Source organism: Myxococcus sp. AB036A, assembly GCF_006547355.1.
GTDB classification, from domain to species: Bacteria; Myxococcota; Myxococcia; order Myxococcales; family Myxococcaceae; genus Myxococcus; species Myxococcus virescens.
In genome coordinates this window covers 1-113281 of record NZ_VHLC01000016.1, presented here as the reverse complement: position 1 = coordinate 113281, position 113281 = coordinate 1, and the positions used below count along the sequence as shown (strand labels likewise).

Sequence of the window (113281 nt, the reverse complement as noted above, 5' to 3'; positions counted from 1 at the left end):
CAGCGCACGGAAGCCTCCACGAGCCTGCTGCTGCCAGGGGCCCCGAATGGCCCACGCGCGGAGGACCGCACCGTCACCACCATCACGGATGACGCGGGCCAGTTGCAGGAGCAGCGCCACGCCCATGCCGAAAACGGCAACCTCACGCTCCAGGTGACGCTCCGGCGCGAGCGGCCACCCAAGCCCCCTCCGCGCGAGACGCCCAGCAAGGTGTACCGCTATGAGGGGCGGCAGGGCACCCGGCCGCTGAAGGGGACATTCACCTCGAAGCGAGGACTCGCCACCGAGGCGATGGTCCGCAGGGGCGTGCGCGAAGGGCTGCTCACGGGCGACGCGTCCGAAGTGCTGTTCGACGTCTACCGTCCGGCGGAGACGCCCGCCGCGCCCACGGAGGTGGTGCTGCGCCGGACGCCCGCCGCCGGGCCACGAGCCCTCACCGTCACCACGGGTACCGACACCGAGGAGGCACGGGCAACCACGAGCGGCGCGCTGGAGTGGACGGAACGCCTCCTTCCTGAAGGCCGCCTGACGTCCGAGCGCGTCTACAGCGTCCCGTTGCCCTGAGAGGCGCGACTCCTCACGGGGGGGTCGCGCACCTCACCAGAGCATGTCCTGATCCTCGGTGACGCCGGGGACGTTGGACAACTCCAGTGTGCGGCTTCCCACGCGCACCGTGCCGTTGAAGAAGCCCACCGGCTGCGCGAAGTGGCTCACGACGAGGCGCAGGTTCCGGTCCTCGCGGTGCACATGAAGGGGCTGGAAGCGCAGGTCCACCGCGCCATCCACCGTCGCCAGCCGCCACGGCGCCATCAGGTCCTTCGCGTCGTATTCGAAGCGGGCGCGCGCCAGCGGGTACAGCTTGTCCCCCAGCCACAGCGCGTTCTCGTTGGCGTCCGCGTTGCCTTCGTTGAAGCCCTCCACGAGGTTGATGCCCACCGGCGTGCCGTCCGCCAGCCGCCCCGACGCGAAGGCCCATCGCCACGCGGTGTGCCGCGCCAGGTAGCCCTGCGTGTAATCCATGCCGCCCACACCTCCATCCAACCGGAAGCGCTTCCCGCCCGCCTCCAGGCTGCCGAAGGTGAGCAGGCCATTGCTCTTCATGGTGACGTTGACCAGCCCGTCACCCTCCACTGGCGCCACCACGGTGAGCGCGGGCGGGCCGCCGGCCACCATCATGTCGCCCTCCCACTGGAAGGACTGGAGGCTTCCGGTGCGCAGCCGGCTGACGTCCACCGCCACCCGGTAGCGCTCGTCGTTCTCGCCGCGCTGCACCGACAGCCGTCCGCCCAGCGTGCGGAAGGAGGCCTTGAGGCCCTGACCGGGCTTGTCGCCCAGCACCACCATGGGGCCGGGCGTGCCCAGGAAGCTCACGTCACACAGCGGCTTGCGCTCGCGCAAGTCCAGGGCCACCGCGAAGGCGCTCGACGTGTAGCCCAGGTCCACCACCGCGAAGAGCGCGGCGACCTCGGGCGTGGCCGCGAAGGTGTAGTGCCAACGCTTGCGCTTCAGCAGACGCGTGGTGCGGCCCGGGGCCCACTGCCCTTGCAGGCGCGGCAGGTCCACTTCAGGCAGCTCACCCTGGTAGGTACCGAATCGGGGCTGCCCCCCGGAGGTGGCCACGGATACTGGCGCGGGAGGGAACAAGGCGTCTTGCTCTGGCTTCATCTGGCCCCATTGGAAGGCAAAGGCGCGTGGCTGTCATGTCAGGCCGCCGCCCAAGCGCCACCCGCCGACAGTGGCACCTGAGAGGTTGTGCGGAGCGTAACGCAACAGCGGCGCGATGGGGACCCTCGTCAGCCCCGGCCGAAGACGATGCGCTCCTGGGACAACAAACGCGCGGTGACCGCCAGCGACAACACCGTGAGCAGGATGCTGGACACGCCCGCGATGAGGAACGGCAGCGCGCCCAGCGGCTCACCGCGCATCACCTCGCCCGCGAGCACCTCCTGGCCCAGCACCGGCACCGCGAACATCCACATCTTCGGCTGGAGCGGAGACAGGGCCAGCACCATGCCCGGCAGCATGGGCACCACCATCAGGAGGGACAGATACGTCTGCGCTTCCTTGAAGGAGCGTGCATAGGTGGACACCCACACCTGCACGGCGGAGGCGGCCAGGGCCAGCGGCAGCACGGCGGCGGCCATGCCCAGGGCGGCGGGCGCGTCGAAGCGGGCCTTCACCCCCAGGTCCTCCAAGGGCACGCGCCGCACCACCAGCATGTAGGCCACCAACGTAATCAGCACCGCCGCGATGGCCATGACCACGGTGGCCAGCCACTTGCCCGTCACCACCGCGCTCCGGGGCGCCGGGTTGAGCAGCAGGGGTTCCAGCGAGCCACGCTCGCGCTCACCCGCCATGGCGTCGCTGGCCACCTGCATGCCGCCCGCGAAGGCGGCGATGACCAGGAAGAGCGGCACCATGTTGAGCAGCCCCGCCGCGGTGCGCTCCGGCGTGGACAGGTCCGCCTCCTGCACCCGCACGGGAATGGCCAGGTCCGGCGAGACGCCTCGCGCGTAGAGGCGCTGGTTGCCCAGCATGTGGGCGTACGCTTCCAGCAGCCGCCGCGCGCGCAGCACCGACTGGCGCGCGGACTGGCGCGAGCTGTCCACCACGAGCTGCACCTCGGCGGTGCGCCCGGCGGAGTACGATTCGGCGTAGTCGTCCGGCACCACCAGCACCGCGTCCAGCGAGCCCGCCCGGATGCGCGACTCGTAGTCCTCCGGCGCCTCTTCCAGCTGCGCTCCGTAGCGCTCCAGGAAGGCCATCAGGCTGGGGGCATGCTCCCGCCCCACCACCGGCAGCGCCAGCGGCCGGTCCTGCCGGTACCAGGAGGCCAGCAGGTTGAACATCACCATGAACACGACGGGACCAATCAGCGGCCACATCAACGAGGTGAGCACCGAGCGCCGGTCGCGCAGGTGGTCCTTCAACTCCTTGCGGAAGACGGAGAAGGACAGCCCGCTCATTGCATCAACCCCTGGTCCGTGCCGATGGTGGCCACGAAGGCCTCCTCCAGGCTGTCCTTGCCCGTGCTCGCGCGCAGCGCGTCCGGCGTCCCGTCCGCCACCACCCGCCCGTGTGCCACCACCACGATGCGGTCACACAGCGCGGCCACTTCCTGCATCACGTGGCTGGAGAACACCACGCACCGGCCTTCATCCTTCAGCCGCCGCAGCAGCGTGCGCACCGAGCGCGTGCTCATGACGTCCAGCCCGTTGGTGGGCTCGTCCAAGAGCACGTTGCGAGGCCCGTGCACCAGCGCCCGCGCCATGGCCACCTTCACGCGCTGGCCCTGGCTGAAGCCTTCCGTGCGGCGGTCCGCGATGTCCCGCATGTCCAACAGGTCCAGCAGTTCATCCACGCGCTTGTCCAGCGTGGCGCCGGACAGGCCGTGCAGCTCGCCGTAGTAGCGCGCGTGCTCGCGGGCGGTGAGGCGCGGATAGAGGCCACGCGCGTCCGGCAGCACGCCCAGCGCCCGCCGGGCCTCCTGCGGTCGCTGCACCACGTCCACGCCGTCCACCAGCGCGGTGCCGCGGTCCGGCCGCACCAGCGTGTAGAGCATGCGCATCGTCGTCGTCTTGCCAGCGCCGTTGGGGCCCAGCAGGCCGGTGATGACGCCGTCCTCCGCGGTGAAGGACACGTCCTCCACCGCCGTCACCTTCTTGCCAAAGCGCTTGTGCAGGTTCCTGGCTTCAATCATGGCGCGCGCGTCCTCAAGGCACCGGGCCGGCGAAGGAGGTGAAGAAGGGAGGACGGGAGAGGTTGGTGCCGCACGCGGACGACAGCCCCTCCACGCTCCCTTGGGTCAGCAGGTCCAGCATCAGCGTGCGCGCGCAGTCCGCGCCAATCGTGTTGTGGCCCACGCCGGGCACCACCACGTGCAGGCTGTTGGAGAGCGTGCGCTTCGCCTCCTCGGCCCACGCGGGCGGCGTCACCGGGTCCAGCTCGCCCGACAAGAGCAGCGTGGGCACCGACGACACCACCGGCTCGCGGTAGCCCTGGGGCAGGCTCCCACGCGGCCAGTCCGCGCAGACGGAGAGGACTTCGCGGCCCATGGTCGGACCGAACCAGGTGCCCTGCGACTCGCGCACCAACGCCGCCTCGTCGTAGAAGGGCGCGTCCTCCGCGCACACGACGGCGAAGTAGAGGCCATGGCTCACGGTGCGTCCCAGGTTCTCCGTCAGGCCCACGCTGAGCGCGACGAAGGGGGACCAGTCTCCCTGCGTGGCCCGGTCCAGCATCAACGGCACCAGGGAGGACATCTCCGGGCTGTAGAGCTGCGCGAAGAGCTGCGCCAGGAAGGCGCGGCGCGACAGGACGACCTCCTCCAACACGCCGGTGCGCGGGTGCGCCACCTGGGTGCGCGCGGGCGTGGTCTCCAGCGTCGTCAGCAACGCCTCCGTCCTGGACCGCAGGTTCGGATACGCCTGGGTACACGCCGCGTCCGCCTCGCAGTTCGCCAGCAGCCGATCCAGCGCCTGCTGTGCGTCGCGGGGCGCGAACAGCGGCAGGTACAACCCCATGGGCGCCACGCCATCCAGGATGGCGGTCCGCACGCGCTCCGGGTGCTGCCGCATGTACACGAGCGCCGCGCGCGTGCCGTAGGACACGCCCCAGAGGTTGAGCTTCTCGTAGCCCAGCGCCTGGCGGACCTCGTCCAGGTCATCCATGGCGACGGGCGTGGTGTAGTGCCGCACGTCGGCGTCCCAGCCCTCGCGGCACTTGCGCACCTCCTCCGCCGCCTTGCCCTCCTCGAGCCGCGCGGACAGCCCCTCTTCCGGCGAGTCCGTCTTGCAGTTCAGCGGATTCGAGTCCCCCGTGCCTCGCTGGTCCACCAGCACGATGTCGCGCTTGCGGCGGATGCGCTCCACCGCCATCAATACCTGCGTCGAACGCGACGCCGCCTGGCCCGGGCCTCCCGCCAGCAGCACCAACGGATCCGGCTGCGGCTGCGCGGCCAGCGCCGGCACCACCACCACGCGCAGGGGAATCTTGCGGCCCGTGCGAGCCGCCCGGTCCTCGAAGACCTCGAAGGTCCCACACTGGGCCTGCGTGGCCAGCCCCTCCAGGCGGCAGGGCTTCAACGACAGCGTTCGCCGCTCCGCGGGGTCCTGGCTGCTCTTGGAGCAGGACACCGATGCCGCAGCCAGCAGCCCCAGGGCCAGCAAGGCGCGCCAGGGCGGACGATGGGAGGAGATGTGTGCACGGACCCCGGACAAGGGTGCCTCCATCTGGGTACGGGAGGCTCCCCACATACCACCTCCCACGGCATTGGATTGAATCCCGCGCGGAGAAGGGGCGTCCGGTGATACGCCCATGCCCACCATGAAACGTGCCCTTCTCGTCCTGGCCGTCCTTGGACTCACCACGCTCAGCGGCTGCGCCGCCTTGCAGAAGATGCTGAAGGGGGCTTTCAAGAAGCCCACCCTCTCCTTCAAGACGGCCCGGCTCGCGGATGCGTCCTTGTCCGACGCCACCATCAACCTGGTCTACGAGCTGAACAACCCCAACGGCTTCGGGTTGAACCTGGCCGAGGTGGACTACGCCTTCTTCGTGGAGGGCAAGCAGGTCGTGGCCGGCAAGCCGCGCTCGGGACTGGCGCTCAAGGCCAACGGCAAGAGCGAGCTCGTCTTCCCGGCCAACGTGAAGTTCGCGGACGTGGTCCCCGTGCTGGAGACCTTCCTCAAGCAGGACAAGGCCGCCTTCAAGGCGCAGGGCACGCTGGGCGTGAAGACGCCCCTGGGCGTGCTGAGCTTCCCGCTGGCGAAGGAGGGCACCTTCGAGGTCCCCAAGATTCCGCAGGTGTCCTTCCAGGCGCCGCGCATCAAGGACATCACCCTGACCGGCGCCACCGTGGAATTCCCGTTGTCGATTACCAACCGCAACAGCTTCCCGCTGCCGGTGGCCGGCATCACGGGCGCGCTGAAGGTGGCGGGCGCGGATGTGGGCACGCTGTCCACCGGGAACCTGGGCAAGCTGGACGGCAGCGGGACGAAGCAGGTCACCCTGCCCCTCACCATCAGCTTCGCTCGCGCGGCGAACGCGGCCCTGGCCCTGCGCTCGGGCGGAAATGCGCAGGTCCGCCTGGACGGCAAGCTCACCTCGGAATCCCAGAGCGTTCCCCTGAGTCTCAATCAGCTCGTCAATTTCGTTAAGTGACGCCTGCCTGCACTGCGGGCAGGGGAACTGAACACAGGGTTGTCCCAGGGCGCCTCAGACGTTACGGTGGGGCGTCCTTGCCGCTTTTCCAAGGTCGAGACACACATGCGCCGCATCCTCTTCAAGTCGAAAATCCACCGCGCGACCGTGACCCAGGCTGACCTGGATTACGAAGGGTCGGTCACCATCGACCGCGACCTGCTTCGCGCCGCCGACATCGTGGAGAACGAAAAGGTCGCGGTCTGGAACGTCACCCAGGGCACGCGCCTGGAGACCTACGCGCTGGAAGGTGAGGCCGGCAGCGGCGTCATCTGCATCAACGGCGCGGCGGCGCACCTGAACAAGCCGGGCGACCTGGTCATCCTGGCCACCTTCGCGGAAGTCGAGGAAGCCGAGGTGGCGAACTGGAAGCCCACCGTGGTGTTCGTGGACAAGGACAACCGCGTGGTGCCCGGGCAGACGAAGGAGATTCCGGGCCCGCAGCGCCGCTCGGCCTGACGCCCGGCGCCGCAGCGGTCCGCTGGCTGCTTTGCCCCATCGAACGCCTTTTGCCATGCTCCCCCCTTCCTTAAAGGGTGGGGTCGTGGGCCCCGGAGGAGTCGATACGATGAGGCGGTCGTGGGTGAGCGCTGGCGCGCTCTCGCTGGTGCTGACAGGTTGTACGGGTACGGGAGCCTTCCGTCCGGATCCGAACAACGACGACCCGCTCTACGGGGTCATCCCTGTCGTGAAGGCGCCGCCGCAGAACCGATGCGCTGCGCTCGGCACGTCCTCCGCGCGGGGCTCATGTGACGACGCCCTCTACCTGGCCACCGAGTACACCCGCCGGCTTTCGGTGGGTGATGAGATCTGCCTCGAGGGTGGCTACGGCGAAGACCCGGGCGCGGCGTGCAAGGCGCGCGCGGCCATCATCGACACCTCTCCCAATCAGGTGAAGCTGGAGGTGCGCGGTCCGAAGCCGGACTCGCGCTGGTTCAACGTGGAGATGCGGCACGCCTGGTACGAAGAAGGCGCGCTGGTGGACCTCTACCTGTCCGAGCGGGGTTATTGAGGGATGGGTCTCTACGACAGCGTGGCCGAGCGGCTGGCCTTCATGAAGAAGATGACTCCGGCGGAGCTGAAGAAGCTCGGCTCGGCGCGGCTGTCGGACATCGTCCTCCAGGAGGTGGCGCGCTCGCGTGTGCGCATCACGACCCTGGAGAAGCGCTACCCGCAGGCGTCGCCGCGGGAGCTGGCCCAGCGCATCGTGGACGAAAAGAAGAACCTCGCCAGCATGGTGGGCGGGGTGAGCGGGGTGTTCGGGCTGGTGGCGTTGCCGGCGGACCTGCTCTTCATGGCGTACCTGCAAATCATCCTGCTCACGGACGTGGCCACCCTCTACAAGGTGAACCTCAAGACGGAGCGGGCGCGCGGGGAGATGCTGGACTTGTTCGGCTACGCCAACGGCCTGGGCCCGCTGCCCCGCGCGGGTCCCAAGGTGCTGGGGAAGCTGGCCGCCATGCTGCTGGAGAAGGGCGGCATGCAGACGCTGGGGCGGGCCATGCCGCTGGTGGCCGCGCCCGTCACCGCCTACTTCAACAACCAGCACATCCAGATGGTGGGCGAGCAGGCCGTGCGCTTCTACGAGGGCTTCGACAAGGCCCACGCCAAGGCGAAGGCCCAGCGCAAGAAGGCCAGCGGCGCCTGACGGACCGGGCCCCGCACATTTCTTTCGGTGGGTCCGATATGCCTTCTGCGCCGGACCGTTGATCGCCCAGGCGGGGCCTTTGCCCCCTTGGAAGACGGGCGGTCATCGGGACTCCTCGGTCGGAGGGACGACGACGCCCGAGAGACGGAGGCGACCAGGATGTCCGAGCTCTCGGCGGAAGTGCGGGTGCAGGTGGCGCGGTTGAGGAATCTGCTCATCGACGTAGCGCGCTGCGGTGCGTTGGGCAGCCCCCTGGGTGCCCTACCCCATACCGAGCTGGACCCGATGGAGGTCCAGGCCGTCTGGTGGCTGAAGGCGGAGAGCCTCCTTCCCGTCAACGTCCTCGCGGAGCGGCTGGGCGGCATTGCCCCACCCCGGCTGAGCCGACTGCTGGACCGGCTGGAGGCCGCGCAACTCGTCCAGCGCGAGCGCTCCGTGCGGCATGACCGGCGGCGCGTTCGGGTGAGGCTCACGGAACAGGGCCGCGCCCTGGCGGAGCAGGCGGACTCGGTGGTCCAGGAGCGCATGGCCCGGCTGCTGATGCCGTTGGAAGGCGAGCAGCGCAGCGCGCTGATGGACCTGCTGGAGGGGTGGGTGGAGGCCCTGGGCGGCAAGAACCGCGCGCCGGAGCTGGCCACCGAAGGGGGCGAGACGGATGCCCCGGTGGCCGATGAGCTGGAGCCCGCCGCGGCGCCCAGGCGTACTCACACGGAGCTGATGGCCATCACCGCCAACGCGGCCTGAGCAGCGTTCCTACCGTGTGTGGGCGCAGCCTGAGCTGCGCCCACGCACGGCACGGAGCAAGCACGGCAGGCTCCGCTTCACCATCCCGTGCGCTGTTGCCTGCAGTGCCCGTACACTGACGAGCCGCGCCCACCGACTGCTTTCCCTTCTTCGGAAAGCACGTCACGTCCACTGCCAGGATGGCGCCTTCCTCCAAGGTTTGGCGAGCATCGTCCAGGACGTCGTCGCGCCCCGCGTCCGAACTCCACTCTGCTCGAAGCAGTAGAAGCTGGAAGCGACAGAGCGCTCGATGCCCGACGCGCAGTCGAAGGCTGCCCGGAGTGAGGGGGTAAATGAGTTGCACCGCCGGGATGATGCGCTCGAGCAAAACCCCGGGCCCGGTGAGGCGGCATGCCCCCCTGGGAGGAAGGGAGCACAAAGAGTCGGTTGTGCCTTCGATCTCAGCTCAGCAGGGAGGCCTCGAGGAAGATGCTGAGCTCGTCGTCGCGCATGTCTCCTCGCAGCATCAGCCCCACACAAGCTCGTGCCAGGCGAGCCATGAGGTTCGGATTGGAGCCGACAGGGCTGTGGGCCGCCGCGCGCACCGCCAGGACGCCGCCTGCCAGCCGAGCTCGTGATGCAGCATCAAGCCCGTCGAGGACAGCGTCAGCGAACTCCTGCGGCAGCCCGACTCGGGGCGAAGGGGTCGCCCCCACAAGAGCGGCACGCCATGGAGCGCCTTCGGCCTCCGTCCATGGAACTTCAAGCCGAAGCTCATGTTGGTCCTTCTGATGCCTCCCCGATAGCCCAAGTAGCCCGTACTCCGAGAAGGGCCCCCGTGGAATCAGAGCTTCAATGCCGATGGTCGTGAGCATCGGCAACTCTGGTCCCGAAGCCACCCTCCTGCCCTGCACGCCGGATGAGCCGTACGCGGCGTCCGGACACACACCAAGCCAAACACGAGCACTTCCGAGACGACCGACTCGTATCGTTCTCACTGAATCCTCCAGAACGAACGCCATGCGGAGTTGAAGAATCCTGGATTCGCCGCGAGCGGGGTCTCCCCTAAAGCTGGACGCGAACCTCGCCCCCTCGTCGGCAGGCCTCGGCGACTTCCCCTGTCCAGGGCGCGTATCCCTCCGCCTCCACCTCCAGGTGAAGGCCGAACGGCCTCACGCGCCCCAACCGCCAACGTCCCTGCGCATCCGTGAGTCCCCACGCGGGAGGCAGTGAGCTCACGTCACTTGATGCGGTGACCCGCGCGCCGAACACCGGCTTACGCCCATCCGTGACGAGCACCTCGCAATCGCTCCCCTCCACATCCACCTGGAAGGTGACGGTGCCGTCCACCATGTCCTCGCCCACGTCCGCAGCGGTACTGGTGTAGACCTCGTGAACAGAGAAAGACACCAGCACTCGATAGCGCCCCGGCTCCAGAATGGACACGGCCATCCCATCCTCTTCCTGGATGTATGCGCCGGCGGAAGCCAGCTCCCACTGGTTCTCGTGGCGCCACCGCTGGAGAACGAACACGGGATAGGGCTTCTGGGTCCGTGCCTCTATCTGTGCCCGCATGGCGGCATCCATGCGCAGCACGAGCCACCGGTAGGCTTTCACGCGCCACGTCACCTCGGCGTCCCGCACACCCGGCGCGGGCCTGAAATCGAAAGCCTGTTCCGCCGCGGCCACCGGACGTCTGGAAACGGGTGATGCCACCTCGACACGGAAGCGGGACGGCTCCCAGGACGGCAGCCCCGACACGACAAAGCGCCCATCCTGCGCGAGTGGGATTTCCACGTCCCCCGGCCCCAGGAGCCTCGCGCCTTCCGGTGGACGGAACGTTCCTTCCAGTTCCACCTTCCCCCGCAGCGTCACCGCCTCCCCCACGCCTTCGGGAAAGAGCGAACCCACGTCCAGCACCACCGGCTCCACACGCCCCTCGCGCAGAGGCACCTCCACCCACGCGCTTTCCCTTCCCGCCGCGCTCCGGAGTACCAACCCCACCGCGGGGTCCGTGGGCAATGGCCGCAACTCCAGCGACTTCCCCACAGGGAGCGGGAGCGCCGTACCGTCCGCGAGCGCGGAGGCGATGTCCGGCGCGACATGCCGAATCACGGGCAACAGTTCGCTCGCGCGCTCCGCGTCGCGAACATCCCGGGATACGCCACGCACCACACGAAGTGAGAACGGGCCATGCTCGGGTCGCACTCCCGTGAGCCGCACCCGCACACCGGTAGGCGCCCGGGCAGACAGCACGGCCTCCACGACGCCTGTGGTGCCCCCCTCCTCGAGCACCACGTCGCCCAGCCAGAACGTTCCATCCGCTGCCCAGGCCACCACCCGGTAGAGCGGTACCACTGGAACGAGCACCGGTCCCAACGTCCCCCCCGTCGCGGACGGCGTCACCTCCGCGGGCCGCCACTCCAACACGTTGGCCAGGTCCTCCAGCCGCTCAGGCCCGGCGCCCTCGCGCCCCTCGCGCTTCGACACTTCCCACAGGTGCCGGTCCGCGTCGGAGATGGAGGCCTCGCCCACGCGGGCCTCTCCCTGGAAGGGAACATCCCCTTGCAGCACCACGCGCAGAACCAGTCCCTCTGAGTGCGCGGGCTCCAGATCCACGGGCGGCGGCGGACTCACGGGGGTTGGGGCTTTCGTGCGTACAACGGGCGCGCGCGCGGGCGTCACCGGCGCGGCGACGTCCGCGGGCCACAGCCACCACAGCACGAGCGCGACCAACACCAGCGCGGCGCCCCCCACACCCCATGCGCGACGTTTCAAGGTCTCAATCCGTATCGCTGGCGGAATACAGCGTCAGGTAGATGGGCGCGTGGTCCGACAGGCGGGTGACGAAGTCCCGCGTGTTCCCGATGTAGTCGCGCCCCGCCGAGGAGAACTCCGTCACGTATTCGGGCTGCATCCAGAAGTGGTCATAGGCATTCACGTAGCCACCACTGAGGTTGATGGTGGTGGCGACGTTCAGCTTGCAAGCCACCGTGGGAGACAGCGCCACCAGGTTCGCCCAGGACGCCGTCGTGCACGCCATGTTGTGGTCCCCCACCAGGATGACGTCCTGGTCGGTGCGGCTGGCGTCCTGCACCGCCTTGAACACCGCGCCGAATTGCTTCACCTCGGCGTCACGGTCGGAGGGATTGCCCCAGACGGTGTGCCAGTTGATGAACGTGTAGTCCGCGCCCGTGGGCGTGTGCCGCACGCGGACGATTTGCGGCTCGCGCTCGAACGTGTCGCCGGTGTCCTCGTACACACTGGATGACAGCAGTGACACCGTGTCCTCCCGGTACAGCACCGCGTAGATTTCCTTGTACGACGAGCGCCCGATGAGCGGCGTCTGCGCATAGCGCCACTTCACGCCGGAGACCGCGTTGAGCTCCGCCACGATGGCCGGAACCACGCTGGTATTCATCACCTCCTGCAGGAACACCAGGTCACAGCCGTTGTTGGAATTGCTGTTCGCGCCGTACTGCCGCCAGATCTGCTCCGCGTCCTCGCGATACGTCTGCTCCGCGGTCCACCCCTCGTGACGCAGGTTCCAGCTGACGACGCGCAGATACGAGCCCGCCTGGGCCCACGTGGGAACAGCCAGGACGACCAGCACCACCACGCGCAACAAGAAGGACGGAAATCCCATGGAGTGACCTCGGCGTGAGAGGGGCGGCCATGCGGCGCGGCCGCACGCGCGGACCAGGCACGTGCAACGGTCCTAGTGGATGAGGTTCGTGACCGGCAACCAACCTTCCTGAAAAACAAGAAACACAGGGTCCCCAGAGACCCACCCCACGGCGCGATTCCTCCTCCGCGCACGTCCCCACGCCACCGCTGCGCCCCATAAACGCAACTTGATTGCAACTGACTCAGGATGGCACATTGTCGCGAGCGTTCCTGGAATGGGGACCTGGCGGGGACGGCAGAGCTCTGTCCTGCCACGAAGGAGGGCGTGTCATCGTGAGCCGACTCATCTGGAGCATGGGATTCACGGGACTGGCGTTGGCCTGCGCCGTCGCGGCATGGCTTCACCGGCCAGTGGAGCTTCCGTCCCAGGCCGCGGAGCCCGAAGCATCCACCCCGCTCGCCCAGGCCCCCACACCGCGGCCGCGCTCCGTCGCGCCCCGGCCTTCCACGCCTGTCGCCCCCGCGCAGCCGGACGCTCGCCTCATCAAATCCAGGCCCACCTCGGCGTCCGATGCAGAGCGCTCCGCACGCTCCCGGCGCACGCCCCCTGCCCTGCGCCTGCGGCTGGTGACGGCCCTGCGCGGCACATACCCCTCGCCTGAAGCCCGCCGCGACGCGGTGCTGGCGGAGCTGACGACCTCCGGCGAAAGCCACGAGCCCTGGACGGCGCAGGCCCGGGCGGCGCTGGCGAAGTGGCATGCCCAGGTGGAGGCCGACGTGCTGCCCGTCCAGGCCGAGCCACCTCGATGCTTCGCGGCTGGCTGCGTCGCGCGCGTCACCTTCCCGGACAGCGACTCATTCCAGGAGTCCTTCCGCCGCACCGCCGACCTGCGGCTCGGCGAGGACGCCACGCACATGCAGCTGCCCCCCGAGCGCCGGGCCTCGGGCGAGGTCGTGGCCGCGTGGCTCGTCCTGCGTCCCGCCACGCCCTGAACACACACCCCTGTCACCCCGCAGTACCCCTCCAAGGAGCAACCACCATGAAGCTGGAGTTCCCCTTCAAGCAGTCCCTGCTCGCCACCAGCGTGGCCGTCCTGATCGCCGGCTGCGGCACCCCCGTCGAGGAGGAGTCCCCCGTGGCGCCCGAGGCCGCCGCGCTGGAGAGCAGCGAGGACGCCCTGTTCAGCATCCTCCCCGCCTGCGAGGAGCCCGCGGAGCTGGAGCACGTCGTGGAGCACGCGTGCTACCACGCCGAATACGGCCCCTTCGAGCCCATCACCGCCGCCGCCCTGGGCGCGCCCGTCCTGGTGGATGTCAGCCAGGCCCACACCGCCTACCAGGTCACCCTGCCGCAGCGCTCGCCGTTCAACTACGCCGGCCGCGTCTCGTTCCTCCCGGACGCGTCGGGTGAGTTCGCCTTCATCCTGTCGCGCCAGCGAGGCCTGCGCATCTTCGAGGCCGCCACCGGCACCGAGGTGGCGCGCGAGTGCCGCTACACCGTCCCCGCCGAGGTCTGCTCCAGCCTGAAGACGGCCTACATCGCGGACCTCGAGGCCGACACCGAGTACTACCTGGAGTTCCGCTCCATCCTCCCCTCCAACGCCGCCTTCACCCTCATCATCGAGGAGGCGGGTCACCACCACTGACCTGACCCGCGGAGCGTCTTGAAGGCCCACGGCGGGAGCTTCCTCCTCCCGCCGTGGGTCTTCGCCTGTGCGCACATCGACACAAATGCACTTCAGTTGCATTTGAACCAGGGAAACACATATGAAGCACCTCATGCGCCCGACCCTCCGAGTCCTCTTCCTGACCGCGTGTGCCGCGGCGGCCGTCGCCTGTGGTGGTGACGAAGACCCCGCCCCCATCGAGCCCGGCGACCCCTGCGAGCCCAACGGCCACATCCACCGGGAGCCCACGGGCGACTGGTGCCACTGCAACAAGGGTTACGCGGCCGCCGATGATGGCCTGGCCTGCGTGCCGGACCCGAACCACGTCCCTGGCGACGGCTTCGACTTCGGTGACGACGGCGAGCACGCTTGTTGGCACGTGACGAACGGTCCCTTCGTCACCGTCAACGCCACCACCGCCCGTCATCCCCGCGTGGACGACTTCCACACCTACTACACGGTGAAGCTCCTCCCGGAGAACAGCCAGTACGTGGGGACGTTCAGCTACAAGGCCTTCGCCACCGGCAACTTCGTCGTCTACCTGAGCAGCCCGGACGTGCCCGTCACCCTCACCGAGACGGCCATCAGCACCACCGTGCCCCAGGCCGGCGCCCAGGCCACCGGCGGCTTCTGCGACGGGCTGAAGCACATGGTCGGCTACGAACTGACGGACCGCGTCCAGTACACGCTCCAGCTCGGCCCCACGTCGCTGCCCGAACTCCACATGGTCATCGAGCACGTGCAGTAACGCATCCGGGACGAACCGACCTCCCGCGTTATTGCAATTAAGTTGCGTTTACATCATGAGTGGGGACTGCCGGTGCCCGCGACTCGCGGGGCCCGGCTCACGAAAGGAAGCCTCATCATGAAGCTGACCCAGCGGCCCCTTTGCAGTGCATTCCTCGGCCTGGTGCTGGCCGCCTGCGGCCCCATGGACGACACAGGGCAGGACTTCACGTCGGAGCAGGAGCAGCCCCTGGAGGCCACCTGCGCCAGCGTGGACAACACGGCCATGACGACGCACGCGTGCGCCCATGCGTCCAACCCTGGCGACAACGTAAATGTGAATGGCGTCACGGGGGCGCCCGACATCAGCACCCAGCACAAGCACTACACCGTGACGCTGTCCGGCAGCGGCACCGGCAAGGTGACGTACGTCCCCGTGGCCAGGGCCTCGGCGGGCTCCACCGTGGAGTCCGTCGCGTTCTACGCCACGCAAAACGTCACCATCACCGCCGTGGACAAGAGCGTCACGCCCAACGTCACGCTGACCGCGCTGGTCAGCACCAACGGCATCACCGAGGGCACCTGCACGCTGCACCACGCACGGGTGTTCGACCTCACGGTTGGCCACACCTACGAGCTGAACATCACCGCGCCCACCACCTCGGTCGGCATCGTGCCCGAGTACCTGTTTGACAACCGCGGCCGCTACTACCGGGACGCGGACGGAGATGGCTACGGCGCCAACAGCCCGCTCTACCGATTCGCGTGTGAGGCGCCCGCGGGCTACGTCACCCAACGCTTCGACTGCGACGACACCAACCCCGCCATCTTCAACTGCTAGCCCGTCACCCTCAGGGTGACCTGGGCATCACCGCAGCCCCTCCACCGGGGCGCCCCGCTCACCTCGGGGGGCGCTCCGGACCTTCTCCCCGCACCACCTCTCACCAAGGCCCTCCGATGCGAACCGTCGCCACCACCACCTTGCTCGCCACGTGCGCCCTGCTGGCTCTGGCCGGCTGTGACAATGACGACCCCGTCCCTCCGACGCCGGACGCGGGCACCCGTCCAGATGCGGGGGCCGAACCTGATGCGGGCAGGGAGCCCGATGCCGGAACACAGCCCGACGCGGGTTCGGTCCAGGGCCCCACGGTCATCGGCTCCACGCCCTCGGAGGGAGAGACGAACGTCCTGCCCGTGGAGCTGTTCAAGGCGGATGCGACGACCACCGGAGTGCGCAAGCTCGTCACGCTCACCTTCGACACGCCCATGGACACCACGGCGGCGGAAGTCACGCTCGTCGACCGGACGACGCCGGCCAATGCCCCTCGCACGCTGACGGGCACCTGGTCCGCGGATGGCCTGACGCTCTCGGTCGCCATCCCCCGGCCCGAATCCGACCTGCCACCGCTGGAGGAGGAGACGGCGTACACCCTGGAGCTCGGCGCGCTGCGCGGCGCGGAGGGCCACTCGGTGGACACGTCGCATGCGGGACTCGGTGATGGGCGGCTGGACTTCACCACCGGCCGGCGCGACGGCACCACCGAACACGCCTGCGCCCACGCACTGCTGGAGAGCCCGGTACCCGTCACCGCGAGCGCCTCCCCCACCATCTACCCCGCGACGGATACCTCGCACGAGTTCTACGGCCTGACGCTCCCCGCCAGCGGCACGTCCTTCCTGGGCTACACGGAAGTCGTGTCGGGAGAGAGCCGGGACGAGCCCGTCATCCTGTACCTCAACCACCCCATCCCGGTGGCGGTGCACGACACGACGGAAGGCGAGGACGCTATCGCCACCGCGCTGGAGCCCGTCCGGCCCGTCTGCCTGCCCGCCATCACCCACACGCTGAAGTTCACCGCGCCCGGCGGCGACCGCTTCCTCCGGCTCACCTTCGGCCCGACGGAGCGGGAGACGTTCACCTTCGTCTTCGAACGCTACTGAGTCAGCGCTCGGTGGCGGGGTGCAGCGCCGAGCCCCGCCCCGCGCGCAGCAGGTGCAGCGCAATCCCCACGCCCATGACACTCACCGCCGCCACGTAGTGCGCGGGCGCCAGGGGCGACGCCTTCATCATCAAGGTGACGACCAACGGGGTGAGCCCGCCGAAGATGGCGTAGGCCATGTTGTATGAGAAGGAGAGCCCCGAGAAGCGCACCGCCGCGGGGAAGGCGCGCACGATGCCGGTGGGGACCACGCCCACCACGCCGACGCAGAAGCCCGCCAGCGCGGACAGCGGCACCAGCGCCTCCGGCGACGACGCCACGCCCAGGTACAGCGCATACGTCGCCGAGAGCATCAACGCGCAGCCCAGCCCCAGCGACTGCCCCACGCCCACGCGGTCCGCGAGCAGGCCATACGCCACGCAGCCGAACGTGAGGCTCAGCGTGGCCACGCTGCTGGCGACCAGCGCTTGCGTGGCGGTGATTGCGTGCAGGGTCTGCATCAACGTGGGCGTCATCAGGATGACCACCACGATGCCGGCGGTGAGCACCCAGGTGAGCAACATGGACATCACCACGGTGCCACCGTGGCCTCGCAGCACGGCCTTGAGCGGCAGCTCCCGAACCAGCGCCTTGCGCCGCCGCAGCTCCTCGAAGACGGGCGTCTCCGCCAGCCATCGGCGAAGGAACACCGCCAGGAAGCCGAACACGCCGCCGATGACGAAGGGGGCTCGCCAGCCGTAGGCATTCACCTGCTCGGGGCCCAGCAGCGAATTCACCGCCGTGGCCACCAGCGAGCCCAGCAGGATTCCGAACGTGAGGCCCGCGGTGAGCGTTCCGCACGCCAGCCCCACCCTGCGCGTGGGCACGTGCTCCGACACGAAGACCCAGGCCCCCGGGACTTCACCGCCCACCGCCGCGCCCTGCACCCCGCGAAGCAGGAGCAGCGCCAGGGGCGCCGCGTAGCCTGCCGTCTCATAGGTGGGCAGCAGGCCAATCAGCAGCGTGGGCACCGACATCATGAACACGCTCAACGTGAACATGCGCTTGCGGCCCGCCCGATCTCCGAAGTGCGCCATGACGATGCCGCCCAGCGGGCGCGCCAGGTAGCCCGCGGCGAACAGTCCGAAGGCCTGAAGCTGTCGCAGCCACTCCGGCGTATCGGGCGGGAAGAAGAGCACGCCGATGACCTTGGTGAAGAAGACGAAGATGATGAAGTCGTAGAACTCCAGCGCGCCCCCCAGCGCCGCCAGCGTGAGCGTCCGGGCGTCTTCACGGGTCAACGGCCGCTGCGGAAGGTCCTGCGAGGCTGGGAGGGAGGACATGGCGGTCGGCCTTCGATGAAACCATGGACCGCGCCGCCGCGCTCACTCCGCCCGCTTGCGGCGGCGTGACACGATGCGGCTCAAGGCCACCTCGGTGATGCCCAGGTAGGCCGCGACGTCCCGCTGAGGGACACGCCCGTGCAGGTGGGGATGTTCCTGCCAGAAGCGCTCCAGGCGCTCCTCCGCGGACAGGTCGAGGAACTCCTGCTCGCGGCGCTCCTTCAGGATGTAGTGACGCTCCGCCACCCGCCGGGCGAGCTGGGCCCAGCAGGGATGGCCGGCCTCCAGCGATTGAAGGTCACGCGCCTGGAATGCCAGCACGCGGCCCGGCTCCAGCGCCTCGATGGCCGTCATGGAGGGTTGGCCCTGCAACATCTCCGCGTAGGCGCCAATGAACTCACCTTCGGCGCGGAAGGCCTTGATGGACTCCTCGCCCCGAGCGGAGACGCGCACCGCGCGGAAGACACCCTGGAGCACCAGCCCGAAGCGGTCCGCGGAGTCGCCCGGCCGCAGGAAGAGCGCCCGCTTGTCCAGCGCCTGCTCCCGCGCCAACGCTTCCGCCTTCAGCCATTCGCTGGCGGGAAGCGGCGCGAGCGCGGTGATGTGCTCGAAGAGCTTCGGGTATCTCAAGCGGAAGGCACCTGGGCTTAACCCAGGTTAAGGCGGCCTTCCTCCGGGCGCCATACACCGACGGCATGAGCATCAACGTCTACGCCGTGGCCACGCCCTTCGTCATCGTCCTGGCGCTGGGGGAATTCGCCTACTGCGTCATTCGACGCAACGGGTACTACGCCTTCCAGGACTCCATCGCGAGCATGGGCACCGCGGTGCTCAACCAGTGCGTCAACGTGGCGGTGGCGCTGCTGGTGCTCCCGCTCTTCATCCAACTGGGGCAGTTCGCGCCATGGCAGTTGGGTGTGTCCTCGCCGCTGGAGCTGGTGGCGCTCTTCCTGGGCGTGGACTTCCTCTTCTACTGGTTCCATCGCTTCGGGCATCGCACCAACATCGGCTGGGCCGCCCATTCGCCGCACCACTCCACCGAGGAGCTCAACTACGCGGTGGCCCTGCGCGCGAGCGTGACGCAGCGCCTCTTCTCGTTCCTCTTCTACTGGCCGCTGGTGCTGGTGGGCTTCCCGCCCGAGGCCGTGCTGGCCATGGTGGCCTTCCACCTGGTGCTCCAGTTCATCCCCCACACGCGCGTCATCCCGAAGATGCCCCGGTGGATTGAGTCCTGGCTCAACACGCCGTCGCACCACCGCGTCCACCACGCGCGCAATGACGTCTACATCGACAAGAACTACGCGGGCTTCCTCATCATCTGGGACAAGCTGTTCGGCACCTTCGAGGAGGAGAAGGAGGCGTGCTCCTACGGCCTCACCTCCCCGCCCAACACCTGGGACCCCACCGTCATCAACTTCCAGGCATGGGGGAAGCTGGTCAGCGACGCGGTGGCCACCAAGAGCCACTGGGACCGGCTGCGCATCTGGGTGATGCCCACCGGCTGGCGCCCCGCGGACCTGCCGCCGCGCCCCTCCGTGGGCTGGCAAAAGGACGGCGTGGAGCTGAAGTTCCAGTCCACCGAGCTGCCCGGCGTCCGGGGCTACCTCGTGTTCCAGTTGCTGGCGGCGATGCCCTTCATGCTGCTGGTGAGCCACCACGCCTCGCCGCTGTCCGGCTGGCAGAAGCTGGTGCTCAGCCTGCTCTTCTGGGCCATGGCCACCGCGTGGAGCGGGATGCTGGAGTCACGGCGCTGGAGCCTTCCGCTGGAGCTGGGGCGGGTGCTTGCCATGGGGGCGGCGGTGACGTGGTGGCTGATGCACGCCTCCGCGCCGCAGAGCTGGACCGCGCTGTGCGCGGCGTGGATGGGCGTGTCGCTCGTCTGGCTGGTCGTGGTGCGCGGCACCAGCCAGGGCGCCACGCCCGTGCCGCAGGGCTCGCGCTGAACGCGCGTCAGGCGGGTTCCCACGTCCCGGCGAAGGCCGTGTAGCGGCGCACGTTGAGCGTCAGCGCCCGGTACACCTGCGTGTCGGGCGTCAGCTCCACCACCTCGCCGCCCTCGGGCACCGTCACGCGGTCGAAGTGCGCGCCCTCAAACCAGCGGTGCGGTTGCACCTCCACGACGAAACGGCCGCCCTCGTCGAGCTCCGCCGCGATGGGCACGAAGTCCACGCGTTGCAGCTCGACGGGCGGCGGGAAGTCCAGGGCCACCCGGAACGGAACGTGCGTCTCCTGCCGGGAGGCGGTTCCTTCCAGAATCATCGACCGGCCTCCCAGCGCCGCCCCTTCCGCGCCCAGGGCCCGGGACGGCGGCTGGAGCAGCAGCGAGAAGGAGCGCGCCAGCCCGGCGATACCCGGCGAGCGCCCCAGCTCCCGCACCTCGCCCCCCTCCTCCAGCAGGTCGAACACCACCTCGCGGTCCCACTCGCCCAGCACCGTGCCGCCGGAGAAGAAGTGCCCGTCGTGGGCGTGCGCGGTGGGCAGCAACCATTGTCCCAGCCGTCGCAGGACGCGCGGCGCCGAGGCCGTGGGCTCCAGCGGCGAGGCATTCTCGAAGATGTAGATGGGCCCCAGCACCATCACCCCGGACGAAAGGCGGATGCGCCAACCCGTGTCGGTGGTGAACTCGCCGAGCGATTCCTCCCCGGGTGCCTTCGCGGTGCGCAGGCCCATGCGGAAGGTGACGCCGCGGCCTCCCGTTCCGGAAAGGCCACACGCGGACGCGCCTCCCACGAGCGCGGTGCCCAACATCCACGTGAAGGCGCGGCGGGTGGTGTGCAGCGGGGACGTCATGGCGAGTCCTCCTGGAGGTCCAGGTGCAGGGTGAGCGTGCCCATGAAGGTGCGGGGCGCGCCCGCTGTGAAGTGACGGGTGGCCATCAGCGAGGGAGGCGCATCCGGACCGCGGAAGTTGGACACGTAGTTGAACTCCGACTCGCGCCACCGCGTGTCGAGCAGGTTCTCCACCGACAGGCCCACCTCCACTGCCTTCCACCGGGCCCGTGTGCCCACGTCGAACAGGAAGATGGGCGCGCTGTAGCGGTCCAGCGGCAGGGGCCGGGGACCGATGGCGCTGTGCCCCAGGGCCACGTTCCAGTCCACCTGCTGACCCGCTACGCGGGTGGTGCCTCGCAGCGAGGCGTCCACGCGGCCCAGCAGCTCCGGGATGTAGGGCATCACCGTCCCATCCCACAGCTTCCACGCCGATGCCCCGGGCACCGGCAGCGTGGCGCGCGCCCAGGCCAGCGAGGCCTGGATGTCCACCCGGTCCTGCAGCGTCCCACGCGCGCTGACGAAGGCACCCAACCGCTGCGATGCGCCCACGGGCTGGTTGCGGCCCACCGTCTCGTCGAACACGAAGTCCTGCGACACGCGCGTGGCGAAGAAGGCGCCGCGTGCCTCCAGCGCCAGCGGCCCGTCCAGCCGCCAGCCCAGCCCCGTCTCGCCCGAGGCCACGCGGGCGTAGGGCGCCAGCTCCGCGTCGGACAGCGCGGCGGCATCGCTGGAGCGCGCGCCCAGGCCCGCGCTGGTGAGCCAGGTGAGCCGGGGCGTCAGGCGAAGCTCGGCGGAGGCGCGCGGGCTGGCGAAGAAGCCGTAGGCCTCCAGAGACTCGTCGGAGAGGCGGGGCCCATCGCGGTCCGCGGTGGGCCGGTTGTGGTCATCCACGCCGAAGAGGAAGGTGTCCAGGCGCACGCCGCCGCGCAGGGTGAGCCACGACACAGGGGCGACTCGCAACGAGGCGTAGGCCCCGAGATTCGTGGTGCGGACCTGGTTGTCGAAGACGGTGGCGTAGGGCACACCGCCGCTGTCCCGTAGCCGGCGCGAGCGCGTGCGCACGTCGTCGTAGCGGGCCACGTAGCCGAGCTCCAGCGGCTGCGGCTGTCCCAACAACGTGAGCCCCGGCGTGTAGCGGCCTCGCAGGCCCAGGGTGGAGCCGCGGTAGTACCCTTCCGTGTTGTCACCACGCTGGCGCGCTCCGTCCGGCGGGGTGGTGTCCAACAGGAAGCCCGTGAAGTTGTCGCGGATGCGCGTCTGCCGCAGGATGACGTAGCCCTGCTGGACGAAGCGCCCGCCGCGCTTCAGCCGTGACTGGAGTTCAGCGGAGAGGATGTGGCGCTGCCCCGCGCCGCCCTGGTTGGGGCCGTAGGAGCAGAAGAACTGCGAGTCCGAATCTGGAGCGCACGGCATCCGGGAGTCCACCACGTCCGTCTCCCGCACCACGCCCGGCGATGCGAAGCGCGAGCCATAGCTGGTGCCGAACAGGCGCAGCCGTGACTCGTCGCCGACGCGCAGCTCTACCTGCGCCATGATGCCCGCGTTGGCGTAGGAGCGGTTGGGGCCGAAGCCGTGGCCCTGACGCAGCAGCAGTCCCACGAAGGTGGCGTCACTGGCCTCCGGCGGCCCCCAGAGCAGGGACAGCCGCCGCGCGGCGTAGCTGCCCGTGGAGAGGGACGCGGTGAGTCCGCGCCGCGCCAGCCCGAGCTGATACTCCACCGTGCCCGCCACGCCGAAGTCGCCTTGGGATGGGTCATAGGGCCCCTCGGTGACGCGCAGGGACTCCACCAGCTCCGGGATGATGAAGTACGTGTCCGCGTAGCCGTGGCCGTGCGCGTGGGACACCTCGTTGAGGGGAACGCCGTTGAGGCGCAGCTCCACGTCCTTGCCCTCTCCCGCGTCGAAGCCTCGGATGTAGATGCTCTCCGCGTGGCCCTCGCCGCCGTGGTTGGCCAGCATGACGCCGGGCGCCAGCAACATCAGGTCGGACGCGGAGCGGCGCGGCACGTCCGCGAGCTGTCCCACCGGAATGTGGAAGTCGCCCACGGCGACCGGCGGCGGTGCCTGGGAGGCGCCACGGACCGTGGTGGAGAAGGATGGTGGCTGCGGCGCCACGGGCCCGAGAGGCTCCGAGTGCTCCGTCTCAGAGGCGCCCCGGCTCGTCCCCGCCGACGCGGCTGGCGGGCTTTCCGTCCCCGACACGGCGCCACCTGGGTCATGCGCATCTCCCGGAGCGTGCGCTACCGCCTCGTCCGGAGGCGCATCCGCCCCGTCATGTCCGGAAGCCACGGGCTCGATGTGGTGGCCATGGACCGGCGGCACGAAGGTGACGGGCACATCCACCCGCACGTCGATGGCTTCTTCACCGCGCCGTGCCGGCTGGAACCGCCAGCGCAGCGCGGCACTCATCGCGGCGCGATCAAACGCCACGCCAGCGGACTGCCGCACCTCCACCTGGGACACCTCGCCCATGCGGTCGATGGTGAGCCGCAGCAGGACGGTGGCGGGCACCTCGGGCGGAGGCACCTCCGCGGGCAGCACGGGCCCAGGCGCATCCAGCGGAACGGGTGGAGTCACAGGCAACTCGCCCGTGGCGCTCAGCACGCAGAGCACCAGAGTCGGAATCCACACGGGTGATGACCTCACTAGGTTCCGGAGCGGCCCGCCCTGGGGCGGAATTCATGCATCCGGGTTGCATCCACACCCCAGATACACCACGACCCAATTGACTCGCAACCATGTTGCAATTAACCATCTATTGCATGAACACGGAGCGGCGGATGTTCCGGAAGTGGTGGTGTGCGACCCTGGTGGTCTGGGGCCTGGCGGGAACGGCCTGTGACAACGTGGCCACGGGCGACGTCCAGGTCACGATGAGTGGGGGTGATGGCACGCAGCGAGGACTCCCGGACACGCTCTTCCAGGATGGCTGGTCCATCCAGTTCACCCGCTACCTGGTGTCGCTGGGCGACGTCACCCTCACCTCCGCGTCTGGCGAAACCCACAGCAGCAGCCGCCACGTGCTGGTGGACGTGCAGAAGGGCGACATTCCCCTGGTGGAATTGACGGGCGTTCCGGCGGGCCGCTGGGACGTGGGCTTCCGGGTGAGCCCACCCGAAGCGCGCACCGAGCTGGCGGACGGGCAGGTCTCCGCGGAGGACCTCGCGATGATGCGCGAGCGCGGCTTCAGCTACTTCGTGGAAGGCCACGCGACGAAGCAGAACGAGCCCGTGCTGCGCTTCCGCATGGGCTTCCCCGTCAACGCGCTGATGAACAACTGCATCAACGGCGCGGACGGAACGCAGGGCATCATCGTCCCCGAGGGCTCCGTGGCCCGCCCCGAGGTCACCATCCACGCCGAGCACATGTTCTACGACCGGCTGGGCACGCACCGGGGCGTGCAGCTGCGCTTCGAGGCCATCGCCGCCACCGCGGGCGAGGACCACGTCATCACCCCCGAGGGGCTCGCCACACAGGAGCTCACCGACCTCCGGGGCCGCGACGGCAACGAGCTACGCGATGCCCAGGGCCAGCCCGTCATCTACCAGCCTGGCGCGTTCGACGTGCGCACGCTCCAGGAGTTCATCACCCAGAGCGTGGTGGATCAGGCCCACCTCAACGGCGGCGGCGTCTGCACCGTGGTGAAGTGACAGCGCGTCACGCCGTCATGGGCGCGGGGGAGGTCCCCGCGTCGCTCGCACCGCTGGCGGGCAACCGCGCGTCCGCCCGCCGAGGCAGGCAGAGCCGGAAGGTCGTGCCGTCGGCTTCCGAGGAACGGACCGTCAGCCGCCCCCGGTGCGCCTCCACGACGGCCCGGGCGATGTAGAGCCCCAGGCCCAGGCTGGTGCGGGCCAGCTCCCGCGAGTCCTCGCCCCGCTGGAAGGGCTCGAACAGGTGCGGCAGCAGCGAGCGAGGAATGGGCTCGCCTTCGTTGTGGACCTCCAGGAAGACGGCGTCCGGCTTCTCCCAGGTGGAGAGGCGGACGGCGGACGGCTCCGGGCTGTACTTCAAGGCGTTGTCCAGCAGGTTGGCCACCACCTGCCCCATGCGCTCCAGGTCCCAGACGCCGTGCAGGCTGTCGCGTGAGAAGTCGCACCGGATGACGCGGCCCGGCCGGGCCACCTGCAGCTCGTCCACCACCTCGCGGCACAGCTCGTTGAGGTCGCCCGCCCGAGGTATGACGGGGATGCCGCCCCCCAGCCGCGAGCGGGTGAAGTCCGTGAGCAGGTCCACGATGTGCTGGATGCGCTCGCCGCTGCGCGCCACCCGCTCGAACGCCTTCTGCTGCGCCGGCTCCAACGCGCCACTGGCGAGCTGACTCTTCGCTGTCGTCAGCACGACGGAGAGGGGCGTGCGGATGTCATGGCCGACGATGCCCATGAGCTGCTGCTCCAGTTCGGAGGCCCGCTGCGCCGCTTCCTCGGACCGGCGCCGCTCCGCGAGCTCCACCGCCTGCCGCTTCACCTCCTCGCCGCGCAGGTACAGCGCCACGAAGACCTGCACCTTGGCGCGCAGGATGTCCGGGTCCACGGGCTTGAGCAGGTAGTCCACCGCCCCCTGGGCATAGCCCCGGGTGACGAAGGCCGCTTCGCGGCTCAACGCGGTAATGAAGAGGATGGGCAGGTAGCGCGTGCGCTCGCGCGCCCGGATGAGATGCGCCGTCTCCAACCCATTCAGCCCTGGCATCTGCACGTCCATGAGGATGCAGGCGAACTCTCCTCGCAGCAGCTCGCGCAGCGCCTCCTCGCCGGAGCGGGCCAGCACCAGCTCCTGGCCAAGCGGCTCCAGGATGGCTTCCAGGGACAGCAGGTTGGCGGGCGTGTCGTCCACCAGGAGGATGCGCGCGTGCGGCGCGTCCTCACCCGGGGCGTCTCGAATAACGGAAGGCGGCATCGAATCCAGGTGTGAGGTGGGAATACGCGGCCCCGCAGGCCGACCCATCCGGGCATGACCGACGCGAGCCACGCTCCGACAACACACCCCGGGGCCCTCACGTTCCAGCCCCCCAGATGCACGGGCCTGAAACGCAGCGGGCGGCCGGCGGCGAACATGCCACCGGCCCCCCACCCGGCACCTGGTAGCAGCCGTCAGGCCTGCGGCGGCTCACCGCGCTTGGCGGCGACTTCCTTGCGGACCTGCTCCATGTCCAGGGCCTTCACCTGCTTGAGCAGGTCCTCCAGCGCGGCGGCCGGCAGCGCTCCGGGCTGCTCGAACAGGAGAATCCCGTCACGAAACACCATGAGCGTGGGAATGGAGCGAATCTCGAACGCCCCGGACAGCTCCTGCTGGGCATCCGTATCAATCTTCCCGAAGACGATGTCCGGATGATTGTTCGAGGTCTGCTCGAAGATGGGTGCGAAGGCACGGCAGGGGCCGCACCACGACGCCCACCAGTCCAGGATGACGATGCCCTCTTTCGACACCGTCTCCTTGAAGTTGTCCTTGGTGATTTCGACCGCCGCCATCAGGTCCTCGCTTTCAACGAACGTCCAGGAGCTCCACCTCGAACAGCAGGGTGGAGTTGGGGGGAATAACGGGCGGGAACCCTCGCGCGCCATATCCCATCTCCGGCGGGATGGTGAGCTTGCGCACGCCGCCCACCTTCATGCCGGCCACGCCCTTGTCCCAACCCTCGATGACCTGCCCGGCGCCCAGGCGGAACGTGAAGCCCTGGCCCCGGTCCCGGCTGCTATCGAACTTGGAGCCGCTGGTCAGCGTCCCCACGTAGTGCACGGTAACGGACTTGCCGGCCGTTGCCTCCGTGCCGGTGCCCACCTTCACGTCTTCCACATTCAAACCCATCCAACGCTCCTCTGACCGCGTGAAAGGACGGCACCTTAGCGCGACCTCGGCGCCCATGCCCCCTTGGAAAACACAGCGGCGCGGGCCCGTTCGCTACCGGGCACCGCGCCACCGATTCCTGCTCAAACCACCTGGGGCTTCATCTCCGCGTCAGAAGGTACCGCCGACGCTGACCGTGCCCTGGTAGCTGCCGCCTCCCTGGAAGTCATCGCCGCCGCGATCGATGCCCGGGGCGAAGTCCTTGTCGAAGAGGAAGTTGTAGTTGGCGCGCGCGTCCACGACGAAGTGGCCGACGTGGCCTCGCAAACCCAAGCCCGCGGGCACGTTGCCCACGGTGTCGTCGTGGTACCCCAGGGACTCACCGCCCCGGAAGTTGTAGTCGTTGATGCCGATGCCGCCCAGCAGGTACGGCTGCCACGCCGTGGGGGTGATGCCCAGCGTCAGGACGGCCTGACCACCGTTACGCACGAGGTCCGGCCCGCTCGCGCCCGTCTCCCCGCGGCGGATGTTGTTCAGCGCGCCCGTGTAGCCCAGCTCGAGGCCCAGCACCTTGGACGGCTTGATGGACGCGCGAACGCCCGCGGTGGCACCGGGGCTGAGCTGCGGCGCCAGCGCGCCGGTGTAACCCTCCACACCACCGCCCAGCATCACGGAGAGGCCTTTGATTTTGTTCTTGTCCTCGCGCTTCTCCGCCTTCATCGGCTCGGCGCGCTCGGCCGACGGCTGGAAGTTGGAGGGAGGCGGCGTCGTGGCGATGCCACTACCGCCCGTGGCGCCCTCCGGGGGCGGGTACGCGGACTCCGGCTCCGGGTAGACAGGCTTCGAGGAAGGCTGCCCGCTGCCGCCCGTGCCCAACGGCGACGCCGGCGGCACCACGAGCTGCTCGCTGTCATGCGTGCCCTGGGGCGCGGCGGGAGGCGGCGTCATGGACTCCTGGCCGCTGCCGCCCGTGCCCTGCTGGCCCACCGGCTCGCAGCGGACGGGCACGTTCATGTAGACCTCGCCCTGCGCGTTCGAGGGCTGCTGGCCGCTGCCGCCGATGCCCATGCCGTCCTGCGACTGCTGACCGGAGACGCCGGGAACGGGCTCCGTCTCCAGGATGAGGGTGTCGTCCTCCTGCAGCAGGTCATCACCGCCCAGGCCTTCCTGCTGTGCCTGGGCCACCATCGCGTCCTGCTGGCCCTGGCTGGTGCTGGCCTGCGGTGGCGGGCAGTCGCCGTCATTGGCAACAGCAACGCCTCCGTACATGAGCGCCGCAACGGCGCCCGCCAGAATCTTCGCTTTCATCCATGCCTCCATCGTCGAGTGGCAGACATGAAGGTTGTTTCCCGCGCGACGTCCGGCAAGGCGCGGAGACGGCACTCACCCCCGGGGGTAATTGCCAGGGGGGCAGGCCACCGGGCGTGGAGGACTGCCCACACCTGCGCGATGCGGGCAGCGGATGGCAGCGTGCTACCCCTGCCGCATCCACTCCGTGCCGGTGACGACGGGCAGTTGCAACGCGCGCTCCCGGTCCAGGTCCAGGTTGCCGATGTGGAGCGACAGCGGTGACTGCACCCACTTGTAGATGGACTGCTGGAAGAGGCGGACGAACTTCTCCACGTAGCCGCTCAGCCGGGATGCCGCCACCTCCGGGAACATGGCGGTGAGCGCCTGGAGGATTTCAGCGGGCGTCAGCTTCTCACTGCCGTACAGGTAGAAGCAGGCGTCGAGGATGGGGAAGGGCATCAACTCCTCTTCGCCCACCTGGTCATGCGCCAGCTCCGGCCCCGCGGGCTTGGCGAGCACCTTGCGGATGCCCTCGTAGCCCGTGGTGTCCTGGAGGTAGTCGAGCAGGTACATCACCACCGTCTTCGGGACGTTGGCGATGACGGCCAGCGCGCCCATGAGGTCACCCCCGATGGTGGTGTAGCCCACGGACTTCTCGCTCATGTTGCCCGTCTGCAGGAAGAGTCCGCCGCAGGAGTTGCTCCAGTTCCACATGCGCTGGGCGCGCAGGCGGGCCTGGATGTTCTGCTCGGTAATCGGCGTGACGTCCTTGCCGCCCAGCATCGTCTTCGCGACTTCGCGCTCGCGCTCGAAGGCCTCGTCGATGGACACCACCTGGAAGGCCACGCCCAGCTCGCGCGCAATCGTCTCCGCCGCGTCGCGCGTGGCGTCGCTGGAGTAACGGCTGGGCATGTAGAACGCCTGGATGAGCGAACCGGGGTTCTCCGGCCGCGCGCGCTTCGCGTAGCGGTGCGCGATGAGCAGCGTCAGCAGCGAGTCCCGTCCACCCGACAGCGCGATGCCCAGCACCTTGAAGGCGCGCGTCTTCTCGAAGTAGTCGCCCACACCCAGGGAGAGCGCGTCCAGGATGTCCTCGCACAGCGCATCCCGCGCGGTGCGGCGCGTGTCCGGAGATGGCAGGAAGAAGCTGCGGTGGGGAGGCACCGGGAACGTCAGCGCGTCGCGCTTCGTGTGCACCACCTGGGTGCAGTCCAGTACCGGCACCGCCTGGCCGCCTTGCGCCAGCCATGACTCGCGGTCCACGCGCCAGGTGGTGGCCTCGGCGCGCAGGCGCAGGGTGCGGTCCAGGTCCACCACCGCCGCCGCGTAGCCTTCCTGGAAGCGCGGCGTCTCCATGACGTGGCGGCCGTTCTGGTTGAGGAAGCCGCCGCCGTCGAAGATGAGGCCGTCGTTGCTGCCCACCGCGTTGCAGTAGGCAATGGTGCACTGGTGGTCCGCCGCGCGGGTGGCGATGAGCTCGCGCCGCGTCTCCACGAAGCCCAGCCGGAAGGGCGACGCGGACAGGTTCACCACCAGCTCCGCGCCGGAGTACGTGCGCCGCCGCATGGGGCCGTCCGCGCTCCAGATGTCCTCGCACACCTCCGGGGCCACCACGCCGAAGTCGAAGTGGAACAGGTAGTCCCCCAGCGGCACTCCCCGGTGGACCTCCGCCATGCCCGGCTGACCGCGGCCGAAGGTGCGCGCCTCGTAGAAGACGCTGTAGGTGGGCAGCTTCTCCTTGGGGACCAGGCCCAGGATGCGGCCACCGGCCACCACCGCCGCGCAGTTGAGGCGCAGGCCCTGGTGGGCCACGCCCACGCCCACCACGAAGACGGTGGGCAGGGACGCCGTCTCACGCGCGAAGCGCTCCAGCTCCGGCCACTGGCGGTCCATGAAGCCCTGCCACTGCACCATGTCCTCGGCCGGGTAGCCGGCGATGAGCTGCTCCTGGAAGAGGCCCAGCGTGACGCCCTCCGCCGCCATCTTCCCCGCCAACGCCAGCGCCTTGTCCGTGTTCCGGGTGAAGGACCCCACGGTGGTGTTCACACTGGCAAGCCCGAGCTTCACGAGCCGCATGGTTGCTCCCGTCCCTTTCGATGACGCGTCCGGCGCGCAGCAATGCGCGGCCCGCCGGACAAGGCAAGCGCAACCCGCTCAGTTCAAGGGGCCGGTGGGCCGCAGGGGCTGGAGCCTGCCGATGAGCGCCCCCACGTCCTCCAGCACGCCTTCCAGGCGCTTGCGCACGTCCAGCTCCGCCAGCAGTTCCTGCCGCCGCTCCGGCTCCGGGATGACGGCGGAGGCCACCACGTCCGCGAGCATGCCGCCCTGGGCCCGCGCGGCCACCGGCAGCAGGTTCTCCGCGAAGGACGGCGGGACGCGGCCGGCCAGCTCGAAGACGGCCTGCCGCAGCTGCTCCTCCTCGGGGCCCTCGTAGGGCACGTCCGGCAGCACCTCCGCGAGCACCTCCCGGTAGGCCTTTTCCGTCGTCAGCTCGGACGTCATGCGGATGCGGCTCACGCCCTGGAGGAGGATGTTGTAGCGCCCCTCCTCCACCTGTTCGTCCCAGACGATGACGCCCGCGCACATCATGGGCAGCATGGGCGGACGGCCCCCATAGTTGCCTTCCCAACCGGGCTCGAGCTGGGACAGCGCCAGGACGCGGTCTCCCGCGAGCGCGTCCTGGACGAGGGCCCGGTAGCGCGGCTCGAAGATGTGCAGCGGAATGACGGTGTGCGGGAACAGCACCGCCGACGGGAGGGGGAAGACCTTCAGCGCGCTGGCGGCACGCTCGATGCGTTCTTGAGCGGTCATGGGGGGCACCTTGCAGTGATAAGCCCGGTTCCCCCCGGCCGCATTCCTAACGGGCCCGGGAATGATACGCCCGGTCCCACCGCAAATGGGGCACGTGCGCTTCCAACCATTGGAGCGCCACGTGCGAGGCCTCGTTCTCCACGGCCCCCTGCCGGATGGATGCGGCGGACAAGGCGAGGACATGCCGCGCCCCCGCGATGTCCTCCGCGTGACAGCCCTGCGCGCGCAGCCGCCAGGCCAGACTCCATAGCGGCGGCGTGGTGCCGTGGCGCCAGAAGTGCAACTCCAGGTCGCACTGCAGCGCTTCCGCCTCACTCCGGGCACGCGCGGCGGAAGAAGCGAGGGACACCTCCAGGCCGTCCTCTTCGAACTGGAGCGCGTGCTGGAGCGCGTGCGTGCACGCGACCACCTGACGCCACAAGTCCCACCCGGCCCGGGGCACGCCCACCTCGAAAGGCAGGTGGAGACAATGCCCCGGGGCCACGCCCGCGCGCGGGAAGAACCGCGCGGAGCTCGCGTGGCCGCACACCGCGTCCGTGGGGAAGCACCGCTGCATGTGCCGCCAGAACACCTGGACTTCCTCGGGCTGGATGTCCCCCTGACGGAACCAGCCCCCCACCCGGGGCAACGACTGGAACAACCCCTTGAATGAATCCATTGATTTAATCATTTGATTAAACAGGTCGCGGCGTCAAGGGCGGGGGCATAGGATGGCGCGGGTGCTGCGAACCCATCCGGTGGACGTCCTCTTCGCGGGCCTGTCCCGCCGCGCCCGGCTCTTCTCCCAGGGCTGGGGTGATGAGCAGTTCCTCGAAGAGGTCGCGGCGGCCGCGCCGTTCCAGCAGCGGCCTCCGCCCATCACACCCGAGTGGAGCGCGCCCCGGCTCCAGCGCGGTCTCCAGGTCCGGGATGGCACCTTTCCGTCTCCGCTGGCCCGGCTCGACGCGGCAGCGCGCACGGCGCATGTCCGGTGGCTGAGCGCGGGGCAAGGGCCCTCACGCGGCGCCTGCGTCGTGCTCGCTGCGTCCCGTGAGGAGGGCTTCTCTCTGCGAGAGCGCATGTACGCGCCGCTCGCGCGGGAAGGCATCGACCTGTTCCTGCTGGAGAACCCCTATTACGGCCTGCGCCGTCCCGTGGGACAGAAGGGCGGCGCGCTGCGCACCGTCAGCGACCACGTCTTGATGAACCTGGGCATGGTCGACGAGGCCCGCGCGCTGCTCGCGTGGCTGCGGAGTGAGGGCCATGCGCGCCTGGGCGTGGCGGGCTACAGCATGGGAGGCTACATGGCGGCGCTGACGGCGGCCGTCGTCCCGGAGCCGCTCGCCGTGGCGGCGCTCGCGGCTGGCGCGTCTCCCGTCCCCGTCTTCACGCAGGGGCTGCTGTCCTGGTCCATTGCCTTTGCATTGCTGGATGGCCCCCGGCGCGACGCGGAGCAGGCCCGGCGTCGGCTGGGACGGATTTTCGACCTGGCGAACCTCACGCGCTTCCCGCCTCCGCGGCAGCCCGAAGCCGCCGTCCTGGTGGCCTGCCGACGTGACGGGTTCGTGCCCGGTGAGGAAACGCTCGCGCTGCACGCGCACTGGCCCCGAAGCGAGCTGCGCTGGGTGGACGCCGGACACGTCACCGCCCTCTTCACCGAGCGGGCCGCGCTGTGCGCCGCCATCCGGGACGCGCTATCGCGGGTGGATGCCACGCCGTGAGCACGACGCGGCCCGGAGCGCGCGCATGCCTCAGTGCCGCACGCCGCTCACGGCCGCCACGGGCGACGCCTCATCCACGCGCGGCTCCGGCCCCATTTCGTCCGCTGCCGTCAGGGCCGTGGCCACCGTGGCCATGAGCAGGTCCGGCCGAACGGGCTTCTCCAAGACGCGGGTGGGCACGGTGTCGATGAACGCGCGGGACTCCGGCGTATAGGCACCGCCGGAGATGAACACGACCCGCGCGGCCTGGTCCGGCGCGTGGGCGCACAGGTGCTGGTAGACGGCGGCGCCGTCCGTCTCCGGCATCTGCAAGTCACACAGGATGACGTCGAAGCGGTGGCCCGCGTCCACCAGCGCCAGCGCCTCGCTGCCCCGCGTGGTGGTGACGACGTCATGGAACGGCTCCAGCAGCAGCCGCATGGACTGCGCGAGGCGCGGCTCATCATCCACCACCAGCACCCGGCCCCGCCGGGCCGCGGAGGGCTGAGGCAGACTGACGCGGGGCAACGGCCGCGGCGGCGTGGGTGCCTGCACGCGCGCGGGCGGCAACAGCACACTGAAGACGGAGCCCCGGCCCGGCTCGCTGCGGACCTCCAGCTCGCCCCCGTGCGCGCGGACAATCTGCTGGCAGATGGCGAGCCCCAGCCCCGTGCCCTCGCCGCTGGACTTGGTGGTGTAGAAGGCCTCGAAGATGCGCGGCAGCACGTGCGCGGGAATCCCCGCGCCGCTGTCCACCACGTCCACGCGGGCCCGGCCAGAGGCATCCGTGCTGGTGCGCACGCGCACCTCGTTCATGGACGGGTTGCCCTCCGGGATGGCCTGCATCGCGTTCACCAACAAGTTGAGCAGCACCTGCCCCAAGCGCGCCTCGCTCCCCGACACGCGCGGCACCGGACCGAACTCCTCCACCAACCGGGCGCGGTGGCGCAGCGCGTGGCTGATGATGCGCACCGCGGGCGGCACCAGCGCGTTGAGGTCCACCAGCCCCGGGTCCTGGTTCCCCTGGCGGCTGAACACCTGGAGGTCCCGGACGATGAGGCGGATGCGTTCGGCGCCTTCCAACGCGCCCCGCACGTTGGTCATCGCGTCGCGCATGCCCGACATGCCGCCCTGGCTCAATCCGCGCTCGGCGGCCTCCAGGTTCAGCACCAGGTAGGCCAAGGGGTTGTTGATTTCGTGCCCCACCCCGGCCGCGAGCGTCCCCACCGCGGCCACGCGTTCGGCCGCCACCAGGCGGGCCTGGAGCTCCTTGGTCGCGGAGATGTCGCGGTGGGTGGCCACGAAGTGGGTGATGTCCTCGCCCGTGGCGCGCACCGGGGACAGCAGCACCTCGCTCCACACGAGGTCGCCCTGCTTGTGCGCCAGCTTCACCTCCGCGAACACCGGCTCGCCCGCGAGCAGTGACTGCCGCGTGCGCTGACGGAACTCCGGCTCCTCCGCGCCGTAGAGCGAGCACGGGTCCTGGCCCACCAGCTCCTCCAACCGGTATCCCAGGAGCGAGCACAGCGCCTGGTTGGCGAACACGGTGCGCAGCGTGCCTCCCGCGCGGACCTCCGCGATGAGGACGCCTTCGTGCACGCTCCGCACGGAGGTGCCCAGCAGTTGGAGCTGGCCGATGGCGCGCTGACGCTCGGTGCTCGCCGCCGCCAGCAGCAGCCCGGTGACGGCGTTGGCGGCGATGAAGAGCTGCAACACCAACAAGTCTTGCGTCAGGTCATCCGTGGCGAAGGGCCCCTGCCCCCGCGCGGTGCCCACGATGGAAGCGGCGGCGATGCACAGCGTGGCCGCCGCCGCGCCCCGAGGACCGAAGCGAAGCGCGGCCCAGGCGGACATGGGGAAGAGGAGGAAGGCGGCCGCGTGCGCCGCGCTGTGCGGCAGGTCCGGCACGAAGAAGATGGCGCCGCCCAGCACCGTGGTGAGCCCCGCGAGCACCACCGCCTCGCCGCCTCGCCGCGGCCAGGACCACCGCTTGAACAGCATCAACGGCGGCGCCACCACGAGCACGCCCATCAAGTCCCCCACCCACCACACCCGCAGGCCCGCGGCCAGGGACGTCGAGGGAAGCCGCCCGCCGAGCACGAGGCTCGCCACGCCCACCCATGCGCTCACGCCCAGGCACAGCGCGCCCGCTCCCGCGCACAGCGCGACGACATCGCGGATCCGCTCCAGCCTCTTGTCGAAACCCACCCACCGCAGAAGGCCCACGCCGAGCACGGCCGCCAGCGTGCTGCCCACGCCCACGCCGAGCGAGGCCACGACAGGCGCATCCCCCAGGACCGAAATGACCGACGCGCCCACGAAGACGCCGGGCCAGCGTGACACCCCCAGCACGAGCAGCGCCGCCAGGGCCACCCCCGCCGGAGCCCAGGCCGGGCTGATGTTGCCCACGATGGCCACCTGCAGCCCCAGGGCCCCCGCGAGGAGGTACACGACGACCAGGCCCAGCATCTCCAGCAGATGCCGGCTTTGGACTCCACGTACACTGGCTTGGAGCAGCCCGAAGATGACCCTTCCCCCCGACACCCGCCCGCCGACCCGGCGGGTATCCATGAAGGCCATGCTAGCCGGGGCACCGCCGGCATTGCACCTGCCCCCCGGTTGACTGGAAGGCAACCGTCCAGGAGCCGATAGGCGCAGTGCAATGGCTTCGGAACTCGCCCGTAGGGGAAGACAAGGAGGCCACCCGAACCATGTCGCGTCCCGCAATCGCAGCCCTGCTGTCTTTTCTCATCCCTGGCGTGGGGCAGATCTACAACGGGGACCTGCTCCGGGGCCTGTTCTGGCTCATCATCACCCCAGGCTTCTGGATTGGCACGGGTGGGTGCCTGGGCTGGGTGTGCCACATCGTCGCCGCTGTCACCGCCCACAACCGGGCGGAGGACAAGGACAAGTACAGAGTCACAGTCGTCTGACGCGGCCATGCGGCCCTACCGCTGACACGCGGGCGGAGCACACGGCACGCCCGCGTGTCAGGTAACCGACACGCCCAGGCCCAGGGCGCGCTCCGCCAACCAGACGCACGCCAGCAGCGCGATGGCCACCGAGCCACCCACGACGACCGCGCGGCGGTAGAGCGGCGCCTCGCGCAAGACGAAAGCCAGGGGCAGCAACGCGGCCACGAAGGCCACCTGTCCCAGCTCCACGCCCAGGTTGAAGCCCAGCAGCGCCAGCGCGAGGCTTCCCGCGGACAGCCCCATTCCCGCCAGCACCGATGCGAAGCCGAAGCCGTGCAGCAGTCCCAGCACGAAGGCCACCGTCCAGCGAGTCCCCCACCCCAACGGGCGGACGTTATCGAGCGCCGCCACCAGGATGCCCAGCGCGATGGCGACCGACACGAAGCGCGGCGGCAGGGATGCCCAGCCCAGCGTGGCGGCGACCAACGTCAGCGCGTGCGCCACGGTGAAGGCGGACACCACCTTCACCACGTCCCACAGCGCCGTGCCGAAATCCGAGACGGCCACCCACCGCCCGTCCGCGTCACGGCGAAGGACCGAGGGCAGCAGCAGCGCGAAGAGGAAGAGCAGGTGGTCGGCCCGAGTCACGACGTGCAGCGCCCCCTCCACCGTCATGCGCTCCGCGGTGCGCCAGGGAGACTCGTCCCGCAGGCGCACCCGTGCGAAGTGCTGGGACGCGGAGAAGATGAGCGGCTCGCGCGCGCCCACGCGCACGATGCCCCGGTGAAGCGGGTCGCGGTCGAACAGCAGCGTGTAGTCCACGTCCAGCCGCGTGGCGGAGCCGGTACAGCGCGCGTCGAAGTCCAGCACCGCATAGGCCCCATCCGAGTGCTGCCTGATGTGCAGCCCGCGCTGGGAAACGAGCGCACAGGGCGCACCTTCCGCCCCGAGCACCAGCCGGCCGAGCACATAGTTCCGGATGTCGGCCTCCCGCGCCAGCACCTCGCCCCAGGTGATGGCGCCGTCTCCGCCCGCGTCCAACCCGAGGACGTCATCCAGGTCCTGGAGCGACACGTCCCACCGGCCGGAGATGCCTTGGCCGTCCGCCTCGATGATTTGCAGGTAGCTGTCGCTCGGCTTTTGCGCCAGGGCGGACAGGGAGGCCAGCAGGAGCGACAGCAGGGCAACGCGGCTCATGGCAGCAGACTCCGCACGCGCTCGGCCAGGAAGACGAGCCCCGGGTCCTCGCAGCCCGAAGCTTGAAGGAAGTCCAGCGCGGGCCGGGCCGCCTCCGGTCTGCCCGCGGCCAGCGCGGCTTCGATCAACAGCCGCACGTCCCATGGCTCACGCTGTGATGCCCACACGGCCTGCGCCAGCCGGAGCGCCTTCTCCGGCGCCTTCTCCACCTGGAGCGCGAAGCGGGCCTCCTCGCGCGCGAGGAGACTGTCCCCCCGCAGGCGGCTCTCCTCGAACCGGCGGGACAAGGCTTGGGTGACTTCAGACGCGCGAGACGACCCGAGCGCGTTCTCCGCCAAGGCGTGGCGCAGGAGCAGCCGGTCGTCCTGCGTGTGGTCCATCACCACGACGGCTGCCTCCCGCGCGCGGCCCGCGTCCAGCAGCAGGTCCGCGTAGGCCGCGCGTGCGGCGTAGTCCTTCGAATCCAGCGAGAGCGCCCGGAGGAAGTAACGCTCCGCCAGACCGACATCTCCCGCCAGCGCGGCGGCCTCCGCCAACGTGGCCAGTGCGCGCGTGCGTGACTCCTGACTGCGCTCGCTGCGCCGCAGCGCCTCCGACAGGAGCGCGTGCGCCTTGCGCGAATGCCCCGCGAGGCTTCGTACCCGGGCCTCGCACACCGCGACCGTCAACGAAGAGGTCAACGCGGTGAGCCTGGCGCAGCTTCGGGCCGCCTCGGCATGCTCGCCCCGAACCCCCAGCACCTCCGCGCGCAGCAACCACGCGTCGACATTGCCGGGGTCCTCCTTCACCACCGCGTCCAGGTCCTCCAAGGCCGCCGGAAAGTCGCGCCGCGCGTGGTGGAAGGTAGCGCGTACCAGCCGCACGCCCGGCGGCGGCGTGGCCAGGTCCCACCACGGACGCAGCGCCGCCTGTGCGCGCCCCAGGTAGCGAGGCTCTCCCAACACGCGGCTCGCCTCGATTTCCAACCGCGCCAGGCGCAGCGCCATGTCCAACTGTCCGGCGTGCCCGGCCAGGGCCTTGCGAAGCGCGGCACGCTCACGGGCGCGCGCATCCACACCGACGGCCGGCACGCGCGCCAGGACCTCCGCGGTGTCCCGGGGAATGAAGGGCTCGCGCTCCCCGAAGGAAGGCGAGCGCCCACAACCGAGTACCCACGCCGTGGCCAGGACCACGGCGCGTCTCACGGCGGAAGGGCGGCGGCACATCGGAGCTCGCATGGGCTCCGCACTGTACGCAGCCGTTTTTCGAATGGCGGCCGCCCGGGGACATGGGTCGCCGGAGCAACACACCGCTCAGGGTCGCCGCCCTCTACTCAACAGCGAAGCGGGACTGGGGTGCGCCCGCGCGGGCCTTCCTCCTGTTCAAGGCCTGGCATCCCGCAGCGCCGCCAGCAACTCCGCCGCGGTGGCGGCCACCGCGCGCGCGCCGTGGGCCTTCAGCTCGTCCACCTCGCGGAAGCCCCAGGCCACGCCCACGCCGTACATCCCCGCCGCGCGCGCCGTGTCCATGTCGATGGACGTGTCCCCCACGAAGGCGCAGGCCGCGGGCGACACGTCCAGCTCCGAGGCCAACGCCAGCGCCGCCGTCGGGTCCGGCTTGCGCGGCAGCTCCGGCCGCTCACCGTACACGGCGGCGAAGGAGGCTTGCGGCAGCAGGCGCGCGACCAGGCGCTTCACGAAGTCGTCTGACTTGTTGCTGAGCACCGCCAGCTTCGTGCCCTGCGCGGCCAGCGCGGTCAGCATCTCCGGGATGCCCGGGTAGTGCGCGGTGCGGTCGAAGAGGTGGCCGTCGTAGTAGGCCTTGTAGGTGGCCAGCACCGGCTCGATGAGCGCGTCCTGCCCGGAAGGCACCGCTCGGCGAATCAACTCCCGGACACCGCTGCCCACGAAGCGCAGGTACGCGGACTCCGGATGGGTGGGCAGACCGTGGTGGGCCAGCGCGTGGTTCGTCGCATCGGCGATGTCCCCCAGCGAGTCCACCAGGGTTCCATCGAGGTCGAAGATGACGGCACGAAGCAGCATGAAGACGCGTCCTTCTTCAAAAACGAAAACGCCCTGGCCACGAGGACCAGGGCGTCGCGGGGCCCCAAGGCCCAATCACCTGGAAGCTACGGAGTGGCCTTGGTGCTGGCGGCCTTCACCGCCTCGGCATCGCCCGCCGTAATCACCGCGAAGTTGATGTTGTTGTAGCCCGCCGTGGCGCAGCTGAACATCACCCGCTTGATGATGGAGTACTCCACGTCCTTGTGGGCCTGGATGTTGATGTCGCCCTTGAAGGTGTTGGCCGTGTCCTGCGCCATGGAGTGGAGGTCCTCGTACTGCTTCTTCATGTCGCGGAGCTTCTCCTCCAGCGACGGGATGTTGAGGTACTCGTCCTTGGTGAAGTCCTCCACGCGGCCAATGATGGTGCCGGAGACGCTGATCTGGTCACCGGAGACCATCACCACCGGGTGCATCTCCACTTCCTTGACGTTGACCGCCTCGGGAAGCTCGATGTCCTTGGTCATCATCAGCACCTCACCCGTCGCGGAGAAGTTCGCGATGAGGAAGAGCACGATGATGATGAACATGTCGACCAGCGGGGTGATGAGAAGGTCGGAGTAACCGCTCTTCTTCGCGGTCCCGCCGTGCCCGAACACCTTGGAGTGCTGGAGCCGCTTGCCGTATCGCTTGCCTGGAACCTGAATGGCCATGACGTGTCGTGAGCTCCTTGGTCGGCTAGCCCATCGCCGCGGACACCGACACCTGGGGCAGCCCAGCGCCGATGCACTCGTCAATGATGCGGACCAGGTCCTCGTAGCGGACCTTGTCTTCAGGTTGCAGGGTGATGGCGGACTGGTCCGGCAACTGCGCCTTCAGTTCCTTGAAGCGCGCCACCAGCTTGGACAGGTCCGTCTTGCCCTTCGCATCCTTGGTGAGGGGAATCGGATCGAAGGCGCTCTGGTCCGCGGTCAGCCGCAGCTCCGTGGGCGTGATGAGCAGATTGAGCTGGACCGTCTTGGTCTGCTCTTCCTGCTGCTGCTCCTCCTCCGTGGAGGGGCCACCCGCCTGCGAAACCTGGAGCCGGCCAATCTGGGTCCAGACCGCCGTCAGGATGAGGAAGCTGATGGTCACCGCCATCAGGTCGATGAATGCCGTGAGGTTGATAGAGGTGTCGAGCGACTTCTTGCCGCCTTTGCCTCCACCTGTGTCCATTCCGCCGGCCATGGCGTTCTTCTCCTTCGGCCGCGCTCAGTGAGCGTCGGTGAGACTGATGGGAGCGCGCCGCGCGTCCCCACATCCGTGGGGACAGGACAGCGCGCCCGGACTCCGGGTTCCCGAAGGACTGCCTACTCCTCGTCGCGAGCCGCCGTGGGGACGTTCAGGTTCTTGAACTTGTCCTTGTTGGCCACGATGAGGTTGAGGACGGAGACGCTGGTCTCGTTGATGTCGTTGATGAGGCTCTGCGTGCGGCCCGTCAGCACGGAGAAGGAGATCAGCGCCGGGATGGCCGTGAGCAGACCGAAGCCGGTGCAGTTCATGGCTTCAGAAATACCGATGGCGAGAATCGCCGCCTTGTCGGCCGGGTTCACGTTGGCCACGGCCTCGAAGCAGGCGATGAGACCGGACACCGTTCCGAGCAGACCGGCGAGCATCGCCGCGTTGCCGAGCATGGCGAGGTAACCGGTGCGGGCCTCGATCTTCGGCGTCTCGCGGAGGCTGGCCTCGTCGAGCGCGGCCTGGACCTCGTCGTTGCCCTTCGGAACGTTCATCAGACCGGCCTTGATGACGTTCGTCAGCGGCGTGGACTTCTGGCCGGCCACGTAGTTGATGGCCTTGTCCAGGTCACCCGCGTAGATGTGCTTCTTCAGGCCACGCAGGAAGGCCTCCTTGTTGATGGAGGCCTTGCCGAAAAGAATGATGCTTCGCTCGACCATGATGGCGAGTGCCACGATGAGGCAGGCGGCGATGGGGTACATACCCCACTGGCCGGCCTCCCAGCGCATGGCGATTTCTTCGAAGAAGCCCCGCTGAGGGCCGCCGACATTCGCCAGCACGGTCAGGTTCGTCACAGACGCCAGGTCCATCGAGTGTTGCCTCCACAGGCAGCTTGGCCCGCTCTAGCGGACCTTCCAGACCTGACGTCCCCCCGAGCGGACGGTCCACCCGGTTGGGCGGCAGGAATGGATGTTGAAAACGGTGTGCCGACTTTAGGAATGGGCGTGTGGGGTGTCAAGGTAGGGGCAGCGCCGTTAAGTGCTGAAATCTCACAGGAATTTTGCGCTGAGCCCCCTCTTGCCAGGCCGTCCTCCAGGCAGCAGCGCGGGCATTTTCGGGGGTATTCCCAAGTGCCTCCAGATGTGACACCGCGCTTGCTTCCTGGGTTTCGTCGCGCGTGTTAAGGCCGGATTCATGGCGAGGAAGCGCATTGGCGAGCTCCTGTTGGAGCAGCGGGCGATCAGCGTCGCCCAGCTCGAGGCGGGGCTCGCGGCTCACCGGAAATCAGGACAGCGGCTGGGGGCCACCCTCATCGCGCAAGGTGCCATCACGGAGGCCACGCTCGCGGACGCGCTGAGCCAGGCCCTGGGGCTGCCGCGCGTGGACCTCGCGGCCACCACGCCGGAGTGGGCGGCGGTGCACATGCTGCGCGCGCGCTTCTGCGAACAGCACGACTTGTTCCCCGTCGCACTGGAGAGCACGGGCGGGCGCAAACAGCTCGTGGTGGCGATGAGTGATCCGCTCAACGTGACGGCGGTGGAGGAGATTGAGTTCACCACCGGCCTCAAGGTCAGCCCGCGCGTGGCGCCGCTGTCCACCGTGCGCGGCGCCATCCTCCGCTACTACCACAAGGTGCCGGTGGCCTCGCCCTCCGCCAGCCGCCCCGCGCCCGCGAGGCCCACCGCGAAGCCGGTGCAGGCCGCGCCGCCGGTGACACGCCCCACGGCGCCGCCGTCCGAAGAGGATGACGACGAGGAGGTCATCATCGGCGAGGAGCTGCCGCCCGGCGAGGCGACGCAGCGCACGTCCCTGGCGGAGCTGATTCGCGCCCGCGAGGAGCAGAGCAAGCAGAAGCGCGGACAGGGCGGCGCCGCGAAGCCCAAGGCCGCCGTGGCGAACGCGGGCGGCGTGCTGGACGATCTGGACTACCTCTTCGGACAAGCACGAGAAGACCCGGATCGCGTCGAGGAGCTGGAGCGGAAGTTCTGGGCGCTGATGCGCATCATGGCGCGCAAGGGACTGCTCACGAACGAGGAGTTCACCCGCGAGCTGGACGACGAGGACAAGGCCAGCGGCGAGTCGTGACGATGCGCCGGAGCCGGGAGGACTCGGCTCGTGGCGGCTCGTATGGCACGGGGCATCTGCGCGGGGCGCCCGCCTGCATGCCGGCGGGCCGAGGCCCGGTGTCACCGCCTCGGAAACCACCTGAGGGCCTCGCGCGTACACACAGAAGCACCCGCACTCGCGGGAGCTTCCGGAGACCGCGTCCATGTCCACCGCCTCCACTTCCTCGTCCCTGGCCCGGCGGCTCATGCCCCTGGCCCTTGCCGCGCTCGCCGTGCTGTCCGCATGCACCGAGGCCCGCGGGGCCGCGCCCACCGCGCCAAGCCCCACCATCCAGGACACCCGCCGCTACGAGAAGCCCTCGGACGCCGACTTGCGGCGCACCTTGTCCCCGCTGGCCTACGAGGTGACGCAGAAGGGAGCCACGGAGCCCGCCTTCCGCAATCCCCTGTGGAACCACCACGAAGAGGGCCTCTACGTCGACGTGGTGAGCGGCGAGCCCCTCTTCTCCTCGCGCGACAAGTTCGACTCCGGCACCGGCTGGCCCAGCTTCACTCGCCCGGTGGACAGCGCTCGCGTCGTCGAGAAGCGGGACAGCACGCAGGGCATGGAGCGCGTGGAGGTGCGCTCGAAGGCCGCGGGCTCACACCTGGGCCACCTCTTCGGGGACGGCCCCGCGCCCGCGAAGACGCGCTACTGCATCAACTCCGCGGCCCTGCGCTTCGTCGCGGTGAAGGACCTGGCGAAGGAGGGTTATGGGGCCTGGCTGCCACTCTTCGGCCGCCCCGCTCCGGCCACCACGAAGCGCCAGGACGCCTCGCCCTTCACGGAGACGGCGCTGCTGGCGGGCGGGTGCTTCTGGGGCATGGAGGATTTGCTGCGCAAGATTCCCGGCGTCGTCCACACGGAGGTGGGCTACACGGGCGGCTCCAGCGCCTTCCGCAATCCCACGTATCACGACGTGAGCTCGGGCAAGACGGGGCACGCCGAAGCCGTGCGCGTCGTGTTCGACCCCACCCGGCTGACGTACGAGACGCTGCTGGAGCAGTGGTTCTTCCGCATGCACGACCCGACGACGCTCAACCGTCAGGGCAATGACGTGGGCACGCAGTATCGCTCCGCCATCTTCTACCTGTCCGACGCCCAGAAGCGCGTCGCCGAGCAAGTGAAGGCGCGGGTGGATGCCTCCAAGAAGTGGCCCCGGCCCGTCGTCACGCAGATTGTGCCCGCGGGCGCCTTCACCCCCGCCGAGGACTACCACCAGGACTACCTGGTGAAGAACCCGGGCGGCTACACCTGCCATTACATGCGGGACTGAGCGCGGGCTCAGCCCTGCTGGAGCGGCAGGCGCACGATGAAGGTGGTGCCCTCGCCCAGGGTGCTCTCCACCGTCAGCCGGCCACCGTGGTTCTCCACGATGCCCTGGCAGATGGAGAGCCCCAAGCCGGTGCCCCGCCCTTCCGGCTTGGTGGTGAAGAAGGGCTCGAAGATGCGCTGCAGGTGCTTGGGCTCGATGCCCGTGCCCGTGTCGCGCACCTTCACCACCGCGTCCTGCCCGTCACGGCCCGTGGCCAGGATGACGGAGCCTCCCGGCGGCATCGCGTGGCACGCGTTGGTGATGAGGTTGACGAACACCTGCACCAGGTTGGCGCGCACGGCGGACAGGGGCGGCAGTTCGATGTACTCGCGCTGGATGCTGACGCGCGCCTGGGCCACCACGTGCTCGCAGAAGCCCACCGCCATGTCCACGATGGCGTTGAGTTGCACCCGCTCCGGCCGGTCCTGCGCCGGGCGCGCGTAGCTGACCAGGTCTCGCGTGAAGCGGAGGATGCGGTGGCTGCTCTCCAGGATTTTGCGCAGCTTCTCCTGGTCCGCCGGGTTGGCCCCCGGCGTCATCCGCGAGCGCTGGAGCAGCGCGTCCGCGTACGTGGCCACCGCCGTCATCGGGTTGTTGATTTCGTGCACCACGCTGGCGGCGAGCTGACCGATGGAGGCCAGCTTCTCCGCGTGGATGATGCGCTTCTCCAGCTCCTTCACCACCGTGATGTCCTGACCGATGGCGATGACGCCCTCCACCTCCCCGTGCTGGGAGAGCTTGGAGGAGGTCGCGAAGGAGACGCGCACCTCCGCGCCGCTGCTCGTCAGCAGCCGCGTCTCGAAGCTGTTCACCGGCTCGCCGCGAATCGCCGCGGCGATGAGCTGGTTGAGCCGCAGGTGCTCGCTCTCCGGGATGAGCCAGAAGAAGTCCCGGCCCAGCACCTCTTCCTTGCCGAAGCCGGTGAGCGCGCTGAGCGCCTGGTTGAAGACGACGACCTGCTTGTCCCGGTTCGCCACCAGGATGAGGGCGTTGGCCTTCTCCAGCAGGTCCTCCAGGTACTTGCGGACGAACGTCAGCTCATCGATGAGCTTCGCGTTCTTCACCGCCACCGCCACCTGGTTGGCGAGCTGGAGCAGCACGCGCTCGTCATGCGGCACGTCGGAGACGAAGTCCGCCGGGTACTCCATGTTGATGGCGCCGAAGAGTTGCCCGCTGGCCACCAGCGGCGCGCTCACGCCATGGGTGCTGTCCTGGAACAGCAGCGGGACTTCGCCCAGCACCGCCACGCGGTCCACGGGCAGGGACGCGCGGTCCAGGCTCGTCTTCTCCACCGCGCGCTCCATCAGCACCAGCGGCTCGTGCGCGCCTTCCTTCAGCCGCCCCTCCGCGTAGAGCGACGTGAGGCCGCCCGTCCGCGAGTCGGTGATGCGGATGCAGAACGAACGCCCGGGGAACAGCTCCTTCACGCCACGGGCCACCGCGGCGACCAGCTCCTCCTCGCCGCCGGCCTCGGCCACGCTGCGGCCCAGGTCCAACAGCACGCCTTCGGTGCGCGCCTGCTCCAGAAGGGCCCGCTCCGCCACCACCAGCCGGTTGCGAGACAGCTCCGGTTCGTTGCGCGCGCGGACGGCCACCACGTCGCCCCGGCGGGACAGCGTCAGCACCACGCCGGGCAGGTCGGGCAAGAGCTCCACGTCGCAGCTGGCGCCATCCGCCGGCACGCTGGCGCCGGACAGGGTGCGCGCCACTTCCTCCACGGACACGTGCTGGTCGGCGCAGAAGCGGCGGAAGGCGTCGTTGACGGCGACCAGGCGCAGGGCCGGGTCACACATGGCCGCGGGGGCGTCGAGCGCCTCGAACAGGGCCTGGAAGGACTCGGGGGCAGGGCCGCCGGCGATGCGCACGGCGCGGGTCTCAGTCTTCATGGGAGGTGGCCTTGTCCAGGTCGAGAATCTGTTGCGCCCCCATGTAGGACTTCGTTTCGTAGCGGGTAATCTTGCCAATCTTCCGGACGATTTCCGCCATGCGCTCCGCCTCGCGGTAGATGATGTCCACCGGCTTCCAGGCGAAGTCGTCTTCCTTCAGCTTCCGCTTCAGCAGCTCGGCGTAGCCCATCACCGAGGTGAGCGGCTGGTTCAGCTCGTGCGCGGCGGTGCCAGCGAGCGCGACGATGACCGCGCTCTTCTCGCTCTCCTCCAGCCGCGTCTCCACGTCGGACAGCTTGCGCTCCAACTGCATGCGCGCGCGCATGTCCGTGAAGATGCCCACGCTGAACACCTCACGGCCCCCTTCGTAGACGATGGAGGCCGTCATGTTCACCGGCACCCGCTCACCGGAGCGATGCACCAGCTCCTCCCGGATGAGGGACAGCCGGCCCTTGCCGCCGTGCTCGGGCGCCCGAATCATGGCCATCACCCGCTTCGCCACGCCCGGCGGATAGAGCTGGTGCACGGAGAGGCCGCCGCCCAGGGCCTCCTGCGCGGTGTAGCCGCACAGCGCCTCCGCGCCCTTGTTGAAGAGGATGATGCGCCCCTTCAAGTCCGCCGCGATGATGGCGTCCACCGACGAGTCGATGAGCCGCTCCAGGAAGTCCTTCGTCTGGAGCAGCTCGTCCTCCAGCCTTCGCGCGTCCGTGACGTCGCGGAAGGAGAGGATGGTGGCCGCCTCCTCGTCGCGCAGCGGCGCCGCGGACATGGACAGCGTCAGGCGACGACCCGTGCGGGTGCACACCTGCACGTCCGCGCCGGAGCGGGCCTCGCCGCGCGCGGCGGTGGTCACCAGCTCCATCAGCACGTTCTCATCCACCGGCTGAGTCACCTGGTGCAGGTGGCGGCCCCGCGCGTCCGGCGCATCCACGTCCAGCATGGCCGCGCCGGACGGATTCAGCGACAGCACGCAGGCCTTGTCGTCGAGGATGGCCACGCCTTCACTGACGTGCGCGAAGAAGAGCTGGTACGGCTTGAACGAGGCCGCCTGCTCCTCCGCGGCCAGGCGGGCCGTCTTCTCCGCCTCCGTCTGCCCGCGCACGGACTGGAGCACGGACGCGTTGCGCAGGGCCACCGCGGTGGCGTGCGCCACGGTGGTGAGGAAGTCGATTTCCCGCGGCGTGAAGGTGCGCCGCCGTCCCGCCGCGCGCAGCAGCAGCACGCCGCGCACCTGTCCGCGGATGGGCAGCGGCAGCGCGGCGATGGCGTGGATGCCCCGGGCGGCCACCGCGCGCCGCTCCACATCCCCCAACAACGGGTGGGTGGATGCCTCCTGCATCACCACCGGCTTGCCCGTTCGCATCACCTCGCGAATCTCGGGGTAGCGCGACAGGTCGATGCGCAGGTCCTTGAGCGTGGGGTCGTCGCTGGCGGCGACGATGATGCCCTCATCCGCGCTGCGCCCCAGCATCACCAGCGTGGCGCGCGCGATGTCCAGCTTCTCCGCCAGCCGCCGGGTGACGCCGTGCAGCAGCGCCTCCACGTCGGACGTCTCCGCGTAGTCCGCCGTCAGCTCCAGCAGGAGCGCCAGGTCCTCCTGGCTGCGCGCCTGTTCCTCGCGCTCTACATGGCGCTCGGCGGCGCACTGGAGCCGCCAGGCCAGCTCGTGCATGGCCACCGGCACGGTGAGGACGTCCGCCGGCTTGAGGGACTGCGCCTCGGCGAAGGGGCTTTCGCCCGGTGCCACCAGCACCACCAACGTGAGGTGGGCGGCGAGGGCGGCGTCCACCAGGGCCTGCCCCGCGGCGAGCCCTCCCGGCGCGGTGAGGTCCACCAGCGCCAGGGAGGCCTCTTCGAGACCGCCCACCACCCGTAGACCCGCACGCGCGGCGGCCGCGGCCAGCAGCTCCCGCGCGGGTGAGTCCGAGGGCACCAGGGAGATGCCTGATACGAATTCCAGCGAGGACGGCACGTGGAGAGTGGGGTCCAGGGCAGAAGGGGCCCCCACTCTACACGCCCTGAGGGCTCAGGGGCAGTCCGACTCGAAAGCGCCCTGGTCCGGGCCTGGCCCACACCAGGTCAACCCCAGCGACAGCCCCGCGTTGAGGGCGGGGGAACCCGCCCCCAGGCGGAAGTCCCCGGTGTCGATGTTGACGAAGCCAGGGGCCTTCTCCTGGGAGCGGCCGTCCAGCCCGCTCTGCGAGCGCCACTGCGAGAAGCCCATGTCCACGCCGTTCAGCCGGAAGAGGGCCGAGCCCGAATTGCGGAAGTAGAGGTTGGCGTCCACCACCGCCCCCGAGCGCCCGGGGCCGCCGCGCACCGCCACCCCACAGCCGGAGAAGACGTTGTTGCGCACATCCAGGCTGGCGCTGGCCCCGGTGTCGCCATGGCCGAAGGTGAGGCACGGCCCGGGCATGTTCCAGACGGTGTTGTGATGAACCTTCACGTTCGACGTCGTGTCCACGCGGATGCCGCTGCCCTCCTCACCGCCGCCCAGGCCGTCCCGCACCAGGTTGCGGCGGATGACGATGTTGGTGGGCGGCGAGCCCTGGCGCACCCCGCCGATGCTGATGGCGCGGCCGTTGTTGTAGAAGACGTTGTCCTCCAGGGTGACGTCCTTCGCGGACAGGTGCACCACCACGCCCTCGCCGCGCGAAGTGGATGACGTCTTGTGGCCCCAGATGATGTTGCCGCGCAGCGTGACGCGGGTGCACGTCTTCACGTCGACGCCATTCTCCCGGTTCTCGTGCAGTTCGTTGTCCTCCACCAGGAGGTTGTCGAAGGGCGTGCCGGAGATGGTGGCGCCGCCCTCCGGACCGATACACTGCACCGCGTCCCCGGAGTTGTGGTGGATGTCGTTGCCACGCACCACCACGTTTCGCGCTGTCGTCTGGACGATGACGCCGTGGCTGTCATCTCCGTTGCGGTTGAAGTGGGAGATGGTGTTGCCCTCGATGAGGACATCACTGGCCTTCTCACACACGTTGACGCCCGCGCCCGCGGTGCCGTTCTTCAGCGTGGAGCCGCGCAGCACGCCGTGGTGGGACCCCACGCCGCGGAACAGCACCGCGAAGGAGGCAGTGCCCGCCGCGTCGATGGTGAGCCCCTCGATGCTCCAGTACGCACCGCGCACGTCCACCATGGCGGAGCCGCTGCCGGACGGCTTCAGCACCGGCTTCGCGCCCGGCGCGGCCCGCAGCGTGAGCAGGTTGGACGCCGAGCCACCCTTCTCCTCCAGCTTGAGGCGCTCGGCGTAGGTGCCCGTCTTCAGGTAGATGGCCTCGCCCGGCCGCACCAACGCCAGCGCGCGCGTCACCGTTCGCAGCGGCGCCGCCTCCGTGGCGGAAGCACTGTCACTGCCGTTGGGCGCCACCCAGAGGATGCGCGAGTACTGGGGCTCAGGCGGAGGCTCCGGTTCTGGTTGGGGCTCGGGCTCGGGCTGAGGGGTCGGATCCGGGATGTCGACGATGACGGGCGGAGGCTCCGACGTTCCAGGATTCGTCGTGTCGTCGTCATCGTCGGTGGGAGGCGTGCCAGGAACGGACGGGTTTCCCGTCGACGGCGTCTCGCTGGAGCCCGGAGGCGAGCCACCTTCCTGGGTGAGCTCCCCCTTCCCATTGCAGGCCAACAAGGACAGCAGGGCAGCGGAGCAGAGGGCCGTGGACCACGGCGAGCGGTTGCGCATCCTGGCGGACTCCTGGTGTGGGTCGCGGCGCGGGAGGCGCTCGCGAGGACGGCCGCCAATTCCGAGCCCCGCGCTGTTCATTCCCCCCGAGCGCGGCAACCCCTGCCTGCCGGGACGTAGAGGGAGGAGACAGGAAACGTGGTTTCGCGGGGTTGGGACGGATGCTCCGCATCACCGACAGGTGGGCCTTCGCGGGGAGCTGAAGTGTGATGTGTGCAATGCGCGCGGGAATATTCCCGGGGCTTTTTCACACAGAGCGAAGGACCGAGCCGGGCGTCCCCGGGCGCGTGGGCGCACGGCGGGGCGAGACACGCCGGTGTTTCAGGGAGGCAGGGCGTACCTTGACGCCAGGAGGAACGCGCGGGATATGAGCCGCCTTCCACCCGCTGTCAGGAGACGCCTTGGACATCTTCAAGGAATTCACCTTCGAAGCCGCGCACCGGCTTCCCAACGTGCCGCCCGGGCACAAGTGCAGCCGGCTTCACGGCCACAGCTACCGGGTGGAAATCCACGTGCGTGGCCCGGTGGGCTCGCAGTCCGGGTGGGTGATGGACTTCTCCGACATCAAGGAGGCCTTCGAGCCCCTGCGGCTGAAGTTGGACCACTACTACCTCAATGAGGTGGAAGGCCTGGAGAACCCCACCAGCGAGAACCTGTCGCGGTGGATCTGGAAGCGCCTGCGTCCGGGCCTGCCCCTGCTCAGCCGGGTGGTGGTCCGCGAGACGTGCACCAGTGGCTGCATCTATCAAGGCGAAGACGACTGACAAGCCGGGCCCTCGCGGGGCTGGCTCCTCGAGGGGACTGCCATGAACGTTCTGATTACCGGGGCCACCGCGGGATTCGGCCTGGCCATTGCCCGCCGCTTCATCCAGGACGGCGCGCGCGTCATCGCCTCCGGGCGGCGCACCGAGCGGCTGGAGGCCCTGCGCGCGGAGCTGGGCGAGCGGGTGCTCCCCTTGACGCTCGACATCACGGACCGTGAGGCCGTGGAGCGGGCCATCCGCTCGCTGCCGGCGGAGTTCGCCGAGGTGGACGTGCTGGTCAACAACGCGGGCCTGGCACTGGGGTTGGACCTGGCGCAGTCGGCGCGCGTGGAGGACTGGGACACGATGGTGGACACCAACGTGAAGGGCCTCCTGTACTGCACGCACGCGGTGCTGCCCGGCATGGTGGCGCGCAACCGGGGCCACGTCGTCAACATGGGCTCGGTGGCGGCGGAGTGGCCCTACCCGGGCGGCAACGTGTACGGCGCCACCAAGGCCTTCGTGCACCAGTTCAGCCTCAACCTCCGCGCGGACCTGCACGGCACCGCCGTGCGCGTGACGGACATCGAGCCCGGGCTGGTGGGCGGCACGGAGTTCTCCAACGTCCGCTTCAAGGGCGACGACGCGCGCGCGGCGTCCGTCTACGCCAACACCCAGGCGCTGACGCCCGAGGACATCGCGGACGCGGTGCACTGGGTGGCCACGCGGCCCGCGCACGTGAACATCAACGTCATGTCGCTGATGCCGGTGTCACAGTCCTTCGGGCCCCTGCCGGTGAAGCGACAGGGCTGAGCCAGGAGGACCTCTGGGATTGCCTACACCCCGGAGGATGTCAGAGGTATGGCGCATGCTCGACACATGAGCGAAGCCATCCATGCGGGAGAGGCAGTCCGGCTTGCGAGGCCCCAGGCATGGCCGCATCCTGGGGGCATGGGTGACAAGCCACCGCCGGAGCAGGTGTACGAGGCGTTGGAGCGCCTCCCCCCGCACGTCGTCGGGGAAATCATCGAGGGTGAGCTGCATGTCAGCCCCCGTCCGAGGACGCTTCACGGCAGGGCTGCCATCCGGCTCAGCCAGCAACTGGCGCCGTTCGACCTGGAGCTCGGAGCGGAAGGCCCGGGCGGCTGGGTCATCCTCCCGGAGCCTGAGCTCCACCTGGGCGGCAACGTGCTCGTGCCAGACCTCGCCGGGTGGCGGCGCGAACGCATGCCGGAGATTCCAGACGTGACGGGCGTGGAACTCGTCCCCGACTGGCTCTGCGAAGTCCTGTCCCCCTCCACCGAAGCCCTGGACCGTTCGAGGAAGATGACGCTCTACGCCCGCGAGGGTGTGAACCATCTGTGGTTCGTGGACCCGCGCATTCAGTTGCTCGAGGTCTATCGTCGGGAAGGCAACCACTGGCAGCGCCTGGGCGCGTACACCGGTAGCGCCCATGTCCATGCCGAGCCCTTCGAGGCACGCAAGTTGAATCTTGGTTCACTTTGGGAACGATAGAACCAGGCTGCCGCGTCCCCTGCGCCGCGCCTTGAGATAACCTGCCGGCCATGAGTCATCCGGAACGACCGCCGCCGTCCCTGGGGCTCCTCGCCCGCGGACTGAAGCTGCTGGGCCATCTCACCCACCCGGACACGCGCACTGGCAAGGTCTTCACCCGCGCCGAGGAGGGCCTCACCCGCGCGGCCGCCAAGGTCACCGAGAGCCCCGCGTACCTACGCGTGAGCGGCTCCCTCATGCGCCAGGGCTTCAACGCCCGCATCCGCCGCAATGGCCTGGTGGAAGGCGCGCTGCGCACCCTGCGCCTGCCCACCACCTCCGAGGTGGAGAACCTGCGCGACCAGCTCCGCCGGATGAATGACCAGGTGGAGGCGCTCGGCACCCAGTTGGAATTGGTGGTGGACCTGCTCCACCGTCAGGAAGGCGCGGAGCCCGAGCCTGAGTCCCCGGAGCCCCCGCCCAAGGAGCGCGCGCCCTCCAAGCGCCGCCGCTGAAATGACTGCGTCCACGCCCCAGCGTCTTCGCTCCTTCGTCACCGGGCAGGTCGAGCTGACCCGCGCCGTCGCACACGCGCTCAAGTCGCGGCCCTTCAATCCGTACCCGTACCTCAAGCCCTTCATCGAAAGGGCCTCGGGCGTGCGCGAGCCGCCCATCAGCGCCACGCCGCACACCGTCGTGTACACGCGCGGCAGCATGCGGCTGCTGCGCTACGCGGCCCCGCGCCGACGCCACCGCACGCCCATCCTCTTCGTCTATTCGCTCATCAATCGCTGGTACATCCTCGACTTCCTTCCAGGGCGCAGCCTCATCGAGCACCTCACCCGCGAGGGCTATGACGTCTACGCCATCGACTGGGGCGTGCCGGGACAGGACGAGGAGCGGCTCACGTGGGATGACCTGCTCGGCGGGCTCATCCAGACGGCGGTGCGGTGGACGCTGCGCGTGAGCAAGAGCCGGGATTTGACGCTCTACGGCTACTGCATGGGCGGCACCATGGCCCTGGCGTACACGTCCCTGTACCCCGAGGGCGTCCGCAACCTCGTGGCCCAGGCCACGCCGGTGGACTTCAGCAAGGGCGGCCTCTACACGCTGTGGACGTCCGCCAACCACTTCGACGTGGACTCGCTGGTGGACGCCTACGGCAACGTCCCCACGCCAGTGCTGGAGAGCGGCTTCCTCATGGCCGCGCCGGTGCAGCGCCTCACCCGGTGGCTGGAGGTGTGCCGCCGCATCGACGACCCGGAGTTCGTCACCACGTTCCTGGCCATGGAGCGCTGGGGCGCGGACCCCGTGCCCTTCCCGGGTGAGGTGTACCGGCAGTACATCAAGGATTGCTACCAGCAGAACCTCTTCCCCCAGGGCCTCATGGAAGTGGGCGGCGAGCGCGTGGACCTGCGCCGCATCCAGTGCGCCATCCTCAATGTCATCGCCGAGCACGACACCATCGCGCTGCCGGCGATGAGCGAGCCGCTGCCCTCCCTGGTCAGCTCGAAGGACTGTGAGACGCGGCGCTACCCCGTGGGCCACATCGGCCTCTCCGCCTCCAGCAAGGGCGCGACGAAGGTGTGGCCCTCTATTTCCGCGTGGATTGGCGCGCGCTCGAAGCCGATGGAACCATGAACGCCTCGTCCGACACCGAAGCCATGGGCGTGCAGGTCCGCGAAGGCACCGTCCACCTGCGGGATGGCCGGCGGCTCGCTTATGTCGAGTCTGGAGACTTGAGCGGCCTGCCCGTGTTCTTCATCCACGGCAACCCGGGCTCGCGCCACATGCGCCACCCGGATGACCGGCTCACTCACGCGTTGGGCGTGCGCCTCATCACTCCGGACCGGCCGGGCTATGGCCTGTCGGACTACCAGCCCGGGCGCACGCTGCTCGACTTCCCGAATGATTTGGAGCAACTGGCCAACGCACTGAGGATTGGCCGCTTCGCGCTCTTCGGTGTGTCCGCCGGTGGCCCCTACGTCGCCGCGTCCGCGTGGAAGCTGGGCGAGCGCATCACCCGCGCGGCGCTCGTCTCCGGCGCGGCGCCCCTGGCCCGGCCGGGCGCCATGGAGGGCGTGAACCGGGACTACCGCAACGCGTACAGCATGGCCGCGTGGCCGGAGTGGCTGCTGCATCCACTGATGGCCATGCATGACCGGCAGGTGCGCGCCAACCCCGCGCGGGCGCTGGCGGGCCTGCGCTCCCAGGCGTCGGCGGATGACCGCGCGGTGCTCGCGGACCCGCGCATCGCCGCGCAGGTCCAGGGCTGGCGGCATGAGGCCACGCGCAAGGGCGTGTCAGGCATGCGGCGCGAGGCGCACATCCTCGCGCAGCCGTGGAACGTCCCCCTGGAAGAGATTCGGGCGGAGGTGGACCTCTGGTACTGGGAGGGAGACAGCATCGTCCCGCCGCAGATGGGGCGGTACCTCGCGAACCGGATTCCGCGCGCGGTGCCCCGCTTCTTCCCCGGCGGCGGACACTTCTCCATCTTCTCCCACTGGACGGACATCCTCACGCCGCTGGTGCGGCAGGGAAGCTGAGCCGCTGAGCCGCACGCTCAGGCGGCGCGGGGCTGCTCCTCCTGGGTGACGGGCGGGGCAAGGGGTTCACCGTTCTCCCCCAGCACCACGGGGGCGATGCCCAGCTTGCGCTCGACGAAGGCGTGGCCCAGGTAGATGAAGGGCGTCAGGCCCACCGCGACCAGCAACTTCACCACGTAGGACGTGTAGATGATGCCGAGGATGGTGGCGTTGGGCAGCACGCCCGTCCACGCCACGTACTGCACCACCACCGTGTCGAGGAGCTGCGACACCAGCGTGGAGCCCGTCGCCCGCACCCACAAGAACCGGTTGCGCGTCAGTCGCTTGAGCCCGTTGAAGATGGCGATGTCGCAGAACTGGCCCACCAGGTACGCCATCATCGACGCGACGAGGAAGCGCTGTGAGCCAGCGAAGACGTTGTTGAACGAGCCTTCCACCGTACCCGTGAAGTCCGGCGCACGCGTCAGCGGCGCCCACGGCACCTGCACGGCCATGGCAATCACCACGACCGCGAAGACGGCCATGAAGAAGCCCACCCACGTCACGAAGCGGGCCGCCTTCTTCCCGTAGAACTCGTTGAGGATATCCGTGAGGAGGAACGTCACCGGGAAGGGCAGGATGCCGATGGACATCACCGCCACCACCGGCCCCACCTTCGCCTCGAACAGCTTCACGCTGATGATGTCACCCACCACCAGCGAGGTGACGAACACCCCCACCAACACCACGAAGAGCTGAAGCCGTCTGTCGAGGAGCATCTCATCGTTCTCGTGAGCCGAGGCCACCTCATACCGCGCCTCACTCCCGCAGCAGTAGCCCGCCATCCAGCACCAGCTCGGAACCGGAAATCCACGACGCGCCCAGCAGGTAGCGCACCGCCTCGGCAACGTCCTCGGGGTGCCCCAGCCGTCCGAGCGGATGCAGCGCCCGCAAGCCCGCAAGCTGGGCCTCCTGCCGCCGCGCATACTCGGGCTCGGACAGCGGCCCCTCGCCGGGAGCCATGCGCACCTCGCGCACCATGTCCGTCTCCACCACGCCCGGCAGCACCGCGCTGGCACGCACGCCTCGCGCCGCACCCGCCAACGCCAGCACCTTCATCACCTGAAGGAGTCCTGCCTTCGCCGCGCTGTACACCGCGCTGGTGACGACGGGCCTCATGGCCAGCGTGGACGCGATGAAGACCTGCGCCCCACCCGGCTCCAGTACCTCCAGCGCCTGCTCGCCCAGTCGCAGCGGCGCGATGAGGTTGACCTCGAGCTGTGCGCGAAGCGCGTCCTCGCCGATGCCGCCCGGCGGCTGGTGCACCACCTGCCCCGCGCTGTGGACGAAACCGTCCAGCCCTCCCAGCAACCCGGCGGCACGGCGAAGCAGCCCCTCGCGGGCTTCCAGCGAGGCCAGGTCACACGGCAGCGCGAAGGCCCGTCCCGGCCATGCTGTCGTCAGCGACTCCAGCACCTCCGCGCGGCGGCCCGACACCACCACCTGCCCCCCCGCGCGCAGCAGGGCCTCCGCCACCGCGCGGCCAATGCCCGTCCCGCCGCCAGTGACGAGCACCTTGCGCGTGCCCACCTCACGCATGAAAGGCGCTCCTTGAAGACACGGCCCCGCTCACGGCTGGTGCTCCGCGGGAGAGCCCGGCGCCGCGGGCTCATCCAGCGGGTAATAGGAGTGGCCGGTGACGGGCAGCAGCCCCTCCGGCGGCGGCTCGGTCTCCACCTCGTCCGACGGGATGAAGCCCGGCCTGTCCACACAGAGCACCGTCTGCTCCGTGGATGAAGGGTTGTCGTAGCGGTGCAGGAAGCCCCGCGGCCAGTGGAAGGCCATGCCCCGGGCCACCGGCTTGAACTGAAGCAGCAGCCCCGAGCCCAGCACCAGCTCGCTCTCCTCCATCTGCTGGTGCACGTGCGTGGGGATGCAACCTCCTGGCTTCACCCGCAGCCGGTAGACGCCATAGCCCGCACCCTCGTGGATGATGTCCACACGGCCGAAGCCCTTCTCCTCCCGGCCGTACACCATCTCCGCGGCCGTCCGGTGAATCTGGAGTGACGGCACCGCCAACCCGCCCAGCGCCAGCGGCTTCGTCACCCGCACCGTGGCCGCGTGGACCTGCGCGCGCGGGACGTCGTCGGTGGGCGGCGCCAGCACGTAGCGGCACACCGTCTCGACGGCGGACTCCAGCAGTTCGAAGCGGCAGGCCTCCAGCAGGAAGCGCAGCTCCCCCGCGAGCCGGCCGTAGTTCACCGTGTGCGCCAGCCTGCCTCCCACCGCGGCGGCGCGGGTGTCCAGGAACAGGGCGACGTCCAGTCGCAGCGGCTGGGCCGCGATGCGCTCCCTGTTGAAGATGCCCACGATGCAGTCCACCGTGAGGCCGCGCAGTTCGATGACGTCCAGCGGGCGGCCATCCGGCGTCATGACGACGGGGGGATGGAATGCGTGTTCCGCGCTCATAACTGTGCGCTCCTGCCGCCATCGACGGCGATGACCTGCCCGGTGATGTACGGCGCCTCGCGGGCGAGGAAGACGACGGTGCGGGCGATGTCCTCGACGTTGCCCTCACGCCCCATGGGGATGCGGCGCAGCACCGCGTCGCGGGCCTCGGCGTCGAAGTCCTCGGGGAAGGCCACCGTGCCGGGCGACACGGCGTTGACCCGGATGTGCGGGGCCAACTCCACCGCCAGCGCGCGGGTGAGCATGATGAGGCCCGCCTTGCTCACCGAATAGTGCGCGTAGTGGCTCACCGGCCGCTCCCCACCGACGTCGGTGAGGTGCACCACCAACGGGTCCTTGCCGGCGCGCAGCGCGGGGAGCAGGGCCTGGGTGAGGAAGAAGGGCGCGTCCAGGTTCACCGCCATCATGGTGCGGTACTGGTCGCGGGAGATGGCGGCGAAGTCGATGCGCTCGAAGAGGCCCGCGTTGTGGACCACCACGTCCAGCGCGGGCCACGCCTCACGCACTTGCGCGGCCAGGGAATCCACAGCCTCCGGGCGGCTCAGGTCGGCGGCGTGCAGGGTGACGCGACGGCCGAGGCCTCGGAGTTCGTCCGCCAGCGCTTCCAGCGGCTCGAGGGAACGGTTCGCATGGAGCGCCAGGTCATAACCCGCGCGGCCAAGGGCCCGGGCCACCGCGCTGCCAATGCGGATGCCAGCCCCGGTGATGAATGCGGTCGCCATGCGGCGCATTCAGTAACAGGCCCGGCGGGGAAAGGCACTGCGGACCTGCTGCCGCGAGGCGCGCCGGGCTACCCCCGTATCCCGGCGCGCCCGCGGCGCGGTCCCCCGATACTCGAATCGTCTAGCGGCGGCCGGCGCTGGCCATGTGCACCCGGCCCGGAGCGTAGGTCACCCACACCCACTCCTGGACCGGCTCGTAGCGGGCCGGCACCCAGCGCTGCTCGTAGAAGCCCCCGGTGCACCGGGTCACCCGCGAGCGGCGGTTGTGACGCTCACGGCACACCTCGGGGACCCACACCTGCTCGTAGCGGCCCTGCACCCAGCGGTTCACCGTCTGCAGTTCGTAGCGGCCCCGAGCGTGCGGCGGCGGCAGCGGCGCGGGTCCCGGGTGGCGGCGGGCGTCGACGTGGACACCGAAGTTGCCGCCGCGGCCGTCATGCCGGTGCTGCTGGGAGAACCGCGACTTCTCGTTGTCGTCCTTCGCATGCGCGGCCGTGGAGCCGAGGAACATCATTCCGAAAGCCAGCACCGCGAAACCCGTCTTGAGCGCCATTGTCGTCCTCCTCCGTCGTCCTGCTTGAACCTTCTGACGGGGCCCCCCGCGGAACATTCAATGCCCGATACCGGCCGCATTTTCAGAGGAAGGGGCCGGTGTGGGTGCGATACACCCCGAGACACCATGTTCCACCGCAAGGGCCCCACCCTCCGGGAGCTGGCCTCGCAGGCCCTCACGTCCGTCGAGCGCGGCTACGACCTGCTCGCGCCCAAGTTCGAGTACACGCCCTTTCGCACGCCAGACGCGGTGCTCGAGGCCGCCATTGCCCAACTGGGCGCGCCAGGCAGCGTAGGCAGCGCGCTGGACGTGTGCTGCGGCACCGGCGCGGCCATGCGCTTCTTGCGTCCGCTCGCGCGGGAGCGCGTGGTGGGCTTCGACCTCAGCCAGGGCATGCTCGACGAGGCGCGCCAGCAGCTCGCGCAGGCGCCGGGCACCGCGGCGCTGGAGTTCATCCAGGGCGACGCACTGGCGCTCCCCTTCGACGGCGCGTTCGACGTCGTCACCAGCTTCGGCGCCTTCGGTCACATCCTCGAAGAGGACGAGCCAAAGCTCGTCAAAGGCATCGCCCGCGCGCTGCGCCCCGGGGGCCGCTTCCTCTTCGTCACCGCGCACCCGCCGTCGAAGCTCCGCCCGGGCTACTGGATGGCCAAGGGCTTCAACGCCGCCATGCGCGCGCGCAACGCGCTGTGGAAGCCACCCTTCGTCATGTACTACCTGACGTTCCTGGTGCCCCGGGCCCGCGCGCTGCTCGAAGCGGAAGGCTTCACCGTCGAGGTGCGCGACGGCCTGATGCCGGAGCCCTTCTCCGTGCTGAGCACCGTCATCGCCACCAGGCGCTGAGCCCGGCTCAGGGCGCGGCGTAGTCCACGGCCGTCACCGTGTACTCCACGGGGCCGCGGGGGCGCTCCACCACCACGGACTCGCCCACTTCCTTGCCCAGCAGGGCCCGGGCCAGGGGCGACTCCACGCTCAGCCGCCCCGCCTTCACGTCGGACTCGTCCGGCCCGACGATGCGGTAGCGCACCGGGGCACCGTCCTCGTCCTCCAGCTCCACCCAGGCGCCGAAGAAGACGCGGCCGGCCTGCGAGGCGTCGGGCTCCACCACCCGCACGTCCTCCAGCACCGCCGCCAGCTCCTGTACGCGCCGCTCGCGCTCCTTGCGGCGCACGCCCGCCTCCAGCTCCGTGAACTCACCCGCCCTGGGGTCCGGCCCCTGCGCCGCCGCCAGTTCCTCCTGGAGCGCCCGGTAGCCCTCCGGGGTGATGTAGCGCTTCTCCCCGGAGGACGCGCGTGGACGGACGGGCATCACGCTGTCGTCGCCCGAGTCCTCCTTCGTGAATGCCTTCGACATGCCGGTCCTCTGTCGCCAAGCGGGCACGGCGGCGGGTTCGCGCGCGCGTTCGCGGAATCGGCCGTTAAGCTGCGCCCCCTTCCACAACCTCGCAAGGGTGAAGCCATGACAGGACAGACGCAGCTCATCGGCAAGCAGGGCCAGGCACTGGCGGGCTATCTGAGTGAAGCCCCGAAGGGTGACGCGCCCGGAGCGGTGGTGCTCATCCACGAGTACTGGGGCCTCAACGGGCACACGCGCGACGTGGCGGACCGGCTGGCGCGAGAAGGCTTCACCGTCTTCGCGGTGGACCTCTACGAAGGCCGCGTGACGAAGGACGCCAACGAGGCCAACGCGATGCTGAAGGCGATGGCTTGGGATAAGGCCACGGCGGACCTGCACGCCGCGGTGGAGGCGCTGCGCGCGCGAAAGCCCGGCACCAAGGTGGCCATCATGGGCTTCTGCATGGGCGGCGCGCTGACGCTGCTGGCCGCCGCGAATGAGCCGGGGCTCGACGCCGCCGTGCCCTTCTACGGCATCCCCCCGGAGGAGGCCGCGGACGTGTCACGCATCCGCGCGCCGGTGCTCGGGCACTACGCGAACAATGACGAATGGTGCTCGCCGGAGCGAGTGGACGCGTTGGAGAAGAAGCTGAAGGGCGGCGGCGTCCCCGTGGAGATTCACCGCTACGACGCACAGCACGCCTTCTTCAATGACACGCGTCCGGAGGTCTACTCACCGGACAACGCCGCGAAGGCGTGGCAGCGCACCGTGGACTTCCTCCACGCGAAGCTCGGCTGAGCTTCGCGCGGAAGAGAGAACGGACTCAGTTGCTGGTGTCAGGTGCCGCGGCGGGAGCCTCCGTCGCCGGCGTCTCCGGCACGGCGGGAGCCTCGGGCGTCGCGGGAGCAGCAGGGGCCTCGGGCGCGGCGGCCTCCGTCGCCTCGGGCGCGGCGGCATCCGTCGCGGGCACCACCTGCAGGCGGTAGCTCCGAACGCCCCTGGGCAGCACCACCTCCACCAGCGGGTTCTCCTTCAGCAGCGCCGGCGTCACGTCGAAGGACACCCGGCCGTCCTCGTCCGTGACGTAGGACTCGCGCGAACGGGAGTCCTCACCCCAGAGCACCTTGGCGCCCTTCACGGGCTGGTTGGTGTCCGAGTCCAGGACGATGAGGTCCACCAGGGTGCCGGCCGCCACCGAGGAGCCCGCGGGCTGGACGACGTCGCGATAGAACGGACGCTGCACGACGCAGGCGGCCAGCAGGGAGGAAGAGGCAAGGGCGAGGGTCAGCAGTTTGCGGCGAAAGCTCATGGAAAATTCCGTACGGGCAGAGATGGAGGTGCTGCCGGGTGCGGCAGCATAGCCGGAGGCCACCGTCCGCCAAGTCCGGCGCGCATCTTCGGGCCCCTCGACTCGGGTATCCAGGGACTCCGCGAGTATTCCGGAGGGAGAATTCCAGGGCCCGGCAGGTGGCCCGCCCCCCGATGCGGCCAGCGGCCCTTCCGCACACCCGCTGGCGTCACAAACTCATGGCCATCAGGCACACGTTGATTTGCCCCCGAGGGAGGTAGCCAGACATGCCCGAGCGCATCCTGACGCAAGACCCGGAGAAGGCCCTCGCCGGTCCCAAGCCACGCTACGAGTACATCCGCCGGGAGATTCCCGCAGACCTGACCTTCAAGCCAGACACCATCAATCCGGTCCACAACCGGTTCATCGTGAGCACGCTGGTGATGGCGTTCATCAGCCTGGCCCTGTTCTTCCTGCCCATGTTCAACGGGCTCCTGGCCGGCACCTTCGGCGGCTTCCACGCGCGAAGGCTGCCGCGCGCGCTCGGCGCGGCCGTCCTCTCCGCCATCGCGGTGCCCTCCGCCCTCGCCTTCTTCCTCTTCATCGGCTCGGCGACCCAGGGCCACATCTTCTATGGCCTGGGCTTCTGGGGGTACACGGCGCTCTACGTCATCGGCCTCTTCATCGGCGCCGTGACGGGGGCCATCAGCCACCCGTTCTGGACGAGCTACAAAATCGGCGAGCCCGCCTCTGTCAGCGCACCTCGAACCCAAGTGCCAGACGCCGCTCCGCCGAGCCAGCCAACCACGTAGACGGCGACAGGGCTTCCCAGTGGGGCGTGGGCGATATCGCCCCCTCCCACCGGACCTGCGCGCGGGGCGTGAGGAGCACGCCGAAGGGCCCCGCGCGCCCCAGCCACACCTCCAACTGGAGCGCCGCGCCCGCCTCGTGGGTGAAGTGTGTGTCCCCCACCCTCCAGGTGGGCGCGTAGGCCGCCTCCAGCCGCACCGCGTTGGCACCCGAGCCGAACAGCCCCATCCGATGCGCCAGTGACAGGCGCGGCCCCGCGGCCGGCGTCAGCACATCCCGGTTCCAGTGCACCGCGGCCAGGCCGCCCACGCCCACCGTGGTGAAGCGCGAGAAGCGCGCGTCCTCGTCCAGCACCATCAACGCCTCCGCCTGCACCGACGCACGATAGCGCAGCAGGCGCGCGTCGCTCGACGCCACGCGGGCCTCGGCACCCCAGCCGAGCGAATCCCAGAAGGAGTCACGGAACTGGGGAAGCTCGCGCAGCAGCGTGCGGTAGCCCAACAGCGTCAGGTCCGAGGCCACCACCTTGGGCAACCCCCAGCGCGGCAGGAGAAACAGCTCGCCATCGAGCACCCGCAGCTCACTGCTCGGCTGAAAGCCGTGGAGCCGCGCATCGCCCAGCGCCTCGGCCATGCCCGCGGTGCGTAGCCCCACCAGGGGCCGGGCCGCGGCCCCTTCGGGAAAGTCCACGCCCAGGGCCACCATCACGCGCCCCGCTCCGGACTCCCGCAGCGCCCCTTCCGCCCAGGCCGCCTCCGCCGCCACCTTGCGGCGCCGGTCCTCGTGCAGGAAGGCCACCGGGTCCACGGTCGCCAGCAAGCCGTCATTGAGCGCGCCCTGCACGTCGGTGGCACGGTGGAAGGTGGCCTCGGTTCGCTCGGCCCACACCAGCGTCCGCAGCTCCTCGGGCGTGGGTGGACGGCGCTCCGCGGAGGCCAGCGCGTCCTTCAGCAGGGTGGCGCGGTCCAACACCGCGAGCCTCCGCTGGAGCGCGTCCTCGGTCTCGAAGACGCGCTGACGCTCGGCCGTGCCGGCCCTTGCCGAGCCTGCAACCGACACCTTCATCGCGAGCATCCGCTCGCGCTCGATTCGCAGGCGCTCGCCGTCGGCACGGTCCACCGCGGCGCGCTCCACCCGCACCGCGTGCGCCACGTAGGCATGCAGGTGCGCGCGGACCGTGTCGCGGGACGCCGTCTTCGCCGAGTGCATCAGCGCGGCCACCACCCCGGACAGTTCGTCATAGGCCGGGGCGCGGACCTGTGGCTCCGGCGACTCCAACCGGGCATGCACGCCCCGGAGACGCGCGAGCTCATCTGCGCCGACATGTCCGGCCAGCGCGTCCAGTGCCTCCTGCTGTGCCGCGTGCGCACGCACCGCGCGGTCCCCGGTGGACTCGAACGCATCCGGGATGTGCTCCAGGAGGGAGGACGTCTCGCCCCCTGGCTCCTCCACCTGCACCCGGGCCAGGGTGTCCAGCGTGGCGGTGGGCAGGACCCAAAGCGTGCCGGGAGGACGCAGTTGCCGCCCCCCCTCCAGCGCGCCGTTGAGCAGGAAGACGAGCGCGCTCGCGCAGTTGTCCGTGAAGAAGTAGTAGCCCATGTACCCACGGCGCTCGAGCTCCCACACGCGCTCCAGCATCCGCGCTTCCTCGCCGGGCTTCAGGCGCAGGCGGAAGCGGCGGATGGAGCGCTGCTCCAGCTCCAGCGCCTCATGGGACAGGTCGCCCATCGTCCCCGTGAGGAAGACGGTGTCGTAGGCCCCCGTCATTCCCTTCACCACGTAGCCCAGGCCCTTGGACTCCATCCCGGTCAGCGCGACCAGTTGCACCACCCGTTCGAAGGTGGGCCCCCGTGGTACCTCGCCCTCGTGCCACACCGGGCGCAGCAGCAGGTGTCCGAAGAGGGACTCCGGCTGACGGCCCGTGGAGGCCACCAGCAGCACCTCGAAGTGCGACAGGGACTCCAGCTCCGCCCAGGCTTCGAAGGCGGGGCAGTCACCGCGCGGCGGCAGCGTGCCCAGGCCCGACGCTTCCAACTGCTCCGTCAGCGCACGGGCCTTGGAGAACTCCTGGCAGCGGACGTGGTCATCCACCGGCAGCGCGTCCGCGCGCAGAGACTCCACGGGCACGAGCAGTTCCTCGGCGAACGTCACCCAATCCAACGAGGCGCTGCGCTGCCCCATGGCGCGGCTGAAGGCTCCGGCGTAGCGAAGGCGGACCTCCTCCTTCCACACCAGGGGCCGCTCAAAGGGCTTCATCCAACCCGACAGCCGGCGCCAGGCCGGAGTGCCGCTCCAGCCTTTCGCGTCATCCCAGCGCTGCATCACCGCGTGCACCACCGCGCGCCGGCGCCACAACCGCTCCACCTCCGCGTCCGTCAGTCGAGACAGACGCAGCGTGGCCCGGCGTTCCTCCGATGGGGCGTACTGGTAGAGGTGGAACCGCGCGCGGCCCTCCGTCCAGTCGGGACGCTCGGGGGAGCCATCGCCCAGGCCCAGCGGCGCGGCCTCCGGGTGCAGCACCAATTCCAGGGGACCACCGGGCGGACGCCGCATCGCCGGGGGCAGCGCCTCCAGCCCCGCCTCCACCTCCGTCACCAGGTCCGCGTCAGCCGCCGCGGCGCCCCGCAGGACCACGCCCGCCTGTTCGAGCGCGTGGACGCGCGCGGACAGGGCATCGTCGGCGTGCACCGGCAGCGCGAAGACGAGCGCGAGCAGCCGCAGCCAGCGCATCAGTGCGCCACCGTCGCGGTGCCCTCCTGGGACGGTGCCGCGAGGAACGCGCGGCGATCTTCCTCCAGCCGCGGCTCGGCCCGCGCCAGCTCTCCCACCCGCTCCAGCCACGCGAGCGCGCGGTCCGGCGTGAGGGTGTTCGCCTCGGCCATCTCGAGCAGCTCCTTCCGGTTCGCGCGCAGCACGCGCCCGAAGAGGCCCAGGTGCTCCCGCCGGATGCGCGCCGCCGCCGCCAGGTCCTCCACCGTCGGCCCCGCGCCCAGGGCGAGGTCCTCACGCAGTTGGTGCGTGCGCGCCCGCAGGTACACCTGAGCCGCGCGGCCCGCCTCTTTCGGAGACACCCCTCGGCGCCGCTCCGCCGCGGCATACGCCTGCCAGATGATGATGCCGAGCCCCACCACCAGCGCGGCCACCGTCACCGAGGACGCCACGTCGTTGTTGTTGGACTGGCTGCTGTTGTTGCTGCGGGAGCGCGACGCCTCACCGTCCGCCTTCTCCGTTCCCGAAGAGCCCTCGCTCGTGCCGCCTTCCTCGGAGCTTCGAGAGGCGAGCTCCGTGGACTCATTGTCGCTCGACTTGGAGTGGCTCGTGCCCTCTTCACCAGAGCCACTCGACTCCGACTGGCTGGAGCCCTCTCCACTGGAACCGCTCGACTCGGAGTGGCTCGTGCCCTCTTCACCCGAGCCGCTCGACTCCGACTGGCTGGAGCCCTCTCCACTGGAACCGCTCGACTCCGACTTGCTGGAGTCGCCCGAGCCCTCCGACGACGCACCTGAGTCCGACTGGCTCGATTCACCCGAGCCTTCCGATGAAGCGGCGGAGTCGGAGCCCTCGGACGAAGCGGCGGAGTCGGAGCCCTCGGACGAAGCGGCGGAGTCGGAGCCCTCTGAAGCGCTCATGCCGCCTCCGGGCCCCAACGCCGCGGGCGCCCTGCATCCGGAGACCGTCATCACCACTGCCATGCACAACGCGCGCTTCACAGACTTCTTCGTCTTCATCGAACGCATTTCCAGGTGTCCATCCGTTCTTCACGTGGGCCGGCCGTCGCACGGTGGTACAACCGATTGGCAGCCTAGCCAGCAGCGTGCCGAGCGGAAGGATGTTGCGATTTCGCGCCCTTGCGCACGACACCACGCGGCATGCCGCGAAGCCCACGAACCGAAGGTGCGTTACGCGCTACGCGCTCGGTGAGCACCTTTCCCAGGAACGGCCACGGAGTAAGCCATGACCCTGGGACTCGCGATTCTTGGACTCTTCACTGCGCTGCTATCCATGGCGGCCATCTTCCCCGTCCAGGAGCCAAAGTGGTTCGGCTTTGGCGTCATGGCGGCCGCCTTCTGCGCCCTGGGTGGTGCATTCAGTCCACCCCACCTGCGCACGGCCATGCCCTGGGGCGTGGGCACGGCGCTCGCCATCTGGGCCCTGGTGGGCCTGGGCACGGGCGCCATCAGCGCCTGGCTGGGCTGGGCTGCACTGGCCCTGGGCATGGCCTATCTGGGCCTGGGCATGCTTCATTTCCTGGGCAGGGTGGTGCCCCCCGGGCGCCTGCCTCGCTTCCTGCATGTCCCATGAGGTCTGGTGGGCCCACAAAGGCAGCCATCCTCGTGGGTTGGAGTGCGGGCGCCAGGCGTGTGGGAAAGGAGCAGCGCACCGGGTACCCGAAACCGAGCGCCCGGCGCGCGCTCACAGTTCACCGCGGCGGCCCTCCCCCCGGGGGCCGACATGAGAGTGTTCCGCCACTGCCCCGTGTCCGGCTATTGGGGAAATCCCTGGGTCATTAAAAACCCAGAACCTTTGAAAGCCAAGAAGTCCCCGTAGGGACAATTCTGAACGTTCAAGACGGGCGTGAAGAAAGGGCAAGGACTGGGCGCAAACCCTGACGGGCGTATACTTCCAAAACCGTGATTCGTTTGAATTCCGAGGAGCAAGGCCTGCTGACGGACCTTGAGGCAATGCTCGTGGAGGCCGAACCCGGGACAGAATCCCTGCCCCCGGTGCTAGGCGCTTTACGAGAGGCTTTACGGGCCGAGCGCGCCGTCGCCTATGGCGTGGACGTGGGCCCCGAGCGCTACCACGCGAGCTACGCCCATTGCGCGGGCTTCCCACTCCCCGCCGCGACCGTGCACGCGGCCATCGAGAACCAGGTGTCTTCCTGGGGAGAACCTTGGGGTTGGTTCAATCCCGCCAGGCCCGAGCCTGCTCAGCGCAACCGCGCGCTGCATTTCCGCTCGCTGACGGAAACCGAGACGGCCCGCCAGCTGCCGCTGCATGACTTGTCAGCCAGCGAGGTGGGGCGCCGGCTGGGCATGAGCGAGGAATCGCTGGAGAGCACCCGGGAGCGCATCAGCGCCCGCTCCGCGGCGATATTCCGGCAGCTCGGCGTGGAGAACATGCAATGGCTGCGCACGCTCGTCTGTGATGGGCCGGTGCTCCTGGGCTGGGTGGGCCTGGCCCGCGCCGAGCCCTTCACCGAGCGCGAGCAGCGCCTGCTCCAGGCCCTGACGCCCGCGCTCCAGCGGCGGCTGACCATGGAGACGCGGCTGCGCGAGTCGGGCCTGATGTCCACGGCGCTGCAGGTCGCCATGGAGGCGCTGGGGCGCGCCGCCTGGATTGTCAGCTCCAGTGGCCGCGTGGTGCACGCCAACAATGCCGGCCGAGCGCGGCTGGAACGGCATGACCCGGAGCTGATGGAGTCCCTGCGCCGCGGCGCCCAGGGCATTCCCTGCTCCGGCCCGCTGACCATGACGCCGCTGCTCACCACCGGCCTGCCACCGCACTACCTGGCCATTCGACACCGGCACCGCGTCCAGCGCCGCCGCGCGCGTGCAGGCACTGTCGGCGCGCTGGTCGCTCACCGCGCGCGAGTCCGAGGTGCTGACGCACATCATCCAGGGCGAGACGAACAAGTCCATCGCCGGCCGGCTGGGCTGCGCCGAGCGCACGGTGGAAGTCCACGTCACGCATCTGCTGAGCAAGGCACAGGTGGAGAGCCGCTCGGCGCTCATCGCCCGCTTCTTCCAGAGTTCATGAACAAGACGTCATCCATCCAGGCCGCGCTCGCGCGGGCCGCCGAGGCCGCGGCGGAGGCGCCGCGCTCCGTCCCGGCGGAGGACCATGTCTGGCGCCGGCGGCTCGTCATTGGGGACCCGCAGGCCGACCTGGGCCAGTTCCTGGCCATCCTGGCGCACCACGGACTGTTGACCGGCGAGGGTTGGCTTCGCTCCGACGTGCAGCTCATCTCAGTGGGCGACCACTTCGACTGGGGCAAGCCCGCCGAGCGTGAGTCCGCCGCCGCCAGTGGTCTGGCGCTGGTGGCGTGGCTGGCCGCCCACCCGGCGACCCAGGCGGTGATGCTGCTGGGCAACCATGACCTGGCGCGAGTGGGTGAGCTGGCCGGCTTCACGGATGCGCGCTTCGCCGAGGCCCAGGCCGAAGCGGACCGCATCTATCAGGGAGGCACTCCGGACGAAGCGGCGGAGCAGGCGTTCCTCGCGCGCTGGCCCGAAGTTCCCTCCGCGGAGCTGGTGGCCCGCGATTGCAGCAACTTCCGCGAAGCGCAGCGCACCTGGGTGGAGCACCTGCTGCGGGTGAAGCGCTTCCGCGTGGCCCATGCCGTGGCCCCTGACCTGCTGGTGCTCCACGCGGGCGTCACACAGGAGGACTTGGACGTGACGCGCCTGCCTCCCGCCCGGCGCGAGGACGCAAACCAGGTGGCGGCGGCGCTGAACGCGGCCCTGGATGCGGCGGTGGCGGGCTGGACTCAAGGTCCGCTCGTCATTCCGGGACTGCACCACCCAGGCGACGCGGCCCACGGCGAGGGCACGGGCATCTTCTACCAGCGCCCCAGCCTGCTGCCCGAGGACGCCGAGCGCGTGCGCCGCACGCCCCGGCGCCGCTTCGACCCGAGGCGGCTGCCCACGGGCCTGACGCAGGTGGTGGGCCATACACGCGACAAGCGAAGCCGCGCGATGCTGGGGATGCCACCCGACGGAGCCCGCGACGGCGTGCTGCGGCATCTCATCACGGATGGAACGCGCGTGGACTACGCCCACGGCGCGCCGCCGCCACCAGCACCCGGCACCGCGTTGCTGGTGCTCACCGACGGAGCCATGCGCGAGTGCCAGGCCCCGGACTACGAGCTGTTCGACCTGGACACCCGCGCGGCGGCTACCGCGCCGAGGCCTGAAGACCGCTGAGCTTCTTCTCCAGCCCGGCCACCGTGCGCGGCGACACCTGCGAGGCGGGCAGCGACTTCGCGAAGGTGATGGCCTCTTCCAGCGTCTTCACGGCGGACGCCGTGTCCTTGCGCGCCACGAGGATGTCCGCGCGGCCCGACAACACCGACAACCGCCGCGAGCCCTGGACGCGCGCCAGCGCACGGTCGCTGGCGGCGAGCGCGTCATCCAGCCGGCCGACGAGCCGGTACAACGTCGAAAGGCGAGCGGGCGGGTTGTAGTCCTGGGGCAGGTCCTTCTCGCTCTGCTCGAGCGCGGGAATCGCCCGGGCGGGCGTCTCCAGCTTCATGGCCGCGAGCATGCGGTGCGAGTCGAACACCGTCCGCGCCTGGGGATTGGGCGCCTTCGCGGCCTCGGCCTCCAGGAACGCCAGCCACTCCTCCGACAGGGCCTTCACGGCCGCCGTGTCCTTCGCCACCTCGCGCGCCTGCACGCGCACCTCGTACAGGCCGGAGCGGTCATCCGCGGACATCTCGATGGCCGGGGGCGCCAGGGCCTCGGCCACCTTGGCCTCCAGGCCGCCGCGCAGCTCCGCCCCCGCCGCGTGGTCCTCCGGCAGCGACAGCACGCAGTACATGCCCAAGAGAGCGCCATTGGCCCAGGACAGCGAGCGGGGCGTCTTCGGCAGCTCCTCCAGCGCCTTGTGCGCGCACGCCTCGTGCTGCTTCGCGCCGTACATCGCCGTCAGCAGCGACTCCACCGCGCGGCCCCGGCGGGACCAGTCCGCGGGCGCCTCGGCCAGGGCCTCCACGAGCGTCTCCGCGGCTTCGGCCGAACGGCCCTCCGCATAGAGCGCGTCCCCGCGAGCCAGCAGGGCCTCGGCGCCGGTGACGCCGCCCTGGTACGCACGCTCACCGTCCTCGAAGAGCTTCTCCAACTGCGCCACGGTGGCGCTGCCGGCGAAGCGCAGCAGGGCCTTCTCCTGGCGCGGGTCGATGACGTACAGCGTGGGCCAGAACTCCACCGGGTACTTCTCCTGGAACGCCGCGTTCGACGTCAGGTCGGTGTTCACCTCCAGCCACACGAAGCGGTCCGCGTGCCGGGCCAGCGACGCGTCGGACAGGACGTAGGCCTTCATCGACCGGCACGTGTGACACCAGGGCGCCCAGACGTCGACGAAGAGGGGGAGCCCCTTCGCCTGGGCCTCGGCGAGCGCGCGGGCGTAGTCGTCCTCGATGAAGGGCAAGGGGCCCTTGGCGTGAGACGCGGCGGCCACGGGGGCATTCGTATTCGCGGCGGTGCAGGCGACGAGCCCCGACAGGAGCAGGCAGGCGGCGAGAAGGCGCATGGGACCACCCTACCGCGCTCCACCCGCTCTGTCCCCGGCCGACACCCGGTGGGACAAGTACCTGGGCACGGGGCGTCCCGCGTGCTGTGGTGCGAGGACTTCTGGTGATGAGAGACCCGTACACCCTGCGCACCTGCCTCGCGTCCGCCCTGGACGCCCTGCCCGCTCCCGAGCGCTTCCCGGACGCCTCGGACGCCGAGCTCGCGCGCCGTCTGGCCGAACGCCTGCGCCGCGACCTGCTCCCCCGCCTGGGCTCCGCGGACTCCCCCCTGCTGCTGGTGGCCATCGCCGGTCCCAACAACGTGGGCAAGTCCACCCTCTTCAACTCGCTGGTGGGCGCGGCGCTGTCCCCCGCCAGGCCCGAGGGCGGGCTCACCAAACAGTGCCTGGCGGCGGCCCACCCGGAGACGTGGACCGGGCCGCTGAAGGACTTCCTGACGCGGCGCTATGACATCGTGCCCGTGGCCTCCGGCGACGCGGCGCCCGTGGACCAGGCGGGGCCTCCGGGCCGGCTGTACCTGACGCTGTCGGACGCGATGCCTCGCGGGCTGCTCGTCATGGACACGCCGGACTTCGACAGCGTGTACCGCGACAACCGCGAGCGCGCGGAGGCGTTGCTCGTCACCGTGGACGTGCTGGCGTTCGTGGTGAGCCGGCAGACGTACCAGAACGCCGCGCTGGTGGACTTCCTGCGCGCGGCCGTGGGGCATGGGCGGCCGTACCTGCTCGTCTACAACGAGGCCACGCGCGAGGAGGTGGCCCGCGGGCACCTGGACAAGCTCGCCGAGGACGTGGGCCACGCGGCGCTGGCGCGCTACCTGGCGCCGCACCAGCCCGACGTGGAGGCGGGACTGAAGCCCCTGGCCACGGAGCCCCTGGACGGGAAGCCCGCGCTGGGCGCGCTGCTGGGACAGGCCGAACACGCGCGCGAGCTGAAGGCCCGGGCGCTGGAAGCCTCGCTCGCGGATGCGCGCGCGGAGATGGAGGCCGTGTCGCGCGCGGCCTCGGAGGCGGCGCGGGAGCCCGACCGGCTCCGCAAGCGACTGCGCCACGAACTGGACGTGGTGGGGGCGCACGCGGCGCTGAAGGCCGTGCCCGCGGACGTGCTCATCGACGCCTTCCGCGACGAACTGGATGCTCGCAGTCAGTTCCACAAGTGGGTGCGCCTGCCCTTCCGGGGGCTGGCCACGGCGCTCACCTTCGTCACGCGCAAGGTGCGCGAGTCCTTCACCGCGCCCGAGGCCCCGGGCGCGGACACGCCGACCCACGCGGTGGACGAGTCACTGAAGGACGGGGTGCGGCGGCTGGTGGATGCCTTCGCTCCGGAAGTGGCCGCGTGGCGCGCCGACGCGCAGACGCGGACGAAGCTGGAGGAAGCCTTCGGTCCGGTGACGCTGACGAAGTTGGAGGAGCCGCTGGGCTTCGAGCCCCTGCACGCGCACGCGGCGGACCGCGCCACGCTGTATGCGTACTGCCGGGAGTTGGTCTCCGCGGAGCTTCAGGGCGACATGCGGGAGGAGATTCTCCAGACACTGACGACGCTGGTGTACTCCGTGCCGTCAGGCGCGGCGGCGGCGGTGACGGTGGCCACGGGCGGCATGGGCCATGACGCGGTCGTCTGGGCGGGCACCTTGCTGTCCACGCCGTTGATGGAGCGCTTCGTGGACCTGCTGGGCGCCCAGGTGCGGGCTCGTGTCACGAAGAAGTGGGCGGATGCCCACGGCGCGACCCTGTCGAGGGCCCTGGAGGCGCGGTACTTCTCCGACATCCTGAAGCAGCTCGACGGGCTGGCCAGCGACTGGAGCCAGACGGCGGCCCGCCTGGACGAGGCCCGGGCAGGCTTGTCCTGACGGGCCCTGAATCCCGAGTGTATCCAGCGGCGCTGACACCCTGCATCAGCCGGGGTTGAATCGGCGGACACCGGCGCACGATGACGCCTCGGCGAGGGGACGAGCCTCCTGGCCCGCTGTCACTCCGTCCGTGCGTGCCCGGCGGCAATGCGCCATGCTGTGGGTCTCATGAACGGCTCGGACCCAGCCGGACTGGGCTCCCCACCTCTCGTCCTGTCCTTCCGTCACCTGCTGACCGATGCCGTCAGCACGTTCCTGGACGAAGCATCCATGTCCTGCGAGCTGACGGCGGACGCCATCGGAGAGCTCATCGTCACCCTGTCGCGCTATCGCGAAGAGGGAGCCCCGCTGTTTCCCATGGCCTTCGTGGGAGACGACCTGGGACAGATGCTCGAATACCTGGGCGGGCATGACCCGATTGCCATCGGCATCGGTCCGCGTTCGCGCGCCACCATCCAGCGCGCGCTCAAGCAGTGCGCGCCGCTGGGCCAGGGGCGCTGGTGGGCGCTGTACCTCCTGCGCGTCCCGGAGGGCTTCGCCTACGGCGTCTTCCGGACGGACCCCTTCCCTCTGGCGGAGACGCCGCTGGAGCGGCTGCGCCGTGTCGAGGACAGGGGCGCGGGCGTCGTGGGTGTGCTTCAGCTCGCCGACAACATCCTGGAGTTGCGCTCGGGCGGAGGGCTGTGCCGGCACGTGTACCTGTCCGGCGCGAGGGTGGAGTCGGCCTCTCCGCCGGAGGTGATGGATGAGCTGGCGGACGTCGTCACGGCCGGCGTCACCACGCACAGTCGCGAGCGTGCGCGAGGGTTCTTCCGCCGGGTGCTTTTCGAGGTGATGCAGGGCTCCCACGGCGCGCTCGTGGCGGTGCTGCCCCGGGAGCGCGCGGGCTCCACGCTGTTCGTGGACGGCATCATCCTGCCCCGTCCGCTGGACATCGTGGCGTTGCTGGAGCGCTACCATGCTGACCCCACCGACAGCGCGGGCACCGCCGTGCGCGCCGCCGCGCAGTTGCTGCGGGGAATGATGGCCACCGATGGCATCACCGTGCTCCGCGCGGATGGCTGCATCGTGGGTTACAACATCTTCGTGCGACATCCCGAGACACTGGCCAGCCAGCCGTCTGTGGTTGGCGGCGCTCGACGGCGGACCTTCGAGGTGCTGTGCGCGGCCCTGGGCACGGAGCTCACCGCCGCGTTCATCCGCTCCCAGGATGGGGACGTGAGCTGCAAGCGGGTCTGAGTCAGAGCGACCTGCATTTCAAACTATTCCGAGTAGCAACGGCCCACTGAATCTCCGCCGTTGAGCGACCTCCGGAGGACCTGCGACGTCGTAGCGGAAAGCCGCACGTTGCCGGAATTGCGGTTGTGGGAGATATCCCGCATTGTTGCGGGGCTTTGAAATCGCCCGTGTCCCGCATCGCGCGTACCGCGCTCACTGTCCTGGCGGTGTGCCTCGCGGCCTCGACCGCCTGGGGCCAGAAGCTGCCCGATGTCGTCATCCAAGGGCCTCCCATTGCTCCCGCACTTGCCGGTGATGGGCAAGGACTGTGCGTGGCGTCCAATGTGTGGACGCGCCCCTTGAATGAGTTTCCGCAGTCGCGCGGAACGTACATCGACGGTATCAACGGGTTCCTCGAAGAACCCGCCAGCAGGCAGAGCCGTGTCACAACGGTGCTGCGTACGCCCTTCGACCTGTCCAACAACCTCAATGACGGACGCACGCTGAGCTACGGCGACTTCGTCAATCAGGTTACGGCACCCGGGTGTTCGATTGGCGGATGCACCTTCAACGTCATCGAGGACAACGACGCCTTCACCCCGTTCGCGTCGCGATTTCGCGGTTACCTGAACGTCACCGCGGATCTAGCGGGTCAGCCGCTTCACTTCGGCCTTTACGCAGATGATGGCATCAGCCTCGTCATCTACGACCGCAGCCAGGGTTATCAGGTCATCAACCGGCCACCGATGCTCGGGTTCCCAACTTGGCGAACCACCAACAGCGTCACCTTCAACGCGCCCGGGCTCTACGCAGTAGAAGCCCTTTACACACAGGTCGGCGAGCACGCAGCCCTCGAGATGTCGATGCACACGGGCGCCTTCACTGACTTCGAGCGTGCCGCAAACCAGCCGCCCGTCATCAACCTCTTCAGCTCCGGATTCCAGCTCCTCCGTCCCGCACAGTTCTTCCAGACGGAGAACGGCATCCTCTCCTTCGCAGGCCAGCCCGACCGCTGCGAGCAGTGCAACCGCGGCAACGCGAACTCGCCCGGCAACGGAGGCTGCGGCTCCTTCTTCCACTGCAACGCAGCGGCCCTCTGCGCGCCCTGCGACTCCTCGCTCTTCTGCGGCGAGTACTGCTCCCCCTGCGGCGAGTCCGCGCCCCACTGCGCCAACGTCAACGGCCGCACCCAGTGCGTGCAGTGCACCGAGGACGGCCAGTGCCCGAACGGCCGCTGCGACCTCGAAACCAACCAGTGCACCGGCTGCAACGAAGACAGTGACTGCGCCACGGGCGCTTGTGACACCGAAACATTCACATGTGTCGAGTGCAAGAACGACAGCCAGTGCACCAACGGCGAGGTCTGCGCCACCGACATCCACGAGTGCCGCGAGTGCACGCAAGACTCCCACTGTCCTCAAGGCGAGTCCTGCACCGACAACGTCTGCTCGCCCTGCGCCACCAATGATTCGTGCGCCGGCAACTCCTGCAACTGCTGCCCCAACGGCACCCAGTGCATGGCGCTGACGCCCGGTGCCACGCCGACCTGTGTGGAGTGCACCACCAGCAGCCAGTGCGCCGAAGGACAGCAGTGCGACACCGCCAACGGCCGCTGCGTGGACAGCGTGCCTTCGTGCAACACGGCCGACAGCTGCGGCCCTGGCTGCGTGAAGTGCCCCGGCGAGCGCCCCTACTGCCTCGACGGCGAAGTCTGCGTCCAGTGCCGCAACGACTTGGAGTGCGGCGACGGCCAGTTCTGCCTCAGTGGCGAATGCGCGTCCTGCACCACGGACAAGCACTGCGGCCCCCGCTGTGGCGCCTGCGGTGGCGACACCCCCTTCTGCCTCTCCAATGGCACCGCGCAGGGCAGCACCTGCGTGGGCTGCACGGATGACGGAGACTGCGGGAGCGGCGTGTGCAACCCCACCACGCGCACGTGTGAGAACTCGGGCGCGTGCGCGGTGACGTGCGAGCCGGGAACGGTCTGCGACGGGACCTCCTGCGTGGAGTGCTTCGCGGATGCCCACTGCCCCTGCGGCGGCACCTGCGACACTGCGACCAACACCTGCTCCACCGCCTGCTCCGACAGCGGAGACTGCCTGGGCGTGGAGCACTGCTCCGCGAAGACGATGGAGTGCGAGCGCGGCCGCCGCAAGCCTGGCACCGAGCCCCAAGGCGGCGCCTTCTGCTGCGGCACCACCGCCGACGCCACGCCCGCTGGAAGCACCACCTTCCTGCTACTGCTCGCCGCGGGTCTCACGTTCCTCCGCCCCCGGCGCACTGCTCGATGAAGCCCTCGCACCTGTTCCTCATCGTGGCGCTGGGGTTGTCCACCGCCGCCACTGCGCAGCCAGACGCGCGCTTCAACGTGCAGCTCTTCCGTCCGTCCGGCGCGCCCCAGGATCTGGTCGTGGTGCAGCAGTCGCGTCCGCTGTCACACCTGTCCATCTCGGCCGGGCCGTACCTCAGCTACTCGCTCAACCCCCTGTCGCTGATTCCCGAGGGCGGAGACCTGAGCAAGATCAACCTGGTCGGCAACCGCCTTCAACTCGACGTCATGGCCACCATTGGCCTCTTCGACTGGGCCGAGGTCGGCGTGGACATGCCGCTCATCCTCGCCCAGGGTGGCGCCAACCTGGAGGTCATCGGCACCGAGGGGAGCGTGGAGAGCTTCGTGCTCGGTGACCTCCGGCTCACCGGCAAGGTGGCCATCCCGGGCCTGCGCCGGCCCGCCGAGGGCAAGGGCTGGGGCGGCGCGGTGACGCTCAACGTGAGCTTCCCCACCGGCGCCCAGGACGCCTTCGCCGGAGACGGCGAGCTGACCTGGGCCCCGGGCCTGGTGCTGGACTACCGCTTCGAGAACGGCATCCTCCTGGCGCTCAACGGCGGCTTCTGGAAGCGCCCGGACCGCGTCTTCAGCGGCGTGTCCGTGGGCGACATGATGCCTTTCGGCGTCGGCGCGGAGGTCCCCATCCTTCGCGGCAGCGGTGTCACCGCGGTGGGCATGGTGCACGGCGCGGTGGGGTTGCAGAAGCAGCCCGATGAGCCCCGGCAGATCCCCGCGGAGGCGCTCTTCGGCCTGCGCTGGTACAGCTCCACCGGGCTCACCTTCACGTTCGGCGGCGGCATGGGCTGCGGCTGCTCCATCGCCTCGCCCTCGCTGAGCTTCTTCACGTCCATCCTGTGGATTCCGGCGAAGACGCGCGAGTGGGAGGCCCTGGAGCGCTTCAAGGAGCCACCCGAGCCGCCGCCGCCGCCCATCGACCCGGATGGTGACGGCGTGATTGGCGAGTCGGATGCGTGCCCCGACGTGGCCGGCCCTGTGGCCAACATGGGCTGCCCGGACACGGACAAGGACGGCGACGGCGTGGTCGACCGGCTCGACCGGTGCCCGGACCAGCCCGCCGGCAGCCGAGGCAAGGACGGGTGCCCGCTGGCCCGCCGCGAGGGCAACCGGATTGTCATCCTGGAGCAGCTCAACTTCGCCACCGACCAGGACATCATCCTCTCCGAGTCCTTCCCCATCCTGGAGGAGGTCGCGCGGGTGATGAACGAGAACACCGAGGCCGACCGGGTGCACATCGAGGGTCACACCGACTCTCGCGCCAGCGATGCGTACAACCTGGACCTGTCGCGCCGCCGCGCGGCCAGCGTCATGCGCTTCCTGGTGGAGAGCGGCGTGGCGGCCGAACGGCTGTGCTCACAGGGCTTTGGCCGCTCGCGGCCGCTGGCGGACAACGCGACGGAAGAAGGTATGGCGCTCAACCGCCGCGTCGACTTCACCATCCAGCCGCCGAGCGACGGACCGCGTCCGCCCTGCCCGGAGGACGCGGAGGACAAGAAGCGCAAGCGCCCCACCAGGAAAGCGCCTGCCACGCCCAAGGCGAAGTCGAAGGCTCCCGCGGCGCCGAAGCCGTAGACGCGGGGAAGACTCGCTAGGGGACGACGAACTCCGCCGCCGACCGGCGCCGACCGGCGACCACGGACACCACCGCGCGCCCGGAACCCACCGCCGTCACGCGGCCTTCGGGTGACACCGACACCACGGCGGAGTCCGAGGTGAAGAACTCCAGCGGCACCGTGTCCAGCACGACGCCGCTGCGATTGAAGGCGCGCGCCTGGAGCTGCACGGACTGCCCCCTCCGCTGGAAGGCGTGATGCGTGAGGTTGAGGCCCAGCCGCGCGAAGTCCGCCGGCACCACCTGCACCGCGATGTGCCGGCTGAGGTGCCCCAGTGTCGCGCTCAGGGTCGCCTTGCCCGGGCGCACGGCCACCAACTGCCCATCCTCCACCCGCGCCACCGTCTCATCCGAGGAGCGGAACGTGGGCATGGCGTCCTGCAACGAAGAGCCCTGCTCGTTCCTCGCCACCACGCGCAGCTTGATGACACGCCCCACCTCGAGGAAGTCCGCGCCTGGGGCACGCACGTCCAGCGAGTTGAGGATGGTCAGCTCCAGCGGCAACGCCGCGCGGACCTTGCCACCCGTCGCCCCGATGGTCGTCTTCCCCGACTTGCGAACCGTCAGCAAGCCTTCCTGGACCTGCGCCACGTCCGGCGCGGAGCTGGTCCACCGCAGCTTCGGGTTGGACATGGGCTGCCCCTCCGCGTCGAAGACCTCGTACGCCAGCTTCACGGTCTGCCCAGGTGTGCGGAGGTACTTCGTCTCCAGCGGCTCCAGCTTCATGGTGGTGGGCGTGGGCCCGCAGGCGCTCAGCAGCCCGATGACGGCGACAAGGGGGAGGCAAATAGGAATGCGCGGCGTCTTCACGGCGTCACGACGGCGGAGATGGGTGGGAAGCCCCCATTGTAGCCCCACCCCATCGGCGGCGTACGAAAAGGGGCCTTCGAGGTTCAGGGCCGCACGCCTGCTCCCACCCGCCTCACGCCCCGGCATGCCATTGCAGCGCGGGAATGCGTCCACGAGGCCGGGGCCCGGGCGCCAGCGAGAGGGGCGGCACGTAGAGGCCCAGCCACTCCCGCCGCCACCAGATGCCCGTGCGCCGCCGCTCGGCCACGTCCGTCATCCGGTAGTCGTACAGCACCGCTCGCACCATCCGAGGCGGCCGGTCCGGGAAGGGGCTGCCCGCCAGCAGGCCCAGGACGTCCGGCGAGCCCTCCAGCAGCCGGGCCAGGAACGCGACGAACCAGCCAGGGGGCGAGCCGAGCGCGGCGAACCACATCTGCCAGTCCAGCCGCGGCTGGTGGGGAGCCACCTGCCGGGGAGGCCGGGCCGGGTCCCCCACCTTGTAGCGGAAGGAGTATTCCTTCCACTCCACACCGTCGTCGGAGCCCTCCACGACGATTTCCGGCCGCTGCACCGTCATCACGCTGAAGAGGCCGTAGGGATTCACCGAACGCAGGGGCCGCGCCTGGGACTCCAGCCACGTCAGCATCGCGCCGACGCGCTCGGGCCGGTACCGCTGCCACCCTTCGAACCGGCGAAGCACCTCCGACGCCCCCAGCACCAGCAGCGGCGACACCACCAGCGCGGACACGCCGGTACGCCACCAGGGCCGTGGCTGAGCGGGAGGCCCGTCCTTCAAAGGCAGCACCCGCCGCAGCGCCGCGTCATCCAGGAGCCACACGCCCAGCACCCAGGCTTGGACGTTGAAGAAGCCGTAGTTCCCCGTGGCGGCGATGGCGGCCTGCAAGCCGCTCAGACTCCAGAAGGCGAACTGCCGCAAGCGGCGGGGCCCGAAGGCCAGGAAGGGCACCACCGTCTCGAGCCAGAGCACCGCCCCGGTCGAGGCCCGCTGGAGCCGACGCGGCAGATGATGCGCGTACCACCCCCCCCGCGTGGGCAGCGGCGCCGTCTCGTAATAGTGCTCGCACGCGCTCAGCTCGCGCCAGGTCTGGTCCCCCGACTGGAGCTTGCTGAGCCCCGAGCCGAAGTAGAGCCGGAACACGAGCAGCCGGAAGAGGAACACATCCAGCGCGGAGGGCTCGTCACGGCCCAGGCCCGGCCGCAGTCCTCCGGGCGCGGTGAGCGCCGCCAGCAGCCCCATCTCCAGCAGCAGCACGTCCCACTGGAAGGAGAGGAACTCACGCCCCACGGCCACGTAGGAGAGGTACAGCGCCCACAGCCACGACACGCTGAAGCGAGGCGCCACGTTGAAGAGCAACGCCAGGGACAGAACCTGGCCCTTCCAGCACCCACGCACCAACGCGGCGTCGGAAGCGACGAACCAGAACAGCGACGGAATGCGCCGCCACCTCGCGAGCGCCGAAGCCTCCTCGCGACGCTCCGCGGCCAGGCGCTCCGCCACGGGCCGGAGGCCTTGCGTCCCATACAATCCCCGCACCTGCCGCCCCAGCGAGGTGAAGGCGATGAGGAACGTTCCTCCCAGCAACCGCAGGAAGGCCCAGCGCACCCACCGGTATTCGTGCGGCACCACCGCGCGCCCGAAGAGCCAGCGGTCCACGCCCGCCGCCTGGCGGCGGTTCCGGGCCACCACCGCATAGACGCCCTGGGCCAGTTGCAACACCCCCGGCATCAGGCCCAGCCTCGCGGCCACCCGAGTCCCCCGGCGAGGCGAAGCAGCGAGCGCGCGGAAGAGGGCCTCCGCGCCCTGGGATACCCGGCCGGAGGGCTCCACCAGTTGCATGGCCCTGCGCATGTCCGCCTTCGGGATGCCCAGCAACCAGCGGCGCCACCCGCTGCCCGGCCGGTAGCGGACACGATCCCCGGTGCGCCAATGCCAGCGCGCCGCCCAGCGCCGGCAGAACGCGCAGTCGTCGTCGAAGAGCACCAGGGGCCGGGCCAGCAGCACACCGCGAGAGATTCGCGCCATCATGCGGGAACGTTGTGCCGTCCCACGGACGACGTCCCCGTATCCTCGGGCGCCCGCCGTGGAAGCGGCGGAGCATCCAGGCCGTGGCCCCCCTCCCCGCCCAAGTGACAACGCCTGGGGGTGCCTAGCTTTGTCCGCATGAGCGAGCCCAAGGGGAAGGCGAAGCGGACAAGCGAGCTGGTGCCTGGCGTCCACCACTGGACCCTCTCCGATGACCGCATCGGCGGCGCGCGAAGTGACGCGTACGCCGTGGTGGACACGGATGGCGCCGTCGTCCTCATCGACCCGCTGCCCATCGACGAGGAAGCGCTGCGCAAGCTGGGGAACATCTCCGCCATCGTCCTGACGGCGGGAAACCACCAGCGCTCCGCGTGGCGCCTGCGCAAGGCCTTCAAGGTGCCCGTCTGGGCACCCGAGGGAGCACAGACGCTGGAGGAGCAGCCCGACTTCTTCTACGTCGCGGGAGACACGCTGCCCGGGGGACTCATCTCGTTCCACACCCCCGGCCCCACCGAGGCGATGTACACGCTGTGGATGCAGCAACACCCGCGCGCCGTCGCGTTCATCTCCGACCTGCTCACGCACGAGGACGGCGAGACGCCGGACTTCATCCCCAGCGAATACCAGGACGAACCGCTGCGCACCCGGCACAGCGTCCAGCGCATCCTGGACCACCTCCCCGTGGAGACGCTGTGCTTCTCCCACGGCGCGCCCATCCTCCGTGACGGCGCCCGCGCGTTGCGGCTCGCGCTGGAAGAGGACATGGAGTCGCCCGCCGCGCCAGCGCCCTGAGCCCGCCCGCGCGCGTCAGCCCAGCGGCCCTTCGCGCACCAGCACCTGCCCCGCGTCCAGCCCCGGAGGCACCAGGTGCAACACCTCGCCCGCCTCCGCGCGGTCGAGCAGCGCGCTCAGCGCCGAAAGGTCCGTGGCGGGTACACGCAGCGACGGCGTCAGCGAAAGGCGCCGCACCATCGCGTCGCCCAGCCGCGTCCGGTCGGTCAGCTCCGACTCGTAGACGAAGGAGCGTTCACCATACTCATGGCCCCCGGGCACGCGCCCCACGAGGCGCAGCGGGCCCAGCCTGGAATGGACACGGACGCTGGGGTTGTCCCACTGGGCCACGCCTCGCAGCCGCCGCGCGCGCAGCATCTGCAACGTGAGCAGCTTCACCCACGGCGACGCCCCCGTTCCCGGCAGCACGCTCAGCAGCGACACACCAATGACCAACCCCGGCGTCACCGAAGGCGCCGCGTAGTAGGCCGCGCCAATGGCCGGGTCCTCGTCGGCCAGCCCCAACCGCTCGCGCACGGGGGCCGCCAGCATCCGGGCCGGGCAGCGCAGCAGCCCAATGGCACCCGGCAGCAGATACAAGTCCGACAGCACCCAACGCGGCACGCCGATGCCACCGAAGGCGAACTGGTTCAGTGCCAGGTACTGCATCGCCAGGTCCGCGTTCCGCTCGGCGGGCAGGAACGTCACCGGCACGCCCAGCGGCGACAGGTCCAACGAGCCCGCGTGCGCACCCGAGCCCAGCGCCACCAGCGACGCGCCAGGGTGCGCCGCGAGGAAGGCCTCCGCCTGCCGAGGCAGCGTGTCCGCGTCACCCATCGGCATCGATGTCCCTCGCGATGGCCGACAACCGGAACGCGTCTGGGATGTTCAGCGTCGCGGCGTCCACCTCCGCGCGCGACACGAGGCAGCGTGACGAGCCGCCTCCCTTCTCACACAACTCGCGCATGGTGAGCGACACCACGCGAAGGCCCAGCGCCTCCAGCCGCTCCCGCACCGCGTCCGGCACCACTGAAGGCGCCAGCACGTCACGCCCCACCGGCAGCCCGTTGGTGGCGTAGCGGCGAATCTCCGCCTCCGTCACGAGGAGCAGCCGGTGCTCGCCGAAGCGCTCGCGCAGCAGCGCATGGGACTCCGGCGCCATCACGTCCGGACACACCATCAGCCGGTCCACCGCGGGCAGCGGAAGTACGGCCATGTTGCCGTGGAAGGCGGGCTCGCGGACCTGGATGCGCAGCACCTCTCCGGGGAAGTACCGCGCCGCGGCCTCCAGGCCGTCCAGCGTCGTGCGGCCGCCCCAGAACAGCAGCGTGACGCCGTCGAAGGTGGCCACGTCGCCGTGGGCCTCCCAGATGCCCACGCCCGGGTCCACCACCTCCATGCCCAGCGACCGGGCCAGGGGCGCCCAGTGCTCGCGCTCCGCCTGCCGGTGCGCGCTCATCATCCGCGGCAGCACGAACAACGGAGCGGCGCCCTGACGCGCCACCACCTGTCCACATTCGGCGGCGTACGGCATGCCCGTCAGGAGCTCGGAGGGAGACGGCAACGCGACCACCGTGCCGCCACGCGCTTCGATGTCCCGGGCCAGCGCCAGCCATTCCCGCCGGGCCTGACGCGCGTCCACGGGCGGCGCCTCGCGGCTGCGGAAGTTGCTGCGGCCACGCAGGGCCCACGTACGTCCCGGCGGCGACATGAGGAAGAGGTCCATGGTGGTACTGCTTCTACTCCCCCAGGCATCCCCGCTGCCATCCGGTCCCCGCTCCACCCTGACGCCCGACGCTCCCGGTAGGGCCCCGCGCGGGGCACCGCCGCCAGAAACTGCACGCTGGCGCACCCTCCACGCATCTTCTTCGTAGTCACCCGGACGAAGCCGGGACAGGCTCTCTCCACGTGGACGAGACGAGCCTGCCTGAACCCGATGCCCTGCGTTCCCTGCTGAAGACGGCCCTGGAGCTGCCCGCGCTCCGGCCGCATGCCGCGCGCCTGGAGCGGCTCGTGGACGACTATGCGCGCGGCGTGGCGCGCAAGGACGCCCCCCTGAGCGTGGCGTTGGTGGGAGCCACCGGCGCGGGCAAGTCCACCCTCCTCAACGCGCTGGCGGGGCAGGCCCTGTCGCGCGAAGGCGTCAACCGGCCCACCAGCACGGTCGCCACCGTGTTCGCGCCCGAAGGCACGCCCACGGACGCGCTGGCGGGCTCCGGCGCGCGGGTCATGACGTATGCCCCCGGCCCCCAGGGCCTGTGGGGCGGACAGGTCTTCATCGACACGCCGGACCTCAACAGCGTGGCCACCACGCACCGCGAAGTGGCCCGCGCGGCGCTGGAGCGCGCGGATGTCGCGCTCGTCGTCATGCACCGTGGCAGTGTGGCGGAGGCCTCCCAGGTGGAGTTCCTCACGGAGTTCGCCCGCCGGCGCTCGCTCGTCTTCATCCTCAACTTCGCGGACGAGCTGTCTCCGGAGTCGCGCGACACGCTCAAGGCCCAGGTGCGCCGCGTGGCCTCCGAGCAGTACGGCTTGGCCCAGGAAGACGTGCCCGTCTTCGCCATCAGCGCCCTGTCGGCGAAGGACGGCCGGGACGTGTCCGGCGAGTTCGGCGCCCTGCTCTTCCACCTGCGCGGGCTGGCCACGCAGGCGGTGGCCGCGCGCGTGCGCAAGACGAACGCGATGGGCGCGCTGGAAGAGGTGCACACCCGCGTGGAGGCCGCGCTGAAGGAGACGGACGCGATGCTGTCACGCACGCGCGCCGCGCTGGACTCGGGGATGGAGAAGGCGGCGGAGGGCCTGCGCGCGGACTTCGACGCGCGGCTGCGGCTGGCGCACGGCCACCTGGCGGCGGAGGTGCGGCGTCAGGCGGGAGGCCGCTTCTGGGGGCCCGCGGCCTGGGGCCTGCGGCTGTCCCTCTGGGGCGCCAGCGGGCTGGGCGCGGCGGCGCTGGTGGGGCGGAGCAGTCTGCCCGCGGGGCTGGCGGTGGCGGCGGCGTCCACCGTGGTGGACGTGGTGCGCGGACACACCCGCGCCAGGGCCGCGGAGTCCGCGGTGGTGGAGCCCTTCGAGGACGACTTCAGCGCCCAGGCCGCGGCGCGCACCGCGCTGGCGGAGGCGCGCAGCGTGGCGCGCGCGAGCGGACTGGAGCCCGCGCTGCTGGGCGTCCCCGACGTGGACACGCTGTTGGAGGAGGTGCGGGTGGCGAGAGCGGGCGCCTGGCGCTACACCGCCACCACCGGCGTGGCGGAGGCCGTGGCCGGCTGGTGGCGCACCGCGCGCTGGCTGGTGCTGCCGCTCATCAACCTGCCGCTGCTGGCCCTGCTGGGCCATGTGGGCTACCGCGTGGTGCGGGCCTACGTGGAAGGCCCCCTGCTGCCGTTGGACTACTTCGTCAACGCGGGGGCCCTCTTCATGCTGCTCGCCGGAGCGGGCGCGCTGCTGGCCTCAGCGAGTCTCGCCGGAGCCGCTCGCCGTGCGGGTACCACCGGACGTGCGCGCTTCGTTGAGGCCCTGGCCGCCCTGGGCGGGAGGCTGGGAGAGACCGTCGAGGATGCTCTGCGCCCCGGGCGGGAGGCCGCGAAGGGCCTGCTGGCGCTCCGGTGACATGGACATCACCGGCTGACCCGGGGTGTGCGTGCCGTCGTTGCTCGCCATGAGCGCCTGCGTGCCGTTGTCCTTGCAGAGGGGCGCGGCCACGCGGGTGTCGCGCACCGGGTCCCCGTAGCCAGCGATGCGCGCCGGCACGGACGGGTTGTTCCAACCCTTGCCGCTCTCACGCGCCACCTTGAAGTGCAGGTGCGCGCCGCAGGCCCAGCCGGTGGAGCCGGAGAAGCCGATGAGCTGGCCCTCCTTCACCACGTCACCCGGCTTCACCACCACCGCGCTGAAGTGGAGGTACTGCGTCTCCAGTCCATCGCCGTGGGAGATGACGACGTAGTTGGCGTAGGGCGCGAACTTCTCGTCACAGCCACCCTTGGTGCTGTCACCGCGAGACAGGCGCACCGTGCCGTCGCGCGCGGCGACAATGGGCGTGCCATCCGGCATGCGGAAATCCCACGCATGTGTGTCGTTGTGTTGGTGACTTCCCGTGTCATGTCCCTGGCTCACCGTGTGGATGCGACCACAGGCGAAGGGAACGCCGACCTCGGGCATTTCGCCCACATCAGTGGCGGAAGAGGAAGGAACCGCAGGGGCCGAAGCCAGGAGAGAACCAAGAAGGAGGGCTGAAAGGTTCATATCGGGGCGGGGCGGAAACGGGGGCAAGTGGCGCGGGTATTTCCCTGCGGATTTTCGCCGCGCCCGCCTGCTGTACGACGCGGAGGGCATCGGCACGCGCGCCCTCCCGAGGGGAATCATGCCCGAGTCCCGAGCGAACGCCGCGAACTCGGCACCCAGGCCCCTGCCCGCCGGGCCGCTGGGGAAGCGGGCCTGACGCGCGTCGTAAGCGGCCACTTCCCTTTTGAGCCACCCGTGTACGGGGACAGGTGGCGGCACACGCCACTGTGAGGCGCACTCACTCCTCAGCACAGAAAGTGACTGGTCACTCACTAAGTTCAGACTTATCCTCCGAGTCGAATGGCCGCGAAGAACACTCCATCGGACGCGCCGGTCCGGCCCGTCCGCCGCACGCAGCAGGAGCGCCGTGAGACGACGCGGCGCAAGCTGCTGGACGCCACCATCGAAACGCTGGTGGAGCAGGGCTACGCCCGCCTGACGACGGTGGAGGTGTCCAAGCGGGCAGGCCTGTCACAGGGCGCGCTCTTCACGCACTTCGACACGAAGGAGGAGCTGCTCGCCGCGGCGGTGGAGCACCTCTTCCCCCGGCTCATCCAGGACTACCTCGCCGGTGTGGGGGCCCGGCCATCGGGCAGGGACCGCATCGCGGCGGCGGTGGACATGTTGTGGGCCGCCTTCCAGCGCCCGGAGCTGCAGGCCGCCATCGAGCTGTACGTCGCGGCGCGCACGGACGCGGAGCTGCGCGTGGCGTTGGCGGCGGTGGACGGGCCGCACCGGGAGAACCTGCACCGCGTGGCACGCGAGCTGTTCCCCGAGGCCTCCGAGCACCCGGACTTCGACTCCATCGTGGAGCTGGCGCTGGACGCGGTGCAGGGCGCCGCGGTGGGAGGCAGCGCCCGGCCCAACGACCCGGCGCACCGGCGCATGCTGGATGCGCTCACCCACTTCATGCGCAACGCCTTCCTCCCCTCATTGACGCGGCCTCGCCGCCGCGCCCGCTCCTGAGTTCGCCGACACGGAGGGTCCCACCATGGACGCAGCACACATCCCCGACCTCATCACCCCCGCCATCCCGGTGTTCACCCTCACGGTGATTGCCGAGGCCCTCTGGGTGAAGAAGCAGCGGGACGAAGGCCGTCCCATGGTGGGCCACACCTGGAAGGACACGATTGCCAGCCTCTCCATGGGGCTGGGCAACGTGGCCATCAACGTCCTGTGGAAGGGCGTGGCCTTCGCCGGCTACCTGGCGCTCTACCACCTGACGCCGCTGCGCATGGGCACCGGCGTGCTGGCGTGGGTGCTCATCTTCTTCGCGGACGACCTCTGCTACTACGCCTTCCACCGCGTCCACCATGAGAGCCGCTTCTTCTGGGCGTCCCACGTGGTGCACCACTCCAGCCAGCACTACAACCTCTCCACGGCGCTGCGGCAGACGTGGACGCCGCCCACCAGCTTCGTCTTCTGGGCACCGCTGGCGCTGCTCGGGTTCCACCCGGTGATGATTGTCGTGCAGCAGTCCGTCAGCCTGCTCTACCAGTACTGGATTCACACCGAGGCCATTGGCCGGCTGCCGCGCCCGCTGGAGTGGGTGCTCAACACGCCGTCACACCACCGCGTGCACCATGCGTCCAACCCGCGCTACCTGGACAAGAACTACGCGGGCATCCTCATCATCTGGGACCGCCTCTTCGGGACGTTCGAGCCAGAGGGCGAGAAGCCCGTGTACGGCCTGACGAAGAACCTGGAGACGTTCAATCCCGTGCGCATCGCCTTCCACGAGTTCGCGGCCATCACGCGCGACGCGGCGAAGCCCGGCTCCCTGAAGCAGCGCCTGAGCTACGTCTTCCGCAACCCGGCCTGGAAGCCCGACGCCCCAGAGGCGCCCCAGCCGCCCGGAGTACAGCCCCCGCCCGAAGCGGCACGCCCCTCCGTGTGAGGTGTTGAGCACCCGGCCGCCCGCGGCCCCGTGGACGCGCACCGACACCGCCGTCCAGCTTCCCACCCGCGCACGGAGGCGCTAAGCCACCCGGCACTTATCGCGACGCGAGAACTGCCAGGAGGAGCCATGACCGAGCGAGAACTGTGGGAGCGGTACCAGCGTTATCTGTGCGTCGTCCCAGCCTTGGACTTCACGCTCGACGTCTCGCGGATGCGCTTCCCGGCGGACTACCTGGAGCGGATGCGCCCCCGCATGGAGGAAGCCTGCGGCGCGATGGATGCCCTGGAGAAGGGCGCCGTCGCCAACCCCGACGAGAAGCGCAAGGTGGGCCACTACTGGCTGCGCGCGCCGGAGCTGGCGCCCGAGCCCGCGCTCCAGAAGGAAATCACCGACACGGTGGCCGCCATCCACGCCTTCGCGAAGGACGTGCATGAGGGCCGGGTGAAGCCGCAGAAGGCGCAGCGCTTCACGCACGTGCTGATTGTCGGCATTGGCGGCTCGGCGCTGGGGCCACAGTTGGTGGCGGACGCGCTGGGCACGGCGAAGGACCCGATGCAGGTGTCCTTCTTCGACAACACGGACCCGGACGGCTTCGACCGCGTGCTGGCGCAGTTGGGCGAGCGGCTGTCGGAGACGCTCACCCTGGTCATCAGCAAGTCGGGTGGCACCAAGGAGACGCGCAACGGCATGCTGGAGGCCGAGCGCGGCTACTCGGCGCGGGGCCTGGACTTCAGCAAGCACGCGGTGGCCGTCACCGGCGCCGGCAGCGAGCTGGACAACCACGCGAAGAAGCAGGGCTGGCTGCGCACCTTCCCCATGTGGGACTGGGTTGGCGGGCGCACGTCGGTGACGTCCGCGGTGGGCCTGCTCCCGGCGCGCCTGCAGGGGCTGGACATCGACGCGCTGCTGAAGGGCGCGCGCGACATGGACGCGGCGACGCGGGAGCGTGATGCGCTGAAGAACCCGGCCGCGCTGCTGGCGCTCATGTGGCACTACGCCGGTGATGGCCGGGGCCACAAGGACATGGTCATCCTGCCGTACAAGGACCGGCTGCTGCTGATGTCGCGCTACCTCCAGCAGCTCGTCATGGAGTCGCTGGGCAAGGAGACGGACCTGGATGGCCAGGTGGTGAACCAGGGCATCGCCGTCTACGGCAACAAGGGCTCCACGGACCAGCACGCCTACGTGCAGCAACTGCGTGAGGGTGTGCTCAACTTCTTCGCCACCTTCATCGAGGTACTGAAGGACCGCGACGGCGGCTCGCAGGAAGTGGAGCCCGGCGTCACCAGCGGTGACTACCTGCTGGGCTTCCTGCTGGGCACGCGGCGCGCGCTCTACGAGAAGGACCGCGAGTCACTCACCCTCACCGTGCCGGACGTGAGCGCGCGCACGCTGGGCGCGCTGATTGCGCTGTATGAGCGCGCAGTGGGCTTCTACGCCACGCTGGTGCACATCAACGCGTACCACCAGCCGGGCGTGGAGGCGGGCAAGAAGGCCGCGGGCGTGGTGCTGGAGCTCCAGCGCAAGCTGACGACGCGCCTGCGCGAGGCGCGCGCGGAGGCCCGCACCGCCGAGCAGCTCGCGGTGGACATCGGCATGCCGGACGAGGTGGAGACGGTGTTCAAGGTGCTCCAGCACCTGGCCGCCAACCCGGACCGCGGCGTCACGCGCACCCCGGGGGCCACCCCGACACAGGCGCGCTTCCAGGCGAAGTAGGACCGCTGTCACCGATGCCCGCGGCCGAAGCACCCGGCCGCGGCACCGGTCATCGGAAGCAGAACCCCTCCCAGGCGATGCGTCCCGGACTTGCGCACAGGACTCAACGCCCCGGCGCCATGACGCCCCCATGAGCGGACAGGCGCAGTAGAACGCCCGCCCATGGACCTGGAGCTCAGAGGAAAGACGGCCCTCATCACCGGCAGCAGCCGGGGCATTGGCCGAGCCATCGCGTCGGTGCTGGCCCGCGAGGGCGTGCGGGTGTGCCTCGGCGCACGCGGCGCGGAGGCCCTGGAGGCCACCGCGGCGCAGCTTCGCGCCGAGGGCGCGGACGTAGCCACCGTGGTGACGGACGTGGCCACCCAGGCCGGCGCCGTGGAAGCAGTGGACGCGGCGGTGCGCGCCTTCGGCCGGTTGGACATCCTGGTCAACAACGTGGGCGGCAGCGGCGGCGCGGGCGCCTTCCATTCCGCCACCGCCGAGCAGTGGACATCCGTCCTGGACCGCAACCTCCTGTCCGCCGTGTGGTGCAGCCAGCGCGCCGTGGAGGCCATGCGCCAGCAGGGTGGCGGCTGCATCATCCACATCAACTCCATCTTTGGCCGCGAGTACGCCACCAGCGCCCCCTACACCACCGCCAAGGCCGGCATCACCGCGCTCACCAAGGAGATGGCGGTGGACCTGGCGCAGTACCGCATCCGCGTCAACGGCGTGGCCCCCGGCTCCATCCTCTTCCCCGGCGGTAGCTGGGACAAACGCCAGAAGGCGGATCCAGAGAAGGTGGCCAGGCTGGTGCGTGACGAGCTGCCCTGGGGCCGCTTCGGCGCCCCCGAGGAAGTGGCCGACGTGGTGGCCTTCCTCTGCTCGGAACGCGCACGCTGGGTCACAGGGGCCACCCTGCCCGTGGATGGGGGCCAGGGCCGTGCCTTCTGAGCGAAAAGCCCCCCGAGCTCCGTGCTATGCAGGGGTCCTCGCATGAGACTCGAAGCGTGCTGAAGCTCTACAAGAAGGAAGGCAACCGGCTCCGCTACTGGGAGGCCTGGGTGCATGACGGCGCACTCACCGTGCACCAAGGCCTCGTGGGCGAGACGGGCGAAGACCATCAACTGCCCCTCCCCCCGGATGAAGACCCGGACATGGTCATCGCCGAGGCCGCCGGCCCCCTGGTGGACCAGGGCTATGACGAGCCCGAACCCACGGCGATGATGACCCTCATCGTCCAGTACGCCGTCGAGGGCAAGGGCACCGGCCACGACGTGGAGAAGCGCGTCGCCGTGGAGGAATTGCTCACGGACGCGCTCGGCTGGACGGGCAATGGCGAGGTCGAAGGCGGCGAGCTCCAGGCACAGCAGCTCCGCGTCTACTGCCGGGTGATGGACGCCGACGCGGGCGTGCGCACGGCCGTGGAGGCCCTGGACTCCGAGGACCTGCTCGAAGGCGCCACCCTGCTCATCGCCAGGGACGACGAAGAACCGCGGGCCGTCTGGCCCACGCAAGCCTGACGCACCCCTCGCGGGCACCTCCGCGGTGAAGGCGGACTTCTACGGTTGGTGTAGAAGATTCCGCCTTCCGCGCGTTGACAGGACACCCGCCAGGACGCAAAGTGCCGCTCAATTGATATTGATTTGCAAAGTCACACGCAACGTCCCGCGCCTTCCGCGCACGCTCCGCTGAGCACCGGAAGACCTCGGGACGCGGCCCTTTGCATCGCAGGTGTCCCCCACGTCGCGGCTTCCGCGGCGGCGGGAGGGCCTTGCTCGAATCAGCACCCGCGGACGCCTCGGGCGGAAGCGGAACGGGGGGAGTCCGGCAGTTCAGACACCCACATGAGGAGAAGGACCTTGCGCGCCGTTCACCGTGATGACGTTTCCCCCCGACCGTTCCGTGCTCACCGCCTGTCCGTGACGTGGAAGTGGGTGGGCTCTGCCCTGCTGCTCACCATGACGCCCGCTTTGGCGCAGGACGCGGCCACGCCGCCGGACTCCGCGGCCGCCGAGCATCAGGCCGAGCAGGCGGAGGCGGCGCTGGAGGACAACATCTTCCAGATGGCTCCCGTGGTGGTGACGGCGACGCGCACCGAGCAGGACGTCACCTCCGCCCCTGCCTCCGTCACCGTGGTGACGCAGGAGGACCTGAAGCGGGCGCCCGTGGGTGATTTGACGGACGCCATCCGCCTGGCGCCCGGCATCAGCCTGACGGCCGGCAGCCAGGGCCGCCGTGGCATCAGCATCCGCGGCATGGATTCGAGCTACACGCTCATCCTGGTCGACGGAAAGCGCGTGAACTCGCTGGAGGCGGTGTTCCGTCACAACGACTTCGACATCGGCCTCATCCCCACGGAGGGCATCGAGCGCATCGAGGTCGTCCGCGGCGCCATGTCCTCCCTCTACGGCTCCGAGGCGCTGGGCGGCGTCATCAACATCATCACCAAGCCGATTGCGCCCAAGTGGACGGGCGGCATCGACCTGAAGGCGCAGACGCCCACCGTGGGCGCCAACGGCGAGGAGCTCCGCTCCAGCGTCTTCCTCAGCGGTCCGCTCATCGAGGACACGCTCTCCATGAAGGTGACGGGCGGCTTCAACCACCGCCAGGCGTGGAATGGCGCGCGCAACCCGGGCTCGCCCGTGCTCAACGCGGACGGTGCGCCGGTGACGCGTGAAGACGGCAGCGTCGTCAACCACGGCGACCTGGCCACGCTCGAGGGCCGCAATGACCACAACGGCCGGCTGTCGCTGAACTGGACGCCCACCGCGCAGCAGACGATTACCGCCGAGTACGGCCGCGCGTACCAGAACCGCATCGGCGAGTACTACATCGGCGGCTCCTACGGCGACGCGGACGCAGTGGTCCACCGCAACGACGCGGTGCTGGGCCACAAGGGCAAGTGGGACTGGGGCAACTCCGAGGTCCGCGGCTACTGGGAAGGACTGGAGAGCGGCGTCGACGGCCTCACCCAGGACAACATCGTCGCGGAGGCGAACGCCACGGCGTACCTGGGCATCAACACGCTGACGGTGGGCGGCGAGGCGCGCTGGATTGACCTCAAGTCGGACGAGTTCACCAGCGGCGGCGCCAGCGTGCACCAGCAGGCCCTCTACGCGCAGGATGAGCTGGCGCTGATGGACAAGCTGACCCTGCTGCTGGGCGCGCGCCTGGACAACCACGAGAACTTCGGCCTCCACTTCACGCCGCGTGCCTACGCCGTCTACTCGCCCATCACCCACCTCACGCTGAAGGCGGGTGTCGGCACGGGCTTCAAGGCGCCCACGCTGCGTCAGATGAGCACCGAGTCCCTGGTGACGAGCTGCCGAGGCCGCTGCGGCATCATCGGCAACCCGGACCTGGACCCGGAGAAGAGCACCAACTTCGAGGTGTCCGCCAACTGGACCATGACGTCGTGGGCCCTGTCGGCGACCGTCTTCCAGAACAACATCCGCAACCTCATCGACACGCCGCGCGGCACGGGCGTGGAGCCGGTGGGCACCGACCCGGGAACGGGCCTGCCCCTGTACGTGCCCCGCAACGTCAACCGCGCGCGCCTGCGCGGCGTCGAGGCGACGGCGAGCAAGGCCTTCGGCAACGTGGTGCGCCTGAGCGCGAACTACACCTTCCTGGAGAGCCGCGACCTGGAGAACGACGTGCAGCTCGCCTACCGGCCCAAGCACACCCTCAACGGCCAGCTTGACCTGACGCCGGTGGACAAGCTGAAGGCCTTCGTACGCGGCCAGTACATTGGCCCGCAGCTCAGCGGCACCGAGGAAGTGGAGGCCTATGCCCTCTTCGACGCGGGCGCCAGCTACGACATCAGCAAGAACTTCGGCGTCAACGCGGGCGTCCTCAACCTCGCCAACACCCGCACCGAGGACGAGGAAGGCTACGTGTTCCAGGAGCGCGGCCGCACCGTCTACGCGGGTGTGAACGCGCGGTTCTAAGGCGCCGCATCATCCCTCGCCACGCATTGCGCGTGGCGAGGGGCGCCCGCGCGACTCACGCCTCCGAGCCAGCGTGCGGCACAGGCCGGAAGACGCGGAACAGCAACACCAGCGAAGGCACCACCACGGCCGTGCCCACGCCCAGCGCCACCAACAACAAGCGCTGCGCGCCAGGGCTCGCCGCCGCGCCGTGCAGCGTGACGTCCGGCACCACCAGGAACGGGTGCTGCGAGGCCGCCCACCCCAGCACGATGAGCCCCGCCTGCACGGCCGCCGCGACGCGGGCCCATCGGAAGCGGCGCGTCCACAAGAGTGCGAAGGACGCCACCGCAGCCACCGCCGTGCCCGCATGCAGCGCCAGGGCGAAGGGCGAGCGCAAGAGTCCCTCCCAGACGCGCGGCGCCCCCTCGCGTGCCAGCAGCAGCACCGCCAGCGCCGCGACGAAGACGGCCACACCCGCGCCCATCGCCCGGCGGCGGAAGTCCTCGCGCAGCGCGGACTCGGGCGCTTCGTGGGTGAGGTACACCGCCGCCAGGAAGGCGAAGAGGCACAGCGCCAACACGCCCACCGCCCATGAGAAGGGCGTGAGCCACGACGCGAAGAAGCCGCTCACCACCACCCGCCCCTCCACGCGGATGGTGCCGCTCACCACGGCCCCCACGCACATGCCCAGCAGCACCGGCGCGATGACGCTGGCCCCACTGAAGACGAGCCCCCACTGCCGCTGCACCGCGTCCCCGCGCGTGTCGTAGGCCCGGAAGGTGAAGGCGGCGCCTCGGAACACGATGCCCAGCAGCAGCAGCGTCAACGGCACGTGCAGCGCCACGCTCAGCACCGCGAAGGCACGCGGGAAGCCGGCGAACAGCAGCACCAGGCCCACGATGAGCCAGATGTGATTCACCTCCCACACCGGGCCAATGGCGCGGGCGATGAGCGCGCGCTGCTCCGCCTTGCGCGGTCCGGAGGCGAGCAAATCCCAGACACCGCCACCGAAGTCCGCGCCGCCGAAGAGGGCATAGAGGACGAAGGTCCCCGCCACCGCGAAGCCCAGAATCGCGTCAGTGGACATGGGCCTCGCCTCCCGTCAGAGCGCTGTCGCGCGTGGGCAGCGTGCCCGCCACCTGCCGCACCAGCAGGAGCACCACCGTCACCCCCAGGAACAGGTACACGGCGGTGAAGGTCCAGAAGGGCGCGGCCAGGTGCGGCACCGGCGTCACCGCGTCCGCCGTGCGCATGACGCCACGCAGAATCCACGGCTGTCGTCCCCACTCCGTGACGAGCCAGCCCGCCTCCATGGCCACCACGCCCAGCGGCCCCGACAACAGCCACGCCCACATCAGCTTCCGCCCGTGAGGCCAGGCCTTCTTCCGCCACCGCCAGCCCAGCGTCACCAGCGCCAGCAGCGCCATGGCGCTCCCGGTGCCCACCATGATTTGGAAGGCCACGTGGACCTTCGCCACGGGCGGCCACTCGTCGCGCGGGAAGGCATTCAGGCCCTTCACCTCCGCGTCCGGGTCCGCGAAGGCGAGAATCGACAAGCCCTTGGGGATGTCCACCGCGTAGGGCACCTCGCCCGTCTCCACGTTGGGGAGTCCGCCCAGGCGCAGCGGCGCGCCACGCTCCGTTTCGAACTGGCCCTCCATGGCGGCCAGCTTCACCGGCTGCGCCTTCGCCACGTGCTTGGCGGACAAGTCCCCCACCACGGGCTGGAGCAGCGCGGTGACACACGCCAGCGGCAGCGCCACCGACAGGGCCTTTCGGTGGAAGGCCGCGCCCGGGTAGCGCAGCAACACGAAGGCGTGGATGCCCGCCATGGCGAAGGCGCTCGCCTGGTAGCAGGAGAGCAGCACGTGCGCCGTCTGGTACTGCCAGCCGGGGCTGAACATGGCCACCAGCGGCTGCACGTCCATGGGCCCCGACGCCGACGGCGTGAAGCCCGACGGGTGGTTCATGAACGTGTTGACCAGCGTGACGAAGAAGGCGCTGGCCGCGCCACTCACCGCCACCATGACGCCAGAGAACATGTGCAGCCCTGGCGACACCCGCTCCCGCCCGTACAGATAGATGCCCAGGAAGATGGCCTCGGTGAAGAAGGCGACGCCCTCCAGGCTGAAGGGCAGCCCAATCACCTCGCCGTACTGACCCATGAACTCCGGCCACAGCAGGCCCAGCTCGAAGGACAGCACCGTGCCACTCACCGCGCCCACCGCGAAGAGGATGGCCGTCCCCTTCGCCAGCTTCTGACTCAGCTTCTGGTAGTCCGCGTCCCCCGTGCGCCGGCCCTTCCAGTCACTGAGCACCATGAGGACGGGAAGCGCCACGCCCGCCGCGGCGAAGATGATGTGGAACGCGAGCGACAAGCCCATTTGGGCCCGCGCATAGAGCAGGTCCGTCATGGGCATCAGAATGGTTTATGTGTTAATTTGTCGCAATTATGGATTCTTATAACCTCCCTGAGCAGAAGCGGGGACGCGGCGCGCGGGAACCAGCGTCACCACCGCGTTTCGTGCCACAGCGGTGGCGAGCGTGCTGGCGAAGATGAGGACGAGCTTTCTCCCCAGCTCCGCGCCCAGCGGGCGCGGCTCCGCGCTGGAGGCCACGCGGTCCGGGTGCTCCCAGGCACGCGTCAGGGCCTTGCGGCGCTTGCGGCGCAGAATCTCGTCGCGGTTGCGCGCGCGGTACACCGCGTACCCCACGCCCAGGCCCACCGCCGTCAACAGCGCGGCGCCCACGGCCATCAGCTCGGTGCGGTGCTGCCGCGCGTGGTAGCGCACGTCGAGCGCGCGCTCGCGTCGCCGGTCCAACTCCGCCAGCGTGAGCATCAGCTCGTCGCGGATGCGGTCGGCGGTCTCCTCCACCTGCTTGCGGTCCCCCATGCCCCGGGTGATGCGGTGGTCCTCATGCTGCCGCTCGATTGCCGAGGGCTCGCCTGCGCCGCGGTCGTTGCCATTCATTGCAGCGTCTCCCGCGTGAGCTGGTAGTCCATCTTCAAGCGCTCCTGTGTGTGCGGCAGCGGCTTCCTGGGCACGCGCTTGCGGCCCATGAAGAGCAGGACACCGGCAATCGCCAGCAGCACCGCGCCCACCACCAGCACGCCCAGCGCCTGGGCCATGGGCAGGGCCAACCCCAGCGCGACGAAGAGGACGGCCAGCGCCGTGAGCGCCAGCACCGCGCCCGCCCCCAGGAGGATGCCCGCGGTACGCGCGGCCTTCAGCTCCTCACGCAGCTCCTTCTTGGCGTGCATCACCTCGGCGCGCACCAGCAGGCGCGTCTCCGCCAAGGCATGCCGGATGAGCTCCGCCGTGGAGAGCGTCTCCAATTGACTTCGCTCCAGGCGTTCCGATTCGAGATCCACGACGTGCGCCTCCTGCGATGACTCCGCGGGCCACACGTGCGCTCCCATGCCTGCCTGGCATCCTTGCGGCCCGCTCCTTCGCACAAGGTGGGCAGGACGCTCCCTCCAGTGAAGCCCCGGGGAAATGCACGTCGGCGCCCGCCTGCCTGCCCTGCCCTCGCGCTCAGCGGCGACGGCGGTGCGACAGGGCGGTGGCCAGCGTCTCGCGGACCTGATGGGCGCGGAAGAGGCGGTCCGCCGTATCCACCAGGTTTTCGGAGTACAACACCTGCTTGCGCAGCCGCGCGGGGATGGCGCGCGTCCCCAGGTGGGCGCCCAGCAGCGCGCCCGTCAGCGCCGCGGCCACGTCCGCCTCGCCGCCGCAGCGCAGCGTGAGGGCCACCGCCTCCCGGAAGTCGTGCGGCACCTTGAGGATGGCGAACAGCGACGTCAGCAGCACCGGCACCACGTGCGGCGGCAGCCCGTCCACGCCCTTCAGCTCGCTGGGGGGCACGCCCACCTTGCGCAGCTGCGTCAGCGCGCGCGCGGTGTCCCAGGTGAGCAGGCGCGGCAGGTGGCGCACTTCCTCGGCCAGCCCCTTGTCGTGCACGGCCGCCGCCAGCGCCAGCTCCTCGCAGAAGGCCGCGGGTGTCAGCGGCTCCTCTTCCATGCCCAGCGCCGCGGCCTGCGCGAAAGCGGCGGCCGCCGCCGCGCACACCGGATCCTTGTGCGTGATGATGGTGAGCACGCCCGCGTCATGCGGCAGGCGCGCGCGGTGGCCGCTCTCCAGCAGGCCCACCACCAGCGCGCGGCTGAGCACCGAATGGCAGCGCGTGCCCAGGGACGCGCCCGCGCTCATCCACGGCACACCGCTGGCCAGCCGCTGCAGCGCGTCCGCCAGGCTCTTGGGCGGCTGGAGGATGATGCCCTCCTGCCACAGCCACGCCAGGTGCGCCGCCGCGCTGCGGCCGTCCACCTTGCCCTCGCGGATGACGCTCTCCGCCGCCGCGAGCAGCAACTGCGTGTCGTCGCTGAACTGGCCCTTGGCGAACTTGCCACGCGGGCGGGGCGCGAAGTCTTCGGCAAGGCCGGGCAGCCGCGTGAGACTCGCCGGTGGAATGCCGCGCAGCGGAAAGCCGAGCGCATCACCGATGGCGAGCCCCACGAACGCCGCATGGAACCTGTCCTGGCGCTCGGCGGGAGTCAGCGGCATGGGGTCGTGGAGATTAACCGACGCTCAGGCCAGAACGGCCGAGAGAAACCCGTGAAACATCCGCGAGCCGGAGCGGGAAGAATCATGCCGGGGCTTGACGAGCGCGATACAGCCGTCCTCGAAATTCCGCCGCTCGGATTCTTCACCGTCCACCCTCCATCCCTGGCGCCTCGTGGATCGCAGCGCGGGGTGGGCTGACTACCGCAACCAACACGCGCGCGGCAAGCATCGGAGGGTGCACGCATCCGCGCACCTGTACACGTGTCCAACTCTCGAAGCTTCGCGCACGGTGGGAATGGCGCACGAGGGACGCGCAGGTGGCACCAGCGCGCGGGTGTCAGCACACGCGCGCCCGCTCCTTCATGCGTCGTCGCGTCCCAGGTTGACGACGGCCTGCAAGCGCGCCATCACCGCCTGCGCGCCCTGATGCAGGTGCGTGCCATCCCAGAGCGCGGGCGTGGTATGTCCGCCATGCTTGCGCCAGTCCGCTTCCGCCTCGTCGAAGGCCACGTTGCGAAAGCGCACGCGGTCCTCCAGCGCGTAATCCACGATGTAGCGCCGGGCCTGCGCGGACGGTGCATCCGAGATGCGATGAAACAGCTCCAGCGTGCCGGACATCATGACTCGGAGGTGGGGAGGAAGTAGTCCTGCAGGTTCGGGCTCGAGCGGCGGAGCAGATCCGCCAGCGTGTACCGGTCCAGCACCGCGAGAAACGCCTCGCGCGCTTCGTCCAGGACGCTCTTGAGCCCACAAGCGGGAGCGATGGGACAGGCGTTTCGCTCCCGGTCGAAGCACTCCACCAGGTGGAAGTCCGGCTCCGCGGCGCGCAGCACGCGCCCCACCTGGATGTCCGCTGGCGCGCGCGCCAGCACCACGCCGCCGGAGCGGCCCGCTCGCGCGTCCACCACCCCCTGCCCCGCCAGCGTCTGCACCACGCGCACCAGGTGGTGCTTGGAGATGCCGTACGCATCCGCCATCTCCTGCGTGGAGACGGGCCGCCCGGTGCGCGTGGCCAGGTAGAGCAACACCCGCAGCGAGTAGTCGGCATGGAGGGTGAGGTGCACGTCAGCGGGCTCCGGCGTCGGAAGTACGCTGCCCCGATGGAACGCTCGGCAAGAAGGCATCCGTGTGGAGGTCTTTCAGCGAGAGCCCGGCCAGGAACAGCTTCTTTCGAAGGGATAGCACCAATGGCCCGTCTCCGCAGAGCCATGCGCGCCAGCCCAACGGCTTCGGGCATTCGGCGCGGATGAGCACATCGAGCGCGCCTTCGGCCACGTCCCGGCTGCCGCCTTCCAGCACACCCGGACGATAGAGAAACTGAGGATGCTGCTCCGCCAGCGCCCGCAGCTCGGAGGTGAGGTAGAGCCCCTCGGGCGTCCGAGCGCCGTGGAAGAGCCAGATGGGCCCCGAGTGGCCCGCGGCCAGCGCGTCGCGAACGATGCCGTACAGCGGCGCCAGCCCCGTGCCCGTGCCCGCCAGCAACAAGGGCTGCTCCGGCCGGCCGGGCACATAGAAGCAGCTTCCCGCCGGGCCCTGCACCTGGAGCCTGTCTCCCGGCTGTGCGTCCTGCGCCAGCCAGCCACTCATCGCCCCGCCCGGCTGGAGCCGCACATGCAACTCCAAGCCATCTTCATGAGGCAGGCTGGCCAGCGAATAACTGCGAGCCAGCCCGTCCTCGCGCACCAGGGAGATGTACTGCCCCGCGTGGTACGCCAGCGGGCTGTCCGTCACCAGCCGCACACGAAGGACGCTGGTGGACAACAACGACAGCGCCTGGATGCGCGCGGGGATGCGCAGCGCCTCCGCGCCGGTGACTTCCAGCTGCGTGCCCTCCGGAAGCCGGCAGGCACAGGCGAGGAAGTAGCCCTGTGCCCGGAGCGTGTCCTTCAGCCCCACCTGCGCGGCCTCTGGAACCGTCCCCGCCACGGCCCGCATCAGGCAGGACTGGCAGGCCCCCGCGCGGCACGCATTCGGAATGGAGACGCCCTGGCGCAGCAGCGCATCCAGCACACTCTCTCCAGACTCCAGCGGGTACCAGTCGGACTCATGCTTTACCTTGGCCATGGCGTGCTCCTCGGGTCAGCGTCCCAGGACGTCCGCGCGGGCGCTCTCCGCGATGGTCATCACCCTCGCCACCAGCGGCGCGGCCACGCCCAGCTCCTCCAGCGTCGCCTTCAGGTGGCCCGCCACCGCGTCGAAGTGCGAGTCGTTCAGCCCACGCTTCACCAGAGGCGCGTGGCCCGCGCGCATGTCCTTGCCCGAGTAGTGGACCGGCCCACCCGTCACCATCGTCAGGAACGCCTTCTGCTTCGCGGCCTGGCGCTCCATGTCCACGTCCTCGAAGAAGTGGCTGATGTGATCGTCCGCCAGCACCTTCCGGTAGAAGACCTCCACCGCCGCCGCCATCGCCGGCTCTCCGCCCAGCTGCTCGTAGACACTCTTCTCCGCCGTAACGCTCATGGTGCCGCTCCTCTCGCCCGGCATGGGCTTTAAGATGCATTCTAGATGCACCTTAAAATCCGCACCGTCACGTCAAATGAAAGCAGCACTGTCAGTGGAGCTACTGCGAGCGAGGACAGCCGCTGACAGGAGGCCGCCGCGCCCGCGCGAAGGCTCGGGGGCGAACGCAGCCAGGCCCCTGGGGGCATCGTGAAGCGAGGTGCGGACCGGGAGGCCTGTTCCGGAGGCGCCACCCCAGAGGGGCACCGTCACGCAAACAGAAGCGGACACCGGCTCCACTCGAGGGGAGCGCGGGTGTCACGCCAGGGACGCCAGGAGCGCGGGACGCTCCTGGGCGGTGAAACGGGGGGAGAAGCCTACGCGCGCGCGGTGTTGGCGGCGCCGATACGGGCGGCCTCACGGCGCACCGTGGCCTGCTCCAGCTCGAAGCGCGCGTCCTCGGAGGACATGCCCTTCATGCGCTCCTGCGCCTCGGCCATGCGGCGACGGGCGCCTTCCACGTCGATGCCCGTGACGGGCTCGGCCGCGTCGGCGAGCACCAGCACCTTGTCGTTGCCCACTTCCACGAAGCCGCCCGCGACGAAGTAGGACTCGCGCCGGCCACTCTCGATCAGCGTCAGCGCGCCCGGCTCCATCAGCGACAGGAACGGGGTGTGCCCCGGCCGCACGCCGAACAGGCCCCGGCCGCCAGGAACAATCGCCTCGTCGGCCTGCACCGACAGGATGCGCTTCTCGGGGGTGACAATCTCCACAGTCAGCTTGGCCATGAGGCTCCTCGCACAACCGAATCAGAACGTGAGCTGGCGGGTGGTTCCACCCACCGGCTCCAACTCCACCACCCCGGCGTCCGTCAGCCGGGGCCCCTTGCCGGGGATGCCGAGCGTGCCCTCCAGCCACTTGAAGTGGTGGGTGAGCTGGCGCACCTCGGAGAGCTGCCGCGTGTTGAGCCACTCGGTCAGCCGCTTCTCCTGGAGCCGCTGGCCATCCCGCCCGTACTGCGCCGCCACCACCACGCGCGCCCAGGCGGGAGGCCCCTTGGGCTTCTTCGCCTTCGACTTCTTCGACCGCGGCTCCGCCACGGCCTTGCCCTTCTCCACCAGCGGCCACACCACCCAGACGCGCTCGCCGTCGTTGGAGACGAAGTAGAGGTCGTCCACCGTGCCCAGACACTCCTTCAGCGTCCAGACGGGGCCGCTCTCCTGCGTCACCTCCAACCGGCACTGGTCCTGCGCCGCTTCCACCATGCGGACGCTGTAGAGCCCGTTGGCGCTCACCCGAGCCCGTCCCCTGCGCTCCTCCGCCAGGGCGGAGGAGGGAGCCAGGAACATCAGGACCAGGGCGAGCGCTGCACGGCGCATGGGGACCTCTGCGGGAGGAGAAGCGCCCAGCTTAGCTCGCCGCGAGCTTCCGCGCGTTCTCGACCACCTCTTCGATGCCGCCCGTCATGTAGAAGGCGCCCTCGGGGATGTCGTCGTGCTTGCCCTCGGCGATCTCCTTGAAGCCCTGGATGGTGTCCTGGAGCTTCACGTAGCGGCCGTCCTTGCCCGTGAAGACCTTGGCCACGAAGAAGGGCTGCGACAGGAAGCGCTGAATCTTGCGGGCGCGGGCCACCACCAGCTTGTCATCCTCGGAGAGCTCGTCCATGCCGAGGATGGCGATGATGTCCTGCAGCTCCTTGTACCGCTGGAGGATGCCCTGGACCTTGCGGGCCACGCCGTAGTGCTCCGCGCCGATGACGGCCGGGTCCAGGATGCGGCTGGTGGAGTCCAGCGGGTCCACGGCGGGGAAGATGGCGAGCTCGGCGATGGAGCGGTTGAGCACCGTCGTCGCGTCGAGGTGGGCGAAGGCCGTCGCGGGCGCCGGGTCCGTGAGGTCGTCGGCGGGGACGTAGATGGCCTGCACGGAGGTGATGGAACCCTTCGTGGTGGAGGTGATGCGCTCCTGCAGACCGCCCATCTCCGTGGCCAGCGTGGGCTGGTAACCCACGGCGCTGGGGATGCGGCCCAGGAGGGCGGACACCTCGGAACCGGCCTGGGTGAAGCGGAAGATGTTGTCCACGAAGAGGAGCACGTCGCGGCCTTCCACGTCGCGGAAGTACTCGGCCATGGTCAGCGCGGACAGGGCCACGCGGGCGCGGGCGCCGGGCGGCTCGTTCATCTGGCCGTACACCAGCACGGCCTGGCTGGCCTCCAGGTTGTCCGTCTGGATGACCTTCGTGTCCTGCATCTCGTGGTAGAGGTCGTTGCCCTCGCGGGTGCGCTCACCGACGCCGGCGAACACGGAGAAGCCACCGCGCTCCACGGCCACGTTGCGGATGAGCTCCTGCAGGAGCACCGTCTTGCCCACGCCGGCGCCGCCGAAGAGGCCGATCTTGCCACCGCGGGTGTACGGGGCGAGCAGGTCGATGACCTTGATGCCCGTCTCGAACATCTGCACGCGCACGTCCTGCTCCGTGAAGGGCGGCGGCGCGCGGTGGATGGACCAGTACTCCTGCGCCTTCACGGGGCCCATCTCGTCCACCGGCTCGCCGGTGACGTTCAGGATGCGGCCCAGGGTGGCCTTGCCCACCGGCACCTGGATGGGGGCGCCCGTGTTCGTGACGGCCATGCCGCGGCCCAGGCCCTCCGTGGAGTCCATGGCGATGGTGCGGACGGTGTTCTCGCCCAGGTGCTGCGCCACCTCGAGGGTGAGGTTGTCGGCGTCGGCGCTCAGGTTCGCGTTGGTGACCTTGAGGGCCGTGTAGACCTCGGGGAGACCGCCGGGCGGGAACTCGACGTCGACCACGGGGCCGAGGACCTGGATGATTCTGCCTGCCGTCGGAACTTGAGCGCTCATGGAATCGTCTGCCTCGCACGGGGAGCGGACGGGCGCCGCCACCCTTGAAATTTCGGCCCGGCTGTGAGGGCGGGCCCCCTTTACCGGGGCCCCCCCCGGGGGTCAAGCCTCCCGGGCAACTGACTGGTAAGTCCGGCTTAGCGGAACCACATGCCGGGCGCCACCCTCTTACTTCCCATCCGTTTGGTAGACCAGGGGCAGCCCGCTGTTCGGGCTACCGACCAGGACGACCTTGGCGTTCTGGCTCTGAACCTGCTCGCGTTTCGAGGAGGAGCGCTCCTCCGGCGCGTAGCGGCCGAACACCCCGCGGATCTCCGGGCGGACCGCGAGGCGAGCAGGTTGCCGGCGTACTCGACCCGGTCTGGGGATGCAGTTCGAAGCGCGTCGCGGGGGCCTTCAACGCGAAGGGCCCACCTCGATAGACGAGGCGGGCCCAGGAGACGGGGTCGCGGCTGCGCGAATGCCCTACTTCAGGGCCTCGGCGCCGGAGACGATCTCCATCAGCTCCTTGGTGATGACCGCCTGACGCGTGCGGTTGTAGGTGAGCGTCAGGCTGCCAATCATGTCGGTCGCGTTGGAGGTGGCGTTCTCCATGGCGCTCATGCGGGCGCCGTGCTCACTGGCCACGCTCTCCAGCAGGGCGCGGTAGAGCTTGATGTTGACGGCCTGGGGCACCAGGCGGTCCAGCACGGACTGACGGTCCGGCTCGTACTTGAAGTCCACCAGCGAGGTGGAGCCCGCCGTCGGGGCCTGGTCCGGCGTCCCCAGCGTCTGCAGCGGCAGCAACTGAGCGACCTTCACCGTCTGGGAGATGGCGGTGACGAACTCGTTGTAGACGATGTGGACCGCGTCCACCTCGCCATTGAGGTAGCTGGCCACCAGCTCCTCGGCCACGTCCGCGGCGGCGCGGTAGTTCAGGCGCTGGTACAGGCCGCCGAAGTCCTTGCGGATGTTCTGGCCGCGGTTGCGGAAGAAGTCGTTGCCCTTCCGGCCCACGGTGGAGAGGCGGATGCTCTCCAGGTTCGTGTTCTCGTAGAGGAACCGGTTGGCGCGGCGGATGACGTTGGAGTTGAAGCCGCCGGCGAGGCCACGGTCCGACGTGAGGAGCACCAGCTCCACGCGCTTCACCGGGCGGGCCGTGAGCAGCGGGTGGCTGAGGCTCGCATCCCCGGCGCGAGAGGCCAGGTCCGCGATGATTTGATCCAGCATCGTCGCGTAGGGACGCGCCGCCAGGATGCCGTCCTGCGCCTTGCGGAGCTTCGCGGCGGAAACCATCTTCATCGCCTTGGTGATCTGACGCGTGTTCTTCACCGAGCGGATGCGCTTGCGAATGTCGCGAAGGGACGCCATGGACCGGGGAGCTCCTGTGGGGCGTTCGACCCGCTTTGTCCTGAAGGAAGGCGGGGCAGGGTAAGACGGGGCCCCCTATATAGGCGGGGCGGGAGCCGGTCAACGGATGCCTGCCGCCGCCGGGCAGACGATCGCACGTCCCATCGCACACGGCAGGCGGCCAAGCCCCCTTGACAGCCCCTCCCCGCGGTAGGACACGGGCTTACCTTGCGGGAATGGTGGCTCAGACGTCATCCGGTCCGCTGCTCATCGTCGAAGACGACGTGGACATCTGTGAGGCCCTTCAGACCTACCTGGAGCTGCACGGCCACGCGGTGCGCGTGGCGCGCAACGGCCGGGAGGCCCTGGAGAAATTGGCCCAGCCTCCCCGCCCCGCCCTCATGGTGCTGGACATGGCCCTGCCTGTCATGGACGGACACCGGGTGCTGACCACCCGCAAGGCGAGTGAAGCGCTGGCCCAGGTGCCCGTCATCATCCTGTCCGCGGGCACGGCGGAGATGAATCCGAGGGACCGGGCCGTCTATGCGTCTTCGTACAACGTGGCGGCATTCTTGAAGAAACCCGTGGAGCCCCGGCAGTTGCTGGAGGCCATCGAGCGATTCGCCCCAAAGCCGGCGGGCTCCCAGGCGGGCACGTTCCCCTGAGACAGGGATGTCGCTCTGGGCTTTCCGGGGGAGAGCGCCCGGAACACAATGGCCCCTCAACCGGTGTTCTCGGGGTCCATGAAGCCAGGCGGTACGAGATGGGTGTGGTTGCGGAGAGGCCTCGCGGTGCTGGCCGCGGGGGGGCTGGGGCTGCTCGCTCTCTCCCACTTCGTCCGCCTCAGCTACCAGGACCGCATCGTCCCCCTGGAGCAGGCGCCCCAGGCTCCCGTGGCGTTGGTGTTCGGCGCGGGTCTGGCGCGGGGCGCGGTGCCCTCCCCTGTGCTCGCCCAGCGGCTGGATGCGGCCGTCGCGCTGTGGCAGCAGGGCAAGGTGCAGGCGGTGCTCGTCAGTGGAGACCAGACGAAGCCCTTCCACCATGAGACGCGCGCCATGCGGCGCTACCTGGTGCAGCACGGCGTGCCCGAAAGCGCGGTCCTGGGCGACGAAGCGGGGCTGTCCACCTATGACAGCTGCCTGCGGGCCGCCACGGTGTTCGGCGCGAAGCGGGCGGTGCTCGTCACCCAGCGCTTCCACCTGACGCGGGCGCTGTTCATCGCCAACTCGGTGGGCATCGACGCGTGGGGCGTGGCCGCGGACGAGGGACGGTCGACGCCGTGGCGCTACCAGTTGCGCGAGACGCTGTCGCGCGTGCTGGCCCTGGCCATGGTGATGCTGGAGGTGGAGCCCGCCTACCCCTCTGGCCGCACCGTGCTCCCGGAGCGCTGAGGCACGGGCAGGCATGGCAGGCAGGCGGGCGGCGAGAATTGCCGGAGCCCCCGCGGGTTCTCATTCTTGAGACGAAGGCAGCCGACCCACCGCGCTATCCGAGGAGAGGCCATGCGATTCAAGAAGCTGGGGTCAGACGATGTGGGCGAGTCCACCTCTCGGCGTCACATGAACCCGGACACCGGTGAGGATGAAATCAACATCTCCGACCAGGACCTGGCGGCGACCCCACCGATGGAGGAGGAGCCGGACTTCCGCGACATCCTCCCGGATGAGATTCATGAGTTCCGCCGGGGGGATGAGGAGGAAGAGCCGCTGGAGTTGACGGCACAGCCGGGCTACCGCATCCGCCCCATCGACTTCGACAAGCTGCCGCAGGGATAGACGTACGGTGAGGCGACGCCGGGGCAAGGCGCGGGAGCGCGCCTTGCCTCCGTGCCGTGACTACCGGCCGCGAGCGCCCTTCTTCGCCGCTGGCTTCTGGGCTGAGCCCTTCTTCGCGGCGCCCTTCTTCGCCCCGGACTTCTGAGCAGCGGCCTTCTTCACAGAAGACTTCTTGGCAGCGCTCTTCTGAGCAGCGGCCTTCTTCGCCGCGCTCTTCTGAGCAGTCGCCTTCTTCGGTGCGCTCGTCGGGGCACCGGCCCGCTTTGCCGCGCCCTTCTGTGCAGGGGCCTTCTTCGGTGCGCTCGTCGGGGCACCGGCCCGCTTTGCAGCGCCCTTCTGAGCAGGGGCCTTCTTCGCCGCGCTCGTCGGGGCACCGGCCCGCTTCGCCGCGCCCTTCTGTGCAGGTGCCCTCTTCGCCGCGCCCTTCCGAGCCGGAGCCTTCGCGGTGACCGCTGCCTTCCGCGCGGGGGCCTTTGCGGTAGCGGCCTTCTTCGCCGCGCCCTTCTGGGCAGGGGCCTTCGCGGTGACGGACTTTTTCGCCGCTGCCTTCCGCGCGGGGGCCTTTGCGGTAACGGCCTTCTTCGCCGCGCCCTTCTGGGCAGGGGCCTTCGTCACCCTGTTCGCGGTGGCAGGCTCCTTCTCAGTGCCCTTCTGGGCAGGGGCCTTCGTCGCCCTCTCCGTGGTGGCGAAGGACTTCTTCTCCACACCCGTCTGGGCGGGGGCCTTCGCGGTGGCCATCTTGGGCGCAGCCTCCGGCTCCGAAATGGCTTCAGCCGCTCCAGTTGGGAGCTCCGCCGAAGCCGCTTCAATCGCGGCCTTCTTCGCGGGGCGCGCCTTCGTGGGAGCGGGCTCCGCGGCGGCCTTCTTCACACCCTGCACCCTGCTCGACGCACTTTTCGGGAACAGCACGCCAGCGCCCCCGATGGCCAGCGGCATCTGCTGGGCCTGCGCGCGTGCCTTTCTCGAGCCGGCCCCATCCTCGTAACGGGAAGACGGGCGGACGTCGTCGTACTCGTACGCGAGCTCGCGGACCTCCGTCTCCGCTACCGCCACTTCGGCGGCCTCCTCATCGGCCAGCTCCGCCTCCTCGAGCTGCTCGGCCTCTTCGGCCGCTTCAGCCTCGGCCGCCGCACCGAGCGGTGCCTCGCCGGACTCCGCCGCTTCTTCGTCCTCCTCGTCGACCTGGACGCCGGATAGCGCCCCCTGAAGGACGGCATTCATCGCCCGAGCAAAGGTGCGCTCACCGAAGCTCTCCACCTCCGCGGGGGGCACGAGCACGTCGAGCATGTCCTTCAACGAGCGGTACAGCCGCATCTGCCGCTTCTCGCCCTCCCAGGTGCCATAGACCCAGTCGTCGCTCTCCAGCGCCTCGACCCAGGCCGGCAACGGACCGCCACCGTCGCCCTGCTCCACCATGGCCGACTTGCGCGAGGCGAAGAGGTGCCGGTGCTGCCCCTTCAAGCCGATGCGCCACAGCCCCGCCGCGGGAAGCCCTTCCAGCTTGAGGCGGGTCTTCTCCAGGACGCTCGGGTCTCCCTCCGCGCCGTGCAGACGGAAGAGGAGAACCTCACCGTTGAGCTCGCCCCCGTTGAACGCCTGATACAGGTCGGTGAGCTCATCGGGGAATGGAACGCCGCACTCCGTTTCGGCCCGGCGAATCTCCTCGGGAGAGACGCCAGCTGACGATGCCTTTACCGACTTGCGAAGTGCCTCCAACCACTCGTGCATGACCCCTCCACGACATCCAGTCGCACAACCTTACGGCGGCTGAGCGCTCCTGCGCAGTGCGGGCTTTGGCTTTTGATGACACCGCGCCAGAGCTGATCCAACTCGCTCCGGCTGACATGGCAGCCACCACCGCGCGCAGGCATACCTTGAAAACCCGTACCCACTGTCCAACCCATCCCCTCCTCCGGAAAAACAGGACTCACGCACGAAGGTGATGCCCCTGGCGCCCGCTCCAGCCGCCCGCGTTTCGGAGCGGCCCAGGCGTTCCGCTGATCCATCCTCCGCCGGGTGAAGCGTCCCAACTCGGCAACAACCCACCCGCCTGGTCCCCCAGGGCCCGGCCAGGGCGCCCAATGGGGTGAGCCGCCCGGCCGCACGAGCGGAATTTCCGACGCGCGGGCGTGAATGGCGAACACCAGGGGCTCTCCCTGGACATGGACCACGTCGGAAAGGACTAGCTGGGCACCATGGACACGAACGTGGCGCGGCCATCTGCCGCTGTGGCCATCGCAGTTGCGAGCTGACATGGGTTGCGAGGACCGCCCGGCGCGGCCCTCCAGTTGGGAGCGAGCGGCGACGTGGCCCCAGGACCGTGGCACCTCCCGTACACCCTGCCGCCGGCACGGTGTACGGGCGCCGGGGCGACGGCACCGGCGAGGACTTCGAGCCGTGCCCCCGTGAGCAGGTTGAACACGACACCCGAGCCCGTTAGGCAGGAGGCCATGGCACATCCCGTGAGCTACGAGGGGACGGCGGAGAACTTCGACCAACTGGTCCTGGAGCCCAAGGGCGAGCTGGTGGTCGTGGACTTCTGGGGTGACGGCTGTCCGAACTGCGAAATCTACGCGGCGGCCGAGCCCGCGTTGCTGGCGGATCTGGATGGCGCCCCGATGCGTGTCGTCAAGGTGAACGCATACCAGTACGAAGACCTGGCCAAGCGCTTCGGCCTCTTCGGCATCCCCACGTTCCTGCTGTTCCGTGAGGGCAAGCTCATCGGGAAGATGAGCCAGTACTACGGCAAGGAGTACTGGCTCGGCGTAGTGCGGGACCACCTGCCCAAGGCCTGACGCCGCTCAGGGATTCGAGGCGGGCGCGCGCCGTAACGCCGTCAAAGGGCACCAGGGCCGCGTCTACACCAGGATGGTCCCGACCTTGCGCAGCACGTTGAACAGCTTGTCCCGGTCCAACTCCGACTTCGCGAAGGCCTTCGCGACGAAGACCTCCTTGAGCGCCGCATCCGAGGCATCGAACTCGCCGTTCTCGTAGTGGTGCTTCGCCTTCACCTTGGCCTGGATGTCGTGGTCGTCCGCGATGACTACGTCCGCCTTCAGCACGCCGCCGACCCGGAGCGACGCGTCGTTGCCGTGGCCCCACACCACCTGCGCTTCCAGGTTCTCGCCCACGACGACCTCGCCGTCCGTGTCCACACCGGTGGCGCGCAGCGTGCCGCCCACCACCAGCATCCCTTCCATCCCCGCGTTGCGCAGCACGCCTTCCACCGTGAGGTCTCCCGTCACGAGCAGCGGCCCATCGACGTGCACGTCGCCCTTCACCACGAGGTCCCCGCGCACGAAGCGCGGCAGCTTGGACAGACGAGGCGCCTTCTCCTCGGCCGGCAGCACGTCCCGCGCGAGCTGCACCACCGCCATGGCCGTCCAGGGGAGCTCGCCCTGGAGCGAGGCCGCGAGCTGGTCCCAGGACGTGGCACCTTGCAGCGCGAGCCCTTTCAGGACCTGTTCGACGCCGTCCACGTTCTTGTCCTCGAAGTACCAGGCCTTGAGCAGCGTCTTGCGCTGACGCGCCAGCGCCTCCAGCAGCGGCTGCACGTCCAACGCGCCGGCCTTGGCCTTGCCCGAGGGAGCCTTGGCCCCCATGAGCTGGGCGAGGGACGCGTTCTTGTGCTCCAGCGCCTCCTGCGCGGGCGTCTGGCCGCTGCCATTCTTCAGCGAGACATCCGCCCCCGCCTTGAGCAGGACCTCGATGACGGGGCCTCGCTCCTTGAAGCGTGCGTGCTGATGCAGCGGCGTCCAGCCCTTGCCCGCGTTCGGATTCGCTCCCGCGTCGATGAGCGCCTGGGCCACGTCGGCCTGACGCGCTTCGAAGAGCGCCGTCCGCCCTGACGTATCGAGCGCATCCACGGGCACGCCGCCTTTCGCCAGCGGGGCGATGCAGGACACGCTGCCGTGCTCGGCCGCGACATGCAGCGGCGTGGACTTATTCGAATCGACGACGTCGGCGGAGACACCCAGGCGGAGCAACTCCTTCACCAGCGCCGCGTCATCCACCATCGCAGCGAGGTGGAGCACGCTGTGCTTGCTGGAATCCCTCGCCTCCAGGTCCGCGCCCAACGCCACCAGGGCCAGCACCCGACCCGTGCGGCTGTTCCCTTCGAAGCCAGGGCCGAAGAACGGCTTCGCATCCAGCCCCGCCGCCAGCAGGAGTCCGGCATCCAGGTCCTTGCCCTTCTTCCCCGCGGGGCGTGCCGCGGGCTTCTGCTTCCGCAGCCAGGCCAGGAAACCCTCATCGGAGTAGGCGCCCTCCAGCCCCTGGAAGTTGAGCGAGTCGTCATCGCCCATCACGCCCTGGGCGCACATGCCAGGAAACTCCTCCACCTTGGCGAGCAACTCGCGGTAGCCCTGCTCCGGCTTGCCTTGCGTCAGTGCGCGCCAAGCCTCGAGCCCGCGGCGTCCACGCTGGTGGTTCGCGAGTTCCCGCAGGCTGTTGGCTTCGTTCAGCGCGGCCTCCGCTTCGTCGAGCTGCGCCACGGTCGGCTTGCGCCGCACCAGGTCCTCCGCCCACTGGCTCAGGGCCAGCGAACGTGCGCGATGGGCGAGCGTCAGCGCGCCGCCGGGCTTCGTCCCTCGCGTCAGCTCGAGGATGCGGTCGCGCAGCCGCCAGTGCTCGGCCTTCAGCTCCTGCTCCCAACGGTGCGGCTCCATGCTCCGCGTCGGGTCCAAACACCAGCTCAGGGAGTGGAGTCCCAGCAGATGCTCGGGCTCCGCCGCCACGACTTCGCGCAACAGCGGAATCGCCTGGTCCAGCTGCGGCGGCATCTCGTCCAGCAGACTGTCCGCCTTCTTCATCAACGCAGCGACATCGACCTTCTTCGGAGCTTGAACACGCGACATGGCGGGAGAACCTGCCACGAGTCAGTGACATGCGCGTGCGAAACTCGCGGGCCGCGGAGCCCCTCTCAACCCGAGAATTCTCACGCGCCAAGCGTGGCATGACCGCTGCTTGCTCGCCGTCCTCGTCAGCACGCGAACCTTCACCACCTGATTCGAGGACAACGCTGCCTTGCCTGCCACTTGGCCCTCGTGGCGGTGCGGCCTACTCTCATGCACGACCTCATGCCTTTCGAGCCCTACGACATCGATCCGAACGACCCGCGCGCGCCGCCCCAGGAGACGTGGGACGCGCTCTCGTCCGAGGAGCGTCAACGCATCGTCGACAGCCTTCCATCCGAATTCCCCGTTTCGGAGGCAAACCCGCCGGAGGGCGATTTCCACTTCGAGGCCAAGACACGCGCCCGCGAGGTGCTCGGCAGCTTCTTCTCCCGCATTGGCCGCAAGGTGTACCTGGGGAGCGAGCTGCCCGTGTACTACCCAGGCGAATCCATGTTCGCCCCAGACGTCATGGCCGTGGTGGACGTCGAGCCCCACGCGCGGATGCGCTGGGTGGTCAGTGCCGAGGGCAAGGGCCTGGACTTCGCGCTGGAAGTGCACGTCGCGGGTGAGCGGCGCAAGGACTTGGAGCGCAACGTCGAGCGCTTCGCCCGGCTGGGTATCCGCGAGTACTTCGTCTTCGACCGGGGCCGGCTACGACTGAGCGGCTGGCGGCTGGACGAAGGGCGCCGCGTCTATCGCCCCATCCTTCCGCAGCACGGCCTCTATCCATCCGAAGTCCTGGGATTGGACCTCCAGGTAGATGACGAGCGTCTGCGCTTCTACCTGGGAGGCGCGGCCCTGCCGGAAGCACCCGAGCTGATTGCCCGCCTCGAACACATGGTTGAGCGCGTCGAGGCCAGCCGTGCGGAGCTCGTACAGCAACTCGCGGAGGAGTCCCGCCTGCGAGCCGAGGAGTCCCGACTCCTGGAACTGGAAACCCAGCGCCGTGAGGACGCCGAGCGCCAGCTCGCCGAGGCCCGGGCGGAAATCGCGCGCCTGCGTGGTGAGCGCGCCTGACGCTCAGTCCCGATATCCGCGCGCCTGCAGCCGGAACAAGTGCGCGTAGCGGCCGTCCTTCGCCATCAGCTCGTCGTGGCTGCCCAGCTCGTCCACCTGCCCGTTGTGGAGCACGGCAATCTGGTCCGCCATGCGCACCGTGGAGAAGCGGTGCGAAATCACAATCGCAATCCGGTCCGCCGCCAGCGCCTGGAAACGCTCGAACAGCGCGTGCTCCGCCTCCGCGTCGATGCTGGCCGTGGGCTCGTCCAGAATCAGCACCTCCGCGTCGTCGCGCATGAAGGCCCGCGCCACCGCCAGCTTCTGCCACTGGCCCGCCGACAGCTCCTGCCCCTTCTCGAACCAGCCGCCCAGCATCGTGTCGTATTGCTGTGGCAGCGCCGTAATCACACCGCTGGCCCCGCCCTCCTCGGCCGCCTTCTCGATGCGGGTCCGGTCCTCCAGCGCTGGCACGTGCCCCAGGCCGATGTTCTCCGCCACGTTGAACTGGTAGCGCACGAAGTCCTGGAACACCGCGCCGAAGCGGCTGCGCAGGTCCTCCACATCCATGTCCTTCAGGTTGACGCCGCCGTAGAAGATGTCGCCGTCCACCGGCTCGTACAGGCGCAACAGCAGCTTCACCAGCGTGCTCTTCCCCGCGCCGTTCTCCCCCACCAGCGCCAGCTTCTGTCCCGGCTTCAGCGTCAGCGACACGTTCTTCAGCGCCCACGCATCCTTCCCCGGATAACGGAAGGACACGTCGCGCAGCTCGATGGCGCTGTCGTGCCCACGCGGCGGAGAGAGCGGCGGCAGCACCCGCGTCGCCTCGCCGCCGGTGGGGATGTCCAGGTACGCGAACAGGTTGCTCATGAAGAGCGCGTCCTCGTACATGGAGCCCACGCTGGTCAGGATGCCCTGGAACGCCGCCTGCCCCTGACGGAACACGCTCAGGTACAGCACCATGTCGCCCACGGTAATCGTCCCGCTCGCCGCGCGGCCCGCCACCAGCAGGTAGCAGCCATAGAAGGCGCCCAATGAGAGGACGCCCAGCCCCAGGCCCCAGGCCATTCGCCGGAAGGCCAGCGCACGGTCCTCCGCGAAGAACTTCTGGAAGAGCGTGCGGTAGCGGCCCAGCACCAGCGGCCCCAATCCGAAGAGCTTCACCTCCTTCACGTGGCTGTCCCGCGTGAGAATCCACTCCAGGTAGTTCAGCTTGCGGCCCTCGGGCGCGCGCCACGAGTAGAGCCGGAAGCCCGCCATGGCCAGCCGCGCCTCGGCGATGAAGGCCGGCACCGACGCGGCCACCAGCACCACCACGCTCCACGGCGACAACGCCACCAACAACGCGGCGAAGGTGCCCAGGGTGATGGTGTTGCGGACGATGGAGAACGCCTGCGTCACCAGCGACAGCGGCCGGCTGTTCGCCTCGCGCCGCGCGTTCTGCATCTTGTCGTAGGTGGCCGAGTCCTCGAAGTGCCGCAACTCCAGCGCCAGCGCCTTCTGGAGGATGCGCTCATTGAGCAGGTTCCCCAGGTTGGCGCGAAGCAGCTCGCGCGTCAGCGTCAGCCCGCGGTCCACCACCGCCGAGCCCAGCATCAACCCGAACTCCAACCCCACCAGCCCGTACACCCGCGAGCGGGCCTCCACCGAGCCCTGCGCCGCCGCCACCACCGAGTCCACGATGAGCTTGCCCACCCAGGCGATGGCCGCCGGCAACAGCGCCGCCACCAGCGTCAGCGCGCCCAGCACCACCGCGCCGCGAGGGCTGGCCTGCCAGAAGAGCCGGAAGGTCCCCGGCAGTTGCTTGAAGAGACTGCCCGCGTTCTGGAAGCGGGCCTTGAGCGACACCGGGGCGGCAGGGGCTGTTGTAGGACGAGGAGACACGGTCCGCGTTCATAACGCGGAGCGCGCCCTCCTGCTTCAGGATGCAGGCGGAAGGTGACGCGACACCAGCACGTCGCAGCCCGCGCGCGCCAGCACCTGCTCCGTCAGCGGCGTGCGCGCCTCCACGGCGGACATGGCCAGCGCCAGCAGGTCCGAGCCCCGCTCCAACGCCTCCGCCAGGATGCCCTCTTCGGCCGGCTCGCCGCAGCGCACCCTCACCTCCAGCTCGCGGCCCGCCTCCCGGTAGGGCGCGAGGAAGCGGCCAAGCGCCACCCGCGCCTGATACTCCCGCTCCTGCCGCAGCAGCAGCCACCGCTCGGCCGGCGCATGAGCACGGCGCAGCTCCGCCTCCTGCGCTGCCGTGTCCACCACGTGCAGCACGTCCACCAGCGCGGGCGCCGGGCACAGGCGCAAGGTCAGCTCCAGCGCCCTGCGCGACTCGCGTGAGAAGTCCACCGCCACCAGGGGCCTTCCGTAGGGCCGGACCGGGTGCGGCACCACCACCAGCACGGAGACGCCCAGCTTGCGCACCATGCGCCGCACCGTCGAATCCTCGGCCAGCGCGCGCACCGGGTACGTCACATGGGGACGCCCCAGCACCACCAACTCCGCGCCCGACATCCGCACCACGGCCGACGCCACCTCCACCGGGTCCCCTCGCCCGAGTTCCTCGCGCACGTCGATGTCCACGCGGTTGCGCAGCCGCCTGCACACGGAGTTCACCGCCTTGCGCAGGCAGCGTTCACCCGACAGCGTCCCACCTGGCCCCTCCTGCCCGTCCAGGACGGGGGCCACGTGCAGCACGCAGAAGGCGCTCCCGTGCGCCAGCGGAAGGCGCAGCGCGCGCGCCAGCGCGAACTCGGAGCGCAGCGAGAAATCCGTTCCCACCACCAGGCGCGACACGCCCCGCTGCCCCCGGGCGAGCCCTGGAGGGAGCAACGGCACTGCCGTCCTCGAAAGTTGTGACGGCCTCATTTCCATCCCTCCTTCCCTTCCACCCGACTCACCTTGTGAGTATGCGTGTAGCGGTGAAGGTGGCACCTTGCAGCCTCCCGGAGGCAGCCGGTCGCTCCACCGCTCCGTGGACGGCCGCGCGGCACCTGGCGTCATCCACACCTCGAAGATTCAGGCGTCGCGCGCCTGGCGCCACCGGGCTCGGCGTGTCGCAAAGTCCGCGACCGGGCAGGCCTCCGGAACAGGCCCACCTCCGCTCAGGGAACACTCCGCGAGGTGAAGAGGTGCCAAGGAGCGGCTCCCTGAAAAATCTCCAGCAACCCGGCGGCCGTCCCCACAGAGAAGAAGGGAGAGCAGGCGTCCTTCACGAGGCTTGGCCTGCTTGGCATGTCCGAAGTCCGATAGAAGGTCCGAGCGAGGCACGGCCTGTCCCTTATACACATCTGACGCTGCCGACGAAGCTAGAAGTGTA

General features: G+C 69.7%; 104 protein-coding genes and 2 pseudogenes (1 of these 106 cut by a window edge). 46 read left to right on the top strand and 60 right to left on the bottom strand.

The genetic code is table 11. The features are described 5' to 3' along the window. A protein-coding gene (locus FL344_RS09485; RefSeq protein WP_228564900.1) for a hypothetical protein crosses the window boundary here: on the top strand, positions 1-564 show its 3' portion. Its footprint begins 543 nt before the window's first position; 564 of the gene's 1107 nt are visible here — the last part of the coding sequence; its start codon lies off the left edge, out of view; its stop codon occupies positions 562-564. 33 nt (positions 565-597) lie between these two features. On the opposite strand, the gene FL344_RS09480 is transcribed toward FL344_RS09485, so the two are convergent. The 4 genes from FL344_RS09480 to FL344_RS09465 form a co-directional block, all read right to left on the bottom strand. Next, on the bottom strand, positions 598-1665 hold the full coding sequence (locus FL344_RS09480) for a DUF2804 domain-containing protein (RefSeq protein ID WP_141618282.1): 1068 nt from the start codon (positions 1663-1665) through the stop codon (positions 598-600). 128 nt (positions 1666-1793) lie between these two features. Continuing rightward, positions 1794-2966 (bottom strand): ABC transporter permease, encoded by a 1173-nt coding sequence (locus FL344_RS09475; protein ID WP_141618281.1) that lies wholly within the window; start codon positions 2964-2966, stop codon positions 1794-1796. After that, positions 2963-3700, bottom strand: coding sequence for an ATP-binding cassette domain-containing protein (locus tag FL344_RS09470; protein ID WP_141253215.1), 738 nt, complete (start codon positions 3698-3700; stop codon positions 2963-2965). Before FL344_RS09470 ends, FL344_RS09475 begins: the two co-directional genes overlap by 4 nt. A 13-nt stretch (positions 3701-3713) precedes the next feature. Next, positions 3714-5231: an alpha/beta hydrolase gene (locus FL344_RS09465; RefSeq protein ID WP_141618280.1), complete on the bottom strand. Its 1518-nt coding sequence runs from the start codon at positions 5229-5231 to the stop codon at positions 3714-3716. A gap of 85 nt (positions 5232-5316) precedes the next feature. Here FL344_RS09465 and FL344_RS09460 point away from each other — a divergent pair, with 85 nt between their 5' ends. The 5 genes from FL344_RS09460 (at position 5317) to FL344_RS09440 (ending at position 8590) form a co-directional block, all read left to right on the top strand. Next, positions 5317-6159 carry an LEA type 2 family protein gene (locus tag FL344_RS09460; protein ID WP_090487790.1) on the top strand — a complete coding sequence of 281 codons (843 nt, stop codon included), beginning with the start codon at positions 5317-5319 and terminating at the stop codon, positions 6157-6159. Between the two features lie 105 nt (positions 6160-6264). After that, positions 6265-6657, top strand: coding sequence for an aspartate 1-decarboxylase (panD, locus tag FL344_RS09455; protein WP_090487788.1), 393 nt, complete (start codon positions 6265-6267; stop codon positions 6655-6657). 109 nt (positions 6658-6766) lie between these two features. Then, positions 6767-7210 carry a hypothetical protein gene (locus FL344_RS09450; protein WP_141588109.1) on the top strand — a complete coding sequence of 148 codons (444 nt, stop codon included), beginning with the start codon at positions 6767-6769 and terminating at the stop codon, positions 7208-7210. 3 nt (positions 7211-7213) lie between these two features. Then, positions 7214-7846 carry an EcsC family protein gene (locus tag FL344_RS09445; RefSeq protein ID WP_090487784.1) on the top strand — a complete coding sequence of 211 codons (633 nt, stop codon included), beginning with the start codon at positions 7214-7216 and terminating at the stop codon, positions 7844-7846. Between the two features lie 159 nt (positions 7847-8005). Further along, positions 8006-8590, top strand: coding sequence for a MarR family winged helix-turn-helix transcriptional regulator (locus FL344_RS09440; protein ID WP_171410192.1), 585 nt, complete (start codon positions 8006-8008; stop codon positions 8588-8590). On the opposite strand, the gene FL344_RS09435 is transcribed toward FL344_RS09440, so the two are convergent. The 3 genes from FL344_RS09435 to FL344_RS09425 form a co-directional block, all read right to left on the bottom strand. After that, positions 8571-8933 carry a transposase gene (locus tag FL344_RS09435; protein ID WP_228564901.1) on the bottom strand — a complete coding sequence of 121 codons (363 nt, stop codon included), beginning with the start codon at positions 8931-8933 and terminating at the stop codon, positions 8571-8573. The two genes, FL344_RS09440 and FL344_RS09435, sit on opposite strands and share 20 nt — an antisense overlap. Before the next feature lie 701 nt (positions 8934-9634). Then, a complete protein-coding gene (locus tag FL344_RS09430; RefSeq protein ID WP_141618278.1) occupies positions 9635-11347 on the bottom strand; it encodes a carboxypeptidase-like regulatory domain-containing protein in 1713 nt (570 codons plus the stop codon). 4 nt (positions 11348-11351) lie between these two features. Continuing rightward, positions 11352-12215 (bottom strand): deoxyribonuclease I, encoded by an 864-nt coding sequence (locus FL344_RS09425; RefSeq protein WP_141588113.1) that lies wholly within the window; start codon positions 12213-12215, stop codon positions 11352-11354. A gap of 314 nt (positions 12216-12529) precedes the next feature. Between FL344_RS09425 and FL344_RS09420 the strand changes: the two genes are divergently transcribed. From FL344_RS09420 to FL344_RS09400, 5 genes are all read left to right on the top strand, one after another. Continuing rightward, on the top strand, positions 12530-13189 hold the full coding sequence (locus tag FL344_RS09420) for a hypothetical protein (protein WP_228564899.1): 660 nt from the start codon (positions 12530-12532) through the stop codon (positions 13187-13189). Between the two features lie 47 nt (positions 13190-13236). Continuing rightward, positions 13237-13842, top strand: a complete 606-nt coding sequence (locus FL344_RS09415; RefSeq protein WP_228564898.1) for a hypothetical protein — start codon at positions 13237-13239, stop codon at positions 13840-13842. A 133-nt stretch (positions 13843-13975) separates the two neighbouring features. Then, the gene (locus FL344_RS09410; protein ID WP_228564897.1) at positions 13976-14611 is read left to right on the top strand and encodes a hypothetical protein; all 636 of its coding nucleotides are present in this window, start codon (positions 13976-13978) and stop codon (positions 14609-14611) included. 117 nt (positions 14612-14728) lie between these two features. Beyond that, entirely contained in the window at positions 14729-15430 is a 702-nt protein-coding gene (locus FL344_RS09405; RefSeq protein ID WP_228564896.1) for a hypothetical protein, read from the top strand. Between the two features lie 116 nt (positions 15431-15546). Continuing rightward, on the top strand, positions 15547-16530 hold the full coding sequence (locus FL344_RS09400; protein ID WP_141618273.1) for an Ig-like domain-containing protein: 984 nt from the start codon (positions 15547-15549) through the stop codon (positions 16528-16530). A 1-nt stretch (position 16531) separates the two neighbouring features. Here FL344_RS09400 and FL344_RS09395 read toward each other — a convergent pair whose 3' ends face one another. Beyond that, positions 16532-17851, bottom strand: a complete 1320-nt coding sequence (locus FL344_RS09395; RefSeq protein ID WP_141618272.1) for an MFS transporter — start codon at positions 17849-17851, stop codon at positions 16532-16534. 42 nt (positions 17852-17893) lie between these two features. Next, on the bottom strand, positions 17894-18481 hold the full coding sequence (locus FL344_RS09390) for a Crp/Fnr family transcriptional regulator (protein WP_141618271.1): 588 nt from the start codon (positions 18479-18481) through the stop codon (positions 17894-17896). A gap of 65 nt (positions 18482-18546) precedes the next feature. Here FL344_RS09390 and FL344_RS09385 point away from each other — a divergent pair, with 65 nt between their 5' ends. Beyond that, positions 18547-19794: a sterol desaturase family protein gene (locus FL344_RS09385; protein ID WP_141618270.1), complete on the top strand. Its 1248-nt coding sequence runs from the start codon at positions 18547-18549 to the stop codon at positions 19792-19794. 7 nt (positions 19795-19801) lie between these two features. On the opposite strand, the gene FL344_RS09380 is transcribed toward FL344_RS09385, so the two are convergent. Continuing rightward, positions 19802-20641 carry a hypothetical protein gene (locus tag FL344_RS09380; protein ID WP_141618269.1) on the bottom strand — a complete coding sequence of 280 codons (840 nt, stop codon included), beginning with the start codon at positions 20639-20641 and terminating at the stop codon, positions 19802-19804. Then, positions 20638-23268, bottom strand: coding sequence for a TonB family protein (locus tag FL344_RS09375; protein WP_141618268.1), 2631 nt, complete (start codon positions 23266-23268; stop codon positions 20638-20640). The genes FL344_RS09380 and FL344_RS09375 overlap by 4 nt, the downstream gene beginning before the upstream one ends. A gap of 92 nt (positions 23269-23360) precedes the next feature. On the opposite strand from FL344_RS09375, the gene FL344_RS09370 reads away from it, so the two are divergent. Beyond that, entirely contained in the window at positions 23361-24272 is a 912-nt protein-coding gene (locus FL344_RS09370) for a hypothetical protein (RefSeq protein ID WP_141618267.1), read from the top strand. Between the two features lie 7 nt (positions 24273-24279). Here the strand turns inward: FL344_RS09370 and FL344_RS09365 are convergent, their stop codons facing one another. The 7 genes from FL344_RS09365 to FL344_RS09335 form a co-directional block, all read right to left on the bottom strand. After that, positions 24280-25515 (bottom strand): hybrid sensor histidine kinase/response regulator, encoded by a 1236-nt coding sequence (locus FL344_RS09365; RefSeq protein WP_141618266.1) that lies wholly within the window; start codon positions 25513-25515, stop codon positions 24280-24282. 194 nt (positions 25516-25709) lie between these two features. Then, positions 25710-26087: a thioredoxin gene (trxA, locus tag FL344_RS09360; protein ID WP_011556773.1), complete on the bottom strand. Its 378-nt coding sequence runs from the start codon at positions 26085-26087 to the stop codon at positions 25710-25712. Positions 26088-26100: 13 nt separating this feature from the next. Beyond that, on the bottom strand, positions 26101-26424 hold the full coding sequence (locus FL344_RS09355; RefSeq protein ID WP_011556774.1) for an FKBP-type peptidyl-prolyl cis-trans isomerase: 324 nt from the start codon (positions 26422-26424) through the stop codon (positions 26101-26103). Positions 26425-26574: 150 nt separating this feature from the next. Further along, positions 26575-27786 (bottom strand): hypothetical protein, encoded by a 1212-nt coding sequence (locus FL344_RS09350; RefSeq protein WP_141618265.1) that lies wholly within the window; start codon positions 27784-27786, stop codon positions 26575-26577. Positions 27787-27876: 90 nt separating this feature from the next. Next, positions 27877-29769, bottom strand: coding sequence for an NAD(+) synthase (nadE, locus tag FL344_RS09345; RefSeq protein WP_141618264.1), 1893 nt, complete (start codon positions 29767-29769; stop codon positions 27877-27879). A gap of 78 nt (positions 29770-29847) precedes the next feature. Further along, complete coding sequence (locus tag FL344_RS09340) at positions 29848-30504, bottom strand: LON peptidase substrate-binding domain-containing protein (protein WP_141588127.1); 657 nt, start codon at positions 30502-30504, stop codon at positions 29848-29850. Between the two features lie 46 nt (positions 30505-30550). Continuing rightward, positions 30551-31162 (bottom strand): hypothetical protein, encoded by a 612-nt coding sequence (locus FL344_RS09335; RefSeq protein WP_141618263.1) that lies wholly within the window; start codon positions 31160-31162, stop codon positions 30551-30553. A 52-nt stretch (positions 31163-31214) separates the two neighbouring features. On the opposite strand from FL344_RS09335, the gene FL344_RS09330 reads away from it, so the two are divergent. Continuing rightward, positions 31215-32204, top strand: a complete 990-nt coding sequence (locus tag FL344_RS09330; protein WP_141618262.1) for an alpha/beta hydrolase family protein — start codon at positions 31215-31217, stop codon at positions 32202-32204. Between the two features lie 30 nt (positions 32205-32234). Here FL344_RS09330 and FL344_RS09325 read toward each other — a convergent pair whose 3' ends face one another. After that, positions 32235-34763: an MASE1 domain-containing protein gene (locus tag FL344_RS09325; protein WP_141618261.1), complete on the bottom strand. Its 2529-nt coding sequence runs from the start codon at positions 34761-34763 to the stop codon at positions 32235-32237. 131 nt (positions 34764-34894) lie between these two features. Here FL344_RS09325 and FL344_RS09320 point away from each other — a divergent pair, with 131 nt between their 5' ends. Beyond that, positions 34895-35116: a hypothetical protein gene (locus tag FL344_RS09320; RefSeq protein ID WP_026114050.1), complete on the top strand. Its 222-nt coding sequence runs from the start codon at positions 34895-34897 to the stop codon at positions 35114-35116. Between the two features lie 57 nt (positions 35117-35173). Here FL344_RS09320 and FL344_RS09315 read toward each other — a convergent pair whose 3' ends face one another. The 6 genes from FL344_RS09315 to FL344_RS09290 form a co-directional block, all read right to left on the bottom strand. Further along, positions 35174-36295 carry a HupE/UreJ family protein gene (locus tag FL344_RS09315; protein WP_141618260.1) on the bottom strand — a complete coding sequence of 374 codons (1122 nt, stop codon included), beginning with the start codon at positions 36293-36295 and terminating at the stop codon, positions 35174-35176. Then, on the bottom strand, positions 36292-37479 hold the full coding sequence (locus FL344_RS09310) for a lipopolysaccharide assembly protein LapB (protein ID WP_228564894.1): 1188 nt from the start codon (positions 37477-37479) through the stop codon (positions 36292-36294). Before FL344_RS09310 ends, FL344_RS09315 begins: the two co-directional genes overlap by 4 nt. Positions 37480-37656: 177 nt before the next feature. Continuing rightward, complete coding sequence (locus FL344_RS09305; protein ID WP_141618258.1) at positions 37657-38316, bottom strand: HAD family hydrolase; 660 nt, start codon at positions 38314-38316, stop codon at positions 37657-37659. Between the two features lie 86 nt (positions 38317-38402). Continuing rightward, positions 38403-38987, bottom strand: coding sequence for a biopolymer transporter ExbD (locus FL344_RS09300; protein ID WP_090487714.1), 585 nt, complete (start codon positions 38985-38987; stop codon positions 38403-38405). A 25-nt stretch (positions 38988-39012) separates the two neighbouring features. Beyond that, a complete protein-coding gene (locus FL344_RS09295) occupies positions 39013-39501 on the bottom strand; it encodes a biopolymer transporter ExbD (protein ID WP_141253243.1) in 489 nt (162 codons plus the stop codon). A 122-nt stretch (positions 39502-39623) separates the two neighbouring features. Next, positions 39624-40361, bottom strand: a complete 738-nt coding sequence (locus FL344_RS09290) for a MotA/TolQ/ExbB proton channel family protein (RefSeq protein WP_011556787.1) — start codon at positions 40359-40361, stop codon at positions 39624-39626. Between the two features lie 325 nt (positions 40362-40686). Between FL344_RS09290 and FL344_RS09285 the strand changes: the two genes are divergently transcribed. Together FL344_RS09285 and FL344_RS09280 are read left to right on the top strand one after the other, a co-directional pair. After that, on the top strand, positions 40687-41577 hold the full coding sequence (locus FL344_RS09285) for a general secretion pathway protein GspE (RefSeq protein ID WP_141618257.1): 891 nt from the start codon (positions 40687-40689) through the stop codon (positions 41575-41577). Between the two features lie 340 nt (positions 41578-41917). Next, a pseudogene (locus tag FL344_RS09280) lies at positions 41918-42874 on the top strand (bifunctional methionine sulfoxide reductase B/A protein); the annotation flags it as partial. 8 nt (positions 42875-42882) lie between these two features. Here FL344_RS09280 and FL344_RS09275 read toward each other — a convergent pair. Genes FL344_RS09275 through FL344_RS09265 form a run of 3 tightly spaced genes read right to left on the bottom strand, consistent with a single transcriptional unit; the run spans position 42883 to position 48484 of the window. After that, on the bottom strand, positions 42883-44799 hold the full coding sequence (locus FL344_RS09275; RefSeq protein ID WP_228557534.1) for a GAF domain-containing sensor histidine kinase: 1917 nt from the start codon (positions 44797-44799) through the stop codon (positions 42883-42885). Next, a complete protein-coding gene (locus FL344_RS09270; protein WP_228564893.1) occupies positions 44789-46771 on the bottom strand; it encodes a PAS domain S-box protein in 1983 nt (660 codons plus the stop codon). Before FL344_RS09270 ends, FL344_RS09275 begins: the two co-directional genes overlap by 11 nt. Positions 46772-46825: 54 nt before the next feature. Continuing rightward, positions 46826-48484 (bottom strand): nitrous oxide reductase family maturation protein NosD, encoded by a 1659-nt coding sequence (locus tag FL344_RS09265; protein ID WP_228564892.1) that lies wholly within the window; start codon positions 48482-48484, stop codon positions 46826-46828. 401 nt (positions 48485-48885) lie between these two features. Here FL344_RS09265 and queD point away from each other — a divergent pair, with 401 nt between their 5' ends. The 6 genes from queD to FL344_RS09235 all read left to right on the top strand — a co-directional run bounded on the left by queD (position 48886) and on the right by FL344_RS09235 (position 53267). Beyond that, entirely contained in the window at positions 48886-49248 is a 363-nt protein-coding gene (gene queD, locus FL344_RS09260; RefSeq protein ID WP_011556793.1) for a 6-carboxytetrahydropterin synthase QueD, read from the top strand. A 42-nt stretch (positions 49249-49290) separates the two neighbouring features. Next, the gene (gene ydfG, locus FL344_RS09255; protein ID WP_141588138.1) at positions 49291-50040 is read left to right on the top strand and encodes a bifunctional NADP-dependent 3-hydroxy acid dehydrogenase/3-hydroxypropionate dehydrogenase YdfG; all 750 of its coding nucleotides are present in this window, start codon (positions 49291-49293) and stop codon (positions 50038-50040) included. 138 nt (positions 50041-50178) lie between these two features. After that, positions 50179-50742 (top strand): Uma2 family endonuclease, encoded by a 564-nt coding sequence (locus FL344_RS09250; protein ID WP_141618253.1) that lies wholly within the window; start codon positions 50179-50181, stop codon positions 50740-50742. A 50-nt stretch (positions 50743-50792) separates the two neighbouring features. Further along, positions 50793-51236, top strand: a complete 444-nt coding sequence (locus FL344_RS09245) for a hypothetical protein (RefSeq protein ID WP_141618252.1) — start codon at positions 50793-50795, stop codon at positions 51234-51236. A gap of 1 nt (position 51237) precedes the next feature. After that, positions 51238-52362 carry an alpha/beta fold hydrolase gene (locus FL344_RS09240; protein ID WP_011556797.1) on the top strand — a complete coding sequence of 375 codons (1125 nt, stop codon included), beginning with the start codon at positions 51238-51240 and terminating at the stop codon, positions 52360-52362. Next, a complete protein-coding gene (locus tag FL344_RS09235) occupies positions 52359-53267 on the top strand; it encodes an alpha/beta fold hydrolase (protein WP_141618251.1) in 909 nt (302 codons plus the stop codon). Before FL344_RS09240 ends, FL344_RS09235 begins: the two co-directional genes overlap by 4 nt. A 17-nt stretch (positions 53268-53284) precedes the next feature. On the opposite strand, the gene FL344_RS09230 is transcribed toward FL344_RS09235, so the two are convergent. The 5 genes from FL344_RS09230 to FL344_RS09210 all read right to left on the bottom strand — a co-directional run bounded on the left by FL344_RS09230 (position 53285) and on the right by FL344_RS09210 (position 56990). After that, a complete protein-coding gene (locus tag FL344_RS09230) occupies positions 53285-54025 on the bottom strand; it encodes a queuosine precursor transporter (protein ID WP_194863053.1) in 741 nt (246 codons plus the stop codon). A 40-nt stretch (positions 54026-54065) separates the two neighbouring features. Continuing rightward, positions 54066-54845 carry an SDR family NAD(P)-dependent oxidoreductase gene (locus FL344_RS09225; protein WP_141618249.1) on the bottom strand — a complete coding sequence of 260 codons (780 nt, stop codon included), beginning with the start codon at positions 54843-54845 and terminating at the stop codon, positions 54066-54068. A gap of 30 nt (positions 54846-54875) precedes the next feature. Beyond that, the gene (locus FL344_RS09220) at positions 54876-55715 is read right to left on the bottom strand and encodes a dihydroneopterin aldolase (RefSeq protein WP_141618248.1); all 840 of its coding nucleotides are present in this window, start codon (positions 55713-55715) and stop codon (positions 54876-54878) included. Beyond that, positions 55712-56437 carry an SDR family oxidoreductase gene (locus FL344_RS09215; RefSeq protein ID WP_140800261.1) on the bottom strand — a complete coding sequence of 242 codons (726 nt, stop codon included), beginning with the start codon at positions 56435-56437 and terminating at the stop codon, positions 55712-55714. Before FL344_RS09215 ends, FL344_RS09220 begins: the two co-directional genes overlap by 4 nt. 121 nt (positions 56438-56558) lie before the next feature. Then, positions 56559-56990 (bottom strand): hypothetical protein, encoded by a 432-nt coding sequence (locus FL344_RS09210; RefSeq protein ID WP_228557537.1) that lies wholly within the window; start codon positions 56988-56990, stop codon positions 56559-56561. Between the two features lie 126 nt (positions 56991-57116). Here FL344_RS09210 and FL344_RS09205 point away from each other — a divergent pair, with 126 nt between their 5' ends. Then, the gene (locus FL344_RS09205; protein WP_141618247.1) at positions 57117-57833 is read left to right on the top strand and encodes a class I SAM-dependent methyltransferase; all 717 of its coding nucleotides are present in this window, start codon (positions 57117-57119) and stop codon (positions 57831-57833) included. A 7-nt stretch (positions 57834-57840) separates the two neighbouring features. Here FL344_RS09205 and FL344_RS09200 read toward each other — a convergent pair whose 3' ends face one another. Then, a complete protein-coding gene (locus FL344_RS09200; RefSeq protein ID WP_141588148.1) occupies positions 57841-58344 on the bottom strand; it encodes a GreA/GreB family elongation factor in 504 nt (167 codons plus the stop codon). 105 nt (positions 58345-58449) lie between these two features. Between FL344_RS09200 and FL344_RS09195 the strand changes: the two genes are divergently transcribed. Then, positions 58450-59124: a dienelactone hydrolase family protein gene (locus tag FL344_RS09195; RefSeq protein WP_141618246.1), complete on the top strand. Its 675-nt coding sequence runs from the start codon at positions 58450-58452 to the stop codon at positions 59122-59124. Positions 59125-59149: 25 nt separating this feature from the next. On the opposite strand, the gene FL344_RS09190 is transcribed toward FL344_RS09195, so the two are convergent. After that, complete coding sequence (locus tag FL344_RS09190) at positions 59150-59635, bottom strand: hypothetical protein (protein ID WP_228564891.1); 486 nt, start codon at positions 59633-59635, stop codon at positions 59150-59152. Positions 59636-59901: 266 nt separating this feature from the next. Here FL344_RS09190 and FL344_RS09185 point away from each other — a divergent pair, with 266 nt between their 5' ends. Beyond that, on the top strand, positions 59902-60426 hold the full coding sequence (locus FL344_RS09185; protein ID WP_141618244.1) for a hypothetical protein: 525 nt from the start codon (positions 59902-59904) through the stop codon (positions 60424-60426). Here the strand turns inward: FL344_RS09185 and FL344_RS09180 are convergent. Together FL344_RS09180 and FL344_RS09175 are read right to left on the bottom strand one after the other, a co-directional pair. Next, entirely contained in the window at positions 60368-63154 is a 2787-nt protein-coding gene (locus FL344_RS09180) for a DUF4105 domain-containing protein (protein ID WP_141618243.1), read from the bottom strand. The two genes, FL344_RS09185 and FL344_RS09180, sit on opposite strands and share 59 nt — an antisense overlap. After that, positions 63154-64152 (bottom strand): hypothetical protein, encoded by a 999-nt coding sequence (locus tag FL344_RS09175; protein WP_228564890.1) that lies wholly within the window; start codon positions 64150-64152, stop codon positions 63154-63156. Before FL344_RS09175 ends, FL344_RS09180 begins: the two co-directional genes overlap by 1 nt. A gap of 226 nt (positions 64153-64378) precedes the next feature. On the opposite strand from FL344_RS09175, the gene FL344_RS09170 reads away from it, so the two are divergent. From FL344_RS09170 to FL344_RS09160, 3 genes are all read left to right on the top strand, one after another. Continuing rightward, on the top strand, positions 64379-64726 hold the full coding sequence (locus tag FL344_RS09170) for a hypothetical protein (protein WP_141618241.1): 348 nt from the start codon (positions 64379-64381) through the stop codon (positions 64724-64726). 1251 nt (positions 64727-65977) lie between these two features. Continuing rightward, positions 65978-66184 carry a LuxR family transcriptional regulator gene (locus FL344_RS38965; protein ID WP_228564889.1) on the top strand — a complete coding sequence of 69 codons (207 nt, stop codon included), beginning with the start codon at positions 65978-65980 and terminating at the stop codon, positions 66182-66184. After that, on the top strand, positions 66181-67350 hold the full coding sequence (locus FL344_RS09160; protein WP_141618240.1) for a metallophosphoesterase: 1170 nt from the start codon (positions 66181-66183) through the stop codon (positions 67348-67350). Before FL344_RS38965 ends, FL344_RS09160 begins: the two co-directional genes overlap by 4 nt. Here the strand turns inward: FL344_RS09160 and FL344_RS09155 are convergent. Next, entirely contained in the window at positions 67322-68677 is a 1356-nt protein-coding gene (locus FL344_RS09155) for a thioredoxin family protein (RefSeq protein ID WP_141618239.1), read from the bottom strand. The two genes, FL344_RS09160 and FL344_RS09155, sit on opposite strands and share 29 nt — an antisense overlap. Before the next feature lie 107 nt (positions 68678-68784). On the opposite strand from FL344_RS09155, the gene FL344_RS09150 reads away from it, so the two are divergent. The 4 genes from FL344_RS09150 to traB all read left to right on the top strand — a co-directional run bounded on the left by FL344_RS09150 (position 68785) and on the right by traB (position 75664). After that, positions 68785-70527: a GTPase domain-containing protein gene (locus FL344_RS09150; protein WP_194863052.1), complete on the top strand. Its 1743-nt coding sequence runs from the start codon at positions 68785-68787 to the stop codon at positions 70525-70527. A 168-nt stretch (positions 70528-70695) separates the two neighbouring features. Next, entirely contained in the window at positions 70696-71766 is a 1071-nt protein-coding gene (locus FL344_RS09145) for a hypothetical protein (protein WP_228557540.1), read from the top strand. Positions 71767-71933: 167 nt separating this feature from the next. Continuing rightward, positions 71934-74036 carry an outer membrane exchange protein TraA gene (traA, locus tag FL344_RS09140; RefSeq protein WP_228564888.1) on the top strand — a complete coding sequence of 701 codons (2103 nt, stop codon included), beginning with the start codon at positions 71934-71936 and terminating at the stop codon, positions 74034-74036. Next, on the top strand, positions 74033-75664 hold the full coding sequence (traB, locus tag FL344_RS09135) for an outer membrane exchange protein TraB (RefSeq protein WP_141618236.1): 1632 nt from the start codon (positions 74033-74035) through the stop codon (positions 75662-75664). Before traA ends, traB begins: the two co-directional genes overlap by 4 nt. A 16-nt stretch (positions 75665-75680) precedes the next feature. Here traB and FL344_RS09130 read toward each other — a convergent pair whose 3' ends face one another. Both FL344_RS09130 and FL344_RS09125 read right to left on the bottom strand, forming a co-directional pair. Beyond that, positions 75681-76514 carry an Ig-like domain-containing protein gene (locus tag FL344_RS09130; RefSeq protein WP_141588162.1) on the bottom strand — a complete coding sequence of 278 codons (834 nt, stop codon included), beginning with the start codon at positions 76512-76514 and terminating at the stop codon, positions 75681-75683. 112 nt (positions 76515-76626) lie between these two features. After that, positions 76627-78540 (bottom strand): lipase maturation factor family protein, encoded by a 1914-nt coding sequence (locus tag FL344_RS09125; RefSeq protein WP_228564887.1) that lies wholly within the window; start codon positions 78538-78540, stop codon positions 76627-76629. Between the two features lie 135 nt (positions 78541-78675). On the opposite strand from FL344_RS09125, the gene FL344_RS09120 reads away from it, so the two are divergent. Beyond that, positions 78676-79329 (top strand): MBL fold metallo-hydrolase, encoded by a 654-nt coding sequence (locus FL344_RS09120; RefSeq protein WP_194858179.1) that lies wholly within the window; start codon positions 78676-78678, stop codon positions 79327-79329. A 15-nt stretch (positions 79330-79344) separates the two neighbouring features. On the opposite strand, the gene FL344_RS09115 is transcribed toward FL344_RS09120, so the two are convergent. Both FL344_RS09115 and FL344_RS09110 read right to left on the bottom strand, forming a co-directional pair. Beyond that, on the bottom strand, positions 79345-80151 hold the full coding sequence (locus FL344_RS09115; protein WP_141618234.1) for a hypothetical protein: 807 nt from the start codon (positions 80149-80151) through the stop codon (positions 79345-79347). Continuing rightward, entirely contained in the window at positions 80138-81034 is an 897-nt protein-coding gene (locus tag FL344_RS09110) for a dimethylarginine dimethylaminohydrolase family protein (protein WP_141618233.1), read from the bottom strand. The genes FL344_RS09115 and FL344_RS09110 overlap by 14 nt, the downstream gene beginning before the upstream one ends. A 182-nt stretch (positions 81035-81216) precedes the next feature. Between FL344_RS09110 and FL344_RS09105 the strand changes: the two genes are divergently transcribed. Then, on the top strand, positions 81217-82914 hold the full coding sequence (locus FL344_RS09105; RefSeq protein ID WP_141618232.1) for a GTPase: 1698 nt from the start codon (positions 81217-81219) through the stop codon (positions 82912-82914). Positions 82915-83097: 183 nt separating this feature from the next. Here the strand turns inward: FL344_RS09105 and FL344_RS38960 are convergent. Next, positions 83098-83463 (bottom strand): annotated as a pseudogene (locus FL344_RS38960) (M23 family metallopeptidase); the annotation flags it as partial. 423 nt (positions 83464-83886) lie between these two features. Between FL344_RS38960 and FL344_RS09095 the strand changes: the two are divergent. The 6 genes from FL344_RS09095 to FL344_RS09070 all read left to right on the top strand — a co-directional run bounded on the left by FL344_RS09095 (position 83887) and on the right by FL344_RS09070 (position 91134). Further along, positions 83887-84552 (top strand): TetR/AcrR family transcriptional regulator, encoded by a 666-nt coding sequence (locus tag FL344_RS09095; protein WP_141588168.1) that lies wholly within the window; start codon positions 83887-83889, stop codon positions 84550-84552. 25 nt (positions 84553-84577) lie between these two features. Then, positions 84578-85483, top strand: coding sequence for a sterol desaturase family protein (locus FL344_RS09090; RefSeq protein ID WP_141588169.1), 906 nt, complete (start codon positions 84578-84580; stop codon positions 85481-85483). Positions 85484-85612: 129 nt separating this feature from the next. Then, positions 85613-87202 (top strand): glucose-6-phosphate isomerase, encoded by a 1590-nt coding sequence (locus FL344_RS09085; protein WP_141618231.1) that lies wholly within the window; start codon positions 85613-85615, stop codon positions 87200-87202. Positions 87203-87364: 162 nt separating this feature from the next. After that, complete coding sequence (locus FL344_RS09080; RefSeq protein ID WP_141618230.1) at positions 87365-88135, top strand: SDR family NAD(P)-dependent oxidoreductase; 771 nt, start codon at positions 87365-87367, stop codon at positions 88133-88135. A gap of 26 nt (positions 88136-88161) precedes the next feature. Beyond that, a complete protein-coding gene (locus tag FL344_RS09075; RefSeq protein ID WP_141588172.1) occupies positions 88162-88704 on the top strand; it encodes a hypothetical protein in 543 nt (180 codons plus the stop codon). Between the two features lie 399 nt (positions 88705-89103). After that, entirely contained in the window at positions 89104-91134 is a 2031-nt protein-coding gene (locus tag FL344_RS09070) for a TonB-dependent receptor (RefSeq protein WP_228564886.1), read from the top strand. Between the two features lie 55 nt (positions 91135-91189). Here FL344_RS09070 and FL344_RS09065 read toward each other — a convergent pair whose 3' ends face one another. The 13 genes from FL344_RS09065 to atpG form a co-directional block, all read right to left on the bottom strand. Further along, positions 91190-92203, bottom strand: a complete 1014-nt coding sequence (locus FL344_RS09065; RefSeq protein ID WP_141618228.1) for a cytochrome d ubiquinol oxidase subunit II — start codon at positions 92201-92203, stop codon at positions 91190-91192. Further along, entirely contained in the window at positions 92193-93536 is a 1344-nt protein-coding gene (locus FL344_RS09060) for a cytochrome ubiquinol oxidase subunit I (protein ID WP_141618227.1), read from the bottom strand. Before FL344_RS09060 ends, FL344_RS09065 begins: the two co-directional genes overlap by 11 nt. A gap of 30 nt (positions 93537-93566) precedes the next feature. Next, a complete protein-coding gene (locus FL344_RS09055) occupies positions 93567-94088 on the bottom strand; it encodes a hypothetical protein (protein ID WP_141618226.1) in 522 nt (173 codons plus the stop codon). Next, complete coding sequence (locus FL344_RS09050; protein WP_141588177.1) at positions 94085-94489, bottom strand: phage holin family protein; 405 nt, start codon at positions 94487-94489, stop codon at positions 94085-94087. Before FL344_RS09050 ends, FL344_RS09055 begins: the two co-directional genes overlap by 4 nt. Positions 94490-94652: 163 nt before the next feature. Continuing rightward, the gene (locus tag FL344_RS09045) at positions 94653-95681 is read right to left on the bottom strand and encodes an ADP-ribosylglycohydrolase family protein (RefSeq protein ID WP_090487588.1); all 1029 of its coding nucleotides are present in this window, start codon (positions 95679-95681) and stop codon (positions 94653-94655) included. Positions 95682-96041: 360 nt separating this feature from the next. After that, complete coding sequence (locus FL344_RS09040; protein WP_141618225.1) at positions 96042-96302, bottom strand: hypothetical protein; 261 nt, start codon at positions 96300-96302, stop codon at positions 96042-96044. Further along, positions 96299-96745, bottom strand: a complete 447-nt coding sequence (locus tag FL344_RS09035; protein ID WP_141588178.1) for an Rrf2 family transcriptional regulator — start codon at positions 96743-96745, stop codon at positions 96299-96301. Before FL344_RS09035 ends, FL344_RS09040 begins: the two co-directional genes overlap by 4 nt. A gap of 1 nt (position 96746) precedes the next feature. Further along, complete coding sequence (locus FL344_RS09030; RefSeq protein ID WP_141618224.1) at positions 96747-97745, bottom strand: 2Fe-2S iron-sulfur cluster-binding protein; 999 nt, start codon at positions 97743-97745, stop codon at positions 96747-96749. Positions 97746-97760: 15 nt separating this feature from the next. Continuing rightward, complete coding sequence (locus tag FL344_RS09025; RefSeq protein WP_011556840.1) at positions 97761-98141, bottom strand: group 1 truncated hemoglobin; 381 nt, start codon at positions 98139-98141, stop codon at positions 97761-97763. 356 nt (positions 98142-98497) lie between these two features. Further along, entirely contained in the window at positions 98498-98908 is a 411-nt protein-coding gene (locus FL344_RS09020) for a F0F1 ATP synthase subunit epsilon (protein ID WP_011556841.1), read from the bottom strand. A gap of 21 nt (positions 98909-98929) precedes the next feature. After that, positions 98930-99499 carry a hypothetical protein gene (locus FL344_RS09015; protein ID WP_141588180.1) on the bottom strand — a complete coding sequence of 190 codons (570 nt, stop codon included), beginning with the start codon at positions 99497-99499 and terminating at the stop codon, positions 98930-98932. Positions 99500-99530: 31 nt separating this feature from the next. Then, positions 99531-100976: a F0F1 ATP synthase subunit beta gene (gene atpD, locus FL344_RS09010; RefSeq protein WP_141618223.1), complete on the bottom strand. Its 1446-nt coding sequence runs from the start codon at positions 100974-100976 to the stop codon at positions 99531-99533. Between the two features lie 465 nt (positions 100977-101441). Beyond that, on the bottom strand, positions 101442-102326 hold the full coding sequence (gene atpG / locus FL344_RS09005; RefSeq protein WP_141618222.1) for an ATP synthase F1 subunit gamma: 885 nt from the start codon (positions 102324-102326) through the stop codon (positions 101442-101444). Between the two features lie 215 nt (positions 102327-102541). Here atpG and FL344_RS09000 point away from each other — a divergent pair, with 215 nt between their 5' ends. From FL344_RS09000 to FL344_RS08990, 3 genes are all read left to right on the top strand, one after another. After that, positions 102542-102970 (top strand): response regulator, encoded by a 429-nt coding sequence (locus FL344_RS09000; protein ID WP_194858181.1) that lies wholly within the window; start codon positions 102542-102544, stop codon positions 102968-102970. 48 nt (positions 102971-103018) lie between these two features. Further along, a complete protein-coding gene (locus tag FL344_RS08995; RefSeq protein ID WP_141618220.1) occupies positions 103019-103696 on the top strand; it encodes a vancomycin high temperature exclusion protein in 678 nt (225 codons plus the stop codon). A 111-nt stretch (positions 103697-103807) separates the two neighbouring features. Beyond that, positions 103808-104080, top strand: a complete 273-nt coding sequence (locus FL344_RS08990) for a hypothetical protein (protein WP_090487560.1) — start codon at positions 103808-103810, stop codon at positions 104078-104080. A gap of 60 nt (positions 104081-104140) precedes the next feature. Here FL344_RS08990 and FL344_RS08985 read toward each other — a convergent pair whose 3' ends face one another. Next, positions 104141-105808, bottom strand: a complete 1668-nt coding sequence (locus FL344_RS08985; protein WP_141618219.1) for an SMI1/KNR4 family protein — start codon at positions 105806-105808, stop codon at positions 104141-104143. Between the two features lie 722 nt (positions 105809-106530). Between FL344_RS08985 and FL344_RS08980 the strand changes: the two genes are divergently transcribed. Beyond that, the gene (locus FL344_RS08980) at positions 106531-106875 is read left to right on the top strand and encodes a co-chaperone YbbN (RefSeq protein WP_141588186.1); all 345 of its coding nucleotides are present in this window, start codon (positions 106531-106533) and stop codon (positions 106873-106875) included. Between the two features lie 63 nt (positions 106876-106938). On the opposite strand, the gene FL344_RS08975 is transcribed toward FL344_RS08980, so the two are convergent. Then, positions 106939-108936 carry an ankyrin repeat domain-containing protein gene (locus tag FL344_RS08975; RefSeq protein ID WP_228564885.1) on the bottom strand — a complete coding sequence of 666 codons (1998 nt, stop codon included), beginning with the start codon at positions 108934-108936 and terminating at the stop codon, positions 106939-106941. A 210-nt stretch (positions 108937-109146) separates the two neighbouring features. Here FL344_RS08975 and FL344_RS08970 point away from each other — a divergent pair, with 210 nt between their 5' ends. Then, positions 109147-109992: a Uma2 family endonuclease gene (locus FL344_RS08970; protein ID WP_194863051.1), complete on the top strand. Its 846-nt coding sequence runs from the start codon at positions 109147-109149 to the stop codon at positions 109990-109992. 3 nt (positions 109993-109995) lie between these two features. Here the strand turns inward: FL344_RS08970 and FL344_RS08965 are convergent, their stop codons facing one another. Both FL344_RS08965 and FL344_RS08960 read right to left on the bottom strand, forming a co-directional pair. Continuing rightward, a complete protein-coding gene (locus tag FL344_RS08965; RefSeq protein WP_141588196.1) occupies positions 109996-111819 on the bottom strand; it encodes an ABC transporter ATP-binding protein in 1824 nt (607 codons plus the stop codon). Positions 111820-111891: 72 nt separating this feature from the next. Further along, a complete protein-coding gene (locus FL344_RS08960) occupies positions 111892-112971 on the bottom strand; it encodes a universal stress protein (RefSeq protein ID WP_141618216.1) in 1080 nt (359 codons plus the stop codon). Positions 112972-113281: the final 310 nt, after the last annotated feature.

Bases quoted from the DNA above. Each gene is read 5' to 3' on its own strand.
- FL344_RS09480 (WP_141618282.1), bottom strand. From the start codon at position 1,665: ATGAAGCCAGAGCAAGACGCCTTGTTCCCTCCCGCGCCAGTATCCGTG.
- FL344_RS09475 (WP_141618281.1), bottom strand. From the start codon at position 2,966: ATGAGCGGGCTGTCCTTCTCCGTCTTCCGCAAGGAGTTGAAGGACCAC.
- FL344_RS09470 (WP_141253215.1), bottom strand. From the start codon at position 3,700: ATGATTGAAGCCAGGAACCTGCACAAGCGCTTTGGCAAGAAGGTGACG.
- FL344_RS09465 (WP_141618280.1), bottom strand. From the start codon at position 5,231: ATGGAGGCACCCTTGTCCGGGGTCCGTGCACACATCTCCTCCCATCGT.
- FL344_RS09460 (WP_090487790.1), top strand. From the start codon at position 5,317: ATGCCCACCATGAAACGTGCCCTTCTCGTCCTGGCCGTCCTTGGACTC.
- panD (WP_090487788.1), top strand. From the start codon at position 6,265: ATGCGCCGCATCCTCTTCAAGTCGAAAATCCACCGCGCGACCGTGACC.
- FL344_RS09450 (WP_141588109.1), top strand. From the start codon at position 6,767: ATGAGGCGGTCGTGGGTGAGCGCTGGCGCGCTCTCGCTGGTGCTGACA.
- FL344_RS09445 (WP_090487784.1), top strand. From the start codon at position 7,214: ATGGGTCTCTACGACAGCGTGGCCGAGCGGCTGGCCTTCATGAAGAAG.
- FL344_RS09440 (WP_171410192.1), top strand. From the start codon at position 8,006: ATGTCCGAGCTCTCGGCGGAAGTGCGGGTGCAGGTGGCGCGGTTGAGG.
- FL344_RS09425 (WP_141588113.1), bottom strand. From the start codon at position 12,215: ATGGGATTTCCGTCCTTCTTGTTGCGCGTGGTGGTGCTGGTCGTCCTG.
- FL344_RS09415 (WP_228564898.1), top strand. From the start codon at position 13,237: ATGAAGCTGGAGTTCCCCTTCAAGCAGTCCCTGCTCGCCACCAGCGTG.
- FL344_RS09410 (WP_228564897.1), top strand. From the start codon at position 13,976: ATGCGCCCGACCCTCCGAGTCCTCTTCCTGACCGCGTGTGCCGCGGCG.
- FL344_RS09405 (WP_228564896.1), top strand. From the start codon at position 14,729: ATGAAGCTGACCCAGCGGCCCCTTTGCAGTGCATTCCTCGGCCTGGTG.
- FL344_RS09400 (WP_141618273.1), top strand. From the start codon at position 15,547: ATGCGAACCGTCGCCACCACCACCTTGCTCGCCACGTGCGCCCTGCTG.
- FL344_RS09395 (WP_141618272.1), bottom strand. From the start codon at position 17,851: ATGTCCTCCCTCCCAGCCTCGCAGGACCTTCCGCAGCGGCCGTTGACC.
- FL344_RS09385 (WP_141618270.1), top strand. From the start codon at position 18,547: ATGAGCATCAACGTCTACGCCGTGGCCACGCCCTTCGTCATCGTCCTG.
- FL344_RS09380 (WP_141618269.1), bottom strand. From the start codon at position 20,641: ATGACGTCCCCGCTGCACACCACCCGCCGCGCCTTCACGTGGATGTTG.
- FL344_RS09370 (WP_141618267.1), top strand. From the start codon at position 23,361: ATGTTGCAATTAACCATCTATTGCATGAACACGGAGCGGCGGATGTTC.
- FL344_RS09365 (WP_141618266.1), bottom strand. From the start codon at position 25,515: ATGCCGCCTTCCGTTATTCGAGACGCCCCGGGTGAGGACGCGCCGCAC.
- trxA (WP_011556773.1), bottom strand. From the start codon at position 26,087: ATGGCGGCGGTCGAAATCACCAAGGACAACTTCAAGGAGACGGTGTCG.
- FL344_RS09355 (WP_011556774.1), bottom strand. From the start codon at position 26,424: ATGGGTTTGAATGTGGAAGACGTGAAGGTGGGCACCGGCACGGAGGCA.
- nadE (WP_141618264.1), bottom strand. From the start codon at position 29,769: ATGCGGCTCGTGAAGCTCGGGCTTGCCAGTGTGAACACCACCGTGGGG.
- FL344_RS09340 (WP_141588127.1), bottom strand. From the start codon at position 30,504: ATGACCGCTCAAGAACGCATCGAGCGTGCCGCCAGCGCGCTGAAGGTC.
- FL344_RS09335 (WP_141618263.1), bottom strand. From the start codon at position 31,162: ATGGATTCATTCAAGGGGTTGTTCCAGTCGTTGCCCCGGGTGGGGGGC.
- FL344_RS09330 (WP_141618262.1), top strand. From the start codon at position 31,215: ATGGCGCGGGTGCTGCGAACCCATCCGGTGGACGTCCTCTTCGCGGGC.
- FL344_RS09325 (WP_141618261.1), bottom strand. From the start codon at position 34,763: ATGGCCTTCATGGATACCCGCCGGGTCGGCGGGCGGGTGTCGGGGGGA.
- FL344_RS09320 (WP_026114050.1), top strand. From the start codon at position 34,895: ATGTCGCGTCCCGCAATCGCAGCCCTGCTGTCTTTTCTCATCCCTGGC.
- FL344_RS09315 (WP_141618260.1), bottom strand. From the start codon at position 36,295: ATGAGCCGCGTTGCCCTGCTGTCGCTCCTGCTGGCCTCCCTGTCCGCC.
- FL344_RS09305 (WP_141618258.1), bottom strand. From the start codon at position 38,316: ATGCTGCTTCGTGCCGTCATCTTCGACCTCGATGGAACCCTGGTGGAC.
- FL344_RS09300 (WP_090487714.1), bottom strand. From the start codon at position 38,987: ATGGCCATTCAGGTTCCAGGCAAGCGATACGGCAAGCGGCTCCAGCAC.
- FL344_RS09295 (WP_141253243.1), bottom strand. From the start codon at position 39,501: ATGGCCGGCGGAATGGACACAGGTGGAGGCAAAGGCGGCAAGAAGTCG.
- FL344_RS09290 (WP_011556787.1), bottom strand. From the start codon at position 40,361: ATGGACCTGGCGTCTGTGACGAACCTGACCGTGCTGGCGAATGTCGGC.
- FL344_RS09285 (WP_141618257.1), top strand. From the start codon at position 40,687: ATGGCGAGGAAGCGCATTGGCGAGCTCCTGTTGGAGCAGCGGGCGATC.
- FL344_RS09275 (WP_228557534.1), bottom strand. From the start codon at position 44,799: ATGAAGACTGAGACCCGCGCCGTGCGCATCGCCGGCGGCCCTGCCCCC.
- FL344_RS09265 (WP_228564892.1), bottom strand. From the start codon at position 48,484: ATGCGCAACCGCTCGCCGTGGTCCACGGCCCTCTGCTCCGCTGCCCTG.
- ydfG (WP_141588138.1), top strand. From the start codon at position 49,291: ATGAACGTTCTGATTACCGGGGCCACCGCGGGATTCGGCCTGGCCATT.
- FL344_RS09250 (WP_141618253.1), top strand. From the start codon at position 50,179: ATGGGTGACAAGCCACCGCCGGAGCAGGTGTACGAGGCGTTGGAGCGC.
- FL344_RS09245 (WP_141618252.1), top strand. From the start codon at position 50,793: ATGAGTCATCCGGAACGACCGCCGCCGTCCCTGGGGCTCCTCGCCCGC.
- FL344_RS09240 (WP_011556797.1), top strand. From the start codon at position 51,238: ATGACTGCGTCCACGCCCCAGCGTCTTCGCTCCTTCGTCACCGGGCAG.
- FL344_RS09235 (WP_141618251.1), top strand. From the start codon at position 52,359: ATGAACGCCTCGTCCGACACCGAAGCCATGGGCGTGCAGGTCCGCGAA.
- FL344_RS09230 (WP_194863053.1), bottom strand. From the start codon at position 54,025: ATGCTCCTCGACAGACGGCTTCAGCTCTTCGTGGTGTTGGTGGGGGTG.
- FL344_RS09225 (WP_141618249.1), bottom strand. From the start codon at position 54,845: ATGCGTGAGGTGGGCACGCGCAAGGTGCTCGTCACTGGCGGCGGGACG.
- FL344_RS09220 (WP_141618248.1), bottom strand. From the start codon at position 55,715: ATGAGCGCGGAACACGCATTCCATCCCCCCGTCGTCATGACGCCGGAT.
- FL344_RS09215 (WP_140800261.1), bottom strand. From the start codon at position 56,437: ATGGCGACCGCATTCATCACCGGGGCTGGCATCCGCATTGGCAGCGCG.
- FL344_RS09210 (WP_228557537.1), bottom strand. From the start codon at position 56,990: ATGGCGCTCAAGACGGGTTTCGCGGTGCTGGCTTTCGGAATGATGTTC.
- FL344_RS09205 (WP_141618247.1), top strand. From the start codon at position 57,117: ATGTTCCACCGCAAGGGCCCCACCCTCCGGGAGCTGGCCTCGCAGGCC.
- FL344_RS09200 (WP_141588148.1), bottom strand. From the start codon at position 58,344: ATGTCGAAGGCATTCACGAAGGAGGACTCGGGCGACGACAGCGTGATG.
- FL344_RS09195 (WP_141618246.1), top strand. From the start codon at position 58,450: ATGACAGGACAGACGCAGCTCATCGGCAAGCAGGGCCAGGCACTGGCG.
- FL344_RS09190 (WP_228564891.1), bottom strand. From the start codon at position 59,635: ATGAGCTTTCGCCGCAAACTGCTGACCCTCGCCCTTGCCTCTTCCTCC.
- FL344_RS09185 (WP_141618244.1), top strand. From the start codon at position 59,902: ATGCCCGAGCGCATCCTGACGCAAGACCCGGAGAAGGCCCTCGCCGGT.
- FL344_RS09180 (WP_141618243.1), bottom strand. From the start codon at position 63,154: ATGCGCTGGCTGCGGCTGCTCGCGCTCGTCTTCGCGCTGCCGGTGCAC.
- FL344_RS09175 (WP_228564890.1), bottom strand. From the start codon at position 64,152: ATGAAGACGAAGAAGTCTGTGAAGCGCGCGTTGTGCATGGCAGTGGTG.
- FL344_RS09170 (WP_141618241.1), top strand. From the start codon at position 64,379: ATGACCCTGGGACTCGCGATTCTTGGACTCTTCACTGCGCTGCTATCC.
- FL344_RS09160 (WP_141618240.1), top strand. From the start codon at position 66,181: ATGAACAAGACGTCATCCATCCAGGCCGCGCTCGCGCGGGCCGCCGAG.
- FL344_RS09155 (WP_141618239.1), bottom strand. From the start codon at position 68,677: ATGCGCCTTCTCGCCGCCTGCCTGCTCCTGTCGGGGCTCGTCGCCTGC.
- FL344_RS09150 (WP_194863052.1), top strand. From the start codon at position 68,785: ATGAGAGACCCGTACACCCTGCGCACCTGCCTCGCGTCCGCCCTGGAC.
- FL344_RS09145 (WP_228557540.1), top strand. From the start codon at position 70,696: ATGAACGGCTCGGACCCAGCCGGACTGGGCTCCCCACCTCTCGTCCTG.
- traB (WP_141618236.1), top strand. From the start codon at position 74,033: ATGAAGCCCTCGCACCTGTTCCTCATCGTGGCGCTGGGGTTGTCCACC.
- FL344_RS09125 (WP_228564887.1), bottom strand. From the start codon at position 78,540: ATGATGGCGCGAATCTCTCGCGGTGTGCTGCTGGCCCGGCCCCTGGTG.
- FL344_RS09120 (WP_194858179.1), top strand. From the start codon at position 78,676: ATGAGCGAGCCCAAGGGGAAGGCGAAGCGGACAAGCGAGCTGGTGCCT.
- FL344_RS09115 (WP_141618234.1), bottom strand. From the start codon at position 80,151: ATGCCGATGGGTGACGCGGACACGCTGCCTCGGCAGGCGGAGGCCTTC.
- FL344_RS09110 (WP_141618233.1), bottom strand. From the start codon at position 81,034: ATGGACCTCTTCCTCATGTCGCCGCCGGGACGTACGTGGGCCCTGCGT.
- FL344_RS09095 (WP_141588168.1), top strand. From the start codon at position 83,887: ATGGCCGCGAAGAACACTCCATCGGACGCGCCGGTCCGGCCCGTCCGC.
- FL344_RS09090 (WP_141588169.1), top strand. From the start codon at position 84,578: ATGGACGCAGCACACATCCCCGACCTCATCACCCCCGCCATCCCGGTG.
- FL344_RS09085 (WP_141618231.1), top strand. From the start codon at position 85,613: ATGACCGAGCGAGAACTGTGGGAGCGGTACCAGCGTTATCTGTGCGTC.
- FL344_RS09080 (WP_141618230.1), top strand. From the start codon at position 87,365: ATGGACCTGGAGCTCAGAGGAAAGACGGCCCTCATCACCGGCAGCAGC.
- FL344_RS09075 (WP_141588172.1), top strand. From the start codon at position 88,162: ATGCAGGGGTCCTCGCATGAGACTCGAAGCGTGCTGAAGCTCTACAAG.
- FL344_RS09065 (WP_141618228.1), bottom strand. From the start codon at position 92,203: ATGTCCACTGACGCGATTCTGGGCTTCGCGGTGGCGGGGACCTTCGTC.
- FL344_RS09060 (WP_141618227.1), bottom strand. From the start codon at position 93,536: ATGCCCATGACGGACCTGCTCTATGCGCGGGCCCAAATGGGCTTGTCG.
- FL344_RS09055 (WP_141618226.1), bottom strand. From the start codon at position 94,088: ATGAATGGCAACGACCGCGGCGCAGGCGAGCCCTCGGCAATCGAGCGG.
- FL344_RS09045 (WP_090487588.1), bottom strand. From the start codon at position 95,681: ATGCCGCTGACTCCCGCCGAGCGCCAGGACAGGTTCCATGCGGCGTTC.
- FL344_RS09040 (WP_141618225.1), bottom strand. From the start codon at position 96,302: ATGATGTCCGGCACGCTGGAGCTGTTTCATCGCATCTCGGATGCACCG.
- FL344_RS09030 (WP_141618224.1), bottom strand. From the start codon at position 97,745: ATGGCCAAGGTAAAGCATGAGTCCGACTGGTACCCGCTGGAGTCTGGA.
- FL344_RS09025 (WP_011556840.1), bottom strand. From the start codon at position 98,141: ATGAGCGTTACGGCGGAGAAGAGTGTCTACGAGCAGCTGGGCGGAGAG.
- FL344_RS09020 (WP_011556841.1), bottom strand. From the start codon at position 98,908: ATGGCCAAGCTGACTGTGGAGATTGTCACCCCCGAGAAGCGCATCCTG.
- FL344_RS09015 (WP_141588180.1), bottom strand. From the start codon at position 99,499: ATGCGCCGTGCAGCGCTCGCCCTGGTCCTGATGTTCCTGGCTCCCTCC.
- atpD (WP_141618223.1), bottom strand. From the start codon at position 100,976: ATGAGCGCTCAAGTTCCGACGGCAGGCAGAATCATCCAGGTCCTCGGC.
- atpG (WP_141618222.1), bottom strand. From the start codon at position 102,326: ATGGCGTCCCTTCGCGACATTCGCAAGCGCATCCGCTCGGTGAAGAAC.
- FL344_RS09000 (WP_194858181.1), top strand. From the start codon at position 102,542: ATGGTGGCTCAGACGTCATCCGGTCCGCTGCTCATCGTCGAAGACGAC.
- FL344_RS08995 (WP_141618220.1), top strand. From the start codon at position 103,019: ATGGCCCCTCAACCGGTGTTCTCGGGGTCCATGAAGCCAGGCGGTACG.
- FL344_RS08990 (WP_090487560.1), top strand. From the start codon at position 103,808: ATGCGATTCAAGAAGCTGGGGTCAGACGATGTGGGCGAGTCCACCTCT.
- FL344_RS08985 (WP_141618219.1), bottom strand. From the start codon at position 105,808: ATGCACGAGTGGTTGGAGGCACTTCGCAAGTCGGTAAAGGCATCGTCA.
- FL344_RS08980 (WP_141588186.1), top strand. From the start codon at position 106,531: ATGGCACATCCCGTGAGCTACGAGGGGACGGCGGAGAACTTCGACCAA.
- FL344_RS08975 (WP_228564885.1), bottom strand. From the start codon at position 108,936: ATGTCGCGTGTTCAAGCTCCGAAGAAGGTCGATGTCGCTGCGTTGATG.
- FL344_RS08970 (WP_194863051.1), top strand. From the start codon at position 109,147: ATGCACGACCTCATGCCTTTCGAGCCCTACGACATCGATCCGAACGAC.